General features: G+C 62.3%; 99 protein-coding genes and 2 pseudogenes (2 of these 101 only partly in view). 61 read left to right on the top strand and 40 right to left on the bottom strand.

The window, feature by feature from the left end; genetic code table 11:
- Positions 1 to 1732 carry the 5' portion of a hypothetical protein gene (locus PQQ86_RS33565; protein WP_408277051.1) on the bottom strand. 494 nt of this gene lie to the left of the window's left edge, so only the first 1732 of its 2226 coding nucleotides appear in the window; its start codon is at positions 1730 to 1732; the stop codon falls past the left edge of the window.
- A gap of 883 nt (positions 1733 to 2615) precedes the next feature.
- Between PQQ86_RS33565 and PQQ86_RS33560 the strand changes: the two genes are divergently transcribed.
- From PQQ86_RS33560 to PQQ86_RS33545, 4 genes are all read left to right on the top strand, one after another.
- Positions 2616 to 3161, top strand: coding sequence for a fimbrial protein (locus PQQ86_RS33560; protein WP_408277048.1), 546 nt, complete (start codon positions 2616 to 2618; stop codon positions 3159 to 3161).
- A 106-nt stretch (positions 3162 to 3267) separates the two neighbouring features.
- Positions 3268 to 4026, top strand: a complete 759-nt coding sequence (locus PQQ86_RS33555; RefSeq protein ID WP_408277046.1) for a fimbrial biogenesis chaperone — start codon at positions 3268 to 3270, stop codon at positions 4024 to 4026.
- Between the two features lie 2 nt (positions 4027 to 4028).
- Positions 4029 to 6665 carry a fimbria/pilus outer membrane usher protein gene (locus PQQ86_RS33550; protein WP_408277044.1) on the top strand — a complete coding sequence of 879 codons (2637 nt, stop codon included), beginning with the start codon at positions 4029 to 4031 and terminating at the stop codon, positions 6663 to 6665.
- A complete protein-coding gene (locus PQQ86_RS33545) occupies positions 6662 to 7702 on the top strand; it encodes a fimbrial protein (RefSeq protein WP_408277042.1) in 1041 nt (346 codons plus the stop codon). The genes PQQ86_RS33550 and PQQ86_RS33545 overlap by 4 nt, the downstream gene beginning before the upstream one ends.
- 48 nt (positions 7703 to 7750) lie before the next feature.
- Here the strand turns inward: PQQ86_RS33545 and PQQ86_RS33540 are convergent, their stop codons facing one another.
- On the bottom strand, positions 7751 to 8374 hold the full coding sequence (locus tag PQQ86_RS33540; RefSeq protein ID WP_408277040.1) for an ABC transporter ATP-binding protein: 624 nt from the start codon (positions 8372 to 8374) through the stop codon (positions 7751 to 7753).
- A 261-nt stretch (positions 8375 to 8635) separates the two neighbouring features.
- On the opposite strand from PQQ86_RS33540, the gene PQQ86_RS33535 reads away from it, so the two are divergent.
- A complete protein-coding gene (locus tag PQQ86_RS33535) occupies positions 8636 to 9946 on the top strand; it encodes an MFS transporter (protein WP_408277038.1) in 1311 nt (436 codons plus the stop codon).
- On the opposite strand, the gene PQQ86_RS33530 is transcribed toward PQQ86_RS33535, so the two are convergent.
- Positions 9943 to 10998, bottom strand: coding sequence for an AraC family transcriptional regulator (locus PQQ86_RS33530; RefSeq protein ID WP_408277036.1), 1056 nt, complete (start codon positions 10996 to 10998; stop codon positions 9943 to 9945). The genes PQQ86_RS33535 and PQQ86_RS33530 overlap by 4 nt on opposite strands.
- Before the next feature lie 291 nt (positions 10999 to 11289).
- Here PQQ86_RS33530 and PQQ86_RS33525 point away from each other — a divergent pair, with 291 nt between their 5' ends.
- The gene (locus PQQ86_RS33525) at positions 11290 to 11574 is read left to right on the top strand and encodes a hypothetical protein (protein ID WP_408277033.1); all 285 of its coding nucleotides are present in this window, start codon (positions 11290 to 11292) and stop codon (positions 11572 to 11574) included.
- Between the two features lie 572 nt (positions 11575 to 12146).
- On the top strand, positions 12147 to 14051 hold the full coding sequence (locus tag PQQ86_RS33520) for an AAA family ATPase (RefSeq protein ID WP_408277030.1): 1905 nt from the start codon (positions 12147 to 12149) through the stop codon (positions 14049 to 14051).
- A 171-nt stretch (positions 14052 to 14222) separates the two neighbouring features.
- Here PQQ86_RS33520 and PQQ86_RS33515 read toward each other — a convergent pair whose 3' ends face one another.
- From PQQ86_RS33515 to PQQ86_RS33505, 3 genes are all read right to left on the bottom strand, one after another.
- Entirely contained in the window at positions 14223 to 14396 is a 174-nt protein-coding gene (locus tag PQQ86_RS33515) for a hypothetical protein (protein WP_408279461.1), read from the bottom strand.
- A gap of 86 nt (positions 14397 to 14482) precedes the next feature.
- Positions 14483 to 15277, bottom strand: coding sequence for a TSUP family transporter (locus PQQ86_RS33510; RefSeq protein WP_408277027.1), 795 nt, complete (start codon positions 15275 to 15277; stop codon positions 14483 to 14485).
- Positions 15278 to 15468: 191 nt separating this feature from the next.
- Positions 15469 to 16653 carry an acyltransferase family protein gene (locus PQQ86_RS33505; protein WP_408277024.1) on the bottom strand — a complete coding sequence of 395 codons (1185 nt, stop codon included), beginning with the start codon at positions 16651 to 16653 and terminating at the stop codon, positions 15469 to 15471.
- A gap of 587 nt (positions 16654 to 17240) precedes the next feature.
- On the opposite strand from PQQ86_RS33505, the gene PQQ86_RS33500 reads away from it, so the two are divergent.
- From PQQ86_RS33500 to PQQ86_RS33480, 5 genes are all read left to right on the top strand, one after another.
- Entirely contained in the window at positions 17241 to 18347 is a 1107-nt protein-coding gene (locus PQQ86_RS33500) for an OpgC domain-containing protein (protein ID WP_408277021.1), read from the top strand.
- On the top strand, positions 18344 to 20026 hold the full coding sequence (locus PQQ86_RS33495) for a tannase/feruloyl esterase family alpha/beta hydrolase (RefSeq protein WP_408277018.1): 1683 nt from the start codon (positions 18344 to 18346) through the stop codon (positions 20024 to 20026). The genes PQQ86_RS33500 and PQQ86_RS33495 overlap by 4 nt, the downstream gene beginning before the upstream one ends.
- A 191-nt stretch (positions 20027 to 20217) precedes the next feature.
- Positions 20218 to 21144, top strand: coding sequence for an ABC transporter ATP-binding protein (locus PQQ86_RS33490; protein WP_408277015.1), 927 nt, complete (start codon positions 20218 to 20220; stop codon positions 21142 to 21144).
- Positions 21141 to 21902 carry an ABC transporter permease gene (locus PQQ86_RS33485; RefSeq protein ID WP_093633049.1) on the top strand — a complete coding sequence of 254 codons (762 nt, stop codon included), beginning with the start codon at positions 21141 to 21143 and terminating at the stop codon, positions 21900 to 21902. The genes PQQ86_RS33490 and PQQ86_RS33485 overlap by 4 nt, the downstream gene beginning before the upstream one ends.
- A gap of 444 nt (positions 21903 to 22346) precedes the next feature.
- The gene (locus PQQ86_RS33480; RefSeq protein WP_143131643.1) at positions 22347 to 22637 is read left to right on the top strand and encodes a hypothetical protein; all 291 of its coding nucleotides are present in this window, start codon (positions 22347 to 22349) and stop codon (positions 22635 to 22637) included.
- Between the two features lie 16 nt (positions 22638 to 22653).
- Here PQQ86_RS33480 and PQQ86_RS33475 read toward each other — a convergent pair whose 3' ends face one another.
- The 4 genes and pseudogenes from PQQ86_RS33475 to PQQ86_RS33460 all read right to left on the bottom strand — a co-directional run bounded on the left by PQQ86_RS33475 (position 22654) and on the right by PQQ86_RS33460 (position 26584).
- Positions 22654 to 23520 carry an SDR family NAD(P)-dependent oxidoreductase gene (locus PQQ86_RS33475; protein ID WP_408277011.1) on the bottom strand — a complete coding sequence of 289 codons (867 nt, stop codon included), beginning with the start codon at positions 23518 to 23520 and terminating at the stop codon, positions 22654 to 22656.
- A 134-nt stretch (positions 23521 to 23654) separates the two neighbouring features.
- Positions 23655 to 24752: pseudogene (gene ribBA / locus PQQ86_RS33470) on the bottom strand (bifunctional 3,4-dihydroxy-2-butanone-4-phosphate synthase/GTP cyclohydrolase II); the annotation flags it as partial.
- 63 nt (positions 24753 to 24815) lie between these two features.
- The gene (locus PQQ86_RS33465; RefSeq protein ID WP_408277008.1) at positions 24816 to 25619 is read right to left on the bottom strand and encodes an enoyl-CoA hydratase/isomerase family protein; all 804 of its coding nucleotides are present in this window, start codon (positions 25617 to 25619) and stop codon (positions 24816 to 24818) included.
- Positions 25620 to 25639: 20 nt separating this feature from the next.
- Positions 25640 to 26584 carry an alpha/beta hydrolase gene (locus PQQ86_RS33460; RefSeq protein WP_408277005.1) on the bottom strand — a complete coding sequence of 315 codons (945 nt, stop codon included), beginning with the start codon at positions 26582 to 26584 and terminating at the stop codon, positions 25640 to 25642.
- 287 nt (positions 26585 to 26871) lie between these two features.
- Between PQQ86_RS33460 and PQQ86_RS33455 the strand changes: the two genes are divergently transcribed.
- A complete protein-coding gene (locus PQQ86_RS33455; RefSeq protein ID WP_175050288.1) occupies positions 26872 to 28053 on the top strand; it encodes a helix-turn-helix transcriptional regulator in 1182 nt (393 codons plus the stop codon).
- 81 nt (positions 28054 to 28134) lie between these two features.
- Here PQQ86_RS33455 and PQQ86_RS33450 read toward each other — a convergent pair whose 3' ends face one another.
- Positions 28135 to 28485: a VOC family protein gene (locus PQQ86_RS33450; RefSeq protein ID WP_408276999.1), complete on the bottom strand. Its 351-nt coding sequence runs from the start codon at positions 28483 to 28485 to the stop codon at positions 28135 to 28137.
- 341 nt (positions 28486 to 28826) lie between these two features.
- Between PQQ86_RS33450 and PQQ86_RS33445 the strand changes: the two genes are divergently transcribed.
- The 26 genes from PQQ86_RS33445 (at position 28827) to PQQ86_RS33320 (ending at position 58779) form a co-directional block, all read left to right on the top strand.
- Entirely contained in the window at positions 28827 to 29981 is a 1155-nt protein-coding gene (locus tag PQQ86_RS33445; protein WP_408276996.1) for an LLM class flavin-dependent oxidoreductase, read from the top strand.
- A 133-nt stretch (positions 29982 to 30114) separates the two neighbouring features.
- Positions 30115 to 31308, top strand: coding sequence for an acyl-CoA dehydrogenase family protein (locus PQQ86_RS33440; RefSeq protein WP_408276993.1), 1194 nt, complete (start codon positions 30115 to 30117; stop codon positions 31306 to 31308).
- A gap of 11 nt (positions 31309 to 31319) precedes the next feature.
- A complete protein-coding gene (locus tag PQQ86_RS33435) occupies positions 31320 to 33095 on the top strand; it encodes an FAD-dependent oxidoreductase (RefSeq protein WP_408276990.1) in 1776 nt (591 codons plus the stop codon).
- Positions 33092 to 33610, top strand: coding sequence for a flavin reductase family protein (locus PQQ86_RS33430; protein ID WP_408276987.1), 519 nt, complete (start codon positions 33092 to 33094; stop codon positions 33608 to 33610). The genes PQQ86_RS33435 and PQQ86_RS33430 overlap by 4 nt, the downstream gene beginning before the upstream one ends.
- A 14-nt stretch (positions 33611 to 33624) precedes the next feature.
- Positions 33625 to 35322: an FAD-binding protein gene (locus tag PQQ86_RS33425; protein WP_408276984.1), complete on the top strand. Its 1698-nt coding sequence runs from the start codon at positions 33625 to 33627 to the stop codon at positions 35320 to 35322.
- A gap of 21 nt (positions 35323 to 35343) precedes the next feature.
- Entirely contained in the window at positions 35344 to 36108 is a 765-nt protein-coding gene (locus tag PQQ86_RS33420) for a glucose 1-dehydrogenase (protein WP_408276983.1), read from the top strand.
- Positions 36109 to 36119: 11 nt separating this feature from the next.
- Positions 36120 to 37244, top strand: a complete 1125-nt coding sequence (locus PQQ86_RS33415; protein WP_408276981.1) for a 2Fe-2S iron-sulfur cluster-binding protein — start codon at positions 36120 to 36122, stop codon at positions 37242 to 37244.
- A gap of 67 nt (positions 37245 to 37311) precedes the next feature.
- Positions 37312 to 38940, top strand: a complete 1629-nt coding sequence (locus tag PQQ86_RS33410; RefSeq protein WP_408276978.1) for a FadD3 family acyl-CoA ligase — start codon at positions 37312 to 37314, stop codon at positions 38938 to 38940.
- A 76-nt stretch (positions 38941 to 39016) separates the two neighbouring features.
- Positions 39017 to 39913, top strand: a complete 897-nt coding sequence (locus tag PQQ86_RS33405; protein ID WP_408276976.1) for a VOC family protein — start codon at positions 39017 to 39019, stop codon at positions 39911 to 39913.
- 74 nt (positions 39914 to 39987) lie between these two features.
- Positions 39988 to 40872, top strand: a complete 885-nt coding sequence (locus PQQ86_RS33400; protein WP_408276973.1) for a CoA transferase subunit A — start codon at positions 39988 to 39990, stop codon at positions 40870 to 40872.
- A gap of 10 nt (positions 40873 to 40882) precedes the next feature.
- Positions 40883 to 41680, top strand: coding sequence for a CoA-transferase subunit beta (locus PQQ86_RS33395; RefSeq protein ID WP_408276970.1), 798 nt, complete (start codon positions 40883 to 40885; stop codon positions 41678 to 41680).
- A gap of 8 nt (positions 41681 to 41688) precedes the next feature.
- Complete coding sequence (locus tag PQQ86_RS33390) at positions 41689 to 42582, top strand: enoyl-CoA hydratase (RefSeq protein ID WP_408276967.1); 894 nt, start codon at positions 41689 to 41691, stop codon at positions 42580 to 42582.
- Positions 42579 to 43661: an NAD(P)H-dependent flavin oxidoreductase gene (locus PQQ86_RS33385; protein WP_408276964.1), complete on the top strand. Its 1083-nt coding sequence runs from the start codon at positions 42579 to 42581 to the stop codon at positions 43659 to 43661. Before PQQ86_RS33390 ends, PQQ86_RS33385 begins: the two co-directional genes overlap by 4 nt.
- 58 nt (positions 43662 to 43719) lie before the next feature.
- Positions 43720 to 44538, top strand: a complete 819-nt coding sequence (locus PQQ86_RS33380) for an enoyl-CoA hydratase family protein (protein WP_408276961.1) — start codon at positions 43720 to 43722, stop codon at positions 44536 to 44538.
- Positions 44535 to 45716, top strand: a complete 1182-nt coding sequence (locus tag PQQ86_RS33375) for an acyl-CoA dehydrogenase family protein (protein WP_408276958.1) — start codon at positions 44535 to 44537, stop codon at positions 45714 to 45716. Before PQQ86_RS33380 ends, PQQ86_RS33375 begins: the two co-directional genes overlap by 4 nt.
- Positions 45717 to 45784: 68 nt before the next feature.
- A complete protein-coding gene (locus PQQ86_RS33370; RefSeq protein ID WP_408276952.1) occupies positions 45785 to 46849 on the top strand; it encodes an acyl-CoA dehydrogenase family protein in 1065 nt (354 codons plus the stop codon).
- Positions 46846 to 47997: an acetyl-CoA C-acetyltransferase gene (locus PQQ86_RS33365; protein WP_408276948.1), complete on the top strand. Its 1152-nt coding sequence runs from the start codon at positions 46846 to 46848 to the stop codon at positions 47995 to 47997. Before PQQ86_RS33370 ends, PQQ86_RS33365 begins: the two co-directional genes overlap by 4 nt.
- A gap of 47 nt (positions 47998 to 48044) precedes the next feature.
- On the top strand, positions 48045 to 48920 hold the full coding sequence (locus tag PQQ86_RS33360; protein WP_408276945.1) for an SDR family oxidoreductase: 876 nt from the start codon (positions 48045 to 48047) through the stop codon (positions 48918 to 48920).
- 4 nt (positions 48921 to 48924) lie between these two features.
- Positions 48925 to 50199 (top strand): acyl-CoA dehydrogenase family protein, encoded by a 1275-nt coding sequence (locus tag PQQ86_RS33355; RefSeq protein ID WP_408276942.1) that lies wholly within the window; start codon positions 48925 to 48927, stop codon positions 50197 to 50199.
- A complete protein-coding gene (locus PQQ86_RS33350; protein ID WP_408276939.1) occupies positions 50199 to 51395 on the top strand; it encodes an acyl-CoA dehydrogenase family protein in 1197 nt (398 codons plus the stop codon). The genes PQQ86_RS33355 and PQQ86_RS33350 overlap by 1 nt, the downstream gene beginning before the upstream one ends.
- On the top strand, positions 51392 to 52195 hold the full coding sequence (locus PQQ86_RS33345; protein ID WP_408276936.1) for an SDR family oxidoreductase: 804 nt from the start codon (positions 51392 to 51394) through the stop codon (positions 52193 to 52195). The genes PQQ86_RS33350 and PQQ86_RS33345 overlap by 4 nt, the downstream gene beginning before the upstream one ends.
- A gap of 11 nt (positions 52196 to 52206) precedes the next feature.
- Positions 52207 to 52689 carry a MaoC family dehydratase gene (locus PQQ86_RS33340; RefSeq protein WP_408276933.1) on the top strand — a complete coding sequence of 161 codons (483 nt, stop codon included), beginning with the start codon at positions 52207 to 52209 and terminating at the stop codon, positions 52687 to 52689.
- A gap of 40 nt (positions 52690 to 52729) precedes the next feature.
- Positions 52730 to 53935: an acetyl-CoA C-acyltransferase gene (locus tag PQQ86_RS33335; RefSeq protein ID WP_408276930.1), complete on the top strand. Its 1206-nt coding sequence runs from the start codon at positions 52730 to 52732 to the stop codon at positions 53933 to 53935.
- Positions 53936 to 54043: 108 nt separating this feature from the next.
- Positions 54044 to 55054 (top strand): WD40/YVTN/BNR-like repeat-containing protein, encoded by a 1011-nt coding sequence (locus tag PQQ86_RS33330; RefSeq protein WP_408276927.1) that lies wholly within the window; start codon positions 54044 to 54046, stop codon positions 55052 to 55054.
- Between the two features lie 97 nt (positions 55055 to 55151).
- On the top strand, positions 55152 to 57584 hold the full coding sequence (locus PQQ86_RS33325) for an efflux RND transporter permease subunit (protein WP_408276924.1): 2433 nt from the start codon (positions 55152 to 55154) through the stop codon (positions 57582 to 57584).
- Positions 57585 to 57702: 118 nt separating this feature from the next.
- Positions 57703 to 58779, top strand: a complete 1077-nt coding sequence (locus PQQ86_RS33320) for a 3-ketosteroid-9-alpha-monooxygenase, oxygenase component (protein WP_408276921.1) — start codon at positions 57703 to 57705, stop codon at positions 58777 to 58779.
- Positions 58780 to 58919: 140 nt separating this feature from the next.
- Here PQQ86_RS33320 and PQQ86_RS33315 read toward each other — a convergent pair whose 3' ends face one another.
- The 7 genes from PQQ86_RS33315 to PQQ86_RS33285 all read right to left on the bottom strand — a co-directional run bounded on the left by PQQ86_RS33315 (position 58920) and on the right by PQQ86_RS33285 (position 67455).
- Complete coding sequence (locus PQQ86_RS33315; protein WP_408276918.1) at positions 58920 to 59783, bottom strand: tyrosine-protein phosphatase; 864 nt, start codon at positions 59781 to 59783, stop codon at positions 58920 to 58922.
- Between the two features lie 805 nt (positions 59784 to 60588).
- Entirely contained in the window at positions 60589 to 61620 is a 1032-nt protein-coding gene (gene dmpG / locus PQQ86_RS33310; protein ID WP_408279420.1) for a 4-hydroxy-2-oxovalerate aldolase, read from the bottom strand.
- Positions 61621 to 61630: 10 nt separating this feature from the next.
- Positions 61631 to 62530, bottom strand: coding sequence for an acetaldehyde dehydrogenase (acetylating) (locus PQQ86_RS33305; protein ID WP_408276915.1), 900 nt, complete (start codon positions 62528 to 62530; stop codon positions 61631 to 61633).
- 34 nt (positions 62531 to 62564) lie between these two features.
- Positions 62565 to 63347, bottom strand: coding sequence for a 2-oxopent-4-enoate hydratase (gene dmpE, locus PQQ86_RS33300; protein ID WP_408276912.1), 783 nt, complete (start codon positions 63345 to 63347; stop codon positions 62565 to 62567).
- A gap of 84 nt (positions 63348 to 63431) precedes the next feature.
- Positions 63432 to 64823 (bottom strand): DUF1329 domain-containing protein, encoded by a 1392-nt coding sequence (locus tag PQQ86_RS33295; RefSeq protein ID WP_408276910.1) that lies wholly within the window; start codon positions 64821 to 64823, stop codon positions 63432 to 63434.
- Positions 64824 to 64923: 100 nt separating this feature from the next.
- Complete coding sequence (locus PQQ86_RS33290; protein ID WP_408276907.1) at positions 64924 to 66513, bottom strand: DUF1302 domain-containing protein; 1590 nt, start codon at positions 66511 to 66513, stop codon at positions 64924 to 64926.
- A gap of 129 nt (positions 66514 to 66642) precedes the next feature.
- The gene (locus tag PQQ86_RS33285; protein WP_408276904.1) at positions 66643 to 67455 is read right to left on the bottom strand and encodes an SDR family oxidoreductase; all 813 of its coding nucleotides are present in this window, start codon (positions 67453 to 67455) and stop codon (positions 66643 to 66645) included.
- A 175-nt stretch (positions 67456 to 67630) separates the two neighbouring features.
- Between PQQ86_RS33285 and PQQ86_RS33280 the strand changes: the two genes are divergently transcribed.
- From PQQ86_RS33280 to PQQ86_RS33265, 4 genes are all read left to right on the top strand, one after another.
- Positions 67631 to 68524 carry an alpha/beta fold hydrolase gene (locus PQQ86_RS33280; RefSeq protein WP_408276901.1) on the top strand — a complete coding sequence of 298 codons (894 nt, stop codon included), beginning with the start codon at positions 67631 to 67633 and terminating at the stop codon, positions 68522 to 68524.
- A gap of 113 nt (positions 68525 to 68637) precedes the next feature.
- Positions 68638 to 69423: an SDR family NAD(P)-dependent oxidoreductase gene (locus PQQ86_RS33275; protein WP_408276897.1), complete on the top strand. Its 786-nt coding sequence runs from the start codon at positions 68638 to 68640 to the stop codon at positions 69421 to 69423.
- Between the two features lie 8 nt (positions 69424 to 69431).
- A complete protein-coding gene (locus PQQ86_RS33270) occupies positions 69432 to 69824 on the top strand; it encodes a nuclear transport factor 2 family protein (protein ID WP_408276894.1) in 393 nt (130 codons plus the stop codon).
- A gap of 17 nt (positions 69825 to 69841) precedes the next feature.
- The gene (locus PQQ86_RS33265) at positions 69842 to 70363 is read left to right on the top strand and encodes an LbetaH domain-containing protein (protein WP_408276891.1); all 522 of its coding nucleotides are present in this window, start codon (positions 69842 to 69844) and stop codon (positions 70361 to 70363) included.
- 143 nt (positions 70364 to 70506) lie between these two features.
- Here the strand turns inward: PQQ86_RS33265 and PQQ86_RS33260 are convergent, their stop codons facing one another.
- Positions 70507 to 71508, bottom strand: a complete 1002-nt coding sequence (locus PQQ86_RS33260) for a helix-turn-helix transcriptional regulator (RefSeq protein ID WP_408276888.1) — start codon at positions 71506 to 71508, stop codon at positions 70507 to 70509.
- Between the two features lie 184 nt (positions 71509 to 71692).
- On the opposite strand from PQQ86_RS33260, the gene PQQ86_RS33255 reads away from it, so the two are divergent.
- The 3 genes from PQQ86_RS33255 to PQQ86_RS33245 all read left to right on the top strand — a co-directional run bounded on the left by PQQ86_RS33255 (position 71693) and on the right by PQQ86_RS33245 (position 77060).
- A complete protein-coding gene (locus PQQ86_RS33255; RefSeq protein ID WP_408276886.1) occupies positions 71693 to 72604 on the top strand; it encodes a helix-turn-helix domain-containing protein in 912 nt (303 codons plus the stop codon).
- A gap of 605 nt (positions 72605 to 73209) precedes the next feature.
- Positions 73210 to 73635 carry a DUF3830 family protein gene (locus tag PQQ86_RS33250; RefSeq protein ID WP_132382068.1) on the top strand — a complete coding sequence of 142 codons (426 nt, stop codon included), beginning with the start codon at positions 73210 to 73212 and terminating at the stop codon, positions 73633 to 73635.
- A 584-nt stretch (positions 73636 to 74219) separates the two neighbouring features.
- Positions 74220 to 77060 carry a YadA-like family protein gene (locus PQQ86_RS33245; RefSeq protein ID WP_408276883.1) on the top strand — a complete coding sequence of 947 codons (2841 nt, stop codon included), beginning with the start codon at positions 74220 to 74222 and terminating at the stop codon, positions 77058 to 77060.
- 99 nt (positions 77061 to 77159) lie between these two features.
- Here PQQ86_RS33245 and PQQ86_RS33240 read toward each other — a convergent pair whose 3' ends face one another.
- The 3 genes from PQQ86_RS33240 to shiA all read right to left on the bottom strand — a co-directional run bounded on the left by PQQ86_RS33240 (position 77160) and on the right by shiA (position 80491).
- Positions 77160 to 77288 carry an MFS transporter small subunit gene (locus PQQ86_RS33240; RefSeq protein ID WP_093633004.1) on the bottom strand — a complete coding sequence of 43 codons (129 nt, stop codon included), beginning with the start codon at positions 77286 to 77288 and terminating at the stop codon, positions 77160 to 77162.
- Positions 77289 to 77298: 10 nt separating this feature from the next.
- Complete coding sequence (locus PQQ86_RS33235) at positions 77299 to 78702, bottom strand: L-lactate MFS transporter (RefSeq protein ID WP_408276880.1); 1404 nt, start codon at positions 78700 to 78702, stop codon at positions 77299 to 77301.
- A gap of 460 nt (positions 78703 to 79162) precedes the next feature.
- A complete protein-coding gene (shiA, locus tag PQQ86_RS33230; protein ID WP_408276877.1) occupies positions 79163 to 80491 on the bottom strand; it encodes a shikimate transporter in 1329 nt (442 codons plus the stop codon).
- 366 nt (positions 80492 to 80857) lie between these two features.
- Between shiA and PQQ86_RS33225 the strand changes: the two genes are divergently transcribed.
- The 5 genes from PQQ86_RS33225 to PQQ86_RS33205 all read left to right on the top strand — a co-directional run bounded on the left by PQQ86_RS33225 (position 80858) and on the right by PQQ86_RS33205 (position 84914).
- A complete protein-coding gene (locus tag PQQ86_RS33225) occupies positions 80858 to 81082 on the top strand; it encodes a hypothetical protein (RefSeq protein WP_408276875.1) in 225 nt (74 codons plus the stop codon).
- Positions 81060 to 81779, top strand: a complete 720-nt coding sequence (locus PQQ86_RS33220; protein ID WP_408276872.1) for a GntR family transcriptional regulator — start codon at positions 81060 to 81062, stop codon at positions 81777 to 81779. The genes PQQ86_RS33225 and PQQ86_RS33220 overlap by 23 nt, the downstream gene beginning before the upstream one ends.
- A gap of 442 nt (positions 81780 to 82221) precedes the next feature.
- Entirely contained in the window at positions 82222 to 83469 is a 1248-nt protein-coding gene (gene frc / locus PQQ86_RS33215) for a formyl-CoA transferase (RefSeq protein WP_093633000.1), read from the top strand.
- Positions 83470 to 83487: 18 nt separating this feature from the next.
- The gene (locus PQQ86_RS33210) at positions 83488 to 84273 is read left to right on the top strand and encodes a fumarylacetoacetate hydrolase family protein (protein ID WP_408276869.1); all 786 of its coding nucleotides are present in this window, start codon (positions 83488 to 83490) and stop codon (positions 84271 to 84273) included.
- Positions 84270 to 84914 carry an NAD(P)(+) transhydrogenase (Re/Si-specific) subunit beta gene (locus PQQ86_RS33205; protein WP_408276867.1) on the top strand — a complete coding sequence of 215 codons (645 nt, stop codon included), beginning with the start codon at positions 84270 to 84272 and terminating at the stop codon, positions 84912 to 84914. The genes PQQ86_RS33210 and PQQ86_RS33205 overlap by 4 nt, the downstream gene beginning before the upstream one ends.
- 59 nt (positions 84915 to 84973) lie before the next feature.
- Here PQQ86_RS33205 and PQQ86_RS33200 read toward each other — a convergent pair whose 3' ends face one another.
- Together PQQ86_RS33200 and PQQ86_RS33195 are read right to left on the bottom strand one after the other, a co-directional pair.
- Positions 84974 to 85279: an HAD family hydrolase gene (locus tag PQQ86_RS33200; protein WP_408276865.1), complete on the bottom strand. Its 306-nt coding sequence runs from the start codon at positions 85277 to 85279 to the stop codon at positions 84974 to 84976.
- 96 nt (positions 85280 to 85375) lie between these two features.
- On the bottom strand, positions 85376 to 86323 hold the full coding sequence (locus tag PQQ86_RS33195; protein ID WP_093632996.1) for a LysR family transcriptional regulator: 948 nt from the start codon (positions 86321 to 86323) through the stop codon (positions 85376 to 85378).
- 397 nt (positions 86324 to 86720) lie between these two features.
- Here PQQ86_RS33195 and oxlT point away from each other — a divergent pair, with 397 nt between their 5' ends.
- The 3 genes from oxlT to PQQ86_RS33180 are packed head-to-tail and all read left to right on the top strand — an operon-like array spanning position 86721 to position 90513.
- Entirely contained in the window at positions 86721 to 88061 is a 1341-nt protein-coding gene (oxlT, locus tag PQQ86_RS33190; RefSeq protein WP_408276863.1) for an oxalate/formate MFS antiporter, read from the top strand.
- A gap of 30 nt (positions 88062 to 88091) precedes the next feature.
- Positions 88092 to 89093: a LysR family transcriptional regulator gene (locus PQQ86_RS33185; protein WP_408276861.1), complete on the top strand. Its 1002-nt coding sequence runs from the start codon at positions 88092 to 88094 to the stop codon at positions 89091 to 89093.
- On the top strand, positions 89062 to 90513 hold the full coding sequence (locus tag PQQ86_RS33180; RefSeq protein ID WP_408279419.1) for an aldehyde dehydrogenase family protein: 1452 nt from the start codon (positions 89062 to 89064) through the stop codon (positions 90511 to 90513). The genes PQQ86_RS33185 and PQQ86_RS33180 overlap by 32 nt, the downstream gene beginning before the upstream one ends.
- 86 nt (positions 90514 to 90599) lie before the next feature.
- Here the strand turns inward: PQQ86_RS33180 and PQQ86_RS33175 are convergent, their stop codons facing one another.
- From PQQ86_RS33175 to PQQ86_RS33160, 4 genes are all read right to left on the bottom strand, one after another.
- On the bottom strand, positions 90600 to 91577 hold the full coding sequence (locus PQQ86_RS33175) for a 2-dehydropantoate 2-reductase (protein WP_408276858.1): 978 nt from the start codon (positions 91575 to 91577) through the stop codon (positions 90600 to 90602).
- Between the two features lie 265 nt (positions 91578 to 91842).
- Positions 91843 to 92463: a LysE family translocator gene (locus PQQ86_RS33170; RefSeq protein ID WP_154563583.1), complete on the bottom strand. Its 621-nt coding sequence runs from the start codon at positions 92461 to 92463 to the stop codon at positions 91843 to 91845.
- A 152-nt stretch (positions 92464 to 92615) separates the two neighbouring features.
- Positions 92616 to 93179 carry a hypothetical protein gene (locus PQQ86_RS33165; protein WP_408276855.1) on the bottom strand — a complete coding sequence of 188 codons (564 nt, stop codon included), beginning with the start codon at positions 93177 to 93179 and terminating at the stop codon, positions 92616 to 92618.
- A gap of 229 nt (positions 93180 to 93408) precedes the next feature.
- A complete protein-coding gene (locus PQQ86_RS33160) occupies positions 93409 to 93993 on the bottom strand; it encodes an IMPACT family protein (RefSeq protein WP_408276852.1) in 585 nt (194 codons plus the stop codon).
- A 165-nt stretch (positions 93994 to 94158) separates the two neighbouring features.
- Here PQQ86_RS33160 and PQQ86_RS33155 point away from each other — a divergent pair, with 165 nt between their 5' ends.
- Positions 94159 to 94785: a LysE family translocator gene (locus PQQ86_RS33155; RefSeq protein ID WP_408202939.1), complete on the top strand. Its 627-nt coding sequence runs from the start codon at positions 94159 to 94161 to the stop codon at positions 94783 to 94785.
- A 68-nt stretch (positions 94786 to 94853) separates the two neighbouring features.
- Here PQQ86_RS33155 and PQQ86_RS33150 read toward each other — a convergent pair whose 3' ends face one another.
- A complete protein-coding gene (locus PQQ86_RS33150; RefSeq protein ID WP_408276849.1) occupies positions 94854 to 95222 on the bottom strand; it encodes a hypothetical protein in 369 nt (122 codons plus the stop codon).
- A gap of 337 nt (positions 95223 to 95559) precedes the next feature.
- A complete protein-coding gene (locus PQQ86_RS33145; RefSeq protein WP_408276847.1) occupies positions 95560 to 96240 on the bottom strand; it encodes a TetR/AcrR family transcriptional regulator in 681 nt (226 codons plus the stop codon).
- Between the two features lie 65 nt (positions 96241 to 96305).
- Between PQQ86_RS33145 and PQQ86_RS33140 the strand changes: the two genes are divergently transcribed.
- The gene (locus tag PQQ86_RS33140; protein WP_408276844.1) at positions 96306 to 96944 is read left to right on the top strand and encodes a glutathione binding-like protein; all 639 of its coding nucleotides are present in this window, start codon (positions 96306 to 96308) and stop codon (positions 96942 to 96944) included.
- A gap of 22 nt (positions 96945 to 96966) precedes the next feature.
- On the opposite strand, the gene PQQ86_RS33135 is transcribed toward PQQ86_RS33140, so the two are convergent.
- Entirely contained in the window at positions 96967 to 97224 is a 258-nt protein-coding gene (locus PQQ86_RS33135; protein WP_093632986.1) for a DUF2866 domain-containing protein, read from the bottom strand.
- A 310-nt stretch (positions 97225 to 97534) separates the two neighbouring features.
- Here PQQ86_RS33135 and PQQ86_RS33130 point away from each other — a divergent pair, with 310 nt between their 5' ends.
- Positions 97535 to 98650: a GGDEF domain-containing protein gene (locus PQQ86_RS33130; protein WP_408276841.1), complete on the top strand. Its 1116-nt coding sequence runs from the start codon at positions 97535 to 97537 to the stop codon at positions 98648 to 98650.
- 54 nt (positions 98651 to 98704) lie between these two features.
- Here PQQ86_RS33130 and PQQ86_RS33125 read toward each other — a convergent pair whose 3' ends face one another.
- The 3 genes and pseudogenes from PQQ86_RS33125 to PQQ86_RS33115 all read right to left on the bottom strand — a co-directional run bounded on the left by PQQ86_RS33125 (position 98705) and on the right by PQQ86_RS33115 (position 103098).
- Positions 98705 to 100453, bottom strand: a complete 1749-nt coding sequence (locus tag PQQ86_RS33125; protein WP_408276839.1) for a peptidoglycan D,D-transpeptidase FtsI family protein — start codon at positions 100451 to 100453, stop codon at positions 98705 to 98707.
- Between the two features lie 120 nt (positions 100454 to 100573).
- Positions 100574 to 101196, bottom strand: a pseudogene (locus tag PQQ86_RS33120) (trimeric intracellular cation channel family protein).
- 357 nt (positions 101197 to 101553) lie between these two features.
- Positions 101554 to 103098, bottom strand: a complete 1545-nt coding sequence (locus PQQ86_RS33115; RefSeq protein ID WP_408276836.1) for a methyl-accepting chemotaxis protein — start codon at positions 103096 to 103098, stop codon at positions 101554 to 101556.
- A gap of 1348 nt (positions 103099 to 104446) precedes the next feature.
- Here PQQ86_RS33115 and aepX point away from each other — a divergent pair.
- From aepX to PQQ86_RS33100, 3 genes are read left to right on the top strand one after another with little or no spacing between them, the layout of a single operon-like run.
- Positions 104447 to 106183 (top strand): phosphoenolpyruvate mutase, encoded by a 1737-nt coding sequence (gene aepX, locus PQQ86_RS33110; protein ID WP_408276833.1) that lies wholly within the window; start codon positions 104447 to 104449, stop codon positions 106181 to 106183.
- Positions 106180 to 107346 (top strand): phosphonopyruvate decarboxylase, encoded by a 1167-nt coding sequence (aepY, locus tag PQQ86_RS33105; protein ID WP_408276829.1) that lies wholly within the window; start codon positions 106180 to 106182, stop codon positions 107344 to 107346. The genes aepX and aepY overlap by 4 nt, the downstream gene beginning before the upstream one ends.
- Before the next feature lie 12 nt (positions 107347 to 107358).
- On the top strand, positions 107359 to 108426 hold the full coding sequence (locus PQQ86_RS33100) for a 2-aminoethylphosphonate aminotransferase (RefSeq protein WP_408276827.1): 1068 nt from the start codon (positions 107359 to 107361) through the stop codon (positions 108424 to 108426).
- A 69-nt stretch (positions 108427 to 108495) separates the two neighbouring features.
- Here PQQ86_RS33100 and PQQ86_RS33095 read toward each other — a convergent pair whose 3' ends face one another.
- From PQQ86_RS33095 to PQQ86_RS33080, 4 genes are all read right to left on the bottom strand, one after another.
- Positions 108496 to 108720, bottom strand: coding sequence for a hypothetical protein (locus PQQ86_RS33095; RefSeq protein WP_054038882.1), 225 nt, complete (start codon positions 108718 to 108720; stop codon positions 108496 to 108498).
- A gap of 48 nt (positions 108721 to 108768) precedes the next feature.
- Positions 108769 to 109473: a PIG-L family deacetylase gene (locus PQQ86_RS33090; RefSeq protein ID WP_408276824.1), complete on the bottom strand. Its 705-nt coding sequence runs from the start codon at positions 109471 to 109473 to the stop codon at positions 108769 to 108771.
- Positions 109474 to 109659: 186 nt separating this feature from the next.
- On the bottom strand, positions 109660 to 111177 hold the full coding sequence (locus PQQ86_RS33085) for a UdgX family uracil-DNA binding protein (RefSeq protein ID WP_408276821.1): 1518 nt from the start codon (positions 111175 to 111177) through the stop codon (positions 109660 to 109662).
- Positions 111178 to 111348: 171 nt separating this feature from the next.
- Entirely contained in the window at positions 111349 to 112053 is a 705-nt protein-coding gene (locus PQQ86_RS33080) for an SDR family NAD(P)-dependent oxidoreductase (RefSeq protein ID WP_408276816.1), read from the bottom strand.
- Positions 112054 to 112226: 173 nt separating this feature from the next.
- Between PQQ86_RS33080 and PQQ86_RS33075 the strand changes: the two genes are divergently transcribed.
- A complete protein-coding gene (locus tag PQQ86_RS33075; protein ID WP_408276815.1) occupies positions 112227 to 113144 on the top strand; it encodes a LysR family transcriptional regulator in 918 nt (305 codons plus the stop codon).
- On the opposite strand, the gene PQQ86_RS33070 is transcribed toward PQQ86_RS33075, so the two are convergent.
- Entirely contained in the window at positions 113141 to 113728 is a 588-nt protein-coding gene (locus PQQ86_RS33070) for a nucleotidyltransferase family protein (RefSeq protein WP_408276812.1), read from the bottom strand. The two genes, PQQ86_RS33075 and PQQ86_RS33070, sit on opposite strands and share 4 nt — an antisense overlap.
- 76 nt (positions 113729 to 113804) lie before the next feature.
- Positions 113805 to 114036 carry the 3' portion of a xanthine dehydrogenase family protein molybdopterin-binding subunit gene (locus tag PQQ86_RS33065; RefSeq protein ID WP_408276810.1) on the bottom strand. Its footprint extends 1991 nt past the window's final position, so 232 of the gene's 2223 nt are visible here — the last part of the coding sequence; its start codon lies beyond the right edge, outside the window; the stop codon is at positions 113805 to 113807.

The following is a 114036-nucleotide window of genomic DNA, read 5'->3' as shown; positions in this document are numbered from 1 at the left end:
CGTAGAAGAAGTAGGTGACCTGTGCACCTTCGCCGAGAATGATCAGATGCGCGCGCAATGCGACGGCGGCCTGCCCGTACAGCTGGTTGGCCGGCGGATAGCTCGCCCCATAAGCGGCGCCGGAGTCATAGGTGATGCCGAGCTCGGTCATCCACAGACGCATGTTCGGCTTGACCATCTGCATTTGCGAACGCAGCGACCTCATCTGCTGATCGAGGGCGTTCGCGACATTCGCGGGATTCGGATCGGTATCGTATTGTTCGGGCGGATGCGCCGCGAACGTGCCGGCGTTGTAATAGCCGTGTGTCGTCACACCGTCGATGTAATTGCCGAGCCCTAGCGATGCGTAGGTGGCGAGATATCCCTGCGTACATTGCGTCGAGCAGTTGGCGGGAAAGACGTTGGTCGTGCCCATCACGACCGCGTTCGGATCAGTCGAATGCAAGCCTTTATAGACGGCCGCATACATCGCGACGAAATTGGCGGTCGAATCGACCCATTGAGGCTCCCACGTCACCTGGTAATAGTTGTATTGCTGATTGGGAAAATACTGCTGACGGATAGCAACGCTGTCGGTGCCCACGCGCGCCATATAGCTCTGGTAGTAGGTTTCGTTGCTCGGCGCGTTGGTGTCATCCTGAAACGCGCCCGTCGGACTCGCCCATGCGGGAATGCCGTCCAGTCTGATGAGCCGCATGATCTTGCCGTTCGTGTAGAACGGATCGAGATCCGATAAGGAGGGCGTCCACGTATTCGCCGCATTGGGCTCCATGGCGGACAGCTCACGGTCGTCGATCGTTTGCGAGATGCCGAGCGCTGCGAGCATCGGGCCATTGTCGTTGAAGCCCTGCATGCCGAAGCGGTGCTGTTCCTGATGTGCATAGCTAACTGCAGGGATCGTGCTGGACAAGTTCGGCAAGATACCGAACGTGGCGATGCCGGTTGGACGCGTGCCGGATTGCGGCAGCGTGCCGCCGGAGTGCGACAGCGTTGCCGTGATCGCGAAGTAACCCGCCGCGCTGCTCTGGCACGACAGCGTGCTAGTCCGCGTTCCGCTCGCAACGGCAAACGAACCGCTGCCCTTGATGTTGCCCAGTTGATCCTGCATCGACCAGACAACGGTGTCCGCTGATGTCGCCGCGGTGACGAACGACACCTGGAAACTGCTGCCTTGATTGAAGAGGCGTGTGCCGTTGCTGCTTGGCGTGTCCGAGACGATGAGGCCGTTGGCAGTGCCTCCGGCTGCTGACGTCGGTGCTGCGCAGGCGATAGCGGCTGCTGGTGTCGGCGTAGGCGTAGGCGTCGGCGTTGGTGTTGGTGTTGGTGTTGGTGTTGGTGTTGGTGTTGGTGTTGGCGTTGGCGTTGGCGTTGGCGTCGGAGTCGGAGTCGGTGTTGGCGTTGGTGTTGGTGTTGGCGTTGGTGTTGGTGTTGGTGTTGGTGTTGGTGTTGGTGTTGGTGTTGGTGTTGGTGTTGGTGTTGGTGTTGGTGTTGGTGTTGGTGTTGGTGTTGGTGTTGGTGTTGGTGTTGGTGTTGGTGTTGGCGTCGGAGTCGGAGTCGGCGTTGGCGTTGGAGTCGGTGTTGGCGCAGGTGTAGGCGTCTTCGGAATCCAGCAGAACTTCGAAACGCCGTACGCCGGGTCGGTACCAAAAGCCGTATTGCTGCAAGTCACGCCATTGGTGAAAACTTTGCTCACGTTATTGGCAGTCGTGCTCGCGCCATAAAGCACGGTCATCTTGCCGCTGAACGAGCAGCGCGCGTTTTCGACAGCGCACTGCGTCCACGCACCAGAGGGACTCGGAGTCGGAGCAGGGGTGGGCGTTGGAGTCGGAGTAGGAGTAGGAGTCGGCGTGGGCGCCGAAGTGCTTTTGTACCAGCAACTCTTCCCATACCCGAACGCAGGATCCGTACTCGACACCGCTCCCGTCGAGCACTGCACGCCGCCCGTGAACGGGCCATTGATATCGTATTGAAGCGCAGGCGACGTGGTGCCGTAGACGACATTCGCCGTGCCGGTGAAGGAACAGAATTGACCCTCGGCCGCACAGTACGTGTACGTTGTTCCGCTGATCGTCAACGAGCTTTGCGCATGGGCAGCGCCAACCAGCATCCCGCCGACCGGCGCAAGCATCAGAAGCGCGCGTTTCATTTCGGACTCCGCGAATAGATGTCGTCGGAGATGCCCGCGCGTCAATTGAATGCGTCGAGGCAGTCCGAGGCGTGATCACTGCTGGGGAGCGAAGACAACGAGCTTTAGTTAAGGCGATTTGGCAGTCCAGTAACGGACAACAAAAAGCTCTTTCCAGCAAAATCGACTTGCACCCTTGTTTTAAATGTAGTTTTTGCTCGATCAAGTGCTATTCGTATGAATAAAACCGGTAGGGTAGACGCGCTTTTCGGGCTCTAATGCGGCTGCGCAAGTAGCTCTTACTTCCAGAAAACGTTCGTTTTGACACTGCTTCAACCTTCTACCGTCCCGCTTGACACTGCTTGACTGTCCCTTTTTGGCATCGTCCCGATAATTGCCCCCGGCACGGTCAGTTTGAGCGCAACGCCATCGCTGAACCCGCCACACACAGTCTTTCAATACGACGCATTACTCATCAATGGGGATAACCATGAAATTCACGCGCTCAGGCGTTCTCGCTGCGGCCATCGCTGCAGCCGCCGCCATGCCGGCCGTTTCGCAGGCAGCCGACGGCACCATCACATTCACCGGCCAGATCACCAGTCAGACCTGCACGATCAGCGGTAACGGCGGCGGCAAGAACTTCACCGTCACGCTGCCGACCGTCTCGACCTCGGCGCTCGCTACTGCCGGCACGACCGCGGGCCGCACGCAGTTCAACATCGCACTGTCGAACTGCACGCCGAACTCGGGCAACGTGTCGACCTATTTCGAGCCGGGCGCCACGGTCGATACGACCACAGGCCAACTGATCAACGCGTCGGGCACGGCGACCAACGTCGAAATCGGCCTGCTCAACGGCGACAGCAGCGTGATCACGCTGGGTGCGGCTCAGGCCTCGCAGAACTCGAAGGCTGTCGCGTTGGCAAGCGGTGCGGCCACGCTCAAGTACTTCGCGCAATACGTGGCAACCAATGGCGCGTCGACGGCGGGTACCGTCAATACGACCGTCATGTACTCGATCGTCTACCAGTAAAAGCAGGACGCTACGGGCGGTGGCCGGCGCCGGCGAGAGGCGCCGGCTGTCGAGGAGATCAGAGCGAACCACGAGTTCGCCACGTAATAAGGACAACGAAATGGCAATGCGAAATAATTTATCAGGGGCGATGATGGTTTTCGCATTGTCATGGTTGGTGAGCAGCGCGCAGGCGGGTGTCGTGATCAGCGGCACACGCGTGATCTATCAGGCAAAAGAGCGTGAAGTAACCGTCAAGCTCAGTAACGAAGGCGACGCGCCGGCGCTGGTTCAGGTGTGGCTCGACACGGGTAATCCGAACGCGATGCCGGACGAATCCAAAGTGCCGTTCACCTTGTCGCCGCCGCTTTTTCGCCTCGATCCGAAGAAAGGGCAGAGCCTGCGCCTGATCTACACGCAGGAACCGTTGCCGCAAGACAGGGAGTCCCTGTTCTGGCTCAATGTGCTTGAAGTGCCGCCGCGCGCGGCAGCGAGCGCCACGGCGGACGATCCGAATTCGCTGCAACTGGCGTTTCGTTCGCGCATCAAATTGTTCTTCCGTCCGGCGGGGCTGGCGGGCAATGCGGACGAAGCGGCCGCGAAAGTCAGCTGGAAATTCGTGCGCAAGGACAACGGCGCTTACGCGCTCGAGGCGACCAATCCGACGCCGTATCACGTGACGTTCAGCAAGATCGTGGCCAGTGAGAGCACGACGAGCTGGGCCAGCGACAAGGGCGGCATGGTCGACCCGGGGGCGAGCGCGGACTTCGACGTTGGCAACGTTGCGCCGCTCGCCGACGTGCCGGCGCAAGTCGACTACACCTTCATCAACGACTACGGCGCCGGCGTCACCGGCAAAACGCTGCGCGACGGGACCCGCAAGTAATCATGCGCACCCGGGAATATTCTTCGCGGCCGCGAGCCGGAAACTGGTTCGCGCTCAGGCGCAGCCATGCCGTGATGCTCGGTGCACTGGCTGCCTGGGGCGCGACGCCAGCGTTCGCAGACTCCACGATGCTTGCCGACGTGCAGTTCAACAGCGAATTTCTGATGAAGCCGAAAGGCCAAAGCGTCGACGTGTCGCGTTTCGAGCGCGGTAATCCGGTGCAGCCTGGCGAGTACACCGTCGATCTCTACGTGAACGGAAACTGGGTCGGCCACGACACGCTGCGTTTCGTGGCACGGGAAAGCGCGGGGAACGCCGTGCCGTGTTTCAGCAAGGCGCTGATCGAGCGCCTCGGTCTGGACTTTTCGGCACTATCGGACAAGGGCCGCGGCGAACTCGCGAAAGCCCAGGCGGGCGAGTGCGCGAACGTCGCCGATCTCGTCGACGGTGCGTCACAATCCTTCGACCTGTCCGATCTGCGGCTCGATCTGAGCATCCCGCAGGCGGCGCTGCTGCGCAATCCGCAAGGCTATGTGAGCCCCGAGTTCTGGGACGAAGGCGTGACCTCGGCCACCTTGGGCTACAACCTGAATTCGTTTCGCGTGACGGGTTCGGGCTCCGCGGGGTTGTCAAATACGCAGACCTATCTCGGCCTGAATAGCGGCATCAATGTAGGCAGTTGGCACTTCCGCCAGAATTCCGCGCTGACGTGGCAATCGAACGGACCGCGCACGTATCAGAACATCGCGACCTACGTGCAGCACGATCTGCCGTCGATTCGCAGCCAGTTGACGCTCGGTGACGCCTTTACCGACGGCGCCGTGTTCGACAGCATCGGCATTCGCGGCGTCGAACTCGCGAGCGACGACCGCATGTTGCCGGACTCGCTGCGCGGCTATGCACCGCTGATTCGCGGTGTGGCGATGACCAATGCGCGCGTGAGCGTCACCCAGAACGGCAACAAGCTGTACGAGACGACCGTCGCACCGGGCGCATTCGAAATCAACGACCTGTATGCCACCGGCTACGGCGGTAACCTGCTCGTCACGGTTACGGAAGCCGACGGCAGTCAGCATAGTTTCTCGGTGCCCTATGCGTCGGTCGCGCAGTTGCTGCGTCCGGGCATCACCCGTTTCAACGTCGCCGCGGGCCAGCTTCGCGATGCGCAGGTCAATCAGCACGACAACCTCCTTCAGGGGACCGTGCAGCACGGTTTCAACAACGTCATCACCGGCTATGCGGGGACGATCGTTGCGGACGGCTATCTCGCAGGGCTGCTCGGCGCGGCGGTCAACACGCCGTTGGGCGCGGTCGCGTTAGACGTAACCGAGGCCCGCGCCAACATTCGCGGCGTGACCAACACCACCGGCCAGAGCGTGCGAATCAGCTACAGCAAGCTGGTGCCGGCCACCAACACGAACTTCACCGTCGCCGCTTATCGCTATTCGTCGAGCGGTTTCTGGGCGTTGCGCGACGCCATGCTGGCGCGCAGCGCGGTTGCCGCGGGACAGGACCCGACTTCGGTGGATCGCCAACGCAATCAGGTCCAACTGACGATGAACCAGAGTTTCGGCAACGGCTGGGGCAATGCCTATGTGGTCGGCTCGACGCTCGACTACTGGAACCGCAGCGGCACCACCACGCAATTCCAGATCGGCTACAACAACGTGCTGCGCGCGCTCGGCACCAACTTCAGCTACAACGTGTCGCTGTCGAGGCAGCGCGACGGCCTGACCGGGCAGATGAATAACCAGATCTTCGCAAGCGTCTCGATTCCGCTCGGCAACGGTCAGCATGCGCCGACCCTGTCGACCAGCTTCACGCACAACAGTCAAAGCGGTTCGTCCGAGCAGGCGATGCTGAACGGCTCGGCCGGTGTGGACAACGAATTCACTTATGGCGTGACGGCGAACCATGCGCCGGGCTCGAGTGCAGGCGGCGTGAACGGCCAGTACCGCAGCCCGTACGCGACACTGGCGGCGAGCGCAAGCGGTGGCTCCGGCTACTCGCAAGTGTCGGCCGGTGTGACCGGCGCGATCGTCGCCCATCCGGGTGGCGTGACCTTCGCGAACGATCTGGGCGACACGATCGGTGTGGTCGAGGCGAAAGACGCGAAGGGCGCCCGCATCACCAATTCGTCCGGCGTGCGCATCGACAACTTCGGTTATGCAGTGATTCCGTATCTGACTCCGTATAGCCTGAACACGGTCGAAATCGATCCGAAGGGAATTCCGCTCGACGTCGAACTCAAGTCGACCAGCCAGCAGGTGGCGCCACGTGCCAACTCGGTGGTGATGATTCACTTCGGCACGGTGACGGGCAGGGCGGCGGTCATCTCGGCGCACTTGCCGAACGGCGCACCGTTGCCATTCGGCGCGACGGTGTACGACGCGAAGGGGCAGGGTGTCGGCGCGATTGGCCAGAACAGCCGGATCTTCGTGCGCGGCGTGGCCGATGAGGGTGCGCTTACCGTGAAGTGGGGCGATGCGGCAGATGAACAGTGTGCCTTCGGTTATCACTTACCGCCGAAGGGCGAGGATCGCGGCGCGTATGCGCATATCGATGCCGTGTGCGGCGCGGCGGCCGGCGTGGCGAATCAGGCAGCGGCGGGCCCGTCCGCTGGAGGAAATACGCAATGAAGAAGTTTCTCCCATTCAGGGCCGCACGGAAATGCTTCGGCATCCTGATGCTAGTCGCTGCGGGTGGCGCCGGCCTGATCGCCAGCGGACCCGCTCGTGCAGCGCTGCAATGCACGATTACCGGTTCGGCGGCGATCAGCTTCGGCACGCTCACCGTGCCGCGCGACACGCCGGTCGGCACGGCAATTGGGCCGGTGCAGTCGTCGACCGTTTCTGTTAACTGCCCGTCGAATCCCGGTACGGTGCCACCGTACAACAACGGCTGGTATATCCAGTACTACCCGCAACTGACGAGCAGCGCGGTAGCAGGCGTGTGGAACACCGGCATCGCGGGCATCGGGATCAAGGTCGTGGACGTGACCTACGGCAACACGACTTTGTCTTCACTCGCGGTTGGCAAGTGGGGCGATTTCGGCGCACCGATTACGAACACGGCTGCGTTTCAGGGTAGCTTCACGTTTACCTATCAACTGGTCAAAACGGCCGCACAAGTGACGACGGGTGGCGCGGTGAACATCCCGCAGCTATTCACGCTGGTCAGCCACAATATTCCGGTGAATATAACGTCGCCGGCTCTCGTGACGATCTCGGTCAACAACACCTCGATCGTTGCAACCACGTGCACCGTGACCACGCCGTCGGTGAGCGTCACGCTGCCTACTGTCAATGCCAGCGCATTGAGCCCCGTTGGGACGACAGTCGGTAACACGAACCTCAGCATCGGGCTATCGTGTCAGGCTGGTGCGAATGTTTACGTGACGCTGACCGATGCGACCACGCCCGGCAATACGACCAGCAATCTGACGCTTGCGAGCGGCTCGACTGCGACGGGTGTCGCATTACGCGTGCTCAATAGCGGTGGAACGGCAGTCAATTATGGCCCGGATTCGGCAGTGGCGGGCAATCGGAACCAATGGCTGGTCGGTGCATCGTCGAGTACGACTCGCATCCCGTTGACCGCCCAGTACATCTCCACCGGCACGGTAGGGCCGGGTACAGTGAAGGGGCTCGCCACCTTCACGATGAGCTATCAGTGAGGCTTCAAGGTACTGCGCGTTGACTCGCCAACACCGTGCGGAAATCACCTAGCCGCGCATACCCAGGTCCGCAAAACCAACTGTTCTCGCCTCACATGCTTGCGTAAAAGCCGTGTCGTAGCTTGAGAAAAAGACCGTGCGGGTTTCGGCCAGCGTTTTAAACAGATCGACCAGAACCCCACGCGCCGAGGCGTCGAGTCCGCCGACCGGTTCATCCGCGATCACGACTTTGGTCTCGCCGAGTACGGCCCCTGTCAGGAAGAATTTCTTGCGCGTGCCAAACGACATCTGCTCGAAGCGTTTGTCGAAATGCGGTTCGAGTCCGAAGCGATGGGCAAGCTCGAGCGTGTGGCTGTCGACCGTTGTCTTTCTCTCCGACGCCACACGCGCCAGATAGTCACGACCGGTCTGCTCCGGATACGTCATGCAGTCTTCGGGCACGTAAGTAAGCATGGATTTGGCCTCGCGCGGTGCGGTGCGCAGCGATTGGCCGCCGAGCCACACCTCGCCGGCGTCGGGCTCGATCGTGCCGGCGAGAATGCCCAGCAACGTCGACTTGCCGCTGCCGGATTCATCGTTAAGCGCCACGCATCCTGCTGCCGTGTCGTAATGCAGCCCCTGAAAGATGATGCGTTCGCTATAGCGTTTGCTGAGGTTCTCGAATCGAAGCATGACGTGCGGAGTGGGTCAGCCGAAGAATGTGCCGGACGACGGCAGCGAGGATTCTTCGGGAAGTTAGCGGTTTGCAAGTGTAGCAGCGCGCTCAGATGCTTTCGCCGCATCCGACAATGACACCACCCGCCCGTGAGGTAAGCGAGGCGACATCTGCGCGCGCAGTGTAAAGTTGCGTCTTTTTGCGCCGTTAAAAAAGGCTTCACCGCCATTCTGTCCATCCCCTGAATACCTCGACGCTTCCCCCGTCGACCGCAATCCATGCAAACTGCTGCCCGCAAAGCGGCCCAACCGTCCCGCGCCGAACTCAGGCGTATCGTCACGGCAATTGTTATCGGCAATGGCTTCGTGGCATACGACTTCACCGTCTACAGCTTTTCCGCAGTCATCATCGGCAATCTGTTCTTTCCATCGAGCAATCCCGCGTCGTCGCTGCTGCTCTCGCTCGCCACCTTCGGCGCGGGCTTCGTGATGCGCCCGCTCGGCGCGATCATGATCGGCCACATTGCCGACAGCCGTGGCCGCAAAGCCGGCCTCACGGTGTCGCTCATGCTGATGACCCTTGGCACGTGGCTGATCGCGTGCCTGCCGGGCTATGCGTCGATCGGTCCGGCCGCGACGGTGTTGATGGTGCTCGCGCGCCTGATGCAGGGGCTCGCCGCAGGCGGTGAGATCGGGCCGGCGTCGGCTTCGCTGATGGAGTCGGTCGCCTACCGGCACCGCTGTTTTATGGTGAGCTGGCGCGGCGCGAGCCAGGGCGCGGCCGCCTTCGCCGCCGCGCTGGTCGGGGCGTGCACGACGGCGCTGCTGTCGCCCGCCGCCATGCATGACTGGGGATGGCGCATTCCGTTCGTGCTGGGCGGGCTGATCGGACCGGTCGGCTGGTACCTGCGCCGCCGCATGCCGGTGGCCGCGCCGCTGCCGCGCACGCGGCTCAGTCCGAGGCGCATGCTCACGGAGTACCCGCGTCCCTTCGTCTGCGGCCTCCTGATGATGGCGGCGCCTTCGGTGGGCATCTACCTCACCGTTTTCTATATGCCGGCCTACCTGGTTCGCACACTGCATCGGCCGGCGGCAATCAGTCTCCTGACCGCCTGCCTGTCGGGCCTCGTGATCCTGGTGGTGACGCCGCTCGTGGCGCGCGCGGCCGACCGTTTCGCGAGCCGCAAGACGTTGCAGTACGCAGCACTCGTGGCGTCGCTGGCGGCCGCGTGGCCGGCATTCTGGGCGCTGACCCACGGCGTGGGCGACATCGCGGCGCTCGCCATCATCACGGCGTACGTCGCGCTTGCGGTCAATAATGCCGGCCCGAGTTCCGTGCTGATGATGGAGGCGTTTCCGGTGCATCGGCGCGCGGCGGGAGTTGCGATGATTTACAGCTTCGGCGTCGTCCTGTTCGGCGGATTTTCGCCGTTCCTCGTGACGTGGCTGATTAACCGCACGGGCGATCCGATGGTTCCAGCGTGGTATCTGATGGCCGCGACCCTGCTTACGCTTGCTGCGTTAAGGGCGTTTCCCGAGGCAGCGGCACCGGATGCGCGCCTTGCCGGTGCTCCGCAACCGCCGGCTTAAACGCTCCCCCAGCGCTCCCTCGCGCCGCGGTGCTGCAGGTCCACGGCGCGCGCCCGCATATCCTGCGGGCTCATGTCGAAGGCGCGGCGAAACGCGCGTGTGAAATCGGACGCACTCTGAAAGCCGAGTCCATAGGCGATTTCTGTCACCTGAAGATGCGGGAAACGAACCAGTTCGTCCGCCGCTTCCCGCAAGCGGCGATTGCGGATGTAGGCGCCGAGCCCGCCGTCGTGCTCGAACCAGCGATAGATGGTGGCGCGTTTCAGCTGTAACGCCTGAACCACGCTGGTTGGTGTGAGGTCGCCCTGGTGAAGATTGGTTTCGACGTAACGTCGCACCTGTCCCATCACGGCGGCCTGCATCGCCGCCCGGCTCGCACCGGTTAGACGCGCCTCCTTGCGGAAGGCGGCGATCAGCAGTTGGGCGCCGGCATGTAAAGCCTCCGCCGCACTGGCTGGATCGAGCCTGGGGATTTCCCGGGCGACTGCCGTCAGGTGGTCCAGCACGAGACTGGTCAGCGGCGCACCCTGCTGGACGACGCGGCCGTGAATCGCTGTGGCGTCGCGCAGTTCCTCGTCCACGATCGCAGCGGGTACGAACAGGCTCAGAAGCCGGCATTCGGGCCGCTCGGCCCGAAACGGCTGATTCAGGTCGAACGCGACGATGCCCTGCACCGAGCCCGGCGCGCTGCGTTTCTTGCGCATGCCCGTCACGTGGCCGACCTCGCCTTCCACGAACAGTTGAAAGGCGTAATCGCGCCGCGAGTCTGTGGAAACCCGCGCGACCGATCGTTCCAGCAACATCGCGTCGGTGCTGCAATCCGTAAACACCATGCCGCCGACTGCATAAAGATCGATCTCACCGCGAAATCCGCCGGCGACCTGTTCCTTCGACGGTGGCACGTCGACCACATGCCCCACACGCTGGCGCCAGGCCAGAAATTGTTCGTCGGCTGTGAGCGCGTGCGTGCTGAAGCGGCTCGTGGAAATGGCGGAGCGCGATTCGGCTGCGGCTGCAGCAGCCAGGTGCGGCGGTAAGGTGCGCTGGTTCATGGATCGGTTGCTGCGAACGAGGCGTGTGATTCTGGCGGGTCGCGGCGGTAACCAGATATTTAACACGCCGTCGTCGAATATTGAGACGGATGGTAAAGCCTAACAAAAAAGCTGCGGTATCGTCGGATGATTAGATGCAGATCGGTTTCATCGACGGCGCCACCCATGCGTTTATAACAGGCTCCGCGCTGAAAAACGCAAAGCACGCAGAAAGCGCGCCGATTGGCAGTCCCGGCGCAATGTGTGCGAGGCCCAGGCTTTGCCGGCGGCCAATTTACGGGGAATCGAAAGATGAGCGGCACGAACAGGCAACCGACCGCCCAGCGCGGCGGGCTGCGTCCGGCCAGTCTGGTGGATAGCCAGTTGGAGCATCTTGAGAACATGGTTCAGTACGTGACACGTGGCGATGCGGTTGGCGTGCTGGTCCAGCTAGACCACGAGTACTGGGAAAAGCGCATTCGCGCGCTGGAAGAGACTCATGAGTTGCTTGCCAGCCAGCGCAAACGGGTCATCAAGCTTCTCGACCTGCTCGGGAGTGAAGCGCAGATGAAGCTGAGGCGGCGTACCGCTGCCTGAGTCCGGAATTGCTGAAGGGAAAGGTTGCGAGGATCGGGGGTAGTTGCAGGAGAGAAGATCGGTGCCACAAGGTACCGGCAATAAAAAAGAAGGACCTGAGAGTGCGGTAATGATGCGGACGAACCCGCCGAGGTTCGCCGCTCAGCTGTGAAACCGTTGGGCGCCTTGCCCATCGGACGTTTGGGGGTGTTGCAACACAGACCTCCAGACTTGGCCGAGCAACCGGCTGGGGTCGCCACGAAAGTGTTGTCCTCGCCGGGCGCTCGCTCGGCTCACCCTGCGTCAAACCCAACACCTGTTTATATAGCCGCCAGCCTGTTTGGAAGCGCGCCTCTAATATTCCGCGATTTACTGCAATATTGACCGCTTTTTAATAGGGCGCGGTTACTTTCAGGTATGCAGAATACGCAGTGAATATAGCGCTGATAAACTGTGCGCCGGAACAACAGGTCATCGCTTTCAAGGCGCCGATCGCTCCCCCAAATTCGACGATACAAATCGCCGAACCCATCGCTACCACCTGAATTTGATCAGTATTAGGGCTCCCTTTGGCCCGTTTTTGGAAGTGACTCATGAAGCCGGGAAAGAACTCGCTTGGGAAAAGACGCGCACGCAAGATCGCCATTAGGGTCGGTGCCGTATTCATCGCGGTATTGCTCGCACTGAGCAGCTGGTTTTATCAGCAGCGCGACGCGCATACAACGCCGGCGCTTACTGGCATCGCGAATCAGATGCGTCACGATCCCTCGGCGTGGACCCATGACGAGAAAGATGCGTCGCAAATGCTGCGCGATATTCACGACGCCAACGTGGCCGCGATCGGCGTGAGTCCCAACGCGATTCTCGTGTCGAAGCGCGACGGCGCGAAATACTTCGTCACCGACCATAACGCGACGTTTTCGCACGCACTGTTGCTCGGTGAACCCAAAGCTGATCAGGCCGCGTCCTATCAACTCGTCTGGCTGCCCGACGCCGATATTCGCACCGGCGCATCGCGCTGGGTGCCGGTGTTCAATCAGGTGCGCGACGCGATCAGCTTGCTGTTGCCGCTGTTGTTGATTGGCGGCATGGTGTGGTTCATGCGCCGCGAGATGAGAGGCGGCGCGTCGCTTCTCAGCAAGGCGCCTACGCTGCGTTTCGACGACGTGATCGGCGCGGGCGAAGCGAAGGCGGCGCTCGCGGACATTCGCGGCTATCTGTCCGATCCGAAGCAATTCACGTCGATGGGCGTGCGCGCACCGTGCGGCATTCTGATGGTCGGAGGCCCGGGCGTCGGCAAGACGCGGCTTGCCCAGGCGCTCGCCGGCGAATGCGGTGCGAACTTCATTTCGATCACCGGCAGCTACTTCAGTGCGAAGTACTACGGTGTCGGTATCCAGAAGGTCAAACACCTGTTCGAACTCGCGCGCAAGAATGCCCCCACGGTCATCTTCATCGACGAAGCCGACGGCCTTGCCAAGCGCACGGATACCGGCGGCGGTCCCGTCGAAGCCGAGAGTAATCGCATCATCAATCAGTTGCTGGCGGAAATGGATGGCTTCGCTTCGAATGAAGGCGTCATCATCGTCGCGGCCACGAACCATCCCGACAATCTGGACGAGGCGTTGCGCCGGCCGGGCCGTTTCGATCGCACGGTGCAGGTCCGTTTGCCCGACCGCGAAGACCGCGCGAAAATTTTCCGTTTCTATGCGGAGAGGCTGAAGTCGAAGGCCGCCGACATCGATTACGACCAACTCGCTCGCCTGACCACGGGCCTGTCTCCGGCAACGGTGGCGATGGTCGTGAATCAGGCGGGACTGGTCGCGCGCAAAGCCGGCGAGACGGAAATCGCCGCGAAGCATTTCATGGAGGCGATCAAGATTGCGCGCATCGGCGACGTGAGCGGCGCCGAGCGGGCACTGAGCGAGGATGAACGCACGCGTATCGCGGTACACGAAGCGGGACACGGTCTCGTTGCCGCGCTACTCGGCACTGGTGTGCTGGAAGAGGTCACGATCTTGCCGCGTGGCGGCGCATTGGGTGTTGCGCTCATCACGAAGGCGCAGGACAAGCACCTGTACCGCGAAACCGAGATCCGCAACGAGATTCAGGTCCTGCTCGGCGGTCGCAACGCCGAAATTCTCACGTTCTCCGAAGCGTCGAGCGGTGCCGCGTCGGATCTGCAGGAAGCGTCGCGCATCAGTCTCGACATGGTGTCGAAGTTCGGCTTCAACCGCGATGGTGATCTGTTCAGCCTCGCAGCACTGCCGTCGCAGTACGCGGGCCTGCAAATGAAGAGCGCCATCGAGCACGCCAATGTGCTGCTCAAGGAGTTGAACGAGTTGTGCTATGGGCTGCTGCATACCTATGAGCCCGTGCTGCGCGCCATTGCCGACGAACTGCTCGAGCGGGAGACGGTCCCGGGCGAAGCGGTTTACCGGCTGATCAAGGAGCACAAGAACGGGCTGAAGATCGTCCACGAGCCGGCTGCCGCTTGATCTGCGCTTGACCCGTTTTGCCGCGCGCCCGCAGTCGACGGCACGGCTTGTCAGGCACCTTGCGCCGAGGCGGTGGAAGTCAGTCTCGAGAGGCAGAAGGTCGTGTCTTTCGGATTGCGCTAACTGGCGGGCAACTGCCACGGTTCTGGCGCCGCCACGAGAGCGGGAACGTCATTTCGCGGGCGGTGGTGTGTCGCCTTTTTCCGGCAGGGGCTGATCGAGCCCCGGTTCGACGGGGGTGGGAATGGCATCGCCAACAGGCTTGGAGACCTCGGTAGGCGGACTGCCCGGGTCTTCATCCGGGCTGTTTTCGTGCACGTTCGGGGGATTGGGCATGTTTGCCACGATGGCTCTCCGGTGGATTGCTATGAGTAATGAGCAGCAATGCGCGTTCCACGGCCAGGTTTGGCTGGCACGCGCAGTCCAAACTCCTATAAAACCCCGGATTTCCAGACCATTTGCGCAGCGGCTGCCAGAACGAACACCAGAACTAGAACGCGAAACGCGCCCGGCGGCAATCTGTCTCTAAGCGGCCGTACCAACAATATTCCCACGATCACCGGCACACTCGCACAGACCGAAATGACCAGATCGCTCCAACTGGCATGCGCACCGCCGCTAAACGTGGCAACCAGCGTAATAATCGACACCACCAGAATAATCGCGATCTGCTTCGTAAAAACTTTTCCCGTGGCGCCCGTGGCGATCAGATACATCGCCAGTAAAGGCCCCGGCACCGAAGCGATGCTCTCCATCAGCGCCGCCCCGAATCCCAATACGAAGCCCGCCGGCTTCGCCCATCTCGGTGACAGCGTGAGCCGCGGTGAAAGCAACAGAAGCAGCGCTGCGACGATCAGCAATACGCCCGCAGCTGCCTGCGCGCGATGGGGCGCGAGCGAAATCAGTACGCTCACGCCGACGATGTTGCCGATCACCGTACCGATCAACGGCGCGGCAATGCGGCGGACCGTCGGCAGCATGTCGCCGCCTTCCAGTGCCTGCGGAATATTGCCGAGAATGATCGGCATCGACAGCAACAGAACGGCCTCCTTGATCGGCATGAACTGGCTGAGAATCGGCATGGCCACCAGCGGCACGCCGATACTCACCACGCCCTTGACCATCCCGCCCAGCAAGAGCGCCGCAACAATGCCGAGCAGCGCGTAAAGGCTGAGCGTCTGCAGGCTCGCGCCAAGCACGCCGTTGGCGAAACTGAAATGAAACATCGTTGAAGTCCGCGAGCCAACCGCGCGGACCAGATGGACCTGAGTTCGCGCGGGCAGTGGCTTGTTTTTATCGTTCGGCCTGTTCAGTGCCTGCGTGTCGCGCAAGGGTCGAAGCAGCCGGCTAAGTGAGGCCGCATGATACCGCGCCCTTACTCAAGTCGCATGAAAGCGGAACGTAATGGCTGATTCCTTCAGGCGGTATCTGAAGCGGTGCTTTTATCTCTCAACGCACGCCCATTGCGAGCGGCAAAAGTCGCCGGCGTCTGCTTGGCCATTGGCGTCATGGTGTCCAACGGCGCACGCCGCGTTTTCAAGCGAAGGATCGGTGCTTCGATCAAGCGCCAGGACAGTACGGCCATCGTCAGCGAAATCAGGAACGACGCGAAAATCCCGGCGACATGCGCCCACAGCGGCACGGTACCGCCGAAGAACGCCGTGGCGTGGTGGTTGCGGGTCAGGTCTGGAATCAGATTGTGATAGAGATAGAAGCCGTAGCTGATGCGCCCGAAGTTCATCAGCCAGCCGGTTTCGAGCAAGCCGATTACTGCCGCGTTGCGGCAGCACGCAATCGAACACACCAGTGCTGCGATGCAGAGGCCATACAAGGCGCTGACCGTCGTGAAGGCAAGCGAACTGTCCAACTGACTCCACACGGGCTCAGTCGCACAAAAGCCCACCAGGCAAACGCTCAATACGAACAGCGTCATGCCATGGCCGAGCACGACTCGCAAGCGGCTCTCTTTCCCGGCGATCATCAAGCCACCAATTCCGCCCAACGCCAGTAGCCAGAAGTTGGTCAGCGGATGCGTATAGATCGTGATGTCCTGCCACTGTGCCGCACGCATTGCCAGCAGCGAAACCAGTCCAACCGCGACAATCGCAAGACATACCGCGCGATGCCGCCGCGCTGCAACCAGCAGCAATAACGGCGCAAACACGAGATAAAACTGCTCTTCGATCGCGAGACTCCAGAGATGCGAGTAACGCCCCGGCCAATAATGCAGCACTGAGCCGATCCAGAAGTTCGACAGATAGGCGAAATGAAACGGCATGCCACTCGCGAGCTCCGGGCTCGCCAACCCGAGCGCCATCAGCACGCACATCACCGCCAGCATCAGGTAGTAAATCGGAAAAATGCGCAACGTGCGGCGAAACAGAAAGCGCTTCAGTTCTGCACCGAACCGACTGCTGCTTGTTTCGATGCGCGCGCGTTGCGCGGACAGAATACCGATGATCAGAAAACCGCTCAGCGCGAAGAATATCCACACGCCAAGATGGCCAATTTCGCCGATGTCGCCGAATAAACGGTGCTGGAAAAAGACCATCAAGACTGCAATCGCGCGCAATCCGTCGAAGCCTGCAATTCTGTTGTTCATGTGGTTATCTTCCAGTGCGAAGGCGGCGCGCAATGCGCTGCCGTTCAGAGCGAGAGTGGAAGGACCGGAGCGTACCGCTGACGGCAAAGTCAGCAGCGGCGAATGGAAAACGTCGCAATGACGCTCAGCAAGCCAGGAGATCGGGGATCAGCCCGGCAGCGTGTCCGGTCCACATGAGTGGCCGCCATCGAGGGGTCGCATCACGCGAAACGCGCGAGCTCCGACGGGCGTGCATTAGTCCATCCTACGATGAAAAAAAGCGAAAAAAATCGCGCATGGCAATCAGTGATTTTTTTCAGTGACCTTTACCGATCGTGTCCGTGCCGGATGGTTTGAAAGCCGCAAAACTTGCTGCAAGACTTTCCGCCCACAAAGGCGTGACGACTCAGTATTACTGCATGCCGACATCTGATTTTCAGATTGCTGGCACTCCGAATGCATTTAGAGGGCGGTTGTCAGCGCGTGTCGACTTGGCGCACGGTCTCGCTGGGAACGTTTTATTCTCATGGAGTTCCTACATGGAACTCCATGTGTATGACCGCTTTTCACGGCGCATTGCACGCACGCGCCATCTTACGAGAACCAGAATGGACACCCGCCGCGGACGCTCGATCGAAGTGGATTTCTTCCGCGGCCTCGTGTTGATCGTCATCGTGCTGGACCACATTCCCGGCAGCACGCTGTCGCATCTGATGTTGCACGCGTATGCCCTGTGCGATTCGGCGGAAGTGTTCGTGTTCCTCGGCGGCTATGCATCGGCGGCAGCGTTTACAGCGGTACTCGCGGGTCGTGGCGAGAGTGCGGCGAAAATGCGTTTCGTCAGGCGCTGCTGGGAGATCTATCGCGCCTATCTATTGACGGCCGTATTGACGCTGCTGTCCGGCGCCGTCCTCGCGCTATTGCATCTGAACCAGCCGATGGTCGACCTGACCGGCTGGCAGTCATTCGCGGTTCAGCCGCTGCGCGAAGCGTTCGATATTGCCCTGCTGCGGCACCAGCCGTATTTGTCGAGCGTGCTGCCCATGTACGTGATCTTTGCGCTATTCGTGCCATTCGTGGTGCCGCTGGCGCGCCGGTCGTCGCTCGCGGCGCTGGGCCTGAGCATGACGATCTGGGCGCTTGCCCGGCCGCTGGCCGCATTATTCAGCATTGACGATATGGCCGACTGGGCTTTTAATCCGTTTGCATGGCAACTGATGTTCGTGCTCGGCATTTTGTGCCGGGTGCAGCCCATCAGCGAGCGCTTTCACGCCGCCCGTACGGCGCGCTGGTTCACACGCGCCGCGGTAGTGGCGGCGCTGGCGTTCGCCATTGTGAAACTCTTTGTGCTGACGCAGCCGCTGCCCGGCGTGCTTAAACAGAACCTTTCCGTGGAACGCGTGATCAACTTTATCGTCATTGCCTGGCTCGCCGCGCGGTTCGTGCGCATGGGCAGCATCGCGTGGCTCGCAGAGCGGTTGCCAGCCGTGGTGACGGTCGGCCGGACCGGGCTTGTGTGTTTCGTCGCCGGCACGTTGGTGTCGTTGATCGTCGATACGGCGACGCCGCATATGTTCCATGGCTTTCGCGGCACGCTGGTTGGACTCGGTGGCGATCTGGTCGCCATCGGCGCGATACTGATGATCGCGCGCGGCTGGAACGACTGGAAAGGGCCGCGCTCGCGCACGGCTGCCAAGCGCGCGGGTTACGGATGAGGGCGCGTGTGCGCCGTGCGCGCCATGTGTTTTTCATACGGCGTTCACACACGGTCGTCACTGTGGTCGGCGCGGCGCTATCGCTGATGAACGTTTCACAGGCATTCGCCGCGCTCAAGGACGCGCCGCTCGCCATGCGTTGCGCGGAATTCGCGGGCGCGGTGTTGCCTCCAGAACTGATCGCTTTGCCCACGGCAGGCGTGCAGATCGAAAGTGCGGCGATGATCGCGGCCACGGCGCCCGGCAATCAGCAAGGTGGCGAATATTGCCGTATCACCGGGCGCATCAAGGCGCTCAAGGCCAGCACGCCGGATATCCGCTTCGACCTGAATCTGCCGCGCCGCTGGAACGGCCGCGCACTGCAAATCGGCGGCGGGGGTTATAACGGTGTGGTGGTGAGCGGTACGGGTGTGATGCCGTTCTCTCCGGATCGCGCACCACTCGCGCAGGGCTATGCGACTTTTGGCGACGACTCGGGACATGTGGGCGATTCGTCGCTCGCGGTCTTCGGCCTCGTGGACGAAGCGGTGACGAATTTCGGCTACGCGCATCTGAAGAAAACACACGACGCCGCGCTAGCGCTGATTGCACGCGCTTATGGCCGGCCGCCACAACGGATGTATTTCGCCGGTGGCTCGACGGGCGGCCGCGAAGGCTACACGGTGATGCAGCGCTATCCCGACGACTACGACGGTGTGATCGCCAATTCGCCCGCGCTCAATTTTTCCGGCGTGCGTTTGATGGGCGTGAAGCTCGGTCAGGCGGAATACGCGACACCCGGCGGTTTCATTCCACCGCTATTGCTCGAGCACGTGTATCAACGCACGCTCGCGGTCTGCGACCGGCTCGATGGCGCGGCGGACGGCGTGGTCAGCGACGTCGACGGATGCAAGGAACACGAAGCGGAGATCATCGCCTCCTTGAGCTGCGCCGGACGAGCGCCCTCGCATGACGAGTGCCTCACCGACACGCAGCTTTCCACCTTGCTACTGATGCGCGACGGCCTGTCGTTGCCCTACAAGCTGGCGTGGAACGTGAGCGGCTATCGCGGCTACAACATCTTTCAGGGCACGCATCTGACCGGCCTGCTTGGCCTTGGGCATCAAGCCGGACGCATGCCGGTGCCGACCTTCTTCGCCAACGGCTACCTGTTCGCGCAGGGCGATGGCTACATCCGCTACTTCGTGGCCCATGATGCGGAGTTCGATTCGCTCAGGTTCGATCCTCTTCATCCTGGCAAATATCGCGGACAGCTCATCGCGCTCTCACAGACGATCGGCGCGATGAACCCCGACCTGGCCCGCTATATCGCGCGGGGCGGCAAGCTCATCACACTGCAAGGCCTCGCCGACGAAGTCATCAGCCCGAACCAGACCATCGCCTACTACGAAGCGCTGATCGATCGATTCGGCATCGACCAGGTCAATGCGTTCATGCGGCTCTACATGGTGCCGGGTTTCCAGCATGGCAGCGGGGTGTTCATCCCCTCGGTGGATCTGCTGGGTGCGCTCGACAATTGGGTGACGCGTAGCATATCGCCCGAAACGCTGACTGCTACGGATATCGCGGCCGCGACCAACGGACGCTCGCGTCCGTTGTGCCGTTACCCGCTGTTTCCCCGCTATAGCGGCAAGGGCAATGTGAATCTCGCCAGCAGTTTCGCGTGCGCCGAACCGTGACAGGCCCCGGCCTGTCTGCCAGGAACCCCGGCCGGCCCTGAAAGGCTGACACGCTCGCCGGCGGTATCCGTTCCTCCGAAATCTCGCGGTTGCGCTGCACGCTTTCCCACTTTCAATTACATTGCGGGTGCGGCGGCGTATTCGTCCCGCCCCCTTTTAATCCAATACCGGTGTCTGCCATCGTCGAATCCATGCAGCCTATCGTCTCGGTCACGAATCTGTCGAAAACCTATGCCACGGGTTTTCATGCACTCAAAAACATCAATCTGGCGATCAATCGCGGAGAAATCTTCGCCTTGCTTGGGCCCAACGGGGCGGGCAAAACCACCCTCATCAGCATCATTTGCGGCATTGTCAATGCGAGCGTTGGCAGCGTGATGGTGGACGGCCGCGACATCGCGACAGACTATCGCGGCGCACGCTCGCTGATCGGCCTTGTGCCGCAGGAGCTCACCACCGACTCGTTCGAAACCGTCTGGGCGACCGTGTCGTTCAGCCGCGGGCTGTTCGGCAAGCCGAAAAACCCCGCCTACATCGAAAAGATCCTGCGCGATCTGTCGCTGTGGGAAAAGCGCGATAGCAAGATCATTACGCTGTCGGGCGGCATGAAGCGCCGCGTGCTGATTGCGAAGGCGCTCTCGCACGAACCGCGCGTGCTGTTTCTCGACGAACCCACGGCCGGTGTCGACGTCGAGTTGCGTCGCGATATGTGGAAGCTGGTGCGCTCGCTAACCGCAAGCGGTGTGACGATCATTCTGACCACGCACTACATCGACGAAGCCGAGGAAATGGCCGACCGCATCGGCGTGATCAATGCGGGCGAGATCATGCTGGTGGAAGAGAAGACGGAGTTGATGCGCAAACTCGGCAAGAAGCAGTTGACGCTGCAACTGGAGAGTGCGCTCGCGGAAGTGCCGTCGGCGCTGGCGGGATACGGGCTGGATGTTGCCAAGGGTGGCAACGAGTTGATCTACACGTATGAGGGCGAGGGCGGGCGAACCGACATCATCGCGCTGCTCAAAGCGCTCGACGATGCCGGCATCCGCTTCAAGGATCTGCATACGACGCAAAGTTCGCTCGAAGACATCTTCGTCAGTCTGCTCCGAGGTAACCAATGAATATCTACGCAATCCGTGCGATCTATAAGTTCGAGATGGCGCGCACCTGGCGCACGCTGATGCAGAGCATCATCGCGCCGGTGATCTCGACTTCGCTTTACTTCGTCGTGTTCGGCGCGGCCATCGGTTCGCGTATCAAGGAAGTGGATGGCATCAGTTACGGCGCGTTCATCGTGCCGGGTCTGATCATGCTTTCGCTGCTGTCGCAAAGCATTTCGAATGCATCGTTCGGGATTTACTTTCCGCGCTTTACCGGCACGATCTACGAGTTGCTGTCGGCGCCGGTGTCGTATCTCGAGATCGTGGTGAGCTATGTGGGCGCGGCGGCCACCAAATCGATTCTGCTCGGCTTGATCATTCTGGCTACCGCCGGCCTGTTCGTGCCGCTGCAGGTGCAGCATCCGTTCTGGATGATTCTGTTTCTGGTGCTCACCGCGGTCACGTTCAGTCTGCTCGGTTTCATTATCGGCATCTGGGCGGATAGCTTCGAGAAGCTGCAACTCGTGCCGCTCCTGATCATCACGCCGCTTACGTTCCTCGGCGGCAGTTTCTACGCGGTCAATATGCTGCCGCCGTTCTGGAAGGTCGTGACGCTGTTCAATCCGATCGTTTATCTGGTCAGCGGTTTTCGCTGGAGCTTCTATGGTCTCGCCGATGTGGATGTCGGTGTCAGCCTCGGGATGACCGCGCTGTTTCTGGCAGTGTTTCTCGTGATCGTTGCCTGGATCTTCAAGACCGGGTACCGGCTCAAGAGCTGACAGCGCTCACGACTCAAACGCACGCGACGATCGAAACGGTCACTGGGACGTGGTCTGTGGGTGAGCCGCAAACGGCCTGACGCGCAGGCTGGCGTCGCTACTGCTTTTGCTGCATGGACATGACGGCGTTCGCCGTCATGTCCGTCGCTTTCCGCCTGGGCAAGTTCCTTGCGCAATTCCTCCGCAATTCCTCCGCAGTTTCCCAGCGATTCCCTCGTCGATTCCCCCGGCAGCCCCTCAGGCGTCCCGTCAGGCTATCCCCTTAGTCCATCCGGACGATGCCCTCACAAGCCCAATCGCCGTCAATGACGGTATGAACCAGGAACGGTACGGCATGGTTCCGCCGATCGTCTCCAGGCACACAGCCACGCGGCAGTCGTTGGGGCCGCGTATAGGGATGGGGACGAGTGGGATGAGGGCGGGTGCGATGCGGGAGGGATGCAAATGAAATCCAGAGTTCAGCGGGACGGACTGATTGCCGGTTTGCTGGTGGCGATCGGCGTGGTCGGCGTATCCGTGCGGCAGCTCTATGCATGCGCCTGGAACGACGAGTTTCCCGGCATGGTGTGTACGGCCGGGTCATCGTTGTCGTTGTTTCTGGGAATCACCGGGTTGGCTGCGCTGGCTGGAAGAATCTGGGCGCGCCGCTCAGGCGCGGACGAACAGTGCTTCACATTCCTCGGCGCGGTGGGTGGCGCAGCGCTGGTGTATGCGATGGTGGTGACAGGCTTCTAGTGTGCCGCGCAGCGTATCAGGCCACGATTGCCGGATGCGCCTGCACCGGTCCGCCCAACGCCTCGCGATGCGAAGGCGGCCGGCGGCCATCAAGCTCGGTGATTCCGTACTCGTGCGCAAGCTCCGCGCCGACCAGCACCAAACCGGATTTCTGCTGACGTTGCGGGTCGCGATACAGCGCATCGATCAGGCGTCCCGTGAATTGCGGCGTCTCCGCGAGTTCGCTGAAGCCCGCATACTGTTCTGGATGCTCGGCGATCACGCGCGCGGTGCGCTCGGTTTGCAGCATGCCCATCCAGATGGAAACCGCCGCGACGCCATGCGGTTTCAGATCGACGGCCATGTCCTTGGCGAACTTGTCGACGCCCACTTTCTGTGCGCCGTACGCCGCGCCGTGCATATAGCAGCTCGCACCGAACGAGGACGTGAATGCGATCAGCCCGTCGCCCTGTGCGGCCATCAACTTCGCGGCATGCCAGCTCGCGACATACGCGGAGCGCAGGCCGACGTCGAGAATATTCACCAGGTCCAGCGGCTTGTCCCAGAACGGCGCCGGGCGAATCAAGTCATCGTGCAACGCGGTGGCATTGTTGACGAGGATGTCGAGGCGTTCGCTGTTGTGGCGGATGTAATCGAATACTTCCGCTACTTGCCGGTCATCGGCGTGATCGCAGGTGAGGGCGATGCCCTTGCCGCCAAGCTTGTCGATCTCGATTGCCGTCGCATGCACCGTGCCGGGCAATGGTGCGTCGCCTTCACGTTGTGTGCGTCCGGTCACGTAAACCGTCGCGCCCGTTGCGGCGAGCGCGAGTGCGATACCTTTACCTGCACCACGCGAAGCGCCGGTGACGAGGGCTACATAGGGTTTTTGACGTTGAGTCATCGAGAGATTCACCATGAGGAGGCTTCGAGTTCGTATGACGCGGGCTGAGCGTTTAACTGCACCGTTGCGGCGGACCGAACCGGCGCGGACATCGGCGGCGCGCTGACCCTCGGTGCGGCAGGCGTGCGTTCGAAAGCGTGCGGGTTATCCAGGTCCGCTTCGCCAAGCGGAATGAACGCCATGATTTCGAGTTCATGACCTGACAGCGCCGGCAGCCTGAATGGACTCGACAACACATTCAGTCGACGCACGCCAAGCTCGCGCAGAATCTGCGAGCCAATACCGGAAAGTCTGCCGTCCTTGCGCGCTGGCGTGCCGTTGCTGCTGTTCATCGCATCGGCCCGCATGTCGCAATCGAGCAGCACCGCAACGCCGCATCCGGCCGCATCGATTTTTTGCAGCGCTGCGTGCAGCGGCCACGAATGCGCGGACGGTTCGGCGTCGAGCAGATCGAGCAGCGAAAAGCATTCGTGCACGCGCGTGAGCACCGGCACGTTGGGCAGAGGCGTGCCGCGCACCAGCGCGAGATGCGTGGATTGACGCACGGTGTCGCGATACTGAATGGCGCGAAACGGTCCCCACGGAGTGTGCAAGGGTCTTTCGCCGACACGTTCGACGAGCGTTTCATGAGTGCTGCGATAGTGGATCAGATTGGCGATCGTGCCGATCTTCAACCCGTGCAGTTCCGCGAATTCGATCAGTTGCGGCAGGCGCGACATGGTGCCGTCGTCGTTCATGATTTCGCAGATCACGGCGGCGGGCGTCAAACCTGCCAGCGCGGTGAGGTCGCAACCGGCCTCGGTATGTCCGGCACGCACCAGCACGCCGCCTGGCCGCGCCGCAATGGGGAACACGTGACCCGGATGCACCAGATCCCCGGCGCGCACCTCTGCGTGAATCGCGGTGCGGATCGTATGCGCGCGGTCGGCGGCGGAGATGCCGGTGGTGACGCCTTCTGCCGCCTCGATGCTGACCGTGAACGCGGTGCCGTATTGCGTGCCGTTCTGTTCCGCCATCGGCGGAAGTTTCAGGTGCGAGCAGTGTTCGGCTGTCAGCGTCAGACAAACGAGGCCGCGGCCAAAGCGCGCCATGAAGTTGATCGCTTCGGGCGTGACGTGGTCAGCGGCAATGAGCAGATCGCCTTCGTTCTCGCGATCTTCCTCGTCGACCAGAATGATCATGCGGCCGGCTTTCAGTTCGGCGACGATTTCGTCGGTGGTGGCGAGTTTCATGGGCTTGTCCCTGTGTTACTGCTATTGCTGTCGCTGCGTATGGAAAAAAGCGAAGAAAAGCGCTTAACGTGCGCCAGAACCGAACACAGGCGCACGCTTGTCGAAGAAGGCGTCGATGCCCTCGCGGAAATCGTCGCCTGCCGCGCAGCGCAGAAAGCTGCGCTGCTCCGCGTACAAATGCTCGGCGAAGCTGCGCTCGGGTGCATGCTGGATCAGATTCTTGGTTTGTGAGAACGCATCCGGCGAGAGCGCGCCCATCCGCTTTAACAGCGCGCGGGTTTGTGCGGGGAGGTCATCGTCCGGTACGACCCAGTTAACGAAGCCCGCTCGCAACGCTTCGTCGGCGCTATGCCGTTCGTCGAGATACATCCATTGCGCAGCCTGCTTGGTGCCGAGCGCACGTGGCAACGTGTAGGTCGCGCCGCCATCAGGCGAGGTGCCGATACGGCCATACGCCGAGGTGAACGTCGCGCTCTTTGCGGCAATAGCCAGATCGCAGGCCGCGACGAGGCTCAAGCCGAAGCCTGCCACGGCGCCGTTGACGCTGGCAATCACCGGCTTGCGCGAACCCGTGACGGTCTCGGCCACGGTTTGCGCGAGCCGCACGAGTTTGCCGATCGAGCGGTCGCGTACCACGGGTTTGGCATCAAGCGCGGCGCGCATGGTCTGCAAATCGCCGCCAGCCATGAAGGCGTTGCCGGCGCCGGTCAACACGATCGCGCGGATCTCGTCGTGATGGGCGAGGCGTGCGAGCTTGGCATTCAGTTCGTTTGCCATCGCTTCGTTGAGGGCGTTCAGTGCCTCGGGACGGTCGAACGTGAGCGTCGCGATGCCGTCTTCGGCCGCGAGGCGGATCAATGCAGTCATATCTTTTCTGGTCAGCGGAGTCAGGTGTTCTGGACGTGCAGCGCATGGCGTAGGATTTGCGCCGCCATCGTGAGTGCGTGGTCGGCCGCATCGAGTGCGCCGAGCAAACTGGCGAAGCCATGCATTTGCCCTGGCCAGCGCAGATGGGTCGTGAGCACGCCGGCTTGCGCGAGACGTGCCGCGTAATGCTCGGCCTCGTCGCGCAGTGGGTCGTATTCCGCGCTGATGATGGTGGCGCTGGCCACGCCGGTGAGATCGGCGGCGGCGAGCGGACTGGCGAGTGGATCGGTGCGATCGGAGTCTTCGGCGAAGTACTGGTCTTTGAACCAGCGCATCATGTCCGCCGTCAGCAAATAACCGTCGCTCATCGATTCGTATGAGGGATGCTCGGTCGCGCAGTCCACCACCGGGTAGAACAACAGTTGATGCGCGATATTCACGCCGCTATGACGCAACTGTTGCGCGGCTACCGCGGCGAGATTGCCGCCCGCGCTGTCGCCGGCAACGGCAAGCGCGCCGGGTCGCACGCGCAAATCGGCTGAGTTGGACGCGGCCCAGCGCACGGCGTCGCACGCATCGAGCGCGGCGGCCGGAAAACGCGCTTCCGGCGCGAGCCGGTAGTCGACCGATAGCACGACCGTTCGCGCACGTTGCGCCAGACAACGGCACAGGTTTGCGTGGGTGTCGAGCCCGCAGGAAACAAAGCCGCCGCCGTGAAAGAAGACGGTAAGGGGAAGCAGGCCATCGTCGCCTTCGACCACTGGCCGGTAAAGGCGCGCGCCGATCGGGCCGTTCGCGGTCGGGATCATCAGATCTTCTTCCGAGGCGACCGGGTCGCCCGGCGCAAAACCGCCGCCCGCGGCAAGCATTGCGCGGTAGGCCGGCGCGCTGAGTTGCGCGAAATCGAGTGGGGGCATGCCGGCGAGAGCGGCGAGCACGGCCTGCGCTTGGGGATCGAGCGCCATCGGGTCTCCTGAGAAAACTGTCGTCAAAGCGGCTATGCCGGGTATAAGCGAGGCGGCCGTACATGATGCGAATCGAGCCGCAAATCAGGGCATTCAGCGCGCACGCCGCAACACTGAACGCATTGAAGCGCGGCGGCTTTAAGGGGGCATCGTCCGATTGGACGAGAGTTCGTTCGCACGCTCAGCGAAACTTTTGTCAGCTAAGTACTTCCCCCGATGCCAGCAAACAGATCGGCCCTTAAGCTTGGCGTCGCGATGCAAAGTCGCATGGAGGACGGAGAGTGTTGATGGAGACAAAATGGGCCCCTGAAGAGGGCCAGGCCATGAGTGAACTGGCCGAAGTGAGCGTTGCGCAGTTCAGCGAACTGACCGCGCGCATTTATCAAGGGGCGCTGGAAAGCACGCCGTGGGCTAGCGCGCTCGAGTTGATCCGCACCTCGCTCGGTGCGAGCTATGCCACCCTGATTCTGCGTTCGCCTTCGAGCGACCGGCGCGGTCTGATGGTGCACGCATCCGAAATGGGGTCGGGCGTGCCGGGCGAAGCGTCGTACAACAACTACTACTATTCGCTCGACCCGTTCGTCGGTTTGCCGGCGGACCGCGTGGTCACGGTGGACGAAGTATTCGGCGACACGGGTTGGCTCACCAGCGAACTCTACAAGCAGTTTCTGAAGCCGGCCGACATTCGCTACATCATGGGCGCCGATCTGCGCACGGAGTCCGGCGTCGAATGCCGGTTTCGCGTGTGCCGCAGTCACGCTTCGAAGCATTTTTCCGCACGCGACAAGGCGTTTTGCGCGCTGTTGCTGCCGCATTTGCGGCGCGCGGTCGAACTGCATTCGCGCCTCGATATCGTGGAGTCGGAGCGCACGCTGTATGCGAGCGCGATCGACCGGATGCTGGTGGGCACGGTGACGCTCGACGAGAGCGGCGCGATCATGCGCACCAATAGCGTGGCCGATGAGATTCTTGCGCAGGGCAACGGTCTGCGGATCGTGCACGGCAACGTCGAGGCAACGGACGCGCAGGAGAACCGCAATCTGCAACGTCTGGTGCGCCATGCGCTGATGGGGCACTTCGGCACGGCAGCGCCGATTGTCGAAGCCATGCCGATCACGCGCGGGTGCGACAAACCGAAACTCGGCGTGCTGGTGCGCACGATTCCGCTGTCGGACTGGTCCGAGGACAACAAGCGCCGCCCGGCAACCGTGCTGTTTCTGCGCGATCCCGATCGCAAATCGCAGGGCTCGCAGGAGATCGTGCGCAAGCTGTTCGACCTCACGCCTGCGGAGACCTCGCTCGCGCTGCTGTTGACCAATGGCCTGACACTGGAGGAAGCGGCCGACGAATTGGGCATCAGCAAGAACACCGCGCGGGCTCATCTGCGAGCAATCTTTTCGAAGACGGGCGTGACGCGTCAGGCCACGCTGGTGCGCATTCTGCTGGGCAGTGTGGTGCCGCTCGGCTGAACCTGCTTCAATTTCATTGAACGAGGACGCCATGTGTGCCGCGATTACATCCAGCGCGGCACACATGGCGTCTTCGACGTCTTAACCTGTGCGCTTTTGCGACAACACCAGCAACGCACCGTTCTTGTCCTCCAGCACCGCGCGCAATTCGTGCGGCCCTTGCTGCACCGGCACGCGTACTGACGCACCTGCCGCCACCACGCGTGCCATTGCCGCATACAGGTCGTCGTTTTCGTCCACGCGAAACACCAGCGCCGCGCGCTCGACGATCCGTTCTTCACCCGCCACCAGCGCGACGCTCAGCGCGCCACCGTCGAGTGCGCAATAGCGTTCGCCGTCACGAAATTTCACCGTTAAACCCAGCCCGTCGACAAAGAGCGGCAACGCCGCATCGATCGTGTCGACCGGGTACAGCATCATCGAAGCCTTCATTGCATTGCACTCCCATCCGTTGAGCCGCGTTGTATGGCGGCTCGATCGTAGCGCCGCGGGCGATTGCAGCACGAGGTCCAATCGGACTATCCGGAGTACGAAAACACGGCGAAATTCGTAGAGAAACGCATGCGGAAACGCATGGCGAAATGCGGCCAGGAAGCACCTTCGATCAAAGCTTCCACGTCAAAGCGCCCACCGTTAATCCAAATAGACGATGCCGGCCCGCACGCGCGAACTGAAACTTCATTCCGTGGACCGTCACGATCATCGTAGGAATCGGTGGGTCGGGAGCGGGCCGCCCGTTTCAGCACAGTCCAAAATTCATGGAGACGCACGCAATGAAGTTTTCTCTGATTTACGAAGCCCAGACCACGGACGCTTCGCGGGAAGGCGATCACCGGGTATTCAAGGAGACAGTCGAGCAGGCGTTGCTCGCCGAACAGATGGGTTTCGATACCGTCTGGTGCGTCGAACACACGTCGCTGACGAACTACGCGCATATGAGCGCGCCGGAAACTTTCCTCGCGTATCTGGCCGGCCGCACGACCCGCATCGGCCTCGGCCACGGCGTGATCTGCCTGCCGCCCGCGATGAATCATCCGATCAAGGTGGCCGAACGTGTGGCCATGCTCGACATTCTGTCGGGCGGCCGCGTGCATTTCGGCGTCGGCAAGGGCGGCAGCCAGCAGGAAGCGGGCGCGTTCGGCTACGACCTCGCCGAGCTGCAACCGATGATCGACGAGTCGATGTACCTGGTGCCGAAGATGTTCGTGCAGGACGAGATCGAGCACGACGGCAAATACATCAAGATTCCTAAACGGCCGATTCACCCGAAACCTTTCCAGGACCCGCATCCGCCGATGTACATGGCGTGCACCAACAACGACGGCCTGCTGCGCGCCGGACAACGCGGTCTGGGCGCACTGGTGCTCGGTTTCGGCGGGCCCGACGAAGTCGCGAAGAAAAACGCGCTGTATCGCGAAGCATGGGCCTCGCGCAAGGCCGAAGACCAGGTCGGCTTCCGTCCGACGCAGCATCTGGCTGCCCTGTGCCCGACCGTGGTGCTGAACGACGGCCAACAGGCCCGCAAGATCGGCATTCGCGGTCAGCGCTACTTCATGGAGTCGCTGGCGTACTGGTACACCGGCGGCGAGCGACCGAACCCCGATAGCTGGGGCGATGACCTCGTGAAGGGCAATACCGGTGAAATGGTGATCCGTTCGCGTTTCGCGTCGGAAGAGGTGGTGGTCGATTTCAGCGACCCGGCGCTTTCGATGATGAACCCGAACCACGCCTACGGCACCGTCGACGATTGCATCGGCTATGTGGGCCGGTTGATGGAAGCGGGCGTGGATGAAGTGCTGTTCCTCTGCCAGATGGGCACGGTGTCCCAGGAGGCGCAGCTCGAAACGATCCGCAATATCGGCGAGCACGTGATTCCGTACTTCAATCGCCTGAAGGCCGAGAAGCAGAAGGCGCAGGTCGCCGCATAAGGTCGTTGCATAAGAGCGGGTGAGGCGGGCGTCGCTAGTCCCTTCAGACGATGCGACGCCGCAGCCGCGGCTCGAAGATGAACCCAACAAACCAGGCGCGACACCCCTCTCTCGCGCCATCATGGAGACAGCCGTGCATCGCGACAACGATTCGAAAGCCCTTGCAGCCGAACTGATTGCCCGCGCCGAAGCGCTCGCGCCGGTACTTGCCGGGCGTGCCGCGCAGGCCGAGGCGAATGGCCGGATTCCCGCAGAAACCGTGGCTGATTTTCAGGCAGCCGGCTTTTTCAAGGTGCTACAGCCGAAGCGTTACGGCGGCTACGAACTCGATCCGCAGACCTTCTTCGAGATTCAGATGGCCGTGGCGCGCGGCTGTATGTCGACCGCGTGGGTGTACGGCGTGGTCGGCGTGCATAACTGGCAACTGGCGTTGTTCGACGAACGCGCGCAGCAGGACGTGTGGGGCAAGGATCAAAATACGCTGATCGCCTCGACCTATATGCCGGTGGGGCGCGTGACACCCGTTGAAGGCGGCTTCCGGCTGTCCGGGCACTGGAAGTTTTCCAGCGGCAGTGAACTGTGCGAATGGATCTTTCTCGGTGCGCTGGTGCCGTCGGCGAAAGAAGGCGAACCGCCGGAATACCGCACCTTCCTGCTGCCGAAAAGCGATTTCACGATCGAGCAGGATTGGGACGTGCTGGGCTTGCGTGCGACCGGCAGCCACGACATCGTGGTGAACGATGCGTTCGTGCCGGACTATCGCACGCACAAGGCCATCGACGGCATGATGGACACGAGCCCCGGCCTCGCGGTCAACGATGCGCCGCTGTTCCATCTGCCGTTTGCACAGATCTTCGTACGTGCGGTGTGTACCGCGTGCATCGGCGCATTGCAAGGTGCGCTGGACGACTTCACGTCCTACGCGGCGACGCGCGTGAGCGCCAACAGCGGCGCGAAAACCACCGACGACACCGGCGCGCAAACCGCCTGCGCCAACGCGGCTGTCGCGCTCGATGAAATGAAGCTGCTGCTCAAACGCAACTTCGCCGAACTGCTCGCCGCGGCCAACGGCGGACCGGCGGTATCGATCGAACGGCGCGTGCACTTCCGGTATCAATCCGCGCAAGTGGCTGAACGCTGCGCGCAGGCTGCCAACGCGCTGCTGCGCTACGCGGGCGGCAACGGTATTTACAACCGCAACCCGCTGGTGCGGCGTTTTCTCGATCTGCATGCGGCGCGCGCGCACTACGCCAACAACCTCGACCGCTTCGGCCAGAATCTCGGCGCCGTGATGCTCGGACGTCCGAATACCGATTTCTTCGTCTGATGGATGCCGCCATGAGCGAACAGCAAACACAGACATACGTGTTCGACGTGGTGGTGGTCGGCTCTGGCGCGGGCGGCATGCTGGCCGCCTGTCGCGCGGCCGACCGCGGCCTGTCCGTTGTCGTGCTTGAAAAGAGCGACGTATACGGCGGGACCTCGGCGGTGTCGGGCGGCGGCATCTGGATTCCGTGCAATCACCATATTGCCGAGATGGGCGCCACGGATACGCGCGAGGCCGCACGAACCTATATCGACGCCTGCACGAAAGGCGTGACCGCAACCGACCGGATCGACGCCTATCTCGACACCGCGCCGGAAATGCTGCGCTATGTCGAAGCGAATACGCCGGTGCGTTATGAAGCATTGCCGAAGTACGCGGACTACTTTCAGGACCTGCCGGGCTCGATGCCCGGTTATCGCGCGCTCGATCCCTTGCCGGTGGACGGTGCCTCGCTTGGCGAAGAATTCGTGCGACTACGCCTGCCTTCACCCGGAACGCTGATCGGTGGGCGAGTTGCGGTGACCTCGAAGGAGGCGCACATGCTCCTTTCGAAAGCACCGGGTTATATCGGGCTCGTGCTGAAACAATTCGGCCGCTACTGGTTCGACCTGCGCGCGCGCAGCCGCTCGCGGCGCGATCGCCGCCTGACACTCGGCAACGCGTTGGCCGGTGGCCTGCGCCGCGCCTTGCTCGATCGCGACATTCCTCTGTGGCTGAACGCGCCAATGACCGGGCTGCTCGAAGCAGACGGCCGCGTGACGGGCGTCGCGGCGGAGCGCGGCGGAGAAAACGTGCGTGTGCTCGCCAGGCGCGGCGTGATTCTCGCGGCTGGTGGTTTCGAACGCAATCAGGCGATGCGCGAGCGCTATCTACCGCGTCCCACGCAAGCGCAATGGAGCGCGACGCCGCCGAACAATACCGGCGATGCGATTGCCGTCGGCCTGAAACTGGGCGCACAGATTGCGTTGATGGAACACGTGTGGGGCGCGCCGACGGTTCATGTGGATCATGAGGAAAAACAACGCGCGCTGTTCGTCGAACGCAATCTGCCGGGCTGCGTGGTAGTCAACGGACTCGGCAAGCGCTTTGTCAACGAGGCCGCGCCGTATTCGGAGTTCGTGCCGGCGATGTATCGCGACCATGCGCAAACCGGTGCGTGCGTGCCGGCGTGGATGGTGTTCGACGCACAGTTCCGCCGCAAATATCCGTGCGGGCCGATCATGCCCGGCGCGATGATGCCGGACACCCGCATCCCCGCGGCGTTCCGTTCGTTGCTCTACAAGGCCGATTCGCTCGATGCGTTGGCCGCGCAAATCGGCGTCGACGCACAAGGCTTGCGCGACACCGTGGCGAAGATGAACCGCTACGCCGCGACCGGTATCGACGAAGAGTTCGCCAAAGGCGGCAACGCCTTCGACACCTACTACGGTGACCCGAGCGTCAAGCCTAATCCGTGCCTCGCGCCGATTGAAACTGGACCGTTCTACGCCGTGCGTATCGATGCGGGCGACATCGGCACGAAAGGCGGTCTCCTGACCGATGCCCTCGCACGCGTACTGCACGCCGACGGCACGCCGATTGCCGGGCTCTATGCGATCGGCAACACCAGCGCGTCGATGATGGGGGCGAGCTATCCCGGCGCGGGTTCGACGCTTGGACCTGCCATGACCTTCGGTTACATCGCTGCCAATCATCTCGCCGATAGCGAAGACGAGCGCGACGGCGTCAGCAGTATTTCAGAACCAGCTCGCGCTGCCAGCAGCGGACTTCGCGGAGTCACATCATGACTGAACCCACTTCACACCCGTTACGCGCCGATATGCTGCTGGCGATGCGCCGCCTCGCGCGCTCGGTCGCGGTCATCAGTTGCAGCGACGGCGAACGGCGCTATTCGATGTCGGCCACCGCGGTCGATTCGCTCTCGACCGAACCGCCATCGCTGCTGATCTGCATTAACCGTACGTCGTCGATTTTTCCGCCGCTCGACAAGGGCGCGGCGTTTTGCGTGAACGTGCTCTCGGCGCAGCACCAGCACATTGCCATCGATTGCAGCGGACGCCTCAAAGGCGAAGACCGCTTCACGACCGGCAACTGGCAGACCTCGGATCACGGCGTGCCGTATCTGCACGATGCACAGGCGAGCCTGATCTGCACGCAGGACGGCCGCTTCGATTACGGCACGCATGCAATCTTCATCGGCCGTGTCGAGCAGGTGTTAATTAGCGGCGAGGTCGATCCGCTGGTGTATATCGACGGCATCTATACGACTGCTGCAGCGTCCGCGCGCTGCGCAGCGTCCTAAGCGGGCGCGGCGTGATGCAGAGCCCTTCGTCGGCACAGCAGGAATCGGCCGCGCCGGTCGAAACGCCGCTCGTCGTCGACGATCCCGCGTGCGTGCGTTGGGACGACGTGTGCGACGTGCTGGTCGCGGGCTTTGGCGCAGCGGGTGCGTGTGCCGCGCTGGAAGCGGCGACGGCAGGCGCGAAAGTGCGGATCGTCGAGCGATTCGAGGGCGGCGGCGCGAGCGCGAAAAGCGGCGGCGTGGTCTACGCAGGCGGTGGCACGCGCTATCAAACCGAAGCGGGCTACAGCGACACGCCTGAGGCGATGTTCGCGTACTTGCAGCAGGAAGTGGGCGACGCAGTGTCCGTGGCCACGCTCAAACGCTTTTGCGCGGGCAGCGTCGACATGCTGCGCTGGCTCGAACGCCTCGGCGTGCGTTTTGCCGCGTCAGTGCCGCCGCACAAAACTTCGTATCCGCAGAACCGCTATTACCTGTACTACTCCGGCAATGAAGCAGTAGGTGACGCCGTGCGCGAACATGCGCCGGCACCGCGAGGACACCGGGTGGTCGGCGACGGTATGTCGGGGCGCGTGCTGTATGACACGCTGCGGCGCGGGGTGGATGCACAGCCGTTCATCGACACGATGTGCCACGCAAGCGTGCGCCGGTTGGTCACCGACCGCAGCGGGCGCGTGATCGGCGCACAGGTTTGGCAAGTGGCGCCGGGCCGTGCCCAGCGCGCTCATCGGCGGCTGGCACGTTGGGCGGAGCGCCTGCATAACGGCATGCCGGCATGGGCCGACCGGCTACGCGCCGCGCTCCATCGCGTCGAGCAGCGCGAGGGCCGGCTCATCACGATCAAGGCCGATGCGGTGGTGTTGAGCACCGGCGGCTTCATCTTCAACCGGTCGATGGTTGCGCATTACGCGGCGCGTTATCTGCCGAACTGGCGTCTTGGCACCACCGGTTGTGACGGCTCCGGCATCCGGCTCGGCCTGTCCGCCGGTGGCGTGGCGCAGCGGCTCGAACGCGTGTCCGCGTGGCGCTTCATCAATCCGCCGTATGCATGGGCGCAAGGCTGCGTCGTGGATCGCAACGGCGAGCGCTTCTGCAACGAGGAAGTCTACGGCGCCGCGCTTGGCCACGCGATGTGCGAAACCCGCGACGGGCACGCGTGGCTGATTCTCGACGCACGGCTCGTGAAGCTCGCGCTCACTGAATGTGTGCGCGGCAAGCTGTGGGCGTTCCAGAGCGTGCCCGCGATGCTATTGATGCTGGCGGGCCGCAAACGCGCCCGCTCGCTGGCCGATCTGGCCGCACGCATCGGCAGCGATCCGGCGGTGCTTGAACGCACCGTTAATGCCTACAACCTGGGTGCGCTGAATGGCATCGACCGTGCGTTCGGCAAATCTGCAGCGATGTTGCAGCCGCTCATGCACGGACCTTACTACGCGATCGATATTTCATCGGACAGCCGCGTTTTCCCCTGTCCGTCGATCACGTTGGGTGGTTTGCGGGTCGACGAGACAAGCAATGCCGTGCTGTCCGCGCAGGGCATGCCGATCGAAGGCCTGTTCGCCGCCGGCCGGGCCGCCTGCGGCCTGGCATCGAATCACTACGTGAGCGGCCTCTCGCTCGCGGACTGTATCTGGTCCGGCCGCCAGGCAGGCCGGGCCGCAGCGGGCGTGGTTCTCGCGAACACCGCCCATTCCCTGACTGAAACTGACTGACACTGAAAAGAGAGAACGAAGATGGGAGACAGACTCAAAGGCAAGATCGCCGTCGTGACGGGCGCCGCGAGCGGCGTTGGCAAACAGGACGCGTTGCTGTTCGCCCGTGAAGGCGCGCGTGTCGTGCTCACTGATGTCAACGAGGAAGCCGGCCGCGAAGTGGCCGCGCAGATCGGCGATGCCGCACTGTTCGTGCGTCACGACATTACGTCCGAAACAGGCTGGAACGATGTGTTCGGCGCGGCGCAAACGACTTTCGGCACACCGGACGTGCTGGTCAACAACGCCGCGGTGCTGTTGCTCGGCAGCATTGAAGACACCACGCTCGAACAATGGCAGCGCGTGCTGCGCATCAATGCCGAAGGCTATTTTCTCGGTTGCCGCGCGGCGGTCAAGGCGATGAAAGAGAAGGGCGGTTCGATCGTCAACATGTCGTCGGTGGCGGCGTTGGGTGGGCTCGGTATGTTCTGCGCCTACTCGGCCAGCAAAGGCGCGGTGACGGCAATGACGCGTGCGATCGCCTCGCACTGCAAGCAGCAGGGCTACAAGGTTCGCTGCAACACGATTCACCCCGACGGCATTCTCACGCCGATGACCGCGCCGTTCTTCGGCGCCGCCGAGGAGACGCGCGACGCGCTCACGCAGTCGATCGATCCGCATGCTCGCATGTGTTTGCCGGAAGACATCGCGAATCTGGTGCTGTTCCTCGCATCGGATGAATCGCGCTTTATCAACGGCAGCGAGTATCGGATCGACAACGCGCAGCTGATCATGGGCATTGCCTGAGTTCCCACGTCATGGCCGATTCGCGTTTTCACCGGCTCAAAGTGGCGGACGTGATCGCGGAGAGCGCCGACGCGCGCTCTTTCGTGTTCGATCTGCCGCAGGCGCTGCACGCTGCATTCAGTTATCGTCCGGGGCAGTTTCTCACGCTCAAGGTGCCGTGCGCGGATGCCACCGTGCAGCGCTGTTATTCGCTATCGAGCGCGCCGGGTATCGACCGCGCGCCGAAAATCACCGTCAAGCGGGTACGCGATGGGCGCGTGTCGAACTGGATGTGCGACAGCATTCAACCCGGCGACGAGCTCGACGTGATGGCGCCTGCGGGCGTGTTCACACCGCGTTCGCTCGACGGCGACCTGTTGCTGTTCGCGGGCGGCAGTGGCATCACGCCGGTACTGTCGATTCTCAAGTCCGCGCTGGTGAACGGGCGCGGCATGCTGACCCTGATCTACGCGAATCGGGACGCACAGTCGGTGATTTTCAGCGAAGAGCTGCGGCAACTCGGGCAGCGGCACGCGGGACGATTACGGGTGATTCACTGGCTCGATAGCGTGCAGGGCATTCCGCAGCAACGTCATCTGGAAGAACTGGCGCGGCCCTGGAGCATGCAGGAATGCTTTATCTGCGGGCCGGCTCTGTTCATGGAGAACGCGTTGGCAGCGATGCTGGCGCTGGGTTTGCCGCGAGCGAAGGTGCATGTGGAGCGGTTTGCTTCGCTGCCGGATTTGCCGGCGATGCCTGATGTATCCGTGCCTGGTGTGCCGGGAGTACCTGGAGCCGATGGCGTGCCTGCGGTACCGGGAGCGCACATCGCGTCTGAAGTGCTATCAGCATCTGAATCGGCCCCGACCGCCTCCATCGCCAACTCCGCAATCGAAACCGTGCTCGACGGCAATACCTTCAGCTTCGCCTGCGAAACCGGCGAAACCCTGCTCGACGCGATGCTGCGCGCTGACGTGCCGGCCCCGAACTCGTGCCGCAGTGGTTTGTGCGGCGCCTGCATGTGCCGGGTCGAAGCCGGCAGCGTGAACCTGAACGCCAACCACGTGCTCGATGCGGCTGATTTGACCGACGGTTGGACGCTTGCCTGTAGTGCGACACCCGCCAGCGCGACGCTGCGCGTGGTTTTCCCCGACTAGGTTCGCGCTTCGCACGCGCGACTCTCGCGTGTTGCCCCTGCCGCGAACCCCATTCATCAAATTCACCATGACGCTCAACCCCATCCTGACGACGCCCGTGCTGATCGCGCGCGGCGCCGCGCGCTTCGGCACGCGCACCGCGATCGAAACAGCCCAGGGCAACCTGAGCTATGCGCAACTGGACGCGGCGCGGATCGAAGCGGCGCGCGCGCTGATGAGTTGCGGCATCCAGCCAGGCGAGCGTGTCGCGATCTGGGCGCCGAACATTGCTGAATGGATCGTGGCGGCGCTTGCGATTCACAGCGCGGGCGCGGCGCTGGTGCCGATCAACACGCGTATGAAAGGCCTGGAGGCCGCGGCGATTCTCGAGGACAGTGGCGCGCGGCTGTTGTTCTGCTGCGGCACTTTTCTCGGCGATTCGTATCCGGCCATGCTGGCAGCCCACCGTCCTGCCGGGCTCGAACGGGTGGTGGTGTTCGACGGCCCGGCAGCGGAATCGAGCGACGGCCGCGACGAGACGTGGGACGCGCTCCTGATGCGCGCCGCGGGCACTTCGATGGAAGCGTTCCGTGCCCGCGAGGCGAAGGTGCGTCCCGACACGTTGATGGACATCATGTTCACGTCCGGCACGACGGGTCGACCGAAGGGCGTGATGACGACACACGGCCAGAACCTGCACGCAGTCCACGATTGGGCGCAGATCGCGACGCTGCGCGAAAGCGACCGCTATCTGATCGTCAATCCGTTCTTTCATGCATTCGGCTACAAGGCCGGCTGGCTCGCGGCGTTCGCAAGCGGCGCGACCGTGTTGCCGCATCTGGTGTTCAACCCGGAGCGGGTGCTCGAGCGCATCGTGCGTGATCGCGTGTCCGTCTTACCGGGTCCGCCGACGCTGTATCACGCGTTACTCGACATGCCGGATCTGGCCATGCGCGATCTGTCGTCTTTGAGAGTCGCGGTGACGGGCGCTGCTGCGATCGCGCCGAGTCTGATCGAAAGGATGCGCGCGCAACTGGGTTTCGAAACGGTGCTGACGGGCTATGGCCTCACTGAATCGTGCGGATTTGCCACGCTGTGCCGCAGCGACGACGACGCCGAGACAATCGCGTACACATCGGGCCGTGCGATGCCCGGCGTGGAGATTCGTATCGCCGACACCTGTGGCGATGCGTTGCCCACCGGCGAAACAGGGGAAGTCCTGATTCGCGGCTACAACGTGATGCAGGGCTATTTCGGCCAGCAGGACGCCCGTTCTGAAGCGGTTGACGATGAAGGCTGGCTGCACACCGGCGACCTCGGCACGCTCGACGAACGCGGCTATCTGCGCATCACCGATCGTATCAAGGACATGTTTATCGTTGGCGGTTTCAATTGCTATCCAGCAGAGATCGAGCGGCTGTTCAGCGCGCATCCGGCAGTGGCGCAGGTGGCGCTGGTCGGCGTGCCCGACGAGCGGCTCGGTGAAGTGGGGCACGCATATGTCGTGCTGCGTTCGGGCGAGCACGCGAGCCCGGAAGAGCTGACTGACTGGGCTCGCAAGAACATGGCGAACTATAAGGTGCCGCGGCATCTCACGCTGGTTGATCAGCTGCCTGTCAGCGCGGCCGGCAAGGTACTCAAATACCGCTTACGCGAGACGGTCAAAAGCGTCACCGAAAACCACGAAAAAGCCGCTGAAAACACCACGGCAAGCTAGTCCCAACAGACGATGTTAGCCGCTTCGGAGACCGCCAGAATAGGCCTGACAACAACAGCTTCTGGAGGAGTCGGAGATGATCGATGTACGGGCTTTAGGCTACATCGTCGTGCAGTCGGCGGATGTCGACACGTGGCGCGGCTACGCGGAAAACGTGCTGGGCATGCAGGCGCTGGACGCAACGGACGGCGCGCTATACGTGAAGATGGACGAGCGCGATTTCCGCTACCTGATCGTGCCCGGCGACACCGACCGCTACTTCGCGTCGGGTTGGGAACTGGCCGACGCAGCCGCATTCGACGAAGCCATCCGCACTCTCGAGGCGGCCGGCGTGGAACCGATCCGCGCCAGCGCACAAGAGACCGCGCTGCGCCGCGTGCAGGCGATGGTTTGGTGCACGGATCCATCCGGCAACCGGCACGAGTTCTTCTGGGGCGTGCGCGCCGATTTCCGGCGCTTCGTATCGCCGCTGGGCGTGGCCGGTTTCGTTACCGGCGCGATGGGCCTCGGGCACGCCGTGCTGCCCGCACCGAAATTCGACGCGACCGATGCATTCCTGCGCGACGTGCTCGGCTTCGAGCTCTCCGACATCTTCCGCGTGCGTTTCACCGACGACCCCGCCGAACCAGAGAAACGCATTCATTTTCTGCATTGTAAAAACGCGCGTCATCACAGCCTCGCGATCATGGACTTACCGGTGCCGTCCGGCTGTATCCACGTGATGGCCGAAGTGGATTCGATGGATGAAGTGGGCCGCGCGCTCGACCGGGTTGCAACGCAAGGCGTGAAGCTCTCCGCAACGCTCGGCCGTCATTGCAACGACCACATGATCTCGTTCTACATGAAAACGCCGGGCGGCTTCGATCTGGAATACGGCTACGGCGGCCTGACGGTCGACTGGGCGCAGCACAACGTCTACGAGGCGACGCGCGTGAGCCTGTGGGGCCACGACTTCAGCGTTGGATTCCGCTAGGCCCTGGTCGGGAAATCCGCAGCAAAAACGCAGCAAGCACGCAGGAAATCGCAGAGAACCCGCAGGAATACCGCATGAAACCACTCGATAAAGAACTCAGCGCGCGCGATGCCGTCGCGCAACTCGCCGACGGCATGACGATCGGCATCGGCGGTTGGGGCCCGCGCCGCAAGCCGATGGCACTCGTGCGCGAGATCGTCCGTTCGAATCTGAAGAACCTCACCGTGATCGCGTATGGCGGCCCTGACGTCGGGCTGCTGTGCGCGGCGGGCAAAGTCCGCAAGCTGGTGTTCGGATTCGTGTCGCTCGATGTGATTCCGCTCGAGCCGCATTTTCGCCGGGCACGTGAACAGGGCGCGCTCGACGTGTGGGAGCTCGACGAAGGCCTGCTGCAACTCGGTCTGCGCGCCGCGGCGGCACGTCTGCCGTTTTTGCCGACGCGCGTGGGCCTCGGCACGGATCTGCTGAAACACGCGCCGCATCTGCGTACCGTGCAATCGCCGTATGGCGGCGAGACGCTGCTGGCGATGCCGGCGCTTGAACTCGACGCGGCTTTGCTGCATGTGAACGCCGCGGACAGGATGGGCAACACGCGCATCGACGGTCCCGATCCTTTCTTCGATGCATGGTTCGCACGCGCGGCGAAGAGGTGCTTCGTCAGCAGCGAGACGCTGGTCGAAACGCTCGCGAGCGACGACCTCGATCTCGCGCGCCGCAACACCTTCGAACGATCGCTCGTGAGCGGCGTAGTTCACGCACCGTGCGGCGCGCATCCCACCTCGTGCGCGCCTGCTTACGGCTGGGATTTGCCGCATCTGAAGACGTATTGCGCGAGTGCGGAAGATCCGCAACAAACAGCCGCTTACCTGAGTGACATAGTGGGCGCCGACGAACCGGGCTATCTGCAGCGCGCAGGCGGCCGGTCCCATGTAGCGGCGTTGCCGTTGCCGATTCTGTAATGGAGCGCACATGAGCGACTCTTTCGATTATTCCCTCGCCGAATTGATGATTGCCGCGGCGGCGCGCGTCTGGCGTGATGACGGCGAAGTGCTGGCAACCGGCATTGGCACGGGCCCGCGTCTGGCCGCTGGCCTTGCGCGCCTTGCTTACAACGCCGGTCTGATGCTCACCGATGGCGAGGCCTATCTGGTCGAAAGCCCGGTGCCGCTCGGACCGCGTGAAGCAGGCTATCGCGTGCAGGCGTCCGGTTTGATGACCTATGAGCGCGTGTTCGATTGTGTGTGGCACGGCAAGCGTCATGCGTTGGTGATGCCCACGCAGATTGATCGCTTCGGCCAGGCCAACATCTCCTGGCTCGGCGACGACTACGCTCGCCCGAAAACGCAATTGTTAGGCGCGCGCGGTTTCCCGGGCAACAGCATCAATCACGCGAACTCGTTTTTCGTCTCCGGCCACGGCAAGCGCACGTTCGTTGCCGGTGAGGTGGATATGGTGTGCAGCGTGGGCTACAACCCCGCACGCGAAATCCCCGGCATGCGTGCGTTCACCGATCTGCGCAGCGTGATTACCGATTTGTGCGTGATGGACTTCGGCGGTGCGAATCATGCGGTGCAGGTGCGCTCGCTGCATCCTGGCGTGAGCTTCGACGAAGTGCAGGATGCGACGGGTTTCGAACTGCGTGCGCATCCCGACATGCACGTAACATCGCCGCCTGGCGCCGACGATCTGCGCATCGTGCGCGCGCTCGATCCGCATAACCTGCGTGCGGGCGTCGTGCGCAACAACCCTGCGCCGCGTCGCGTGTGAGGGACATCATGCAAGCCAGCCACGAAAGCGTCGTTGAATACAGCGTGAGCGACGGCATCGCCACGATCACGATGAATCGCCCTGAGTATCACAACGCGCAGAACTCGAAGATGACGTATGCGCTCGACGCCGCGTTCAGGCGCGCGTCGAACGACGACGCGGTGAAGGTCATCGTTCTCGCCGGCGCGGGCAAGCATTTCTCGGCGGGCCACGATATCGGCACGCCCGGCCGCGACATCGATCAGTCGTTCGAGCGCACGTCGCTCTGGTACGACCACGTCGGCAAGGAAGGTGGCGAGTTCCTGTACGCCCGCGAACAGGAGGTTTATCTCGGCATGTGCCGCCGCTGGCGTGATCTGCCCAAGCCGACCATCGCGATGGTGCAGGGCGCGTGTGTGGCGGGCGGCCTGATGTTGGCGTGGGTGTGCGATCTGATCGTTGCTTCGGACGACGCGTTCTTCTCCGATCCGGTCGTGCGGATGGGTATTCCGGGCGTTGAGTATTTCGCGCACGCCTATGAATTGAATCCACGCATTGCCAAGGAGTTTCTGTTTCTTGGCGAACGGATGGATGCGGCGCGCGCGTATCAGATGGGCATGGTCAATCGGGTTGTACCGCGCGAACGCTTGCAGGACGCTACGACGGAAATCGCCGCAAAGATCGCGCGCATGCCGCGACTAGGATTGACGCTGACCAAGCAGGCTGTGAATCACGTTGAAGAGCTGCAAGGCAAGCGTGCGGCGATGGATGCGGCGTTTGCGTGGCACCACTTCGCGCATGCGCACAACGAACTGGTGAGTGGCGACAAGCTGGGTGGCTACGACGCGCGCAGGATGGCCGAGTCGCAACGACCGGTGGCCGCCGCACGTGAGAACGGCAAGGCCGACGGAGAAGCCGCATGAGCGCAACGTTGCACACACCTTTGTGCGATCTGCTCGGCTGCCGCTATCCGATCGTGCAGACGGCCATGGGTTGGGTCGCCGATGCGAATCTCGTCGCCGCGACCTGCAATGCGGGCGGCTTCGGCTTTCTGGCCGGCGCGACGCTTGAAGCCGAACGCGTGGAAGCGGAAATCCTGCGCGTGAAAGAGCTGACGGACAGGCCCTTCGGTATCAACTTCCATATGTTCCAGCCGAACGCGGCACAGGTGGTCGATCTGGCGATCAAGCACCGGCTGCGCGCGGTCAGCTACGGCCGAGGACCGGACGCGAAGACGATCCGTCGCTTCAAGGGCGCCGGCGTGATGTGCATTCCCACCGTGGGCGCACCGAAGCACGCGGCCAAAGCGGTCGAACTGGGCGCCGATGCAGTCACCGTGCAAGGTGCCGAAGGCGGTGGCCACACGGGTTCGATGCCCACGACGCTGTTGTTGCCACGCGTACTCGATGCAGTGAACGTGCCGGTGATCGCTGCAGGCGGATTCTTCGACGGGCGCGGCCTCGCTGCGGCGCTCGGCTACGGCGCGGCAGGTATTGCGATGGGCACGCGCTTTCTGATGACCGCCGAATCGCCCGTGCCGCGCGCGACACTCGATCGCTACGTCGCCGTAGCAGACCCTTCGCAAATCCGCGTGTCCGCGGCGTTGGATGGCCTGCCGCAGCGAATGATCGACAACCCCTATCTGCTGCGCCTCGAAGCGTTTGGCCCGTTGCGCCGCACGCTATTCGCGTTACGCACGGCTGAAGCGTGGCGCCGTCAGAGTGGCATGAGTCTGAGCCAGATGGCCGCGCTCGGCTTCAAGGCACTGCGCGATCACAGCTACACCGCGAGCCAGACTTTGATGGCGGCGAATGCGCCGTTTCTGATCCAGCGCGCGATCGTTGACGGTCAACCCGACGAGGGCGTATTGCCGAGCGGGCAGGTCGCGGCGGTGATCGGCGCGATCGAGCCGTGCGAGACCTTGATCGCGCGCATCGTCGACGAAGCCGTGGCGCGGCTCGATGCGCTGGCGGCCATGCGCGGCGCGCCGGTTCACGCATGACGCAAGACCTGACGCCACGCATGACCTCATAAAGCAAACACTCACCAGGGACGGAGACATGACAGAACCCATCAATAGCGTCCGCTTGCTGCCGTTCAGCATCGAACGCGAAGGCGGCATCGGCGAACTGGTGATCGACCAGCCGCCGGTCAATGCGCTCGACGCACGCGGCTGGCAAGCGCTGGCCGATGCAATCGACGCGCTCGGCCGCGACGACAGCGTGCACGTCATCGTATTGCGCGGCGCAGGGCGCGGTTTTTGCGCGGGCGTCGATATCAAGGAACTGGCCGCGCACCCCGAACGGATCATCGCGGTCAATGCCGGCAATTACGCGACTTTTCGCGCGGTGCACCGCAATCCGAAGCCGGTGATCGTCGCGGTGCATGGTTTTGTGCTGGGCGGCGGCATCGGCATTTGCGGCGCGGCGGACGTGATTGTCGCGTCCGACTGCGCGCGCTTCGGCGTGCCCGAGATCGACCGGGGCGCGATGGGCGGCGGTGCGCATCTGCAACGCATGTTCGGCGTGCAGAAAGTGCGTGCGATGTATTTCACCGGCGACATGGTCGACGCCGCCGAGGCCTACCGGCTCGGCGCAGTCGAGCGCGTGGTGCCGCGCGAGCAGCTACGTGAGGCAGCGCTCGAAATCGCCCGCAAGATCGCCGCGAAGAGCCCCGCGATGCTGCAACTCGCGAAAGAAGCGCTGAACGGTGTCGAAGACGGCGACCTCGAAGACAAATACCGCTGGGAGCAGGGCTTCACCTTGCAGGCCTATATGACGAACGATTCGGCAGAAGCACGCTCAGCCTTCGTCGAAAAGCGCGACGCGCAGTTCAATGCTGCCAATGAGGCCGAACGCAAAGCCGGAGCGCGCGCATGAAGCTCGACTACACGCCGGCGCAACGCGCGTTTCGCGCCGAGATTCGCAGCTGGCTCGCGGTCCACGTGCCGCGCGAGCCGCTGCCGAGCTTCGACACCGAAGCGGGTTTCGCCGCACATCGGGAATGGGAACGCACGCTGCATTCGGGCCGCTGGAGCATGGTGACGTGGCCGCGCGAATTGGGCGGACGCGGTTGCGATCTGATCGAGTGGCTGATCTTCGAAGAAGAATACTGGCGCGCCGACGCACCGATGCGTGTGAATCAGAACGGCATCTTCCTGCTCGGCCCGACTTTGATGGACTTCGGTACAGAGGAGCAAAAGGCGCGCTTTCTGCCGGCTATGGCGGCAGGCGAACACGTATGGGCGCAAGGGTGGTCGGAGCCCAACGCAGGCTCTGACATGGCGGCAATCCGCGCGAGTGCTATTCGTACCGACGGCGGCACGGGCGGCGAATACATCCTGAACGGCCAGAAGATCTGGTCGACCCGCGCGGTGTGGGCCGACTGGCTGTTCGGCCTGTTTCGCAGCGATCCGCAATCAACGCGTCACCACGGCCTTACCTTTCTGATGGTGCCGCTCTCGACGCCGGGCATCACGGTGCGGCCGATCCGTCAATTGAACGGCCACACCGGTTTCGCCGAGATTTTCTTCGACGACGTGCGTGTGCCGGTCGAAAACCGTCTCGCCGGCGAAGGCATGGGCTGGCAGGTCGCCATGGCAACGGCAGGATTCGAACGTGGCCTGATGCTGCGCTCGCCAGCACGTTTTCAACGCACCGCTGAGGCATTGCGCGCGCTCTATCTGGCGCATCGCACGCAAGCCGACCGCGATCCGACTTTACGCGATCGCGTGATCAGCGCGTGGATGGATGCGCAGGCTTACGCGCTTTCCACTTACGCGACCGCGAGCCGCTTGCAGAAGGGCGGTCACATTGGTGCGGAATCGAGCACGAACAAGGTGTTCTGGTCCGAACTCGATCTGCGCGTGCACCAGACCGCGCTCGATATTCTCGGCGCGCACGCCGAGGTCGTGCCGCAAACGCACGAGCAACACGCGGCGCTCGGCACATGGCTCGATGGTTTCCTGTTCGCGCAGGCCGGGCCGATCTATGCGGGCACCAACGAGATCCAGCGCAACATCGTCGCGGAACGGATGCTGGGGATGCCGCGCTCGTGATGCCGGTGCCGATGCTGCAACCCGCATTTAGCCTGCATTCAGACGCTTAAAGGATTGAGCGAGGAACTATGGATTTCGTATTCAACGAAGATCAGGAAGCGTTGGCGAGCAGCGTCAAGCGCGTTCTGATGACTGAGATGACGCCGGAGCTGATCCGCGAGTTGTGGAGCACGCCCACGGGCCGCTCGGAGCGCATGTGGGACATATTCGCTTGCCAGGGGTTGACGGCCGTGTCGGTGCCGGAAAGTCACGACGGGATGGGACTCGGTGAAGTGGAGTGGGCGCTGCTCGCGCAGACTTATGGCTACTTCGCGGGACCCGAGCCGTTGCTCGATACGGCACTCGTGGCCGTCGGTATCTTGGAAGGTTTGCCGGCAGGTGCGCAACGCGATGCACTGTTGCGCGATATCGCTGCGGGTGCGGCGCGCGTGGCGGTTGCGCATCCGGCGAATCCGTATGTCGGCGATGCGCACGTCGCGAAGGTCTTGCTATGTGAGCGGGAGGGCGAATTGCATTGGCTCACGCCCGACGCTTGCCGGTTGAATGCGGTGGAGAGCGTCGACCCGTCACGTCGCTTATTCGAACTCGACTGGCAGGCAAGCGCGGGCACGCGCGTGGCAACGGCCGCCGAGGCGCAACCATTGCTGGCGCGTGCACTCGATCAAGGCGCGTTTGCCGTCGCCGCGCAGTTGCTCGGTCTCACGCAACGCGTGCTCGATGTCGCAATCGACTACAGCGCACAGCGCAAGCAGTTTGGCAAGCCGATCGGCTCGTATCAGGCGCTCAAGCATCTGCTCGCCGACGTCGCGATCCGCTACGAGTTCGCGCGGCCCGTCGTCTACCGGGCCGCCTGTGCGATCGCGGATAACGACCCGAACCGCGCGTTGTACGTCTCCCACGCGAAGCTCGCCGCCACTGCCGCGGCGCAGCTCGCCGCGCGCCACGCGATGCAGGTGCACGGCGCAATTGGCTATACGTGGGAGCTCGACTTGCAGATTTTCATGAAACGCATCTGGGCGCTCTCGGGCAGTTGGGGCGACACGACGTTTCACAAGGCCCGCGTGGCCGACGCGCTGATCGAGTCATGTGCTCCGATCGGACCGGCCCGTACTTTCGAACTGGAATCGCAATGAAACAGGCTTATATCGTCGATGCGTTGCGCACGCCGACCGGCCGCCGCAAAGGCGGACTCGCGCAGGTGCATGCCGCGGATCTCGGCGGCTTCGTGTTGAAGGAACTGGTTGGCCGTAACGGCATTCCTGCTGATGAATACGACGACGTGATATTCGGCTGCGTGGATACGATCGGTCCGCTGGCGGGCAATATCGCGCGCACCTGCTGGCTCGCCGCGGGCTTGCCGTTGACGGTGCCCGGCGTGACGGTGGACCGGCAATGCGGTTCGTCGCAACAGGCGGTGCATTTTGCCGCGCAAGCCGTGATGAGCGGCACGCAGGATGTGGTGGTCGCGGGCGGCGTGCAGACCATGACGCAGATTCCGATTTCGTCGGCGATGACGGCGGCGGAGCCGCTCGGTTTCACCGATCCGTTCTCGGGTAGTACCGGCTGGCGTGCGCGTTTCGGCGCTGCACCGGTCTCGCAGTTCCATGCGGCGCAGCGGATCGCGGATCACTGGAACCTGTCGCGCGAAACGATGGAGCAGTACGCACTGGAGAGTCACCGGCGCGCGTTGGCGGCGATCGAAGGCGGTTACTTTGCGCGTGAAATTGTGCCGTTCGCCGGCGTCGTCCATGACGAGACGCCGCGCAAGGACACCACGCTCGCGAAGATGGCTTCGCTCGAACCGCTGATGCCTGGTGGCGCGCTGACGGCTGCCGTCTCGAGCCAGACCTGCGATGCGGCAGCGGCGCTGCTGATCGTCTCTGAAGAGGCGCTCAAACGTTACGGCCTCACGCCGCGCGCCCGTATCCATCACGTGAGCGTGCTCGGCGACGATCCGCTATGGATGCTCACCGCGCCGATTCCCGCCACACGTCACGCGTTGAAGAAGGCTGGCCTCGCGCTGGACGAAATCGACGTGGTGGAGCTGAACGAAGCGTTTGCCTCGGTGGCGCTAGCGTGGCTCGCCGAAATGCGCTATCCGCACGAGAAGACCAATCCGAACGGTGGCGCGATCGCGCTCGGCCATCCGCTCGGCGCAACCGGCGCGCGGCTGATGACGAGCCTGCTGCACGAACTCGAACGCACGCAAGGCCGCTACGGCTTGCAAACGATGTGCGAAGGCGGTGGCCTTGCCAACGTCACGATCATCGAGCGCCTGTAAGCGTCGATATGCGCACCTGAGCGCATCACTGTCCAGGAGGATCAAGCATGGGAATCTGCAACGAACGCACCGTGATCGTCACCGGTGCGGGTGGAGGGTTGGGCCGCGAATATGCGCTTGCGTTTGCCGCCGAAGGCGCGGCGGTGATGGTCAACGATATTCGTCAGGAAGCCGCGCAAGCCGTCTGCGACGAGATTGCGCGTGCCGGCGGCCGGGCACTGGCCAATGCCGACGACATCACGTGCATCGACACGGCGCAACGCATCATCGATGCCACGCACGAAGCCTTCGGTGAGATTCATGTGCTGGTGAACAACGCGGGGATCTGCCGCGACCGGATGTTCATCAGCATGACCGAAACCGATTGGGACGACGTGATGCGGGTGCATCTGCGCGGGCATTTCTGTCTTGCGCAATTGCTGGCAAAGGAGTGGCGAGATGCATCGAAGGCGGGGCGCGAGGTGGATGCGCGGATAGTCAACACGAGTTCGGGGGCGGGTTTGCAAGGCTCGATCGGGCAGGCGAACTATGGCGCGGCCAAGGCGGCCATCGCGGCATTGACGTTGATGCAGGCCGCGGAATTGCAGCGCTACGGCGTGCGGGTGAACGCGCTGGCGCCGGCGGCGCGCACGTCGATGACCGAGGGCGTGTTTGCCGAGATGATGAAAAAGCCCGCCAATGGCTTCGATTACTTCGATCCGGCGAACGTTGCGCCGCTGGTCGTCTGGCTCGGCAGCGTTGAATCTCGCGACGTGACTGGGCAGGTGTTCGAAGCAGCGGGCGGCATGATCGCCGTGGCCGAGGGCTGGCGCACGGGGCCGCGCATCGATATCGGCGTACGCTGGCAAGTCACTGCACTGGGCGGCGCGGTGGCGGCGCTGGTTGCAGAACGTGAGCCGGCGCAGCAAGTCTACGGAAGCTGATGCGATGAATCTCGCTCTTTCCGAAGAACAAACCATGATTCGCGATTCGGCGGCCGGGGTGCTGGCCGAGCGCAGCGCATCGGCGGCGGTGCGGCAGGCGATTGAACACACCGGGGGCCACGACGAGGGCCTGTGGCGCACGCTCGCTGGCGAGCTCGGCTGGTGTGCGCTAACCGTGCCGGAAGCGGCGGGCGGTGCGGGGCTGGGCGCGATGGAACTGGTGTTGCTGATGGAACAGATGGGGCGGCGCCTCGCGTGTGTGCCTTATTTCGGCACGGTGTGCCTCGCGGCGACGGCGCTCGCGCAGTGCGAATCAGCAGCTGCGCGCGCGTGGCTCTCGCGGATTGCGAGCGGTGAGGCGAGCGCGATGCTGGCGTTGCAAGCTGGGGCCGGCTTTGATGCACGTACGGTTTCGGTTTACGCTGAAGAGACAGCTCACGGCTATCGTCTGTCGGGTACGTTGGAACAGGTCGTTGACGCTGCTAGCGCCGATCTGTTACTGGTGCCCGCTTTGATCGCGAACGAAGCGCAAACCATCGCGCTGTTCGAATTGAACTGTGCTGATCTCGCAGGCCTCATCCGTACACCACTTGTTACGCTGGACGCGACGCGTCCGTTGGCGCGCGTTGAGCTGAATGCCATCGATGTGCCGCATGACGCGTTGATGGCGCAGGGCAGCGAGGCGCAACGCGCGCTGTCTGACACCGCATGGTTTGCAGCATTGGCGCTGGCCGCGGAACAACTTGGCGGCGCGCAGCAATGTCTCGATCTCACGCTTGCCTACACGGCGGAGCGCGTGCAGTTCGGCCGCGCGATCGCCTCGTTTCAGGCGATCAAACACCGTTGCGCACAGATGATGGTCGAAATCGAGGCGGCCCGTTCGGCCGTGCTCGGAGCCGCACAAGCGTGGGATGAGGCGCGGAATCAAATGCGGGCTCAGGCGCCGGATCAAATGCTCAATCAGGCTGGCGCTTCGTTACCGCCGGACGTGCTTGCCGATATCGCCACGGCAAAAGCCACTGCCAACGACGCGTTCCGCTTCTGCGCTCAGGAAGCGATCCAACTGCACGGCGGCGTCGGTTTCACATGGGAATACGACCCGCAACTGTATTTCAAGCGCGCACAGGCTTGCAGTGCGCAATTCGGCACGACGGCGCAGATGTTGTCGTTTATTGCGGAGCAGGTTGTCGACCGTAGCGAGGCTTCTGGCGCAGCACGGTCTTTGCCGCTTGCACATGCCAACGACCACGCGCAAGCCGTTCTCGCGGGAGTCCTTTGATGAACAGCGAAACGCAACAACAACGCTTGCGCGTGGAAGTCGCCGACTGGATGAGCACGCATCTCAGCGGCGAGTTCGCCTGCCTGCAATACCGCGGCGGTCCCGGCGACGAAGAAGCTTATCCGGCGCTGCGCAAGAAATGGGAACGTGAACTGGCAAGCGGCGGCTGGACGGGTCTCGGCTGGCCAAAAGAACACGGCGGCCGTGTGATGTCCGTCGCCGACCAGGTGGTCTTTCACGAGGAATACGCACGTGCCGGTGGTCCAGGGCGCATGGGTCATATCGGCGAGGGTTTGCTCGGACCGACCTTGATCGTATGCGGTACCGACGATCAACGTAAGCGCTTCCTGCCCGACATCCTGAACGGCATGAAGTTCTGGTGCCAGGGTTATTCGGAACCGGGCGCGGGCTCGGATCTCGCGAACGTCCGCACTCGTGCAGTCCGCGACGAAAACGGCAACTGGCGCGTGCACGGCCAGAAAGTCTGGACCTCGCTCGCGCACGACTCTGATTGGATATTCGTGATCGCGCGCACGGATCCAGAGTCGCGCGGCAATCGCGGACTGTCGTTTCTGTTGATGCCGCTCGATCAACCCGGCATCGAGATTCGCCCGATCAAGCAATTAAACGGTGGCGCCGAATTCAACGAAGTGTTCTTTGATGGCGCGCTCGCCGCTGCTGAAGATCTGGTCGGCACTCCCGGCGACGGCTGGCGCATTGCGATGACGCTGCTCGGCTTCGAGCGCGGCATGTCCACGCTCGGCCAGCAGATGCAGTTCATCCGCGAACTCGAGTGGGTGGTCGACGCGGCGCATGAAGCGGGTGTCGCGAATGATCCGCTGATTCGTCAAAGAATCGCGCGGGCCTGGGCTGGCTTGCGCGTGATGCGCTATAACGCGCTGCGCATGCTGGCCGGCGCCGGTGTCGATGAAAGCGGCGGCGCGTTGGGCCGTGAAGCGCTGATCTACAAATACTACTGGTCGAACTGGCATCGCGAGCTCGGCCAACTGGCGATGGATGTGCTTGGCCCCGACGCCAATGTGATCGACAGCGCCGACGCAAAGCGCACCCGCCTGCAGGGCGTGTTCCTCTTCTCGCGCGCCGACACCATCTACGCGGGCACCAACGAAATCCAACTGAACATCATGGCCGAGCGCGGGCTCGGCATGCCGAGAGAACCCAGAGGAACGCAATGAACGAATCCCAAACGGTGCGGACCGCGCCGGCCTACGTGCCGGGCCATCAACTGCTGGCCGGCAAATCCGTGCTGATTACAGCGGCCGCCGGTGTGGGCATCGGCTTCGCCGCCGCCAAACGCTGCGCTGAAGAAGGTTGCCGCGCGCTCTTCATCTCCGACATCCACGAAAGGCGCCTCGCGCAAGCCGTCGAAACCTTGCGCGCCGAAACGGGTTTGCAGGCGATCTACGGGCGTTTATGCAACGTCTCGGTGGAAGGGGATGTACGCGCGTTGGTGGCTGACGCCGAAGCCAGGATGCATGGCGTCGACGTGCTGATCAACAACGCCGGGCTTGGCGGCGCGCGTCGCATCGTCGAAATGGACGATGCCGAATGGTCGCGGGTGATCGACATTAGCCTTACCGGCACCTTCCGCATGACACGGGCGATGTTGCCGCATATGCAGCAGCGTGGCCGTGGCGTGATCGTGAATAACGCGTCGGTGCTCGGCTGGCGAGCGCAGGCGGAACAGGCGCATTACGCGGCGGCGAAGGCCGGCGTAATGGCACTGACGCGCTGCGCCGCGCTCGAGGCCGCGCCGTACGGTGTGCGCATCAACGCGGTGGCGCCGAGTATTGCGCTGCACGATTTTCTGAAGAAGTCGGCCTCGGCCGACCTGCTCGATCAACTGGCGTCGCGTGAAGCATTCGGACGCGCCGCCGAAGTCTGGGAGGTAGCGAACGTGATGGTCTTTCTGGCAAGCGACTATGCGTCGTATATGACCGGCGAAGTACTGTCGGTCAGCAGTCAGCACGCGTGATGGACAGTGCTATGGCTGAAGTGTCTAGCAACCCCCAGCCGGTTCGCGTGTTCGCTCATCCGGACGAGCTGGTCGCGGCGGTTGGCGAAAGGCTCGGCGAAAGTGCGTGGATGCAGGTCGAGCAGGCGCGCATCGGGCTGTTCGCGGACGCCACGCTCGATCATCAATGGGTCCATGTCGACACCGAACGCGCGCAACAAGGTCCGTTCGGCGGCTGTATCGCCCACGGCTTTCTGACGCTCTCGCTCGTCAATTTCTTTCTGCCGCAGATCGTACGTATCGATGGCGCGCGGCTCGGCGTCAATTACGGTTGCGACAGGATTCGCTTCCCCGCGCCGGTGCGAGCCGGTGCGCGCATTCGAGGCGTCGGCCAGTTGCTGCGCGCCGAAGCGATCGAGGGTGGCATGCAAGCGTGGATTCGCGTGACCGTGGAAATCGACGGCGAGACCAAACCCGGTTGCGTGGCCGACACGATCAGCCGCTACTACCTGTAGCAACCCGAAGAAACCTGTAGAACCCGTAGAGGAATAGTTCATGAACGAAGCGGTCATCGTCTCGGTTGCACGCACACCGATCGGCAAAGCGTATCGCGGCGTGTTCAACGACACCGAAGCACCCGCACTCGGTGGCCATGTGGTGCGGGCCGCGGTCGAGCGCGCGCAACTCGACCCCGCCGATATCGACGACGCCCTGATGGGCTGCGCCGCGCAGCAGGGTACCCAGGGCTACAACATCGGCCGGCTCTCGGCGGCTGCAGCGGGTTTGCCGGCTTCGGTGCCGGGCATGGCGATGGATCGGATGTGCTCGTCGGGCTTGATGACGATCGCGACGGCCGCGCAGAACATCCTGTGCGGCGACGCGCGGATCGTGGTGGCGGGCGGCGTCGAGTCGATCACACTGACGCAGAACAAGCACAAGAATGCGTACCGCGCACGGTCGGACGCGGTGCTCGCGAATCAGCCGGCTGCGTACATGGCGATGATCGAAACGGCGGAAATCGTCTCGCGCCGTTACGGCATCTCGCGTGCGGCTCAGGACGAATACGCGCTGACGAGCCAGCAGCGCACGGCCGCGGCGCAGGAGGCGGGACGCTTCGACGATGAGATCGTGCCCTTCGATGCGCAGCGCGCGCTGTTCGACAAGGAAGGCAAGCCGGTCGGCCACGAAAGCGTGCGGGCCACGCGCGACGAATGCAATCGCGCGGATACCAGTGCGGTGAGTCTGGCTGCACTGAAGCCGGTCTGGAGCGGTGGTGAGGCGGTCGCGCAGGGCGAGTTCATCACTGCCGGCAATGCGTCGCAACTGTCCGACGGCGCAGCGGCGGTGGTCGTGATGAGCGCAACGGAGGCGAAGCAGCGCGGTTTGAAGCCGCTCGGTATCTATCGCGGCATGGCGGTGGCGGGCTGCGACGCAGACGAAATGGGCATCGGTCCGGCGCTCGCCGTGCCGAAACTGCTGGCGCGTCATCGGTTGACGGTGAACGACATCGGCCTGTGGGAGATGAACGAGGCCTTCGCGTGCCAGGTCATTTATTGCCGCGATCAACTGCATATTCCGGCCGATCGTCTGAATGTGAACGGCGGCGCGATCTCGATCGGCCATCCGTTCGGCATGTCCGGCACCCGCATGACGATGCACGGGCTGCTCGAAGCGCGGCGGCGTGGTGTGCGCTATGTCGTCGTGACGATGTGCGTCGGCGGCGGAATGGGCGCTGCGGCACTCTTCGAAACAGCGGCGTAGACCGCGGTCGGAGCTTTGCATGGGACCAGAGTAGCGAGCTTTGCATGGGATCGGAGTAAGCGCTAAAGCGCCAACTCCGATCGACATCTGGTCGACAGGAGACAAAAAATGAAATCAACACTACCTGGCTTGCTGCTCTCGGCGGCCGTGCTGGGCGCAGCGCTGTTTGCGTTTTCGCCTCGCCCTGTGCCGGCTTTCGCGGCGACCACCATTCAGGCTGATCGCCTGCAGATCAATGGTCTCGCCAAAGCGGGCAAGCGTCTCGTCGCGGTGGGTGAGCGCGGCGTCATCCTCCTGAGCGACGATGCGGGCGCGTCCTGGCAGCGAGCCGCGATGATCTCCGACGAAGCGTCTGCGCTCACCCAGGTGTTCTTCGTCTCGCCGCGTATCGGCATTGCGGTGGGGCACGACGGCTGGATCGTGCGCACCGTCGATGGCGGCGCGCACTGGAGCGAAGTGCGTTTCGAGCGCAAGCATTCGGACCCGCTGCTGTCCGTGTGGGGCAATGCAAGCGGACTGGTGTTCGCGAGCGGCAGCTTCGGCCAGTTGTTCGTCTCGCACGATGCGGGCGCCACCTGGGCCCAACAGAAAACGCCCGCCGACGATCGCCACCTGAACGCAATTGCCGGCGATTCGAGCGGCCGTTTGATGATCGCCGGTGAAACCGGCACGTTGCTGCGTTCCACCGACAACGGCGCGAGCTGGGAGAAACGGCCCGTACCCTATCAGGGCTCACTATTCGGCGTGCTGAAATTGACTGACGGCGACTGGGTCGCCTACGGCATGCGCGGCAACGTGCTGCGCAGCACCGATCAGGGTGACACGTGGACGCATATAGACAGCCGTGTCGGCACTTCGTATTTCGGCGCGGTGCAACTCGCCGACGGCGAACTGGTGCTGGTTGGCCAGGGCGGTGCGATTGTCACCTCGCGCGATAACGGGCAGAGCTTCGCGGTGCGCAAGGTGGGGGGCGTGCAGAGCCTCGCGACTGTGGTCGACGCCGGGCATGGCGAGCTTGCGCTGGGCGGAGAAGCGGGCATCGCGTTGCTGCCGGTATTGCCCGTAGTCCGAACGCCGCCTGCGTCTCCGCCTGTATCGCCCAGCGCGCCACCTTCCTGAACACGCGTCGTCGTTCGCCGACACTCCATAGCGCGCTCGCCGGCCACTGATTCGCCATGGCTGCCGCGCTCCCCGTTGCCCTGCCGTGAGACGCATCATGAACGCATCGTCCCGTCCTTCTTCGTCCTGTCTTTCCCGTTTTGTCGAGCGTTGCGCCGACGCCATCATGCGGCACCGGCGCATCCTGCTGACGCTCTGCCTCGCGCTGACCGTCGCGCTGGGTTGTTCCGCGACGCGCCTGCGGCTCGACCCCGGGTTCAACAAGATGATCCCGATGCAGCACCCGTATATGCAGGTGTTCAACCGCTATGCGAGCGCCTTTCCGGGGGCGAACACGATCCTCGTGAGTCTGCGCTGGAAGGGCCACGGCGACATCTACAACCAGGCGTTTATGGACGACTTGCGTCACGCGACCGATGACGTGTTCTTCATCCCCGGCGTGAATCGCTCGCGCGTGTTCTCGCTGTTCACGCCGAACGTACGCTATACGGAGGTCACCGAAGCGGGCTTTCGTGGCGACGTGGTCGTGCCGGGTCAGTTCAGCAGCGCGAATCCCGACGACCTCGCCAAAGTCCGCCGCAATGTCGCGCGTTCCGGACAGATCGGCAGGCTGGTCGGCAACGACCTGCATTCCGCGCTGATTCGCGCCGAATTGCGCGAGACCGATCCCGTCACCGGCAAGCATCTGGATTACGGTGCGGTCGCGCGCCAACTCGAACAGATCCGCGCGCGCTATTCGAACCAGGATGTCGAGGTCGACATCATCGGCTTTGCGAAACTCGTGGGGGATGTGGAGGCCGGGATCAGTGGCGTGATCGGCTTTTTCGCGCTCGCGTTTCTGATTACCGCCGCGCTGCTGTTTGCTTATACGCGTTCGGTAAAGACCACGGTGCTCGCGCTGTTCGTCGCGTTGCTGCCGGTGGTGTGGCTGCTCGGCGCGTTGCCGATCCTTGGCCTCGGCATCGATCCGATGTCGATCCTCGTCCCATTTCTGATTTTCTCGATCGGCGTCTCACATGCTGTGCAGATGACCAATGCGTGGAAGCAGGCGCTGGTCGCCGGCATGTCCTCGACCGATGCGGCACGCGACGCCTTTCGCAAGCTGTTCGTGCCGGGCACAGTTGCGTTGCTGACGAATGCACTCGGCTTCATGGTGATCATGCGCATCCAGATCGAGATCGTGCGTGAACTCGGCGTCACGGCGTGCCTTGGCGTGCTGCTGATGATCGTCACCAACAAGGTGTTTCTGCCGATCCTGTTGTCGTACACGCGGCTGGAAGCCGGCACTTTGGCGCGTGCGCAAAGCCGTGCGGCGCAAGGCGGTAGCCGCCTGTGGACGCGCTTCGCGATGTTTGCACGGCCCACGCCGGCGCTCGGCGTGTTCGTGATCGCGCTGTTGTTGCTGGCGTTCGGCGCGAAGGAGTCGCGCAATCTGCAGATCGGCGACATCGGCGTCGGCGCACCCGAGTTGCGCAGCACCTCGCGTTACAACCTCGACAACGCACGGATTACGAGCCAGTACAACATCGGTGTGGATGCGCTCGCGGTGATCGTCGAGACGACCGGTTTCGACGATGCCTGTCTGCACTATCCGGTGATGAGCGCGATCGAGCGCTTCGAGATGGAGATGCGCGGCGTGGCGGGCGTGCAGTCGGTGGTGAGCGTGCCTTCGCTCGCGAAGATTTCGATTGCCGCCTTCAACGAAGGCAATCCGCGCTGGGGCGCGCTGCCGCGTTCGAGCGATGGCCTCACGCAGGGCGCGAGCGCGTTCGATCCGGACAACGGCATGAACACCGAGAACTGCCAGGCGATTCAGGTGTTGATCTACACCACCGATCACGAGGGCAAAACGATCGCGCATATCGTCAATGAAATCAAACGGCTTGCCGCGGAAGATCACACGCCGAATATTGCCTTCCGGCTTGCGGGCGGCAACGTCGGCGTGATGGCGGCGACCAACGAAGCGGTCGGCGACGCCGAAGTGGCGATGCTGTTGTCGATTTTTGGTGCGATTGCGTTGCTGTGCTTCGTGACGTTCCGTTCGTGGCGCGCGGTGTTGTGCATCGTGGTGCCGCTGACGGTGGTGTCGATTTTGTGTAACGCGGTGATGGCATGGCTCGGGATCGGACTGAAGGTCGCCACGTTGCCGGTGATTACGCTGGGTGTGGGCGTGGGGGTCGATTACGGCATCTATCTGTACGAACGGTTGCAGCATGAGGTGCACGGCGGCACCACGTTACCCGAGGCATTCGCGGCGGCGATGAGGCAACGCGGCACCGCGGCCTTGTTTACCGCGGTGACGATGTTCATCGGCGTGGGGACGTGGGCGTTTTCCGCGCTCAAGTTCCAGGTGGATATGGGCGTGCTGCTTGCCTTCATGTTTCTCGTCAATCTGTTCGGTGCGGTGTTCCTGTTGCCGGCGCTGGCGGCATGGCTTGGGGTGGAACAGGCGGAGCGGCGAGCGGGCGCTCGTGGTGCTGCGCCGAACGTGGAACGGGTAGCTGAACTCCCTAGTCCGTCGGGACGATGAAAGCGAAGTGCGCCACGTCTATCGTCAGGCGTGAGCGCGATGGTCTGCGCGCTTCGAAATAACACTGATGACGGCGGCTCTTCAGAAGCGCCGTCTTTTCCATTGGAGGAGATAAGAGATGTCCGCACGTCCCTACAGAATTGAAGCGCAGCCGTTGGTGCAGCGATATGCACGAGGCTGGCATTGTCTTGGTCTTGCCGGCGAATACAAGGATGGCAAGCCGCACACGCTGAACATTTTCGGCCGGCGCCTTGCTGCGTTCATGGATTCACAAGGGCGCGTGAACGTCGTGGACGGCTTTTGCCCGCATATGGGTGGCGATCTGAGCGCCGGCCGCGTGGATGGCGACACGCTGGTGTGTCCGTTTCACGGCTGGCAATGGGACGGCGACGGCAATTGCCAGTCGATTCCGTATTGCAAGCGAATTCCGCCGAAAGCGAAGATCGGCACGTGGCAGACGTGCGAGCAGAATCAGTTGCTGTTCATCTGGCACGATCCCGAAGGCAATCCACCGTCCGAAGAAGTGACGATTCCCCGCATCGATGCGTGTTCCTCCGACGAATGGTCGGACTGGGTCGTCGACCTGATGACGATCGGCACCAACTGCCGCGAACTGGTCGACAACATCTCCGACATGGCGCACTTCGCAACCGTGCACGGTGCGCCGGTCGATTACTTCGCGAATCTGTTTGAAGGACACAAGGCCACGCAACTGCTGGTTGGCCGCAGCGAACGCCTCGGCGACGATGAGCTGATTGCGCTGTCCACTTACTTCGGTCCGGCGTATCACATCACCGAGATGACGGGGCAGAGCGGCGGCCATCCGATTCATTCGATTCTGCTGAACTGCCATGTGCCGATCGACATGAACAGTTTCGAGTTGCGTTACGGCGTGATGGTGAAGAAGGTACCCGGCTTGTCGGACGAACAGAACATGGAGATTGCGCGCGCGTATTCGAAGCAGGCGCAGGCGGCGTTCTATGAAGACGTGGCGATCTGGGACACCAAGACGCGAATCGACAATCCACTGTTGTGCGAGGGCGATGGACCGTTGTATCAGATGCGTGACTGGTATTCGCAGTTTTATCTGGACGCGGCGGATGTCAGACCGTCGAGTACAGCGAGGAAGGTGGTGGAGATCAAGGTGCGCGAGGGTGGTGCCCCGCCGCCGCTACGGCACGTGTTCGAGGGATAAGGTGATTTGTGAAGGCGGTGCATGCGCCGCCTTCGGGGTGCTGAGCACCCCACGTTTTTCGGAGCGTGGGGTTTTGTTTTTCAGGCCAGGCAGGTCGCGGCGTGAAGCGTGAGTATTGGGGCAATCAAGGCGCTTCGCGCTTAGCGGTTCGCCGCTGCAGATTGCGTCGCCGGTTCCAGATAGTTCTGCTGGATCTTCTTTGTATTCACGTGCAGCACATCCACGAGATAGTGTTGCATTCCGCCGTACTGCTGATCGATCACCTCCATGGCTGCGCCGATGTAATCCGGGTCTACCGCGAGCAGCGGCGCCAGGACGTCGGGCGCAACGCCGATCTTCTGCAGCTGCGCGGTCGCTTGTGCGTTGCCTGCGGCGTTGTAGCGATTCGACTCCAGGTAGTTGGCAATTACTGTCGCGCGATCGACACCCAGGGCCGACAGCAGGAGGACCGTCGCGAAGCCCGTGCGATCTTTACCTGCCGTGCAGTGATAGAGCATGGTTTTATTGTCTTCGGCGAGCTTGAGGAAGCGGGCGAATTGCGCTTGATAGGTGCCTGGGAATTGTTGGTATAGCGACACCATGAACTGATGCATTTGCGCGGGCGTCGAGCGCTTGAGCATGGGGATGACGGCCTCCGGCGCGAGATTGCCTGCGAGGACCGGGTCGGCTTGCCAGGGGAATTGGGAGGCGAAGGCTTGTTCGGCGGGTTTCTTTTCGCTTGCGGCGCGGAAGTCGAGGATGACGTCGAGGTGCATCGCCTTGAGTTTGGCGATGTCGGCCGGCGTGGCGAAGGCCGGGTTGCCACTTCTGTAGAGGCGGCCGGGCTGGATTTGCCGGCCGTCTTTCGTTGTTATGCCCGCCAGGTCGCGGGTGTTCTGGATTTTTTCCATCTGGATGTACGGGTTGGGTTTGCCTGCGGCAGGGGCGGGCTGCGCGGTTGTGGTGATGGCTATTGCTGTTAGCAGCGCACTGAGTGCTGTGGTTCTATATTGTTTGGATTTCATGATCGTGGTTTGAATGTAGGGGGTTTTGCCTGCTCGGCGCTTTGTTGTCCGTGTGCTTAGGGCTTTGGGCTTTCCTTGAATTGTTAGTGGTCTATTAGCGTTGCCCCTGTGCGGGGCGGCACCTACTTTTCTTTGCTTGCCGCAAAGAAAAGTAGGCAAAAGAAAGCGGCTTAAACCGCTAATTCTAAGTGGGCACCGTGGTCTGCTGCGGGTAGTGGTGCATCTGGAATCTGGGTTCGTGCATCTGCATGCGCCAGTGACAAGGGCGTCATACTTCCGGCGGCGCTGCGCGCGCCGAAGCGTACTTCTTGAAACCACCCGCTACGTTTTGATGTTCGCGCCTCGCCACCGGGTTTCCGAGGTGAGTGGAGGGGCGCCTCGCCGAGGCGAAGCCGACGGCCCCACGGACCTCAATCGAAGCCGCTGGTTTCCGATGCATACCCGTCCGCGACGCACGCAGTGCGGAGTGGGAGCTGACGACTCCTTTGTCACTAACGTGGAATGTGCGAGGACACGGATTCCAGATGGACCACTACCCGCAGCAGACCGCGGTGCCCACTTAGAATTAGCGGTTTAAGCCGCTTTCTTTTGCCTACTTTTCTTTGCGGCATGCAAAGAAAAGTAGGTGCCGCCCCGCACAGGGGCAACGCTAATAGACCACTAACAATTCAAGGAGAGGCACCAAAGTCAGAACAAGGAAAGGCCAAAGCCCTAAGCACACAGACAAACAAACACCGAGCAAACAAACAGAGCAAAAAACCCACCGCCACAGGCACACAACCCAAGCGCCACGCAGGCAAAAAAACTAAACCATTACCCCCCGCTCTCTGGCAAGAGTAATAGCAGTATCTTCAATCATATCTTCCTGCCCGCCGACAAGGCGCTTCCTCCCCATCTCAACGAGAATATCCCTGGCCGAAACCCGATACTTCACTTCAGCCCGCTTGGCAAACAGCAAAAACGACGAATAAACCCCCGCATACCCAAGCGTCAACGCATCGCGATCAATCCGGATCGGCGCATCCATAATCGGCACGACCAGATCCTCGGCAACGTCCGAAATCCTGAACACATCCACGCCAGTCTGAATCCCCATCCGCTCGCACACTGCGACAAAAACTTCCATCGGCGTATTACCGGCGCCAGCCCCCAGACCTGCAGCAGCTGCATCGATACGGTTAGCCCCCGCAGCGATAGCCGCAATCGAATTGGCTACCCCCATCGCCAGATTATGATGGCCGTGGAATCCAAGTTCCGTCTCCGGCTTCAGCGCCGCACGCACAAGACCAATCCGTGCAGTCACGTCATCAGGCAGCATGTACCCCGCCGAATCGGTAATGTAAATGCAGTTGGCACCGTACGATTCCATCAACTTGGCCTGCTTGACCAACTGCTCGGGCGGCGACATATGCGCCATCATCAGAAAGCCGACGGTATCCATCTCCAGCTTGCGGGCAAGACCAATGTGCTGCTCGGATACATCGGCTTCCGTGCAATGCGTCGCGATACGAATCGTATGCACACCAAGCTCGTGCGCGAGCCGCAAGTGGTCAACTGTGCCGATGCCCGGCAGCAATAGCGCCGACACCTTGGCCTGTTTGACTTCCGCGATCACGGCGCTCAGATACGCTTCGTCCGTATGCGCTGGAAAACCATAGTTGACCGATGCACCGCCCAGGCCGTCGCCGTGGGTCACTTCGATCAAGGGCACGCCGGCAGCGTCGAGTCCACGCGCGATCGAACACATCTGCTCGAGTGAAATCTGGTGACGCTTGGGATGCATGCCGTCACGCAACGTCATGTCATGCACGGTAATGCGGGTTCCTGCTAAAGACATAATCGGCTCCTCACGCGGTGGCAGGCGATGCGGCAAGCATCTGTTGGGCAAACAGTTCGGCGGTGCGCGCGGCGGCCGCGGTCATGATGTCGAGATTGCCGGCGTATTTCGGCAGATAGTCGCCGAGGCCTTCGACTTCCATGAACACGGACACACGGCGGCCATCGAACACCGGGCCGTTTTTTAACGTATAGCCGGGCACGTATTGGCGTACTTCGTCGACCATGGCGTGCACGGAAGCAGTGATCGCCTCGACGTCCGGGTCGGTTTCGGTCAGGCAATGGATCGTGTCGCGCATGATCAGCGGCGGCTCGGCCGGATTGATCACGATGATCGCCTTGCCCGCCGCCGCGCCGCCGACCTGTTCGATCGCCTGCGCCGTAGTGCGGGTGAACTCGTCGATGTTCTTGCGCGTGCCGGGACCGACCGAGCGTGACGACACGGTCGCGACAATCTCGCCATACACCACGCGCTGCACGCGCGACACCGCGTACACCATCGGAATGGTGGCCTGGCCGCCGCACGTGACCATGTTGACGTTCATCGCCTGCTGGTCGATCTGCGCGGCGAGGTTGACCGGCGGCACGCAGAACGGGCCGATCGCGGCAGGCGTCAGATCGATCACGCGCACACCACGCGTGGTCAGCTTGTCGGAATGCTGGCGGTGCACGTACGCTGAGGTGGCGTCGAAGGCGATGCGGATATCGTCGGCGGCCAGATGCGGCAGCAGGCCGTCAATGCCGTCAGCGGTCGTTTTCAGTCCCATTTCGCGGGCGCGCGCGAGGCCGTCCGAGTCCGGGTCGACGCCGACCATCCACACGGGCTCGAGCACCGCGCTGCGGCGCAGTTTGTACAACAGATCGGTGCCGATATTGCCGGGTCCGATCAACGCGCATTTGATCTTGCTCATTGAATGCATCCTCAAGGAAAAGACGGTCAAACGGTCAGATGAAGCGCACGGAACAACTGCCGATGCCTTCAATCTCCATGTGCAACTGATCACCGCAAACGACGGGAATCAAGGCCGCCAGCGAGCCCGACAGCACGACTTCTCCGGCGAGCAGCGGCACGCCGAGTTCGCCCAGGGTGTTCGCGAGCCATGCGACCGCATCGGCCGGATGACCCAGCGCGGCAGCGCCGATTCCTTCGGCCGCGCGCGTGCCGTTCTTGTCGAGCGTCATGCGGCGCGCGGCGAGGTCGAGCGAGTAGGGCGCGACGCGTTCATCGCCTAGCACGTAGACGCCGCATGACGCGTTGTCGGCCACCGTGTCGCCGATGCGGATCGCCCAATCGCGAATGCGCGAATCGACGATCTCGAAGCACGCGCCGACCGCTTCGGTGGCGGCAAGCACGGCATCTCGCGTGATGCCCGGGCCGCGCAAGTCGTCTTTCAGATAGAAGGCAATTTCGCCTTCGGCGCGAGGCGCGATCAGTTTTGCGATCGGGATGTCCTCGCCGGCCACGTAATGCATGCCGGAAAGCAGCACGCCGAAATCCGGCTGGCGCACATCGAGCATGTCCTGCACGGCCTGGCTCGTCACGCCGATCTTCTTGCCGACGACGGTTTCACCCGCTTCCACGCGGCGTGCGACGAAGTGCTGCTGCACGCGGTAAGCGTCGGCGAGCGACAAACCGCCGGCGCGCGCCGAGAACGGTGCAATCGGCGCGCGTTCGCGCCATGCGTGGTAAAGCTCGTCGCCGAGTGTGGCGTGAAGTGTCGAAGTCATGGCGACCGCAATAAGAAAGGGAAAAGCGCCGGGGCGGAATCTGAATCCGTCCCCGGCCGTGGCTTCAATGGAGGCGCTGCGAAATCAATTGCCCGCGCCGCGAATCGCATCAGGCGAGAAGTACGCTTCGGTCAGTTGCGAGCCGCGCGTGAGCACCGGCATCGGCTCCTGATTCGCCAGACGGTCCGCGTAATAGGCGCCAGAGATCAGGTCGTGATAGAACACGGCAGTCGAGTAGAACGCTTTGGCGTCGAACGCGTAGAGCGTCGGGGCGAGGTTGGTGCGCCACAACGTGCCGCGGGCGTCGTAGTTGTCGGCGGCGACTGCGTTCCAGGTGTCCTCGTCAAGATACAGCACCCGCTTCGCGTATTGATGGCGATAGCCGGACTTGAGCGTGGCTTGCAACACCCACACGCGATGCAGTTCGAAGCGCATGTATTGCGTGTTCTCATGGCCCTTGGTCAGCAGATCGGTGTATTTGATCGACGGATCCATCAGCTTGTAGTTGTCGTACGGCACATAAACTTCGCGTTTGCCGACGATCTTCCAGTCATAACGCTCGCCGGAGCCATTGAAGAGGCGGTCGTCGTCGACGGTGCGAAAACCGCCTGGCCCTTCGGGCTGGTCGAAGCCGAACTCCGGTGCCTGGCGCACGCGCCGTGTGCCCGGGTTATATGACCACGTGCGGCGGGTGTCGGAGCCTTCCTGGTCCCACATCTCGTAGCCGGTGATGATCGTGCCGCGATCGGATAGCGGCAGCATGGTGGTCTGACGGAAGAAGCTCTTCGCGTTCAGCGCGTTCTTCGGTTCAAAATGGTCCTCGCTGCGAGGGCCGTAGATTGCGTACTGCACCTTGCCCCACGCAATATTGCCGTCGGGGTAGACCACGGCCTGGTCGTAGGTGGCGGTTTCGCCTTCGACTGCAGATGCGAAGCGCAGATTCCACATTGCCTCGACACCGTTCTTCGGCACCGGGAATGGCGTGACCGGCGGGAAATCCTTCAGCCCGTTCTGGTCTTTCGTCATCGTCGTGGTGGGCGAGTACAGACGGATGTCCTTGTACACGGCGTCGCCATAGCTGAAATCGCGGTGGCTCGGATAGACCGGAATCTTGAAGGTATCGGGATACTTCTTGAGCAGGGCTTTCTCGCCGTCAGTGAGACGCGCTTCGTATTGCTGCATGTTTTGCGCGGTAATCACGAAGAGCGGTTTCTCGCTCGCGTACGGATCGGGGAAGCGTTGACCCGGCTTGTAGTCGACGCCCGGCGGCGTGCCGAACCATTTGCCGCTCCACACGGGGATCGTGCCGTCGGCATTGCCCGCGCGCTCGGCGCCCATCGGCGTAAGCGGGCCTTCGAGCCTGGCGAGATCTTCCGGGCTGGTTTTGGCAAACGATGGGGCGCCTGGTGCGGCGGCGAGCGCGGCGGCTGCCGCGAACACGCAGACTCGCAATGCGGGATTGAAAATTCGACTCATGACCAAATCCTCTTGCAGTAAAAAGACGGCTGATTCAAAGGGTGATGCATGCTGGGAGGCGCCTGAAACACAAGACGCCCAGTCAGCAGGGAACGCAATATCAGAACGAGTAAGTCGCCGTGGCGAGCACGTAGTCGCGATCGGCGAGTGGACGATTGGTCGGGTCCGGCCGACCGAGGAATTTCGCGTAGACCAGTCCGAGTTTCAGATTGCTCAGGCGTGTGAAGTTCACGCCGACAGTAACGCGATGGTCGCCCACGCCGGTCATCGAACCGAGCGCGCCGGCAAGCGCTGACTTGCCGGTGAAATCGTCGGCATAGGTGAGCGGCACGTCGACGTCCCAGCCGTTGAAGACGTTCTTGTAGCTGAGCGTCCATGCCACTTCGAAGGCGGCGGAGTTACGCGTGTTGGCGAGCGTCGACGAACCGAGCAGCGGCGTGATGTTGCCGGCGTGTACGTAGGAGACTTCGCCCACCAGGGTTTGCGACGCGGCGAGGAACGTCGGTCCGATCGAATAGATCGCTGACAGGTTCGACTGCCACACGTCGCCACGTGTCGACTGCGCACCGGCAGGGGTGTTCACGAGCACGGCGGCGCCCTGGCGATACGACGTTTCGCCGGCCACGTTCACGCCGTTCAGGTCGGTGGAGAAACTCAGGCCGGTGAGCTTGATGTTGTCGAAATACTTCTGCTGGTACTGCAACGTGGGGAAGTAGGTAGTCACGACGCTCGGATTCATGTCGTTGTAGTGCAGGTAGTAGGCGCCGATTTCGGTATCGCCGAACACGCGCCAGCGTGCGCCGAGACCCCATTGCCCGCTGTTGCCAGGACGAATGTCGTTGCCGCGCGGAATGTGAATACCGCCCGGTCCGATGATGTATTCGGCGCCGGGGCCGACCACGTCCGAATAGCTCATATAGCTGCCCGGCGCGCTCAGCTGATTCGGCTGGAAGGAGAACTGGTAGTAGCCGAGCAGGCTGAAGTTCGGCGCGATTTGCCACTGCGTCGAAATCTGCGGCACGGGCAACAGGATGTCTTTCACTTCAGCGCCGGCGACGAACGATTTGGTGGCGTCTGCGGGGCCTTGCGCGCCGGCGATGTTCGGGAAGAACACGCTCTCGCCCCAGGCCACCACCTGATCGCCGACCTTCACGTTCAGGCTTGTTCCACCAAGCTTGAACGTGTTGTAGACGTAGGCCGCGAGCAGTTGAGTGCGGCCGCCGGCCCAGTAGTTCGCCTGTTCGGTGAAGTTGTTGTAGACGCCGCCGTGATTCACAGTGCCGGGGGCATCGTTGTAGTTCGAATGCTGGTACGCCTGATCGTAGAACGTGTCGGCGCGCACGAAGACACCCCAGTCGTCGTGCTTGAGGTTCACTTCGCCGAGCAGGCTCACCTGATTCTCGATCAGCTTGTTCTTCGCGAAGTTGCGGTCGCCGTCGTCGCCGTTGATGTTCCCGGGCGTCAGCAGATTGCCGCTCGGCGCGCGTGTGCGCATCCCCAGGCCGTAGCCGAGCGTGAAGGTGTAGTCGAGTGTGGTGTCCGCGCCGAGATTGATGGTGTCGCCCGCGTAAGCCGGCGTGGCGAAGGTCGTCAGCGTCGCTGCTGATGCCGCTGCCAGCACGGCGAGTCTGCATGCCGCGCACACTGCGCGCATCGCCGGCGCGCGCTCTTGTGTTCCGTTGATCTGCATCCTGTCTCCTCTGTGGTCACATCTGAAATTTGTTGTGATCAGAGGTTAGGGGGCACGTGCGGCGCGAGAATCGTCAAAACGGACTAGTCGCTTGCCCCAGGGATGCGAGCATTGCGCGTGTGAATGCTTCTAGGGCTTCGTGGCGAACGCCTTGTGCAGGTCGGTGGCGGCGAGAAAGGCGGGTACTTCGCCGCCGCCTTCGAGAATCAGGTTGCTGCCCGATGCATAGGCGGCGTGCGGTGACGCGAGAAATAGACACGCGGACGCAATATCGCCGGCTCGTGCGAGCCGCCCTGCGGGAATCGTTGCGGCGATGTTGTCGAGCGCAGCCTCGCCGTCTGCCGAAGACGTTCCGGTGTGGCCACTGGTGGCAGCTTCGGTTTCGACGAGACTCGGGCTTACCGCGCACACGCGAACCTTGGGCGCCCACTCCACCGCGAGCGAGCGCACCGCATTCAGCAGGCCGGCTTTCGCCGCGCCATAGGCCGCTGTTCCCGGCGACGCCCGCAAACCGCTCACACTGCCGATGAAAAGCAGGACGCCGCCTTCCGCCTGCTGTTGCATCAGTGCATTTGCACGTTGCGCGATTTGCAGCGGCGCCACCAGGTTCAGACGGATGACGGCTTCGGTGAAGCGCGGTGAGGCCTGCGCGGCGAGCGCGAACGGCGCGCCGCCCGCGTTGCTGACGAGCACGTCGAGCCGGCCGGCTTCGCGTTCGATCTGCGCGAGCATGGCGTCGATTGTGTCGATGTCGCGCACGTCTGCGGCGATGAAGCGCGGGGTGTTCTGACGTGAACCCCCGGCCACGCTCGCGGGCGGCGTGCGTCCGCATACGTACACCGTAGCGCCCGTATCGTAGAACGCTTGCGCGATGGCCGCGCCGATCCCTTTGGTGCCGCCCGTCACCAGCACTGTCTTGCCGCTGAAATCAAACCCCGTCATTGCCGCTGTCTCCCGCTGTACATGTGGGGCCGATGGTAGGAGAAATGCGGCGTGGCCTCGTAGTCTGAAAAGACGATGCCTGGCTGCGGATTCGACGGGATGATGCTTTCGCTGGCGACCCTTATACAAATCTGCCACGCCGAAGAGCGTGGCGCGACAAAGGAGACAAGCGCGCATGAACGCAACACCCACCGAGTCCCAACACGCCGACGCGCACGGTAAGTCACGTAGTGCGCCGCCAACACCGCAGGCGCCCAAGGGGATTTTCACAGAGGTCCCCGGCGGCCTGACACTGCATCATTTCGAAGCCGGTAGCGGCGCGCCCGTTGTGTTCATCCACGGCAGCGGCCCCGGCGCGAGCGGCTTCAGCAACTTCAAGCACAACTACCCGCAGTTCGCTGCAGCCGGTCATCGCGCGATCGTGGTCGATCTGCCGGGCTATGGCGCGTCGTCGAAACCCGCTGACGTGAACTACACGCTCGACTTCTTCGTCGATGCATTGCGCGCGCAGCTCACCGCGAACGGCATCGGCCGGGCCACCTTGCTCGGCAATTCGCTCGGCGGCGCGATCGCGTTGCAATACGCGCTCGACTATCCCGACGACGTCGACAGCCTGATCATGATGGCGCCGGGCGGTGTCGAGGAGCGCGAAACCTACTTCAAAATGGAGGGCATCCAGAAGATGGTGTCGCTCTTCACGAACCGCCAGATGAATCGACTGACGATGCGGCAATTGCTCGAACTGCTGGTGTTCGATCGCAGCCTCGTCACCGATGCGCTGGTCGAAGAACGTCTCGCCGTGTGCGAACAGCAGCCGCCGGAAGTACTGTCGACGATGCGTGTGCCCAACCTGACTGACCGGCTCGGCGAACTCAAATGCCCCGTACTGGGCTTCTGGGGCACCGACGACCGCTTCAATCCGGCCAGCGGGGCGATGCGGTTTCTCGAGCACTGCGCCGACGCGCGCTTTGTCCTGATGAATCGCTGCGGGCACTGGGTGATGGTCGAGCATGGACGGTATTTCAATCGCGAATGTCTGGAATTTCTCGCGGAGCGGCGCGCCGCTTGAGGCATGCTTCGGATGCGGCGTGACTGGCCCGATTGACATGGCCAGTGCGACCGACGCGGCCGCCTCAAGGCTACGCGCCGCAGAAAACCCAACTACAACACGACGGAGACGATATGACATTTCCCCATCAACTGTTCGACATGAGCGGCAAAGTGACCGCCATCACCGGCGGCGCGCGCGGCATCGGTGCGCAGACAGCACGCACGCTGGCGGCTGCCGGCTCGGCGATCGCGGTGCTCGATGTACTGACGGAACCGGGCGAGCAACTGGTCGCGGAGATCAACGCGTCGGGCGGCCGCGCCGCGTTCTGGAAGATGGATGTCACGCAGGAAGACAACGTGCAGCGCGTATTCGGTGAAATCGCCACGCGCTTTGGACGGCTCGACGCGCTGGTGAACAACGCCGGTATCGAAGGCGCGAATCTGCCCACGCACGAAATGACGCTGCAGCAATGGCAGAAAGTCATCGACGTCAATGTGACCGGCGTGTTCCTCTGCACCAAGTACGCGATTCCGCACATGCTGACGGCGGGCGGCGGCTCGATCGTGAATCTGTCGTCGATGTATGGGCTGGTCGGCGGGCCGGACGTGCCGGCGTATCACGCATCGAAGGGCGCGGTGCGGCTGATGGCGAAGACCGAAGCCATGCTGTACGCCACGCAGAATATCCGCGCGAATTCCGTTCACCCCGGCTTTATCCGCACACCACTGCTGGAAGAGGCGTTCGAAAAGCTCGGCGACCCGGAGCAGATTTTCGAGCATATGAAAACGCTGGTGCCACTCGCGAAGATCGGTGATCCGCAGGATATCGCGGCGGGCATTCTATATCTGGTGTCGCCGGCCGGCCGCTACGTGACCGGCACGGAACTGGTGATTGATGGCGGCTACACGGCGCGCTAGGAGGACGGATGAATACCAGTGAAAACATGAAGGCGCGCCTCGTCGAGTACATCGAGGCGTTCAATGCGGCCGACGCCTCACGCGTCGTCGCGCTGTTCGCCGATAACGCGAGCGTCGAAGACCCGGTCGGCACACCCCTGAAAGAGGGCAGGAGCGAGATCGAAACGTTCTATACGTATGCGACGTCGGTCGGCGCGCGGCTCGAGTTGATGGCGCCGCCGCGCGGCTCGCACGGCAATAGCGCGTCGATCAGCTTTCGCGTGCATATCACGGCGCAAGACGGCCGGTCCGCGCATATCGACGTGACTGACGTGATGGACTTCGACGCCACCGGCAAGATTCTGCGCATGCGCGCGTACTGGGGTGCCGACGACTATCACGTGCTCGCGGACGCGAGCTGAATCGGGACGGCGGCGCGATGGCGCTCTACGAGTTCAACGGTAAGCGGCCGCGCGTCGATCCGTCAGCCTATGTTCATCCGAGCGCCGTGTTGATCGGCGACGTGACGGTGGCCGCCTGCTGTTACATCGGGCCGCATGCGAGCCTGCGTGGAGATTTCGGGGCGGTGGTGGTGGAGCGTGGCAGCAACGTGCAGGATAGTTGCGTGCTGCACACCGGCGTGGCGAATGCTTGCCGGCTTGGCGTCGACAGTCATGTCGGGCACAGCGCGATCATTCACGGCGCGACACTCGAGCCGAACACGATGGTCGGCATGCATGCCGTTGTCATGGACGGCGTGGTGCTCGGCGCGGCGAGCATCGTGGCCGCTTGCGCGTTCGTCAAGAAGGACTGGCGGGTGCCGGCGGGCGTGTTGGTGGCCGGCGTGCCGGGGCGGGTGGTGCGCACCCTGAGCGAGGACGAGATCGTGGCGAAATCGTCCGGAACCCGGCTTTACCAGCAACTCGCGGCGGATTGCCTGCGCACCATGCGCAGCGTGTGAGGTTCGACGCCGCGCATCGCTCGGTGTCGCTGCGGCCGGCGCGTAACAGGTGTACTGATGCGGCCAGCTTTAACAAGCTTAACAAGCGAGTTGCCGCGGCCAACCAACAGGTGCGCCGGCCGCGGCTCGCTTTCATCCATCTACTACGTCACATACCCCTGCGCCACATTGATCAACTGCACGCGATTGCGCACATTGAACAACTGCCGCAAGCGCCGCAAGTGGTAGTCGACGTTATGCGGCGACAGCCCGAGGAAGTAGGCGATTTCCTTGTCGCGCTGCCCCTGCACAACCGCCTTCAGCACGGCATGCTGCAATTCGCTCAACGCGACGCGCTGCTGCTGCTCGGGCGCGATCCCGATCACGCTTTTCGCATGCATCCAGATGAATTCATGGATCGTGTGCGCGAACATCAGCGTTTCGGCCACGATCGATTCCGTCATCCAGCGCGGGTTGCCGATCTCCGAGTTGAAGCACAGGCTCGCGCTCAGTTCCGGCTCGGGCAGCGGCATCTGCGTGAGAATCCCGCTTTTGCGGCCGGTGGCCTCCAGCATGTCGATCAGCCCGCCGAGCCGCTCGCTGCGCATCTGCGCTCGCGGCAGGTCGGCGCGCATGTCGGCGGTGTTCCAGAGGAACGGCATGCCGGTTGGCGACGCCAGCGCGACGCGCGGATCGAGCTCGAAATAACGCTCGCGGAAATAGCGCGTGAGCCACGTCTGCGACTCGTAGCTGGTCAGCACGAACATCGACTTGTGATGTGCGGTGGTGCGCGTGGCCGAGTAGCTGAACGAGTCGAAGCCGAGCTGTTTGATGCGCCGCCGCACGAATTCGATGCGGTCCTGCGCACTGCCAAAACGCACCAGCGGACTGATGACTGGCGCGGCGCGCCGTGAGGCAGGTGAAGGCGTGCCGATTTCCTCTTCGGTGAAAAGAGTCAGGAAACCGCCAGCCGATATGCCTGACGCCATGCGGGTTGATGTCCTGGATGCTTCAGCCGCGTGGGCTGAGTTCTCGAGTTGCCGCGTGCCGGCCGGGTAAGCCGGTTGTGCGGTAACCGCTGAGTTGTATGCCGCCGACACGTGGCTGGCCTCGCCTTGCGGCGAGCCCGTCAGCCAATGCGGCAACGTATCGCATTCGTGTTCCATGAAACGGTAGCTCCGGCGTTCGAAACGCGTGAAAGACGACAACCTGGATGATTAACTATTTCCAAATATTACGGTAGCCGGTTCCTTGCTATCATTTTTGAGATCTTGCGCTGACCTCTAACCGGCGACGCGGGTGCGGCAGGGTTTGCTCATGTGCATATAGGACCTCCCTGAAAGAGACGTGATGGCAAAAATTCCAAAGCTGACAACGACGCTTGCCTACGACCGCTATATGGCGGGCCAGAAACTGGTGTCGAGCGTGGATCGCCCGTGGCGGCACCTGGTGCTGCGCTCGTATCTCGAACCGGACGAGCTGGAACTGCTGGAGGCGCCCGGCCTGCAGGACGTCACGTTGATGACGCTCGGCAGCGGCGCCGAACACCTCGAGCGCAACCTGGACGGACGCTGGGAGAGCGCCGACCTGGGCGTGGGCGACGTCTGGTTCGTGCCGCCCGTGCCGATCTCGTGGCGCTGGCGTTCGATCAGCGATGAGCCGCTGTCGACCGTTCATTTGCACCTGGAGCGCAGCCTGATCGACAGCGTCGCCGACCAGATGGGGCTGGGTGGTTCACGCGAGCTGTCGCTGGGCGACGCAATGCAGTTTCACGATCCGCTGATCGCCGAGATACTTGGCGCGTTGCATCGCGCCGCGGGCGATCCCGCCGACTCGCGGCTGTATGTCGACGCGTTGGCCCACGCGCTCGCCGCTCATCTGTTGCAACATTACTCGCGTGGCCGTCACGCCGAAGCCGGCCTGGCGCCGCATCCCGAGCGCCTGGTGCCACGCCGCATCCGCCGTGTAACCGATTACATTCGCGCCAATCTTGCTGCCGATCTGGCCATCAGCGAACTGGCCGCGCAGGCCGGACTAAGCAGTTTTCACTTTGCGCGTGTGTTCCGCCGCGAGACCGGTGAAACGCCCCATCAGTTCGTCACGCGCTTGCGTCTCGAGGAAGCCGCGAGGCTGCTGCGCGCCACCGATCAGCCGGTGCTGCAAATCTCGCTTGCGGTTGGTTTCGAGAATGCCAGTCATTTCTCCGTGCAGTTCAAGCGTGGCTACGGCGTAACACCGCTTGCCTACCGGCTGCGCGGCTGAGCGTCAGGTTGCGCGGCTGGATCGTGCGGACAGCTCGCCAATAGGCGATGCCCGAGCGGCATGCCGACGGTTGACGGCACGCGGGATTCGTCGGTCGCGACACGCTATGCTGCTGTGCAGCGCGGGAATGCCCAATCGCCGCGTGGCACAGTGTATTGAGGCCGGTCGCGGTGGGTTGTTGAGGGCAAGGTTTGATGAAGCGCCGAAAACGACAATCACGCACTTTTCGCAGTTTGCTGCGCATTGCGCGGCTTGCAAACTACGAAGTTTCGTGGCGCGATTGGGGATGGACCTGGCATGGATGCGCCCCGGCGCTGTTCCGGCCAATTTTGAGGCCGCCGGGTTCCATGCGCGATGACGGATAGAACCGTCTGCAACCATTGCGTCTGCTGGGTTGCGATAGCACACGGCGCGGCGCAATCAGCGCGCGGCGGCCTGCGCGATTCGTGGCCGTCGCTGCCACCGGACTAACTGGCCTGACCAGTTGCACGGCAACTGTATCTGTCGAAGCCTTGCACCGGCCGACAGAATGTTGTGCCGACGGCTTGGCCCAGCCGGCGTCTGACCGACCCTTCCATTCAACCCTTCACACCGGATACCAAGCGATGACCCGACTTCGAATCACCTCCTGCGGCCACGTCTTTACTGCCGAAACGCATCCCGACGCGCCGCAAACGGTGGCCGCCTTTCTGAAGCTTCTGCCATACCGTCAGAAGATCATTCACGTGCGCTGGAGCGGCGAGGGCTGCTGGGTTCCGCTCGGCGACTTCAAGCTCGAAAACGACGGCGCGGCAGTCGGCTTCGAAAATCACACGAGCCATCCGTCGGTGGGCGACATCCTGTTCTACCCGGGCGGTTACAGCGAAACGGAGATCATTCTTGCGTACGGCTCGTGCTGCTTCGCAAGCAAGCTCGGCCAGCTCGCGGGCAATCACTTCCTGACCATCGTCGAAGGCAAGGAAAAGCTACGCGAACTCGGCACCAAGGTGCTGTGGGAAGGCGCGCAAGACGTGCTGTTCGAGAAGATCTAAGACGCGAGGTCGTCAACGGGCGCGCCGCCGCGAACCACCTTCCCGGCGCCGGTCTCGGTCCCGGTCTCGCCATCATCAGGGCGCTGTGCCGGCTCCTGGGTGGCGAGATTCGCTGCGATTCGCAGGAAGGCGAGGGGGACGATCTTCGGAATTACTTTTCCAGTGCGCCTGCAAACTCAATAGCTTCCCCTCGATGTGCGGCATCCGACCGTCTGTCGACTTTCCTCGCCCGATGCCCGTGTATCGCACGGTGTCACTCCGTGGGCTTAACACCCGTCCTTCAGGTTTAAGAAACGCTAGGAGCGTGTCTTAACACCGCCTAAGAAAATCCCGCTTGGTTTAAGACGTTTGGCACTTTTCGTCCTAAACGGGGTATGCCGTTTGTCCTTATTCAAGCTAAAAAATTGCTTTTAAGAGTTTTCGTATTCGACATCTCGTGCGCTGACGGCACACTAAGGGCGTCGCGTTTGTTCGCTTGGCGAAAGCGCGATGCATTCTTAGATTTTTCTGCATTTGAGCTAAATATTTAGGATGTCTTAAGAGAAATCTTGATGGCTCGATTCCGATAAAAATGAGTGGGAGGAATGTTGAACAAGACTTACAAGACTGTCTGGAACAGAACGACCCGTACGTACGTCGCAGCATCCGAGGTGGCGAAGCGCCGTGGCGCGAAAGGCGCGTCGGCGTGTGGGGCGCTGGTGGCCGCCGGCGCGGGGTTGTTGGGCGCGTTGGCGTTTTCGCTGCCAGCGAGTGCTGAAGAATGCGGGGTAAACAATGGCAATTGTGGGGCGATAGGTGAAACGTTGCATCCGGTGCTCGCGCTGAATAGCGACGTGTCGGGGCGGCCGCTCAATGCGATTATGAACTCGCCTGCCAGGGTGGAGGTTGGCTTGCTGGCGCCAGTCCCGCAGTCTCTTGCATCCGCGGGCAACAGTCCCAGGCTACTGAGTGCGAGCGCCGTGGCTTCAGTGGACGACGTGCCGGTCATACAGTACATCGCCGTCAGTCCGGTGATTACGCCAGGTTTGACAACGACAGCGCTATATGGAGAGAACGCCATGGCGGTCGGTGTCGGAGCGACCGCCCTGGGGGACGGCTCGCTGGCGGTCGGCGCCAGCTCGGGGGCTGTGCTGAATAATGCCACCGCGGTTGGTTCAGGGGCAGGGGCGCTGGCGATGAATTCAACGGTTGTAGGCGCCAACGCCACGACCAATTCTTTCGCTGACAACGGCGTGGCGATTGGTTATCTCGCAAGGGTACAGAATGCCAACGCGTTGGCCATCGGCACGAACGTCCAGACGAATGCGGAAGACTCTATCGCTGCGGGCAGCAACGCGTTTATCTCGACGGCAGCAACAAAAGCCATTGCCTTCGGATCCGGCGCGTCCGTGAGCGCAGCAGGTTCCGTCGCGCTGGGCGCCGGTTCCACGGCCGACCGGACTGATGTGGTTTCTGTGGGCAACAGCACCTCGCAGCGTCAGATCATCAATGTCGCTGCCGGCACCCAAAGCAATGACGCCGTCAATATCTCGCAACTGAAAGGCGCGACGGCCGCGATCGGTGGCGGCGCGGCCGTTGCGGCAGACGGGACGATCACAAAGCCAGCGTACGAGATAGGTGGTCAGACCTATAGCGATGTTGGCTCGGCGCTGTCTGCTCTGGTCTCCACTGGAGAAGCGGCTACCGCTGATGCAGTTCAGTACGACTCGACCTCGCATGACACGGTGACATTGGGCAACACCGGCACGCCGGTGCGGATCACCAACGTGCGCGCCGGGGCAGTCGCCGCAGATAGCTCGGAAGCCGTGAACGGCTCGCAACTGTTCGCGACCAATCAGGCGGTGGCGCAGAACGCCAGCGACATTGCCGCCAACACCGGCAGCATCACCAACCTCGATCAACGCGTCACGAATAACACCACCGAGATCACCAACCTCGACGCGCGGACCACGACCATCGAAGGGGACGTGAGCAACATCACGAATCAGATCACGAACGGCGAGATCGGTCTTGTCCAGCAGGATCAGATGTCGCGTAATCTCACGGTCGCCAAAGACCTCGACGGCGCCAGCGTCAATTTCACCGGCACAGGCGGAGCACGCGAACTGACCGGCGTCGCGGCGGGTTCCACGGATGCGTCAGCGGTCAATGTCGGTCAGGTCAAGCCCATGGTGGCTGCGCTCGGTGGCGGCGCGCAGATCAATGCCGACGGTTCGGTGACCGGTCCCACGTATCACATGCAGGGCGGCACGCAAACTACGGTCGGCGACGCGCTCGGGTCGCTCGACAGCGGGCTCACCACCTTGCAGCAAAGCATGGAGACCGGCGGGATCGGCATCGTCACGCAAGACCCTGTGTCGCGCGTCATCAACGTCGGCGCGACGACGGATGGCGGTCTGGTCAACGTAGCCGGCACGGCAGGCAGCCGGGTACTCACCGGTGTGGCGCCAGGCGCGGTCAACGCCGCGAGTACGGATGCGATCAACGGCTCGCAACTCTATACGCACGCGGCAAGTACTGCGGTGGCGCTCGGTGGTGGCTCAACGGTCAATCCGGATGGCTCGGTGACGGCGCCGTCGTACAACGTGGGTGGCACGGTTGTGAACAACGTCGGCAGCGCGATCAGCAATCTGGATGGCCGCGTGACGCAGAACACCAGTGACATTGCCGGACTGCAAACCACGATCACCAACATCAGCGGTTCGGTGGCGAATGCGGTCCAGTACGACAGTCCTGCGCACGACAAGATCACGCTCGGCGGCACGGCAGCCAATGGGTCGAAGGTCACGCTCACCAACCTGCAGACTGGCGAAGTATCGGCCACCAGCACCGACGCAGTCACCGGCGCGCAACTCTGGAACACCAATCAACAGATTGGCAACCTCGGTCAGCAGATCGGAGACCTCGGTCAGGCGGTGAAGAACACCCAGGTCACCGGTAGCTCATATGTCGCGGTCAACAGTTCAGGCAATGCGGCGCAGGCGATCGGCAACGGTACGGTGGCGATCGGCGGCGGTGCGAAAGCGGGTGCGTCGAACTCGGTTGCGATCGGCGAAGGCTCGGTTGCCGATCAGGCGAACACGGTTTCGGTCGGCTCAACCGGCAACGAACGCCGCATCACGAACGTCGCGGCGGGGCAAGCACCCGGTGACGCCGTGAATATGCAGCAGTTCCAGGGCGGCATGAACGATATCGCGCGCAACGCGTATTCGGGCACGGCGTCGGCTATTGCGTTGACGATGGTTCCGGAGGTCGACGCGAACAAGAACCTCGCCATCGGTGTCGGGACGGCCGGCTATAAGGGCTATCAGGCGGTGGCGGTGGGCTTGTCGGCGCGCGTTACGCAGAGCCTGAAGGTGAAGCTCGGTGCGGGGATCAGTTCCGCCACGACGACAGTCGGCGCCGGTGCGGCGTACCAATGGTAACCGCAGAAGGAGGGTAGGAGCGCGTGCGCGGCCTGCGCGCGCGTCAACAAGCGTTTCTGCCACCCCGCGCGTTCCATCGCGCGGGGTGCGTTGCAACACTTACTTGAACAGCTTCATCGCTTGCGAGAGCGTATTGAACACGCCCCATGCCAGCGGCAGCGTCACATATAGCCAGAAGACGGCGAGCTTGACCTTGTTGGTCGGATGAACGGCTTGAACGGTCGACATGCGAGTCTCCTTAGGCGCCTTTGGCGAGTTGTGCGTCAGTCATGTGGTGCTTGTCGTCGACACGCTTGACCAGCAGGTTGCAGACGAAACCGATCACCAGCAGCACCACCATGATGTGGATCGTCATCGTGTAGGCGTCCGCCTTTGCCACGCCATGCGCCACTTGATAGGCACGGATGTAATTCACCAGCACCGGACCGGCGACACCCGCCGCGGCCCAGGCCGTCAGCAGCCGGCCGTGAATGCCGCCGACGAACGCCGTGCCGAACATGTCCGCGAGATACGCGGGCACCGTCGCGAAGCCGCCGCCGTACATCGACAGGATCACGCAGTACGCGAGAACGAACAGGGCGATCTGGCCGGATGCCGCGAAGCCGGGCACGAGGTAGTACAGCACGGCGCCGAGCGCGAAGAAGATGAAGTAGGTGTTCTTGCGGCCGATCCAGTCCGAAGCCGAGGCCCACACGAAACGGCCGCCCATGTTGAACAGCGAGAGCAGGCCGACGAAACCAGCCGCCGCGGCAGCCGTCACGGTGTCCTTGAAGCTCTCCTGAATCATCACCGAAGCCTGGCCGAGAATGCCGATGCCGGCCGTCACGTTCAGGAACAGCACCAGCCAGATCAGGTAGAACTGGGGCGTCTTCAACGCCTGATCGATGTGCACGTGGTTGCGCGAAATCATCTTCTTCTGGGTGGTCTCGGGCGGCGTCCAGCCGGCCGGTTTCCAGTCCGCCGGCGGCACGCGAATCGCGAGTGCACCGATCGACATCGAGATGAAGTACGCAATGCCGAGCACGACGAAGGTCTCGGCCACGCCGATACTGGTCGCGCTGCGGAAGTGGTTCATCAACGCCACCGACAAAGGCGCGGCAATCATCGCGCCGCCGCCGAAGCCCATGATCGCCATACCGGTCGCCATGCCGCGACGGTCCGGGAACCAGCGGATCAACGTCGACACCGGCGACACATAACCGAGGCCGAGTCCGATCCCGCCGATCACGCCATAGCCGAGATAGAGCAGCGCGATCTGATGCAGATGCACGCCGAGCGCGGCAACCAGGAAGCCGCCGCCGAAGCAGCACGCGGCGGTGAACATCGTGCGGCGCGGGCCGACATGTTCGAGCCACTTGCCGGCAAACGCCGCCGACAAACCCAGGAACACGATCGCCAGCGAAAAGATCCAGCCGAGCGAGGTCAGCGACCAGTCGTCAGCGGCGGATTGCGTAATGCCGATGACTTTGGTCAGCGGGCCGTTGAACACGGAGAAGGCGTACGCCTGGCCGATACAAAGGTGAACGGCGAGCGCTGCGGGCGGAACCATCCAGCGCGAAAACCCCGGCTTCGCGATGGTGGCCTGTTTGGAAAAGAATGGGGCAGAGCCTGAATTCCCGCTCGGCTCAGTGATACTGCTCATGGTCGGTCTCCGGTGTGACGAATGCTTTGTTATCGGCGTTTCATACGCAATGCTTTAGCGTCGCGGCGTAAAAATTGCAGATTCATGTGGTCTTGATATATGTATTTTTATTTCATATGACGGCAGCTAAATTCAGACAAAACTCGTTCCGTCGAACGATAGGGTGCGAACCTGGCGTTTGCAATATGAGATGTAAATGCATAAGGCATTAGCCTGGTGAAATACGACCGTAATCTGCCGAATTGCGGCAATGCGGCACGAACGCCAGGAACGGGCTACTGAATGCAGGGCAATCAGCGGCCGGAGTCGGCAAGAAGCGGAGTGCTGGGGGAGGTGAGCGAGGGAGCATGAAGCGGGTGAGGTACCGCCATCCGCGAGAAATCCAGCATTCATTCAAAAGCCAACGGGCCGGCGCGGCACCTTTGCCACGCCGGCCCGTCGCAATCCTTATCGGCAGGAATCAGGCGACCGTGCGCCCCGTTTGCATCTTCGCCGCCACCAATACTGAGATCAGGCAGCCGATCGCCAGATACGCCGCTACCGGATGCCAGGAGCCGCCGGCAAAGCTGACCAGCGCCACCGCGATAAACGGCGTAAAGCCGCCGCCGACCACGCTCGCCACCTGATAACCGACGCCCGCGCCGCTATAGCGGTACTCGGTGCCGAACAGTTCGGTGAACATCGGCTGCTGTACGCTCACGACCATGTCGTGGGCGACGTTGGCGAGCATGACCGCGAAGATCACAATCCACACCGTCGAGCGGGCTTCGAGCGCGAGGAAGAACGGCACCGCGCTGAACATGCCGACCAGCGCGCCGATGATATACACCCGCCGGCGGCCGAAACGGTCCGCAAGCCACGCGAAGCAGGGAATCGTCACGCAGCTCACCGCGCCGACCAGCAGGCCGATCGAGAGGAAGAACTCACGCGGCATGTGCAGATTCGCCGTCGAGTAGTTCAGTGCGAACGCGGTCACGATATACATCGTGAACAACTCGGCAAGGCGCAGCGCGATGATCAGCAGGAAAGCCTTGGGGTGCTTCAGCAAGGCCTCGACGATCGGCAGCCGCACGCTGCGTTCACCCCGTTCGCCGACCTTCTCGACGAACTCCTTCGATTCTTCCATGCTTGAGCGGATCCACAGCGCGATCAGCACCAGCACCACACTGAACAGGAAGGGCAAGCGCCAGCCCCAGCTCAGGAACGACGCGTTGTCCATCGAGCGGCTGATGATCGCGACCAGTCCGGTCGCGAGCACCAGACCCACGCCATAGCCGACCTGCACGCCGCTGCTGTAGAACGCCTTCTTCTTCTCCGGCGCGCTTTCGACAGCCATCAAGGCGGCGCCACCCCATTCGCCGCCGACCGCGAAGCCCTGGATCGCGCGCAACGTGACGAGCAGCACCGGCGCCCACCAGCCGATGCTGGAGAAAGCCGGCAGCAGGCCGATCGCCGCGGTGGAGAGGCCCATCATCATCACCGTGAGGACCAGCATGCGCTTGCGTCCAAGCCGGTCGCCGTAGTGGCCGAACACGAAGCCGCCGAGCGGCCGGAACAGAAAGCCGACGCCGAAGGTCGCGAATGCGGCGAGCGTGCCCATCGCCGGGCTGACCTTCGGGAAGAACTCGGCGTTGAAGACGAGCGCGGCGACGATGCCATACAGCAGGAAGTCGTACCAGTCGACTACGGCGCCGACAAAGCTGCCGAGCGCCGCTTTGCGTGCCTGACTGCGCGCCGCGCGGTTGTCAGTGATGGCGGTTTTCGGCGCTCTCGGGATAGTGGTGCTCATGACGGTGTCTCCTTCGAATTCTTGGGTGCTGTCTGGAAGCGCGCGGCAGATGCAGGGCAGGGGACGCTGCGGCCCATCACAGGATTCCCCGAAGGTTAATGATGCGAGGCAATTCCCACAATCCGCATTCGGGTGGAATTGCGCGATCATCGAACGCAACTGCGCGCATAGCGCGCGTTTTGCGCGTTTACACCGAGCTTTGTGTGTTTGGACGAGCAGAGGAACCGCCCGCGGGTTGCCCGTGCTACCTTGGACATGCGATCCTAAAAACAACAGTGACTGATATACTACATACGGAATATTGATTTTTGCGGCGCTGCAGCATATGATTGAGTCATCTATTCACTCAATCATTCGGAGTTACAAATGGAATTTGTTCCTCTCTCGCTGCTCGCCGCTGGTTTTGTAGGTTTGGGCTCTGCCGCCACCGTGCTGTTGACCCGCTGGATCCCGCAGCCGGTTGCGCAACTTGCAGCGCAACATGGCCGGTTCGTCGGCTTGGGCGAGCAGGATGGCAGAACGGGCGCAGTGGCGCCGTATCGTGCGCATGTTCAACAAGAGGCGATGAATGTCGTCAGAACTTCAAACTGAAACAGTGGCCACACCCCTGACGTTGTCGTTGCAGCCGATCAGCGCGAGCGTGAGCTTGCGCGATCAGGCGTATGCCATGCTCCGCCAGGCCATTGCCGACGCGGATATCTACCGGACTCACGAAGAAATCCGCCTCGACGAGCGCGTGCTGAGCGAATCGCTGGGCGTAAGCCGCACGCCGGTGCGCGAGGCGATGACGCTGCTTGAACAGGAAGGTTTTTTGCGCATGGTGCCGCGGCGCGGCATCTATATCGTGCGCAAGAGCAAGCGTGAAATCGTCGAAATGATCCAGATGTGGGCCGCGCTCGAAAGCATGGCGGCGCGTCTTGCCACGCTGCACGCCACGGACGAGGAAATCGCCCGCCTGCGGCACATGTTCGACAATTTCCGCGACGCCACGCCGGCCGAGCACATTGCCGAGTATTCCGACGCCAACATCGCGTTTCATCAGGCGATCGTCGAACTGTCGAAGTCGCGGATCATTCTCGACACGATCAAGAACATCTTCATCCACGTGCGGGCGATTCGCCGCATGACCATTTCGCAAAGCGACCGCGCGTCGCGTTCGATCGTCGACCACCTGCGCATTATCGAGGCGCTGGAGCAGCGCGATACCGAACTGGCTGAGCGTCTTACACGCCAGCATTCGCTCGATCTGGCGACGTTCGTCGAAGCGAATTGTGACTTTCTGGATTGATGGCTGCTTAGGCGCCTGATTGGCGCAACTGAAGGAAAAAGGCCCGCGGTGATGACGTCACCGCGGGCCTTTTGCTTTTCCGATTCATTTCTTTCCTCGCTAGTCGCCGCCTCGCAGTGGGGGTTAAGCCCGGCTTGACGGTCACTGAAATATAGTATGTGATATATCAAAGGCAATCGAGACAAACAGTACACCTCGGTGTTTTCCCTCGAATCGAGCGGGCCGAAGCGGCGTTATCTCGCTGCAACGCAAGCCAGACAGGCATTCAGGACAGAAATCCCGAAGCAGCTACATTTTGAGATCGCGCTTGATCGAATCTGATATATCACATACCGTATGTACCGAGACTAACCAGACATCCGCGTGAGCGGACGTTATCGAAGCGGGCGCGTCGGTCGATAACCGTTGCACACAACTGACTGATCAGGACAGGAGACTTGACATGAGCAAAGCACTCGACGGCGTGCGCATTCTCGATTTCACGCACGTGCAATCGGGTCCGACCTGCACGCAGTTGCTCGCGTGGTTCGGCGCAGACGTGATCAAGGTGGAGCGGGCCGGCGCCGGCGACATCACGCGCGAGCAACTACGGGACATTCCCGACGTGGACAGCTTGTACTTCACGATGCTCAATCACAACAAGCGCTCGGTCACGATCGATACCAAGAACCCGGAAGGCAAGCTGGTACTCGAGGCGCTGATCCAGAAGTGCGACGTGCTGGTGGAGAATTTCGCGCCGGGCGCGCTGGACCGGATGGGCTTCACGTGGGAGCGGATTCAGGAGTTGAACCCGCGCATGATTGTGGCTTCCGTGAAGGGTTTCGGCCCCGGCCCATACGAGGACTGCAAGGTCTACGAGAACGTAGCGCAATGCGCGGGCGGCGCGGCCTCGACCACCGGCTTCGACGATGGTCCGCCGGTAGTGAGCGGCGCGCAGATCGGCGACAGCGGCACGGGTTTGCATCTGGCGCTCGGCATTGTCACGGCGCTGTATCAGCGCACGCTAACCGGGCGCGGTCAGAAGGTGCTCGCCGCGATGCAGGACGGTGTGCTCAACCTGTGCCGCGTGAAGCTGCGCGACCAGCAGCGGCTTGAGCGCACTGGCACGATGAAAGAGTATCCGCAATATCCGAACGGAACGTTCGGTGAAGCGGTGCCGCGCGCGGGGAATGCTTCGGGCGGTGGTCAGCCTGGCTGGATTCTGAAGTGCAAGGGCTGGGAGACGGATCCGAATGCGTATATCTACTTCATCACGCAGGCGCCGGTGTGGGCGAAGATCTGCAACGTGATCGGCAAGGAAGAGTGGGCCACCGATCCGAACTACGCGACGCCTGCCGCGCGCTTGCCGCATCTGAAGGATATCTTTGCCGAGATCGAGCGGTGGACCATGACCAAGACCAAGTTCGAGGCCATGCAAATCCTCAATAAATACGACATTCCTTGCGGGCCGATTCTCTCGATGAAGGAAATCGCCGAAGAGCCGTCGCTGCGCAAGACCGGCACGATTGTCGAAGTGGATCATCCGACCCGCGGCAAGTATCTGACGGTTGGTAATCCTATCAAACTGTCGGACAGCCCGACCGAAGTTACGCGCTCGCCACTGCTGGGTGAGCATACCGACGAGGTGATGACTGAACTCGGCTACTCGCCCGAACAGATCAGCGCATTGCGGACCGCAGGCGCGATCTGAGAACTCAAGGAGCGATGTATGGATACGTGGATGCGTTTCATGTCGAGCGACGGTGGTGTCGTGTTCGGCCGTGTGGAAGGCGGTTATTTGCACGAGTACGAAAGTCTCAATCAACCGGTGCCGACCGGTGCAGTATTGTCGACACGTGCGCTCACGCCGCTCGCGCCTTGTGCGCCCGGCAAGATTGTCGCGTTGTGGAATAACTTTCACGCGCTCGCGGCGAAGCTCGACAAGCCTGTGCCGGCACATCCGTTATTTCTGTTGAAGCCGGCGGGGTCGGTGATCGGTTCGGGTGAACCGATCCGTCGGCCGCTCAGTTACGCGGGCAAGATCGTCTACGAAGGCGAACTCGGTATCGTGATTGGGCGGCGCTGCCGCGACGCGAGTATCGAAGAGGCTGCGGAATCGATCTTCGGCTACACGCTGGTCAACGACGTGACCGCCGCCGATCTGCTGAACGAGAACCCGCACTTCCCGCAATGGTGCCGCGCGAAAGGCTTCGATACGTTCTGCTGTATCGGACCCTCGATCGTCTCTGGTTTCGACTGGCGCGAAGCGCGTCTCGTGACGATGCTCGATGGGGTGGAGCGGCAGAACTACCCGCTTGCCGATATGGTGTTTTCTCCTGCTGAGCAGGTGAGTCTGATTTCACAGGACTTAACGCTCGAACCGGGTGATGTGATTGCGTGCGGCACGTCGGTCGGCGTCGGCTCGATCAAGGACGGCGCGACCGTGACGATCTCAATCGAAGGGATCGGCACACTGAGCAATACCTTGACCGCCGTGTGCGAGATAGCGCTATGACGCGACGGCCGCGGCTCGTTGCGTTGCTCGGCAGTGGCACGGGGCTCGCCGTCATGGTGGGCGGGTTTGCGTGCTACCTGTCGGCGGCGGCGCAGGCGAATGTCGAGCGTATCGAGCTCTGTGCCGCGGTCTTCATCGGTGCGCTGGTGTTCGCCACCTCCGCAATCGCATTCTGCAAACTGCGTGGCGTGCTGGATCTGACTACGGTCGCGCGTCCAGGGCATGGCATTGTCAACGTCTCGGCGCTTCTACTGTGTGGCTGGCTCGGCTACGGCTTCGTCACTGAACAGGCGCAGCCGTTCGGACTCGCCGCGCTGCTTGCGATGAGTATGCTGGCTGTTGCGCTAGGCACGCATCTGATGACCAGCCGCGAGTACTCGAACGATCGCGATTCACACTGTCATGCGTTTGCCGGACGTTGCGATGGATTTGCGCTGGAGCGACGCGGCTTGTTGGCGCGCATCGAATGGCATGGCGGCGAAGAGCAGGCGTGGGCGCTGCGCGAAATAACGCCCGGCATGGTGCGCGCGGCAGCATACCGGCACCGGCACGGCTGGCATAACGTGGAGACGGTGGGCGTACAAAAGCGCGGATCTGTCCGCCAACGTGCCACCCACCGCGCAATGTGCCGTCAAAGATGAATACACCGATGCGCCGGGCGGCGAGCAGAGCGAACGGCGGAATCGTCCTGCTGAAGCCCTTATTCGCCGGCCGCCGCGAATTCACTGTAGTACCTGGCTTTCTTGCTCAGGATCATCTGGGCAAGAAACTCGGCGTCGTACGCGCTGTGAAGATGCGCGTGAAACCGCTCGATGTAGGCAGTGATGCGCGCCGCTTCGCTGTTGAATTCCTTCAGCACATCGAGCGTGGCCTGGTCCCAGCGGAACCGCAGGCCAAGGTCGCTGAAGGCCGCGTTGAACGCGCTCAGATGGGCGTCGTCGGGGTTATTCGCGGTGGCGCGTGCAATACGTGTGCTGGCGTGAGACTCAACCGCAGCGTGGTTCATGATCGGCCTCCTGGGCTGACAAGTAAGGGAACTCACTTGCAGCATAGGGATACTGATCAATCCGCAATAGTTAAAGTTTCATTGGCTTTCCATAGCCTACTGCTTATAGACGCTCAATTCCTTCACGCGGGTGATCTTCTCGATGAGACCCGCGCCTTCCTCCATCAGGAAGCGTTTGAAGGCAACCGCAACCGGCGGCAGACGCTTGTTCTTCCGATGTACGACGTACCAGTTGAGCATGACAGGAAAGCTTTCGACGTCGAGTACGACCAGATGGCCGAGCTGCAATTCGAGACTGATCGTATGTGCGGACAGGAACGCGATGCCCATGCCGGCGATCACCGCCTGCTTGATCGTTTCGGTACTCTTGATCTCCATCGCGATCTTCAGATTGGCGAGACGGCCGGCAAAGCCTTCTTCCATCGAGTTCCAGGTGTCCGAGCCGCGTTCGCGCACGATGAAGGCCTCGCTCGCCAGCTGGCTCATCTTGATGTTGCGTTTGTGCGCGAGCGGATGCGTGGGCGCCGCCACGATCACATAGGGGTGCGGCGCGAACGGTTCGTTGGTCGCGTCGGTTTCGTGCGGCGGCCGCACCATCACCGCGAGATCGGTCTGGTTGGTCGCGAGTTGATGCAGCAGTTCTGCGCGATTGTGTACGGCGAGATTGAGCACGACGCCCGCGTAACGCCGCGTGAATTCGGCCAGCAGGCGCGGGAAAAAGTAGTCGCCGGCGCTGATCACCGCGACGTTCAGCTTGCCGCCGGAGACGCCCTTGAGCTGACTCATCGCCTCGTCGACTTCGTGGAACTGCTGAATGATCGCGCGGCTGTAGTGGAGCATCTCGGTGCCGGCCGGCGTCAGATAGATTTTTTTGCCGAGCTGCTCGAACAGCGGCAGCCCCGCGTGTTCCTCGAGTTGCCGGACCTGGGTGGAGACGGCGGGCTGCGTCAGATGCAATTCTTCCGCGGCACGCGAGAAGCTGAGGTGCCGCGCTACCGTTTCAAAGACCTTCAATTGCCGCAGAGTGGCATTGCGCATCGTCATGGCCGATGTATAAGCAAATATGAATCGACATAATAACAAACTTTAATTATTAGTTATTCAGCAATGACCCTAGCATGGGGCTGTATAAGAAGCGGAATTGCCGGTGCAGCACCCGGCGTTGTACTCGGCGCAGTACTCGGGTTAACGCTTGGATTCAAGGCATGGCAGGGGAAGCGGCGAAACGCCGATGCAGTGCCGATACTTAATTGATCGGAATAAAGAAATCGTCTGAAAAACGATGATTCAGGCAGGAACAGGCCTTAAAGAATTCGAATTAAAGACGCATATATTAAATATTCCCGAATGGCAAGGCTATTCGGGTCATAAGCATAAGGTGAGACGCATACAGTGCGGCGTGACGGCCGGCCGCACTCAATAAATAGCGGAGACAAGGCTCATGGACGATATCACTCGACAGACCACGACTCGCGTATTCTGGGCGAACCGCTGGTGGCAGCTCGTCATCGGCATGATGTGCATGGCATTGGTAGCCAATCTGCAATACGCATGGACGTTGTTCGTCACGCCGATGAATTCGCGGCATCACTGGGGTGAAGCATCCATTCAGCTCGCGTTCGCTATTTTCATTCTCACAGAAACATGGCTCGTGCCGGTGGAGGGCTGGCTGGTCGATAAATTCGGACCGCGCCCGGTGGTCGCCGGCGGCGCGGTATGCGCCGGCCTCGCGTGGGTGATGAACTCGTATGCGACGACCTTGCCGATGCTGTATGTTTCAGCGGTCATTGCCGGGATCGGTGCCGGCGGCGTGTACGGTACCTGTGTCGGCAACGCGTTGAAGTGGTTTCCGGATCGCCGGGGTCTTGCGGCCGGTTTGACTGCTGCAGGTTTTGGCGCGGGCGCGGCCGTCACCGTCATTCCGATCGCCAACATGATCACGCGCTCGGGCTATGAGCACACCTTCTTTTTCTTCGGCATCCTGCAGGGCGTCTGCATACTTTTGCTCGCGCTGCTGTTAAAGAAGCCGAATTTGAGCCTGCAAGCCGCACCGAAGAAGAAGTTCGCGGTCACCAAGGTCGATTACACGCCGGGCCAGATGATCAAGACACCGGTGTTCTGGGTGATCTATGTGTCGTTTGTCGCGGTGGCGGCGGGCGGCCTGATGGCGACCGCGCAAATCGGTCCGATCGCCAAAGACTGGGGGCTCGCACGCATTCCGATGACGATCTTCGGCATGACCCTGCCGCTGCTCACGGCCACGCTTTCCATCGACAATATCTGCAACGGCTTTACCCGCCCGCTGTGTGGTTTCATCTCCGACAAACTCGGCCGTGAGAACACGATGTTCGTGATCTTTATCGGCGAGGGCCTCGCATTGCTCGGCCTCATGCAGTACGGCACCAACCCGTATGCGTTCATGACGTTCGCCGCGTTGATCTTCCTGTTCTGGGGCGAAATTTTCTCGATCTTTCCCGCGATTTGCGCCGATACCTTCGGCAGCAAATATGCGGCGGCCAATGCGGGCACGCTGTACACCGCGAAGGGCACGGCCTCGCTGCTGGTGCCGATTGCTTCGGTACTGTCGGCCACAGGCGGCTGGAGTCTCGTCTTTATCGTTTCGGCCGTCGTCACGATTGCCGCGGGCATTTCGGCGAAGTTCATTCTTGCGCCAATGCGTTCACGCTGGATCGAAGCGCACAATGAGCCCCAGGGCGTGCTGGCCGTTGCCGGCAGCAAGGCCTCGCGGCTTAGCCACTGGCCTGAGCAATCGGGGGAATAGGGTGACCCATCTACACCCGGCAGTAACGTTATGAATGTTTCGCTGCAGCAACTCAAGGTGTTTGTCGCCGTCGCGCGTGAACGGAGCTTTACGCGCGCGGCGCGCGAGTTCGATCTGACGCAGTCGGCGGTGAGCCGTTGTGTGCGCGAACTTGAAGACGCCGTTGAATTGAAGCTGTTCGACCGCACCACGCGGCAGGTAGAACTGACTCATGCGGGCGCGAGTCTCGAGCGCAGAATCGGCCGCCTGCTCGATGAAATCGAATTGACGCTGCGCGAGGAGCGTGCCGCTTACGACGGACACACTGGCGTGGTCGTGCTGGCGAGCAATCCTGTGTTGTCGTCGAGTTGGGTGGCGCAGGGGCTGGCGCGTTGCGCGTCAGCGTTTCCCGAGCTGATCGTGTCCCTCCGAGATCAATCGCAAAGCTGCGTGCTCGCGAGTGTCGAACAGGGGGAAGTGGACTTCGGCGTGGTCTCGGTAGCGGAGCCTCTGGCCAGCGATCAGTTGCATGCGCAAGTGGTGTTCACGACGCCGCTGCATGTGGTGATGCCGCCCGCGCATCCGCTGGCGCGGCAAGCCAGCGTCGCATGGCATGCATTGCACGAGTGGGCGCTCGTCACGTTGAATGCCGACGCGGGTGTGCGCGCCGCGCTCGATCTTGCCTTCAACTCGCACGGCCTGAAGCGACGGCCCGTGCAGGAACTCGGCCATGTTGCGGCAGTGTCGCGCATGGTCGAATTGGGCCTTGGCGTTGGCGTTTTACCCGTCGATGGACATTGGCCCGCGCCCGGCGCGTCACTGGTGAGCCGGCCGCTGGTGCCCGAGATCAATCTGACGACGCTGCTCGTACATCGCCGCAATCGCTCCCTCAGACCCAACGCCGCAGCGGCCTGGGCGCAGTTTGCCGCGCTCGCCGGTGTGGCTTCGCCTGCCGCAGGCGCGGCGCCGGCCGATCCGCTGCCGGTCGGCCCACGCAATATCCCAAGCAAGGAGCTTCATGATGGAAACCGAAACCGATCTCAGGCGCCATGATTTGCTGGTCGACGGCAAGCGTTTGCCGCCTGGCACCGGCGAATATTCCATCGACATCAACCCGGCGACCGAAGAGCCGATTGCGCTGGTTGCACAAGGCAGCGCGGCCGATGTCGATACCGCGGTGCGCGCGGCGCGTGCCGCGTTGAAAGTATGGAACGCGATACGGGCAGCCGACCGGGGCCGCATACTGATGCGTCTCGCCGGCCTGATGCGCGCGAATCTGGACGAACTCGCGGCGCTCGAAAGCCTCGACGCCGGCAAACCTATCTCGGCGGTAATGCGCCAGGATATTCCGGCAGCGATCGATACGCTCGAATACTACGCAGGCTGGTGCGACAAGATCAACGGGCAGGTGGTGCCGGTACGTCCCGATGCCTTGACGTACACGCTGCGTGAACCTGTGGGCGTGGTCGCCGCGATCGTGCCGTGGAATTTCCCGCTGATGATCGGTATGTGGAAAATCGCGCCCGCGCTGGCATGCGGTTGCACGCTGATTGTCAAGCCCGCGGAGATTACGCCGCTGACCGCGTTGCGCCTCGGTGAACTCGCGCTCGAGGCGGGTGTTCCTCCGGGAGTACTGAACATCGTCACCGGCAAGGGGCGGGTGGTCGGCGATGCGCTGGTGGCGCATCCCGGCATCGACAAGGTGACCTTCACGGGCTCGCCTTCCGTGGGGCGGGGCATTCTGCAGGGCGCGGCCGGCAACTTCAAGCGCGTCACGCTCGAGCTCGGCGGCAAGTCGGCAAATCTGATCTTCCCTGATGCGAATCTCGACAATGCGGTGCGAGCCGCGGCGTCAGGCATTTTCTTCAACACCGGCCAGGTATGTTCGGCAGGCTCGCGGATTCTGGCTCACCGTGACGTTTACGACGAAGTGGTCGAGCGTCTCGCGGCACGTGCGAAGGCGATCAAGGTCGGCGATCCGGCTGCGCGCGAAACATCGATGGGCCCGCTTATTTCCGCGGCGCAGATGAAAACCGTGCTCGGCTACGTCGAGACAGGGCGCTCCGAGGGGGCATCGCTTGTGACCGGCGGCGTGCGAGTGGGCGAGCGCGGCTTCTTCGTCGAGCCGACGGTGTTCGCCAATGTCGAGCATGAAATGCGTATTTCGCAGGAGGAGATCTTCGGACCGGTGGCGAGCGTGATTCGCTTCAACGACGAAGCCGATGCGATCCGTATCGCCAATGGCACGTTGTATAGCCTTGCGGCTGGCGTATGGAGCGCGGATATCGGCCGCGTGCATCGGGTCGCGCGTGACCTGAGGGCGGGCACCGTGTGGATCAATACCTACGGCTACACCGATGTGCGATTGCCCTGGGGCGGTTCCGGCGATTCGGGCTTTGGCCGCGAGCACGGCGATGTGGCGATTGAAAACTTCACCGAGCCCAAGGCGGTGTGGCTGGCGATCGATCAATAGGGATGTGAAAAAGGATCGAGCGCGTGGCGTTCGATCCTTTTATGAGTCTTGTAAGACGCCGATCGAAGCGCCAACCGGCGCGGCGCTCAATCGCCCTGCAACGCCATCCGTTCGCGCAGCTTGATGAGGGCGAGCACGACGTCGATCGTCGGTGTGGGCTCGGCAACGAGATGGCCCATTTCCTGCACCACCGTCAGTAGCGGATCAATCTCCATTGGACGGCGATTCTCCAGATCGACCAGCGTCGAGGTCTTATGCGCGCCGACTGCACCCGCACCGTCGATGCGCTTCTCCACATCCACGCGAAAATGCACGCCGAACTGATCCGCGATGCGCTTGGCTTCCAGCATCATCGTGCGTGATACCGCACGCGTGCCGGGGTCGCTGGTGAGGATATCGAGTGTGGCGTGGGTCAATGCGCTGATCGGGTTGAAGCACAGATTTCCCCACAACTTGAGCCAGATTTCGTCGCGGATGTTGTCGCGGATCGGCGCGTCGAATCCTGCTGCCTGCATGATCTCGTGCAACTGCTGAATGCGCGGCGTGCGTTCGCCGCTCGGCTCGCCGATCGGAAATTTCTTGCCATACACATGCTTGATGACGCCAGGCTCGACGATCTCCGCAGCAGGGTACAGCACACAGCCAATCGCTCGTTCTGGTCCGAGTTTGGTCCATTGGCTGCCGTCCGGGTCGATGCTGGCGAGCCGCGTGCCGGCGAATTTTCCGCCGTGCTGATAAAAGTACCAATAGGGGATGCCGTTGACGCCGGTGACGATCGCCGTGTGCTTGCCGAGGAGCGGCTGCATCGCGTCGACTACGCCGGGCAGCGAGTGCGCCTTCAGCGTGATGATCACGAAGTCTTGCACGCCGAGTTCGCGCGGGTCGGACGTGCAGCGCACCGGCGCGCTGAACGTTTCGCCGTCCATGATCAGGCGTGCGCCGTGTTCGCGCATGGCGGCAAGATGCGCGCCGCGCGCGACGAAACTCACATCCGCGCCGGCCCGCGCCAGTTGCACGCCCATCAAACCGCCAATCGCTCCTGCTCCGAAGATACAGATCTTCATGATGCCGCCCCTATGACTATGAGAAGTCGCTTGTCCGATGCCGCGCATGGTCCTGCCGCGGCGGCGGGTCATTTTTCGAGCATAAAGGCGCAGGACGATTACTGACAGTTAAAGTTTCTGCGACCGTGCATTAGCTATTGTTTATGGTTGCACGAACTGCCGACTGCCATTCGGGTTTCAACGGTGCGAGAAGGCGTCGTACAACCGAGGTGTTGCTGGGCAGATAATTCGGAAAGCTGACTATCAAGCTTTGAGTTCAGGCGCTTTATGTCCGCCGAACCAGCAGAAAACTCACACCGATTGCCGCCAGAAACGTCCCGCAGCAGCGATTGAACCACCGGCGAACCTTCGCGCGAACCAGCCATTTGCCAAGGTGCATGCCGGCCCACGAATACAGCGCGATCGCCACCCATTCGAGTACCAGAAAGCTTGCGCCGAGCACCGCGAACTGCGGCAGCATCGGTTTGGCGATGTCGACGAACTGCGGCAAAAATGCGGTGAAAACCAGAATCGCTTTCGGATTGCCCGCGGCCACCAGGCACTCCTGCCGTGCAATCCGCCAGAGCGATGCGTCGTCCTGTTGAATCGTATCGATGGCCGGCGCGTCGCTGCGCCACAACTGGATGGCAAGCCAGATCAGATAGGCGGCGCCGGCCAGTTTGATCGCCAGAAAGAACCACTCGGATGCGTGCAGCACGACGGCGAGGCCAGTCGCAGCCAACACCAGCATCAACGCGAACGCAACCAGCCGGCCGGTGCCGCCGACGAAAGCCGTCATGAAGCCGTGACGCGCTGCAACGTTGATGGATAGAAGATTATTCGGGCCGGGCGCGAGGTTGATGGCGAAGCAGGCGGGCAGGAAGAACAGCCAGGTGGTGATAGACATGACGGCTCGCACGGAGGTGGGGACAGGGTTGCCGAATCGGGCACGCAAGATGGCAGGCGTCAGCGGCGCTTCAATTCTGCGCGATTTTGCGTTCCCCTCGATATTTCCCGATTGTAGCGAACCGGCGGACGGCGCCGATTCAGTCCGTCCGCTCAATTCACCGAGTTGACGAAGCCTGGATCGCTGATCAACGCTTCGACACTCAGTTTGACCGTGTCTTCGATAGCGATGGTATTACTCGTGAATTTGGGCGATTTCTGCCGGACCGTCTTGGTGGTTGAGAACACAACCTTCTGGGTCGTGGCATCGGTCACGATATAGCGCATTTTCAGCGTCCAGAACGCCGGCGACCGCGCGTCGTCCACGGTGAACTTCTCGATGCTGCCGCTCAGCACCTTCCTGCCTTCGACGAGATGAAAGCCCGCGACCTGCAAGCTGCTGGCAATGCTGTTGCGCACGGTCTCGTTGATGTCGCTTTTTAGCACGATGCCGGTCATCGCCGTGTTTTCGATCCGGTTCGGCGACACCTGGCCGGTGCTAGCGGGCACGTAGGCGAAATCGCGCGCGGGCGCGACACTCAGCCAGCCGGTTGAATGCGCGGCTGCGCGCGGTGGGCAATTCAGGCCGAACCACGACCAGGAGCAGGCGGACAGCATCAACGGCAGTGCGACGACGCCGCAACCCTTGAGTACGGTGGATCTCAGGCCCGGACGCATGGGATCGAGCGATGGCCGCAGAGACTGACTCTGTTGCGGCGACTCGGGCGCTGTGCTGGAAAAAGCGGCGGTCGAGGTCAGAGGAATTGCCTTTTAGGTTGAGTCATTCCGGTACAGAGCAGCATGGTAACAGCGAGCCGATCCCGCGCATCTTCTTAGTTGGGTCATTACCTGGATCAGGGGCCGGAATGCTCGAACAATTGAAGCAGCCCGCTCCGGGGCAACACGATCAAAAGAACCCGGCTTTCCCCTGAGTCATATCTACCAGGGCTAGCCGGGCATCATCTACCGCGTTGACGGGCAGGCGGACAGTTATCTTCACCAGCATCCCGTAGGCACTGTCCACAAGTCCGTAACCTTCAGCCTCGATCCATCTCCTCACCTTCGCTTCATCGGCATAGCTCACTTCGACGATCAGCGTGACCTGGGCAATCCTCTCCACCCGCGGCGCGTCCAATAGAACCGAAGCAATCGCATCGGTATACGCTCGCACCAGCCCGCCGGCGCCCAGCTTCACGCCGCCGTAATACCGCACGACGGCGGCCAGCACGCCGTCCAGATCGTGATGCCGCAGCACTTCGAGAATCGGCCGGCCCGCGGTGCCGGACGGCTCGCCGTCGTCAGACATGCCTGACTGGCCACCTGCCAGCAGCGCCCAGCAGACATGCGTCGCGCCAGGATGCTCGTCGCGCAGACGCCGCAATTCGGCCATCGCGGCGTCGCGGTCGGCGACCGGTATCGCGTGCGCGATGAAACGGCTCTTGCGAATATCGAGTTCCGCGGAAAGCGGCGCGGGCAAGGTGTAGGTGGGCAAGGCAAAGACTTCAGTGGATGAAAAAATGCGGGCCGCATGCGGAGCGCAGGCGGCCCTGTGCTCGCAATGGTAACGGATCGTCGGCGGGGAATCGCCGAACGATCTACAATCGTCCGCTGAACGCGCGCCTGTCCGCTGAACCGGGCGCGCCACCCAGGAGACAACATGCTTGATCTTTCTACGCTAGGAACCTTCGTTGCCGTTGTACTCGGGCTCTTTCTGATTCCCGGTCCGGCCGTTCTGCTGGTTTTGACCCGCACGGTGCATGGTGGGCGCAAGGCCGGCATACTCACTGGTCTCGGCGTCGCCGCTGGCGATTTCATCCACACGTTGGGCGCCGCGATTGGCCTGTCGGCCTTGCTGATGACGTCGGCGCTCGCTTTCAATGCCGTGAAAATCGTCGGCGCCGCCTATCTCGTCTATCTGGGCATTCGCGCCTTGCGCGAAAAGCAGGCGAGCGCGCATTTGCCGGCTGTCGCGCCGGTATCCGCCTCCAAGGCCTTCTTTCAGGCGATCCCTGCCGAAGTGCTGAACCCCAAGACCGCGCTGTTTTTCCTCGCGTTCCTGCCGCAGTTCGTTCGCCCCGAGCACGGTTCTTCGTTCCTGCAGTTCACGACGCTCGGCTTGATCTTCGTCGGCATGAGCGCGCTTTATACAACGCTGATCGTGCTGACGATTCGTCCGTTGGGCAAACTCGTCAAGCGCCTGACATGGCTTAGCCGCTGGCAAAACAAGATTATCGGCGTGCTGTTCATTTCGCTCGGCCTGCGCGTCGCCACGCAAACGCGCTGATTCTGCGGCATAGACGGCCGCACACCGATTTTTCGTTCGGTGCGCGGAAACACGCTGCCGCACTCGAACTAGATATTCCGGCGCTGCCGCCTCAGGCGGCCTTCGCGAGCGTATTCCATCTGGCCCTCGGTGCGCACGGCGAGCTTTTCCTGTTCGGCGCGACTCATCTGCCGCGTATCGTCGATGTCACCCACACGCAGCACCTCCTGCGCGATCCGTATGCGTAACGTCATGAGTGGTTCGCCGCGTTCGACCAGCGTGCGGTCGGCGGCGCGCGCCTGCTGGACGCCGCTGTCGATCAGGTTGCGCAACTCCAGCAGCGTGAGCCGCTGTCGTTGGATTTCGAGGATGAGCCGCTGGATGGCCTGCTCGTCATGCGTGCGCCACCAGGCGCGCAGTTCGGCGAGAGTGGGAGGGTCGAAGGGAGGAAGGCGCATTGTTCAGACGAAAATTACTGTATATATGCACAGTATATCCCGTCTTTTTATGGAACCGCGTGGCGCGCGTTGACCTGCTCGTACCCCTTACAGCAGGGTGCGTTACAACGCTCAGGCGAGCGCGAGCATGATGGAGGTGGAAACCACGATGATGAAAAGACAGGTGGCGGTAATCAAGTCGTACGGATAGCTCATATCGGAACCGTAGCGTGTCGGGCGGAAACGCCCATCATAGGCAAAACCGTTCCCCGTGACTGTCAAGCATTGCAAAGGTGGCTACCCTCGGCCGCCTATGATCCGGGCGGAAACCGAACGACGCGAGCGAAACACTTTCCGCCTAGCGTCCACGTCCCTTCGCTGTGGTTTTAATCGTTGCCGGCACAGGTGACGCGCCCGCATTGCCACATATCAACGCCACGCCCGCAATCGCCGTCGCCCGTAGCGACGCGCGCGAATCGCCCGCGCGGGCGCGCAACGCGAGGCTGTGCAAAATCGCCGACGCGATCTTCGCGAGGAGAAGTGGTTGCGCATCGGCGGCCAGTTCGCCCGCGGCCTGCGCCAGCTTGAAGCGTTTCTCGAAGGCCTTGTCGTAGGTGCGTAGTCCCTCGGCTAGCGCCGCGCGGACTTCGGCGTCATCCACCGCTTCGACCGCGGCGGTGCCGATCATGAAGCAGCCGAGCGGATCGCCGTCGGCAGGCAGGTACCACGCGAGCGCGCCGTCATAAACGCGCAGCAGGGCCTGCGGCAATGACAGGTCTTCGCCGAGTGCATGAACCATCGCGAGCCGGCCGGCCTCGATATAACGTTCGAGCGTGGTCAGATACAACGCATGTTTGTCGCCGAATGCACCGTACAGACTCGGGCGGTTCATACCGGTCGCAGTGCTCAATTGATCCAGCGAGGTGCCCGCATAGCCGCTGCGCCAGAACACGTCTCTTGCATCGGCGAGCGCCTGGTCGGAATCATAGGCACGCGGCCGGCCGCGCGGGCGGACTTCTTTTTTTGTACTGGTCTGCATAAAAATATGGCGGAAGTGATTTATATGCAATATAGTACAAAAACACCAACGACAGGGGATTCCCCATGGATCTGTACTTCTCGCCGCTCGCTTGTTCACTGGCCACCCGAATCGCGTTGTACGAGGCGGGGGCACAGGCTGGGTTCATTCAGGTCGACACGAAGTCTAAACAGTTGTCGGACGGCTCGGACTTCTATCCGATCAGTCCGCTCGGGCAGGTGCCGGTGCTGCGCACGGATGAAGGCTGGCTGTTGACCGAAAACACGGCGATCCTGCCGTATGTGGCCGATCATTTTCCGGTCGCACGGCTTGCGCCTGCCGCGGGCACGGCACAGCGCGCGCGCTTGCAGCAATGGCTGGGTTTTATCAGTACGGAGTTGCACAAGGCGGTGTTCGTGCCGCTGCTCGATGCGCGCGCGCCCGAAGACGTGAAGCGCTATGCGCGCGACAAGGCCGCATTGCGGCTAGGCGTTCTGCAGGATCATCTGGCGCAAAGCGAGTATCTGCTCGACGCGTTCAGCGTGGGCGACGCGTATCTGGTCACCGTGCTGAACTGGGCGTCGCATGGCGGCATCGATCTGTCGCAATGGCCGGCGGTGGCGGCTTACTACAAGCGCTTGATGCAGCGGCCGAGTGTCGCAAAAGCCGCAGGGGAGGAATTCGCCCTGTTTGAGGAGGAAATGGCGAAGCGCGCGAAAAACTGAGGGCAGGTTGCCGGCAACAGGATCAATCGTCGCCGTGCTGGCAGAAGCGGCGGCCCGGAATGTGCGACACGACCGCCTGTGCGATTTCGAGTGGCGTGCTTTCCGCGGGCACCACGCGGCGGCTCGATTCGGGGGTGTGCTTCATGGTCCATTCGACGAGTCTGTACGAGCGTCCCCAAGGGGGCTGCAAGGGGTCCGAGACCTTGCACGAGTGGATCTGGCGCACCCATTCGTTGCCGGGCATCGCGCGCAGATGCTCGAATACCGTGTCTTCCACCATCGTTTGACTCCTTCTTCGCAGGCATGCTTTCCATCTATCGGCGCGTCGGCGACATCCCTTGAGAAAAAAAGCGCCGCCGATGTTCTGGCGGCTCAACAGGGGATGTTGGGTGCCATAGTTACAGGTAAGAATTAAGCCAAACTTAAGATCACGCTCAAAATTCCCGCGCTTGATCCCTCTGCATGATCGCCCTGTTAAAGCGCCGATTTGCGTACCTGGTGATCCAACCCTCAAGACCTCGCGGAATTGGCCGTTATTACAGCGGTTGGGGCCGCCGACCCCGCTTCGCCTCCGGGCCCGCATCAATAACGTGACGAATCTCGCCCAAACGCCGCTTTCAGACCGACTGCGCTCGCTCGTCGACACCGTGCAGCACAACGAGCGCACGCTGCGCCGTTTCCAGAACGTCGAATTGAGATTGATCGGCGCACAGGATTTCGCGTCGTTTCTCGACACGCTGTTCAGCCATCTGCCGAAGGAATTCTCGCTGGCGAGCGTGACGTTGTGGCTCGACGACCGCGCGCCGATGCTGCTCGAACTGCTCGATCCGGGCGCTCTGGATGCGCTCGACCAGCCCAATCTGAGAACGTCACGCGAAGGAGGACTCGCAGCCCTTGGTTTGTGCGACGAAGGACGGCCGTGGCTGGGCAAACTTGGCCAACTGGATGAAACGGCGCGCCGCGCATTCTTCGGCGACGCCGACACGCCGGCGAGCGCGATCTTGCTGCCGCTTGCCGCGGGCGACACTGTGAGCGGCTATCTATGCTTGTGCAGCGACGATCCGGCGCGTTTCGCGGAAGGCATGCCCACGGATATCCTGGAACGCTTTGCGAGCATCGTCACGGCGAGTCTCGACAATGTCGCGCATCGCGAGCGGCTCAAGCAACTCGGTATGACCGATTCGCTGACTGGCCTCGCCAATCGCCGCTACTTCGATGAACGGCTGCGCGAGGAAATCATGCGCGCGGTTCGGTATGGCGTGCCTGTTGCATGTCTTTTCATCGATATCGACAGCTTCAAGCGGATCAACGACACCTACGGCCATCAGACCGGCGACCGCGCGCTGGCGGCAGTGGCGGCCTGCGTGCGGCAGCAGGTGCGGTTGGGCGACACCGTGGCGCGCTACGGCGGCGAAGAGTTCACCGCGCTGCTGCAAGGCGATCGGGCCGATGCGCTGACGGTCGCCGAGCGCGTGCGGCTGGCTGTCGAAAGGTTGGATTTGCAGGACGACCACGGCGAACGCATTGCGTTGACTGTGTCGATCGGCGTGGCGGCGCGCACGCTTGCCGGTGCGCCTGCCGACGCGGCCGTGCACGGCCACGCGATGATGGAAGAAGCCGATCGGGCGATGTACCAGGCCAAACGCAATGGCCGTAACCGCATCGAGGCGTTGGCGAAAGCGGGCAGCGATCACGCGCGACGCTAACCTTCGCTGTTGGTGTAACGAACTGCGCCGCGCGATTCACGGAGTAGCGGCTCCTCACGCGTCCGGCGGCACCCCCAGCAATTGCAGCGCTCCACCCGTTACCGCGCCGAACACCGGGCCGGCCACCGTCCCACCATAGAACGCCTTGCCGGCCGGGTCGTCGATCATCACGGCGACGACCAGCCGTGGGTCACTCATCGGCGCCATGCCGACAAACAGCGCGCGGTAACGGTTTTTCGCGTAAGTCGCGCCGACCTGTTTGCGCGCCGTGCCGGTTTTGCCGCCGATCCGGTAGCCTTCCACCGCCGCTGCGCGCCCCGTGCCGCCAGCGCCGGTAGCCATTTCAAGCATCGAGCGGATCGCGCGCGCGGTGGCGGGCGTTGTGACTGCATGGCCCTTATCCACGGCCTGCGCCGCGCCACTCGTACTCGCGGTGCCGTCCGCGCTTTTGTCTGTCCGCAACAGACTCACGTGATGCATGGTGCCGTCGCCGGCATAGGCGGTATAGACCTGCGCGATCTGCAGTAGCGAAGTGGACAGGCCGTAGCCATACGCCATCGTCGCCTGTTCGATCGGACGCCAGCGTTTGTACGGACGCACCTTGCCCGAAGCGACGCCCGGAAAGGTCAACTCGGGCCTCAATCCAAGCCCGTATTCCTGATACTTGTTCCAGATCGTTTCAGCAGGCAGATTCAGTGCGAGCTTGGCAAGCGCGATATTGCTCGATTTCTGCACGGCTTCGGCGACGGTCATCGCGCCATGATTCGACGTGTCGTGAATCACCGCCGGGCCGATCTTGTACCAGCCCGGTGCGGTATCGATGATGCTTTGCGGCCGCACCTTGCCCTCGTCGATCGACAGCGCGACGACGACCGGCTTGATCGTCGAGCCCGGCTCGAAGGTGTCGACGACCGCGCGATTGCGCAGTTGCCGCCCGGTGAGCCGCGCGCGGTCGTTCGGATCGAAGCTCGGATAGTTGGCGAGCGCGAGAATCTCGCCGTTGCGCGCGTCAAGCACGACCACGCTGCCGGCCTCGGCGTGATGTTTGGCGATGGCGTCCTTCAGTTGTGCGTAAGCGAGTTGCTGGATGCGCCGGTCGATCGTCAGGTGGATGGTGTCGCCGTTCTGAGCGGGCACGAGCGGCCGGGTCTCGGACACCACCCGGCCCAGGCGGTCGCGAATTACTTCGCGCTGGCCCGGCACGCCGAGCAGTTGCTCGTTGGCGGCGAGTTCGACGCCTTCCTGGCCGTTGTCCTCGATATCCGTGAAGCCGACCACGTGCGCCGCCGATTCTCCTTCGGGATAGAAACGCTTCGAATCGGCGATCTGCGTGATGCCGGCGAGACCCAGTTTGTTGAGATGATCGGCGGTGTCGGCATCCACCTGGCGCTTGAGCAGCACAAAGGTTTTGTCGCCGTTCAGACGCCGCCGCAGTTCCGCCAGCGGCAGGTCGAGCAGCTTCGAAAGCGGTGCGAACGAGGCTTCGTCGAGCAGCTTGGGCGAGGCCCAGATCTCGTAGGTCGCGAGACTGACAGCGAGCATCGAGCCGTTGCGGTCGACGATGCGTCCACGCGTCGCATCGAGTTCGAGCGTGCGCTGATAGCGTTTTTGCCCCTGATCGACGTAGAAGTCCTGATTGACCACCTGCACCCAGAACGCGCGCGCCGCCAGCGAGGCGAACGCGCCGAACACCAGCAGGACGACAAGTTTCGAACGCCACATCGGCAGGCGTGCGGCCAGCAACTGGTTCTTCGCGACGGGCGCGTACGGATCGTGCGACTGCGATTTCTTCTTTTGGATCATGAGTGGGGGTAACGAACAGCAGTGCGAGGGCGAGAAACCGGCGAGGCCGATGTCCTGTTGCGCGTGACTGTCGAGCGTGCTCCTCGAGCGAAAGCCACACGCGCGCGGCGTGCAGCGGGATTAGCCTGCGCCGCCCGAATCGGCGGCGGTGAATACCTTGAGTTGCCAGCGAAACCGCACGGCCAGCATGCGTACCGCGAAACCGACTGCCAGCACAACGATCGAGGCCGGCGCCGGCGCCACGTCGCAGGCTTGTAATGCGACGTACAGCGCACCTGCGCCGAGCGCGATGCTGGCGTACAACTCCTCACGCAACACGAGCGGCATCTGATTGCACAACAGGTCGCGCAGCATGCCGCCGCACACGCCGGTAATCGCCCCGGCCAGCAGACGATCGCCGGGCTGACGTCCAGCGTCGCGGCGACGTTGCAACCGATAACAGTGAACGCGATCAGGCCGATTGCGTCGACCGTGACGAACAGCCGTTGCCAGTTGCGCAGCCATTTGGCGCTGGCCGCGGCAACCGACGCTGCCCCGATTGTAATCAGAACGTAATCTGGATGCGAGATCCATGCAAGGGGATAGTGGCCGAGCAGCACGTCGCGCACTGTGCCGCCGCCGAGCGCGGTGACGGTGCCGACGAGGCACAGGCCGAAGCGGTCCATGCCGCGGCGCATGCCCATCAATGCGCCAGACATGGCTTCGGCGATGATCGCCACGAGGTAGAGGAGGTGGAGCAACATGACGGCGAACCCTGATGGGACGGCGCTCGCGAGAGAAAAGGCTCCGCATGGGAGCTTGCCGCGAGGGCGCGTTGGAAAGCGGCCATTATCGGAAGCGGCGGGTCCTGATAAAAATGCCTTAAGCCGAATTCGGCGATGCCAAATTCGGCTTAACCTGGTTGCGGAATCGGGCGCGGTAAGCGTTCGCGGAACACAAAAAAGCCGCGTGGACTTGAAAAATCCGCGCGGCTGGCTCGTTCGATTAATGCGTCGACTCCGACGCGGCGTGTTAAAGAGGCGCTCCCTGCCTGTCGAGCGCCTTCTTTTTTTCTGCGCCTCTTCTGCTTATGTTCCGCTGCCTGAAAAGACCCGGCAGCCTCATGCCGGCAGAGCGAAACTCGAGATTGCCTCGCGCAACACGCCCACCTGATCCTTCAGCGAATGGGCAGCTGCGGCGGCTTCTTCGACGAGCGCGGCATTTTGCTGCGTGACCTGATCCATTTCGCCGACTGCGCGATTGACCTGTTCGATGCCCGCGCTCTGTTCGCGCGACGCGTTGCTGATTTCCTCGAGGATTTCGTTCACGCGGCGCACCGACTGCACGATCTCGCCCATGGTCGAACCGGCGTTGGCGACCAGTGACGCGCCGGCCTCGACGGTATGGGTGGACGTTTCGATCAACGCCTTGATTTCCTTCGCGGCCGTGGCCGAGCGTTGCGCGAGGCTGCGTACTTCCGCGGCGACCACCGCGAAGCCGCGACCCTGTTCGCCCGCGCGTGCCGCTTCGACCGCTGCGTTGAGCGCGAGGATGTTGGTCTGGAACGCGATGCCGTCGATCACGCCGATGATGTCGCCGATCTGCCGCGAGCTGGTGGTGATTTCGCCCATCGTGCGTACCACGTCGTCGACGACGCGGCTGCCGCGCGTGGCCACATCCGCCGCCTGACCGGCGAGTTGCGCCGCTTGCAGTGCGCTGTCCGCGTTCTGTTTCACGTTGACCGTCATCTGATCCATGCTCGACGCCGTTTCGACGAGTGCCGCGGCCTGTTCCTCGGTGCGTTGCGACAGATCCGTGTTGCCGGCGGCGATTTCGGTTGCGCCGATATTGATGTTTTCAGTGCCGAGGCGCACACGCGAAACCGTATCGACGAGACCGGCCTGCATGGTGTGGAGCGCGTGCAAGAGACTGCCGCCGGTGTCGTTCGCCTGCAGCGGCACGCGCGTGGCGAGGTTGCCGCTTGCCATCAGTTGAGTCGCTTCGACCGCGACTTCGAGATCGCCGCCGAGCGTGCGACGGATGCTGCGCAACACCAGCAGCATGACGGTCGTGGCGATCGCGCCGAGCGTCAGGGTGATGACGAGCCAGCGCAGCAGGTTGGCGTAGAACGCGCGCTGCACGTCGTCCATGTACATGCCGGTGACGAGATACCAGTCCCATGGCTCGAAGTGGCGCGAGAAGCTGGTTTTCGCCACGGGTTTGTCGCTGCCGGGCTTGGCCCACAGATAGTCGACATAGCCGCCGCCCTCGTGATTGCCTGCGGTGACGATATCCGTGAACAGATGATTGCCGGCCGGATCGGTGAATTGCGCCATGTTCTTGCCGACCAGTTCCGGCTTGATCGGGTGCATTAGCATGACCGATTGCGAGTTGTTGACGGAGATGTAGCCGTCCTTGCCATAGCGCATGGCGGCTATCGTATCGAGCGCCTGCTTTTTGGCTTCGTCTTCGGTGATCGTGTGCTGCTGGGCGAGGGTGTAGTAGCGGTTGACGATGTGATTGGCCTGGTCGATCAACGCGACGAGTTGATCGCGGCGATCCGAGATCATCGAGGCGCGGTTTTGCCATGCGCCGAAGCCGCCAATCAGGATCAGGCCGGTCCAGAGGACCGCGATCATTGAGGCTAGTTTTTTGTTCAGAGTCATAGCAATGGGCTTTTTGCTTTCGCTTTCGCGAGGTGGTCGGTCAGGGCAGGCACTTCGCTTTTCGCGCTTTGCTTTTTCGCTTGCAGCGAGTGGCTTGTTGCTGACTGTGTTTACGGCTTGTTTTTCTTTGCTCCGCAGGGGAGGGGAAACCCGCTGTTTTATTTGTCTGACTATATGGGGGTTATGTTTTGGTTTTTTGCCTGCGCGGCGCTTTTGTTCGTTTTCTTGAGGCTTTGGGCTTTCCTTGATCTGGCTTTGGTGCCTCTCCTTGTATTGTTAGTGGTCTATTAGCGTTGCCCCTGTGCGGGGCGGCACCTACTTTTCTTTGCTTGCCGCAAAGAAAAGTAGGCAAAAGAAAGCGGCTCAAACCGCTAATGCTAAGCGGGAACGTGGCCTGCAAGTGGTAGTGGCTCCGTGGAATCCGTGTTCTCGCACATTCGGCGTTAGTGACAAAGGACTCATCAGCTCCCACTTCGCACTACGTGCGTCGCGGACTGGTATGCCTGGGAAACCAGGGGCTTCGGTTGGCGTAGCGGGGGCCGTCGGCTTCGCCTCGGCGACGCGCTCCTGCATTCACCCGGGAACCCCCACTTCGAATGATTTGTCGGTGCCCCGCAATTACGGCTGCGGCGGTGCAAGGACGAGCCACGGGCCCGGTGGCGAGGCACGAGCGTGAAAACGTAGCGGGTGGTTTTAAGAAGTGCTCTTCGGCGCGCGCAGCGCCGCCGGAAGTATGACGCCCTTGTCACAGGCGTATGCAGGTGCACGAACACAGATTCCAGATGCACCACTACCCGCTGCAAACCACGGGCCCCACTTAGCATTGGCGGTTTGAGCCGCTTTCTTTTGCCTACTTTTCTTTGCGGCAAGCAAAGAAAAGTAGGTGCCGCCCCGCACAGGGGCAACGCTAATAGACCACTAACAATTCAAGGAAAGGCACCAAAGTCAGAACAAGGAAAGGCCAAAACCCTAAGAACACGGACAAAAAGCGCCACCCCGCACAGGGGCAAACTCTAATACCCCAATAACTTAATTAATACAGAATCAGAATAAACAAAGAAAATACAAAAAGACAAAAATCAAATAAGAAAAACGAAAAATCGACCCCAAACCCCAAGCCCCGCAGGGCCCAATCACATTCCTCCACATAACGCCAAAAAAATCCAAACCAAAACCCCTCTGCATGAAATGCAAAAAACAACACATTTCCCCACTTAACAGCAACATCAAAAATCCCCCAATACCACTCCAACACCGAATAAAAACGATTTCAGCTATAGTCGCCATTTTCCAGTACCAGCCGGGCAAAAAAAGAGCATCAATAAGCCCGCCACCAGGAGTAAAGAAAATGAACGCCCGCGAACCTGCTTTCGTCTCCGCTTCCCGCAGCGCGCGTCTGCGCCAGATGCTCGTCAGCAACGAACTCGAATTCATGATGGAGGCCCACAACGGTCTCTCCGCCCGTATCGTCCGTGAAGCCGGCTTCAAGGCGATCTGGGGTTCGGGTCTCGCGATCTCCGCCCAATTCGGCGTGCGCGACAACAACGAAGCCAGCTGGACGCAAGTCGTCGACAACCTCGAATTCATGGCCGACGCCAGTGATCTGCCCATCCTCCTCGATGGCGACACCGGCTACGGTAACTTCAACAACGTGCGACGTCTCGTGCGCAAGCTCGAACAACGCGGCATCGCCGGCGTCTGCATCGAAGACAAGCAATTCCCGAAAACGAATAGCTTCATCAACGGCGAAGCGCAGCCGCTCGCCGATATGGACGAGTTCTGCGGCAAGATCAAAGCCGGTAAAGACTCGCAGTCGGATGAAAATTTCTCGATCGTCGCGCGCGTCGAAGCACTGATCGCCGGCTGGGGTATGGACGAGGCACTGCGTCGGGCGGAAGCCTATCGGCAAGCAGGCGCGGATGCGATCCTGATTCACAGCAAGCTCTCGCGTCCCGATGAAATCCTCGAGTTCGCGCGCGAGTGGGCCGGCCGCGGGCCGCTCGTCATCGTGCCGACCAAGTACTACAGCACGCCCACCGAAGTGTTCCGCGAAGCCGGCATCAGCACGGTCATCTGGGCGAATCATCTGATCCGCGCTGCAACTTCGGCCATGCAGGCCGTCGCCAAGGAAATTCATTCGAGCGAAACGCTCGTCAACGTCGAAGACAGCATCGCCGCCGTCAACGAAATCTTCCGTCTGCAAGACGCCGACGAATACTCGGAAGCCGAAGACCGCTATCTGTCGAGCGGACGCTCGGCGGGCTCCGCCATCGTGCTCGCGGCAAGCCGCGGCAAAGGCCTCGAAGCCGTCACCGAAGATCGTCCGAAAGTCATGCTGCCGATCGCGGGCAAGCCGCTGTTGCGCTGGCTCATCGATGCGTTCAAGAAACAGAGCGTCAATGACATCACCGTGGTCGGCGGTTATCGCGCCGATGCGATCGATACGGCCGGCATCAAGCTGGTCGTCAACGAACGTCACGCGCAAACCGGCGAACTGGCATCGCTCGCCTGTGCGGTCGACCGGGTCGCGGGCGACAAGCTCGCGGGCGATACGGTCATCTCCTACGGCGACCTGCTGTTCCGCAGCTACATTCTGCGCGACCTGGTCGAGAGCGAAGCCGCGTTCAGCGTGGTGGTTGATTCGTCGCTGACCGATGCGGAAAACGCCAGCGTGCGTGACTTCGCATGGTGCTCGGCAGCCGACGATCGCGGGCTGTTCGGCAACAAGGTCACGCTGCGTCATGTGTCGAGCGGGCAGGAGGCCTCGTCGGCCATCGCTTCGCAAATGCCGCATGGCCGCTGGGTCGGTCTGCTGAATGTACGCGGCGAGGGGCGTGAGCGTTTGCAAGCGGTACTCGGCAAACTGCAGGCGCGCCCGGACTTCGATTCGCTCGATATGCCCGCGCTGCTGAACGCGCTGATCGAAGCGGGTGAATCGATCGAAGTGCAATACGTGCATGGCCACTGGCGCGGTGTGAATGACCTGGAAGACTTCCGTCGTGCCGGCGATTTCGCGCATGCGCAAGCGCCGTTCGCGGCGGCGGCCGACAACCGGAACGACGCAGCCAGCGGAGCCGCGCAATGATCGAGGCGGCACAGTTCGTCGAGGCGGCGCGTGAGCGCGGCTTCGACTGGTATGCAGGTGTACCGTGCTCATATCTGACGCCGTTCATCAACTACGTGTTGCAGGACGAATCGCTGCATTACGTCTCGGCAGCCAATGAAGGCGATGCGGTTGCGTTGATCGGCGGCGTCACGCTCGGCGCGCAGAACGGCCGGCGCGGCATCACGATGATGCAGAACTCCGGCCTCGGCAATGCCGTGAGTCCGTTGACCTCGCTCACGTGGACCTTCCGTCTGCCGCAACTGTTGATTGTGACGTGGCGCGGGCAACCCGGCGTCGCGGACGAACCGCAGCACGCGCTGATGGGCCCGGTTACGCCCGCGATGCTCGATACGATGGAGATTCCGTGGGAGACCTTCCCGACCGAGGCTGACGCGATCGGCGCCGCGTTGGATCGCGCGATTGCTCACATGGATGAAACCGGCCGGCCGTACGCGCTCGTGATGCAGAAGGGCAGCGTGGCGCCGTACGAGTTGAAAGAAGGCGCCGCCGGCGCTCGCCGCGTGCCGGTCGCGCCGCGTTCGCAATTCAGAAACGTCGCGGCGAATGAATTGGCTTCGCGTCACGACGCGCTGCAGAAAGTCATCGCGCACACGCCGCTCGAATCGACGGTGGTGCTTGCGTCGACCGGATTTTGCGGCCGCGAACTCTATGCAATCGACGACCGTCCCAACCAGCTTTACATGGTCGGCTCGATGGGTTGCGTAACGCCGTTTGCGCTGGGTCTGGCGCTTGCGCGTCCCGACCTGCACGTGGTCGCACTCGACGGAGATGGCGCCGCGCTGATGCGCATGGGCGCATTCGCGACGCTCGGCGCGTACGGCCCGTCGAATCTCACACATGTACTGCTCGATAACGGCGCGCACGACTCGACTGGCGGCCAGGCGACGGTGTCGTCGCAAGTATCGTTTGCGGGTGTCGCCGCGGCGTGCGGTTATGCGTCGGCGGTCGAAAGCGACGACCTCGACGTGATCGACGAACTGTTCGAAACCGCGCCGTCGCCCCATGGTCCGCGCTTCGCCCGACTGGCGATTCGCCGCGGTACGCCCGATGGCCTGCCGCGTCCCACTATCACCCCGCCCGATGTGAAGACGCGCCTGATGCGCCACATCGGCGCCACTTAAGGAGTGCGCTCAATGCTGCTGCTCAATCCCGGCCCGGTGACGCTCACCGAACGCGTCCGCAACAGCCTGTTGCAAACGGATCTGTGTCACCGCGAAAGCGAGTTTTTCGACTTGCAGGAAGAGGCGCGCACGCGTCTGGTCGATCTGTACGGTCTCGACGCAAGCGAATGGCAAGCGGTCTTGATGACCGGTTCCGGCACGGCTGCTGTCGAAAGTATGACCGCCGCGCTGGTGCCGCAAAACGGCAAGCTGCTGGTTGTGGAAAACGGCGTGTACGGCGAGCGTATTTCGCAGATCGCCACGCAATACGGCATCGGGCATGAGTCGCTGAAACACGACTGGATGCAGGCGCCGGATCTCGCGAAGATCGCCGAACGCCTCGACGCGGACAAAGCATTCACTCACGTCGCCGTGATTCATCACGAAACGACAACCGGCCGTCTGAACGATCTGCAGGCGCTCGGCGCGCTGTGCCGTGAACGCGGTCTGCGTTTGCTGGTGGACGGCGTGAGCAGCTTCGGCGCGGAAGCGATCGATTTCGCCGACGCGAGTCTCGACGCCGTTGCGGCGACCGCGAACAAGTGTCTGCATGGCGTGCCGGGCGCGTCGTTCGTGCTGGTGCGGCGCGCGGCGCTCGCGCAGGCGGCGAGCCGCACGTATTACCTGGACCTCGGGCGCCTCGCGCGTTTGCAGGATCAACGCAATACGCCGTTCACGCCGTCGGTCCATGCGTATTACGCGCTGGTCGAAGCGCTGCGCGAACTCGCCGACGAAGGCGGCTGGCAGGCGCGCCACGCGCGTTACGCGGCGCTCGCCGAGCAGGCTCGCGCGGGCCTGGCCGAGCGGGGCATCGGCAGCGTGTTGCCGCCGGAGCAATCGTCGGTGGTGCTGCGTGCGTATCGCTTGCCGGACGGCGTGGCGTACCCGCAACTGCACGACGCGCTGAAGGCACGCGGCTTCGTCATTTATGCCGGCCAAGGCGGCTTGTCGGCCGAACTGTTCCGCATCTCGACGATGGGCAACATCCACGCCGCCGACATCGACCGTCTGCTGCAAGGTTTTAGCGAGCTGACGCGCTGAAGCACGCGATCATTCGCGCGTGCCCTCATGCTCCGGTAGCGATCCGGTAATACGTGCACGGTGGTGGCGTCACACCGGGTCTTTGTCCGGCGGTCCATCGGGCCGCTGCGGCTCCTCGGTGTGATGACCCGGCGACGGCGGCACGAGCGGATCGGCTTCCGGATCCCGGTTCGGATCGGCGTTCGGGTCGGGAATCGGGCTGGTATGCATGTCGTAGCTCATTGCATCACCTTTGAGTTGGGAGGCGAACGGAAAGCGGGCGGTACGGCCGCTGTCGGTCGAGTTCACCCACACGCCAGCCGTTTCCTTCTAGCGTAGGCGATCCAGCACGCCGCGCACCCCTTACTTTTTCCTGCGGCGACCCACGCTCAATTGCCAGTAGCGTTCGGTGTCGAAAACGTCATCGTAATTGCCCGCGCCAAAGGCGCGTAGCTGGCTTGCATAAGCGTTCACCGCTTCGCGTTTGAGCTGCGTGCGGCGCGGCAGATCGATCGTGTGGCCAACGCTCGGATAGGCCGGCGTCGCGACGACGCCGCGTTGCGCGAGGTCGGCGAGCCGCGCCTGCACGACGCCGGGCGTGCGGCGGTGAATCGCGTCCTCATAGGCGAACCACGTGAGATGCGACAGACGCGGCAGGATTTCGCAGCAGGCTTCGAATACCAGCACATGATCGTCATGATGCAGGCCGAGCGGCATGAGCAGCGTGTTCGCGGTTGTGCGGTAGATGGTCTCTTCAAGCACGGCCGCCAATTTGCTGATCGACGGCGAGTCCATGTATTGGCTGCCGCGAAACGGCATGCGTAGCGGAATCGCGTCGAGCACTTCCAGGGCGAGGTTGTCTTCGAGCGTGCGGGCGTGGGTGGCCTGATGGGCGCTCGCGAAACCCGATTTTTCATCCCATTCCGTATGCATCTCCTGCTCGGGCGGCGCGGCAAACACCGTGCAGACCGCTGCGTCTGGATGGGCGGCGAGTAGTGCGCCGCAACTGAAGACGGCGTCGTCGAAATGGGGCGAGACGATGAAAAGGCGTGGGCTGGTTTCGCTCATGGGACATGGGGTAGTTTCGAAACGCGCGGGGCCGCATTCGAAGCTTCGATATTGCGCGCGACAAACTGGCTGGATTGGCGACGTCACATCAGCTTAGGCGGAATTGTCGCGACTTGTGTAACCGGTGTGGTCAACGCAAGCCGCATGCCTGAGCGGGCTGGTTCGGCCGTGGGTTCCCGCAGAGGCTTACTGTTGTGCATCTGGCATATCCCGAACATGCTCACCTTTAGCGGGCGTGCTGTCTTCCGCCAGCGCCGCCGCGCGGCTGAACGCGGCCGCAATGGTCGCCACGATGTCGTCGCGCAACGTGGCGTCCGCCATTCCTAGTGCATACGACGGATGCCAGGTCGGCACGATCAGGCGACCGTTGTGAGCGATGGTTTGCCCGAGGTATTCGGACAGATTGACATGCGGGCCGGTCAGCGTTTGCAACGCCGTCGCGCCTAGTGTGACGACCACGCGTGGCGCGACCTGCGCCAGTTCTTTTTCCAGCCAGTACTGGCAAGCCTCGACTTCGCGCCACACGGGCGTGCGATGGACGCGTTGCTGGTCGAGCGTTTCCCATTTGTAATGCTTGACGGCATACGTCAGATATAGCGCCTGGCGTTCCAGTCCGGCGCGCGCCAGCACGGTGTCCAGCAGTTGACCGGCCGGCCCGATGAAGGGCTCGCCGTGCTGGTTCTCGTCCTCGCCCGGCTGTTCGCCGATCACCATGATCGCGGCAGGCGCGGGCCCGGCGCCCGCAACCGCCTGCTTCGCGTTGCGCCATAACGCGCAGCGCCGGCAGGTGGCGAGCGGGCCAGTGGGCTCCCGCAAAGGGGGCGTCACGGCCGAATACTCGATCGGTGGCATGGGCGGAACGCTGACGGTCGCGCTTTGCGCGCCGAGACGACTGCGTTCGCGCGCGAGGTGTGCGGGCAGCGGTGGACCCGCGGGCGGCCTTCTCCAGTAGCGCAGCGGCACCGGCGACGGCTGGGCATTGAAGGCACTGCAGTAGTACGCGAGCCAGAGCGCTTCCGTGGGGGTGCTGGCGATGGCTTCGCCGGTCATGGCGTTGGCTGCTAATAGAGGCGCGGTTTGCTCGCACTCCGCCGTCACCGGCCGGTCGATACGCAGCAGCATGCCGTTCCAGAACACCGAGCCGTGCGGCGTGGCCAGCATCCACGTGGAATTGCCCGTGCGCTTGGCGAATCGCTCGGCGGCACGCTCCAGCAAGTCGTGATGCGGCTCGTACCAGCCGACGAATTCGGGCGGCTCCATCGACGGATCACGCCGTCTGAACAAGGTGAGTGTCAGCAGATCCTCGGTTTCGCGCTCGATAGTCCGGATGCGTTGATCCAGCAGCGCGCCGTCGGGGTCGTCGAGATCGAGGACGTTGCGCTCGCCGCGCGTCCAGCGCCATAGGACGCGGTACAGGAGCGCCCAACGGTCCGGCGCACGGAAGCACGCCGCCGTCTTCAGCCAGGAGAGCAACTCGCGGGGAATCGCGGGCGTGGTGAGGACTGGGGCAGGGGCGGCGGCGATTCCTGTGTCGGAGGCGCCTGCCGTGGCGAGTGCGGATTCAGTAGCCAGTACGCTCGGAGCCCCGGCTTCACCTTCAGACTCAACCCACTCGATCTGCGAGGGCTCGACACCTTGCTGCAGCAGCACCCGCGCGGCGCGCCGCCATATGGCGAAAGACGGTTCGATCGAAATGCGTTTCATGCTGACGCGCCGTGGATGCGCGCATCGAGATGCGTGTACCGATGCGGCCAAAATACTGTATGGATATACAGTATGCGCTAAAACGCCGGTCTGGATCAAGTCAGCCGGATCAGGGCGACGCAACAGACGCACATCATTGCAACTGGGGCAGCGACACGGCCGGCAGGCCCATCACCAGGGAACGACCCTTCCGAGGTAATCAAGGTAATGCAGGCCGGTGCGCCCTTCATAAGCCTCGATCGTATTGACCAGATTCGGAATGCTTTCCTCGATGGTCAAGCGCGCCGTAGGACCGCCCATGTCTGTCTGGACCCATCCAGGCGCCATCAGCAGGAGGCTGCGCGGAAACTCGGCGCTGCGCGCCGCGAAGGTCCGCATGAACATATTCAGTGCGGCCTTGCTCCCCCGGTAGACTTCGAAATTCGCGTTGGTGGCATTCGTGAGACTGCCTTGCCCCGACGACATGACGCCGATTGTTCCAGTTGGCGGGACAAGGTCCTGAAATGCGTCGATGACTCTCATCGGACTCAGCGAGTTTGTTACCATCACCCGCACAAATTCCTCGGTCGAGACGTCCGCGATCGTTTCACCATCGTTGTTTACGACGCCTGCGTTCACAAAGAGCACATCGATACGCCGATCTGCAAGGCGGCCGCGCAGTGCTGTGATCTGTTCCGCAATCGTGATATCGACAGTCTCTACTTCGAGCGTGCCAGCGGCGGCTTCCGCGACCTGCCGAAGTTTGTCGGTCGACCCCGTGCGCCCGGTGGCGATGACCTGATAGCCGCGCTTCAAATACTCCTCGACCATCGCAAATCCAAGGCCGCGGGAGGCGCCGATCAGGAGGACAGTTTTCTGTGAACGTGTGTTTTGCATTGGCATTTCCGGTAAACGGAGTCGCTCTCGAACCTGAACCTAACGAGAGCGATCCTCTTGGATAAATCGGTCAATCCAATATAGCGATGCGCAGGGAACGGCGGAAGCCGCGCTGAATGCAACTAATATCTGCATCAGACGCCTTATCTCACCTCCGCTGACTACGATTAAAAATGCCCGAACCGGACCTTAATCTTCTTTTCGCGCTCGATGCGTTGCTCGCCGAGAAAAACGTGACGCGCGCTGCCCGGTCGTTGCATTTGAGTGCGTCGGCAATGAGTCGCACGCTGACTCGCCTTCGTGCCGCGACCGGCGATCCATTACTGGTCCGGGCCGGGCGTCAGATGGTGCTGACGCCGTATGCCGAGGGGATTCGTGAGCGAACACAAAATATCGTTCAGGAGGCGCGTTCCTTACTGCGTCCGTCGCCCGCGGCGCTGGATTTTTCAACGTTGCGCAGAACCCTGACGATTCGTGTCAATGAAGCTTTCGTGGAAGCCTTCGGTGCGCCATTGATTGCAGAAGTGACCGCACTGGCGCCATTTGTGCGTTTGCACTTTTCGTCCAAGCCGGAAAAGAACGCGGAATATCTGCGCAATGGCTCCGCCGATCTCGAGATTGGTGTACTGGAGGAAATGGGGCCTGAAATTCGCGTCCAGGCCTTGTTTCGAGACCGCTACCTCGGTGTTGTCAGAAAGGGGCATCCTCTGGACCTGAAACAGGACGTGACGATCGAGCAATACGCAGCGTATGGTCACGTCGTCGCACCGTACGGTCGCCAGACAATCGACACTCTTGACGCTGCGATTGCCCTGGCGGGTTTGGAGCGAACGACCGTAGCAGTTGTGCCGAGCTTTCCGGCGGCGTTGGCAGTAGCTCGAGCATCCGATCTCGTAGCGCTTCTGCCCGCATCTTTTGTGAACACTCAGCCCGCTGCAGCCGTCAGCGTCTATACGTTTGAGCTTCCTGTGGCGACTGAGGGTTTTACGGTTTCCCAGATGTGGCATCCTCGTTTGGAGAATGATCCGGTTCATCGTTGGCTTCGGCAGCTCGTTCTTAGAATGTGTCGTCAGCAGGTGTCGTCAGGTTAAACGTTGCGCAGATCTTCCGGCGTATCCACGTCCCGCAGAATCCCGGGATCGTCGACGTCCAGCCGCATTACCCGCTGCGAGGTCAACAGCGCGCGTGCGCCGGTGTCGCCGTCGAGTGCTATCAGGGCGTCCCGATGCTCGATGCCGAAGCCGACCGGATGGCCGCGCTGGCCCTGATAAAACGGCGCGACGATCGAAGCGCCGCCATCGAGCGCACGCGCCACTTCTTCGATCGTCGGGGTGGCGATGCGCGGCATATCGGCGAGCGCGACGATCCAGCCTTCGGCGTCGTCGCTGGCTTCGATGCCGGCGGCGAGACTCGCGCCCATGCCGCGATTGGCGCTCCCAGCGAATACCACGTCGCAGCCAGCGTCGTTCAGGAGGCGCGCGAGGGCGTCCGAACCCGGCCGCACCACGGCCAGCACACGCGAGACAACCCGTAGCAGCCGGTGCGCCGCTTCGTGGGCAACGGGCGTGCCGTCGGGCATCTGCGCGAGCAGCTTGTTGTGCAGCCCGTCCGGGTCGAAGCGGGAGCCGAAGCCGGCGGCGAGCAACACGCCAGTAGCGAGCGAGGCGTAGGCCATGGACGGGCACCGATAGGAGGACGTGCCCGATTGTGCGATGCAACGCATCGGCAGGCAAGCGCCAATGCAGAGCCCGTTATGCGCGCATCGTCCCCATCACCTTGTCGAGCGTCACCGGCAGATCGCGCACGCGCACGCCGGTCGCGTGATACACCGCATTCGCGATGGCCGCCGGTACACCGGTGATGCCGATCTCGCCGATGCCGCGCACGCCGAGCGAATTCACGTACGGATCAGGTCGATCGATGAACGTGATGTCGAGCGAACCGATGTCGGCATTCACCGGCACGTGGTACTCGGCGAGGTTC

The organism is Paraburkholderia sediminicola (assembly GCF_046026675.1).
GTDB classification, from domain to species: Bacteria; Pseudomonadota; Gammaproteobacteria; order Burkholderiales; family Burkholderiaceae; genus Paraburkholderia; species Paraburkholderia sediminicola_F.
The sequence above is the reverse complement of the archived record's forward strand: the minus strand, read 5'-3'. Positions and strand labels throughout refer to the sequence as shown.

Excerpts from the sequence above, each read along its gene's own strand:
- PQQ86_RS33560 (WP_408277048.1), top strand. The coding sequence starts at position 2,616 with ATGAAATTCACGCGCTCAGGCGTTCTCGCTGCGGCCATCGCTGCAGCC.
- PQQ86_RS33555 (WP_408277046.1), top strand. The coding sequence starts at position 3,268 with ATGCGAAATAATTTATCAGGGGCGATGATGGTTTTCGCATTGTCATGG.
- PQQ86_RS33550 (WP_408277044.1), top strand. The coding sequence starts at position 4,029 with ATGCGCACCCGGGAATATTCTTCGCGGCCGCGAGCCGGAAACTGGTTC.
- PQQ86_RS33545 (WP_408277042.1), top strand. The coding sequence starts at position 6,662 with ATGAAGAAGTTTCTCCCATTCAGGGCCGCACGGAAATGCTTCGGCATC.
- PQQ86_RS33540 (WP_408277040.1), bottom strand. The coding sequence starts at position 8,374 with ATGCTTCGATTCGAGAACCTCAGCAAACGCTATAGCGAACGCATCATC.
- PQQ86_RS33535 (WP_408277038.1), top strand. The coding sequence starts at position 8,636 with ATGCAAACTGCTGCCCGCAAAGCGGCCCAACCGTCCCGCGCCGAACTC.
- PQQ86_RS33530 (WP_408277036.1), bottom strand. The coding sequence starts at position 10,998 with ATGAACCAGCGCACCTTACCGCCGCACCTGGCTGCTGCAGCCGCAGCC.
- PQQ86_RS33525 (WP_408277033.1), top strand. The coding sequence starts at position 11,290 with ATGAGCGGCACGAACAGGCAACCGACCGCCCAGCGCGGCGGGCTGCGT.
- PQQ86_RS33520 (WP_408277030.1), top strand. The coding sequence starts at position 12,147 with ATGAAGCCGGGAAAGAACTCGCTTGGGAAAAGACGCGCACGCAAGATC.
- PQQ86_RS33510 (WP_408277027.1), bottom strand. The coding sequence starts at position 15,277 with ATGTTTCATTTCAGTTTCGCCAACGGCGTGCTTGGCGCGAGCCTGCAG.
- PQQ86_RS33505 (WP_408277024.1), bottom strand. The coding sequence starts at position 16,653 with ATGAACAACAGAATTGCAGGCTTCGACGGATTGCGCGCGATTGCAGTC.
- PQQ86_RS33500 (WP_408277021.1), top strand. The coding sequence starts at position 17,241 with ATGGACACCCGCCGCGGACGCTCGATCGAAGTGGATTTCTTCCGCGGC.
- PQQ86_RS33495 (WP_408277018.1), top strand. The coding sequence starts at position 18,344 with ATGAGGGCGCGTGTGCGCCGTGCGCGCCATGTGTTTTTCATACGGCGT.
- PQQ86_RS33490 (WP_408277015.1), top strand. The coding sequence starts at position 20,218 with ATGCAGCCTATCGTCTCGGTCACGAATCTGTCGAAAACCTATGCCACG.
- PQQ86_RS33485 (WP_093633049.1), top strand. The coding sequence starts at position 21,141 with ATGAATATCTACGCAATCCGTGCGATCTATAAGTTCGAGATGGCGCGC.
- PQQ86_RS33480 (WP_143131643.1), top strand. The coding sequence starts at position 22,347 with ATGAAATCCAGAGTTCAGCGGGACGGACTGATTGCCGGTTTGCTGGTG.
- PQQ86_RS33475 (WP_408277011.1), bottom strand. The coding sequence starts at position 23,520 with ATGACTCAACGTCAAAAACCCTATGTAGCCCTCGTCACCGGCGCTTCG.
- PQQ86_RS33465 (WP_408277008.1), bottom strand. The coding sequence starts at position 25,619 with ATGACTGCATTGATCCGCCTCGCGGCCGAAGACGGCATCGCGACGCTC.
- PQQ86_RS33460 (WP_408277005.1), bottom strand. The coding sequence starts at position 26,584 with ATGGCGCTCGATCCCCAAGCGCAGGCCGTGCTCGCCGCTCTCGCCGGC.
- PQQ86_RS33455 (WP_175050288.1), top strand. The coding sequence starts at position 26,872 with ATGGAGACAAAATGGGCCCCTGAAGAGGGCCAGGCCATGAGTGAACTG.
- PQQ86_RS33450 (WP_408276999.1), bottom strand. The coding sequence starts at position 28,485 with ATGAAGGCTTCGATGATGCTGTACCCGGTCGACACGATCGATGCGGCG.
- PQQ86_RS33445 (WP_408276996.1), top strand. The coding sequence starts at position 28,827 with ATGAAGTTTTCTCTGATTTACGAAGCCCAGACCACGGACGCTTCGCGG.
- PQQ86_RS33435 (WP_408276990.1), top strand. The coding sequence starts at position 31,320 with ATGAGCGAACAGCAAACACAGACATACGTGTTCGACGTGGTGGTGGTC.
- PQQ86_RS33430 (WP_408276987.1), top strand. The coding sequence starts at position 33,092 with ATGACTGAACCCACTTCACACCCGTTACGCGCCGATATGCTGCTGGCG.
- PQQ86_RS33425 (WP_408276984.1), top strand. The coding sequence starts at position 33,625 with ATGCAGAGCCCTTCGTCGGCACAGCAGGAATCGGCCGCGCCGGTCGAA.
- PQQ86_RS33420 (WP_408276983.1), top strand. The coding sequence starts at position 35,344 with ATGGGAGACAGACTCAAAGGCAAGATCGCCGTCGTGACGGGCGCCGCG.
- PQQ86_RS33415 (WP_408276981.1), top strand. The coding sequence starts at position 36,120 with ATGGCCGATTCGCGTTTTCACCGGCTCAAAGTGGCGGACGTGATCGCG.
- PQQ86_RS33410 (WP_408276978.1), top strand. The coding sequence starts at position 37,312 with ATGACGCTCAACCCCATCCTGACGACGCCCGTGCTGATCGCGCGCGGC.
- PQQ86_RS33405 (WP_408276976.1), top strand. The coding sequence starts at position 39,017 with ATGATCGATGTACGGGCTTTAGGCTACATCGTCGTGCAGTCGGCGGAT.
- PQQ86_RS33400 (WP_408276973.1), top strand. The coding sequence starts at position 39,988 with ATGAAACCACTCGATAAAGAACTCAGCGCGCGCGATGCCGTCGCGCAA.
- PQQ86_RS33395 (WP_408276970.1), top strand. The coding sequence starts at position 40,883 with ATGAGCGACTCTTTCGATTATTCCCTCGCCGAATTGATGATTGCCGCG.
- PQQ86_RS33390 (WP_408276967.1), top strand. The coding sequence starts at position 41,689 with ATGCAAGCCAGCCACGAAAGCGTCGTTGAATACAGCGTGAGCGACGGC.
- PQQ86_RS33385 (WP_408276964.1), top strand. The coding sequence starts at position 42,579 with ATGAGCGCAACGTTGCACACACCTTTGTGCGATCTGCTCGGCTGCCGC.
- PQQ86_RS33380 (WP_408276961.1), top strand. The coding sequence starts at position 43,720 with ATGACAGAACCCATCAATAGCGTCCGCTTGCTGCCGTTCAGCATCGAA.
- PQQ86_RS33375 (WP_408276958.1), top strand. The coding sequence starts at position 44,535 with ATGAAGCTCGACTACACGCCGGCGCAACGCGCGTTTCGCGCCGAGATT.
- PQQ86_RS33370 (WP_408276952.1), top strand. The coding sequence starts at position 45,785 with ATGGATTTCGTATTCAACGAAGATCAGGAAGCGTTGGCGAGCAGCGTC.
- PQQ86_RS33365 (WP_408276948.1), top strand. The coding sequence starts at position 46,846 with ATGAAACAGGCTTATATCGTCGATGCGTTGCGCACGCCGACCGGCCGC.
- PQQ86_RS33360 (WP_408276945.1), top strand. The coding sequence starts at position 48,045 with ATGGGAATCTGCAACGAACGCACCGTGATCGTCACCGGTGCGGGTGGA.
- PQQ86_RS33355 (WP_408276942.1), top strand. The coding sequence starts at position 48,925 with ATGAATCTCGCTCTTTCCGAAGAACAAACCATGATTCGCGATTCGGCG.
- PQQ86_RS33350 (WP_408276939.1), top strand. The coding sequence starts at position 50,199 with ATGAACAGCGAAACGCAACAACAACGCTTGCGCGTGGAAGTCGCCGAC.
- PQQ86_RS33345 (WP_408276936.1), top strand. The coding sequence starts at position 51,392 with ATGAACGAATCCCAAACGGTGCGGACCGCGCCGGCCTACGTGCCGGGC.
- PQQ86_RS33340 (WP_408276933.1), top strand. The coding sequence starts at position 52,207 with ATGGCTGAAGTGTCTAGCAACCCCCAGCCGGTTCGCGTGTTCGCTCAT.
- PQQ86_RS33335 (WP_408276930.1), top strand. The coding sequence starts at position 52,730 with ATGAACGAAGCGGTCATCGTCTCGGTTGCACGCACACCGATCGGCAAA.
- PQQ86_RS33330 (WP_408276927.1), top strand. The coding sequence starts at position 54,044 with ATGAAATCAACACTACCTGGCTTGCTGCTCTCGGCGGCCGTGCTGGGC.
- PQQ86_RS33325 (WP_408276924.1), top strand. The coding sequence starts at position 55,152 with ATGAACGCATCGTCCCGTCCTTCTTCGTCCTGTCTTTCCCGTTTTGTC.
- PQQ86_RS33320 (WP_408276921.1), top strand. The coding sequence starts at position 57,703 with ATGTCCGCACGTCCCTACAGAATTGAAGCGCAGCCGTTGGTGCAGCGA.
- PQQ86_RS33315 (WP_408276918.1), bottom strand. The coding sequence starts at position 59,783 with ATGAAATCCAAACAATATAGAACCACAGCACTCAGTGCGCTGCTAACA.
- dmpG (WP_408279420.1), bottom strand. The coding sequence starts at position 61,620 with ATGTCTTTAGCAGGAACCCGCATTACCGTGCATGACATGACGTTGCGT.
- PQQ86_RS33305 (WP_408276915.1), bottom strand. The coding sequence starts at position 62,530 with ATGAGCAAGATCAAATGCGCGTTGATCGGACCCGGCAATATCGGCACC.
- dmpE (WP_408276912.1), bottom strand. The coding sequence starts at position 63,347 with ATGACTTCGACACTTCACGCCACACTCGGCGACGAGCTTTACCACGCA.
- PQQ86_RS33295 (WP_408276910.1), bottom strand. The coding sequence starts at position 64,823 with ATGAGTCGAATTTTCAATCCCGCATTGCGAGTCTGCGTGTTCGCGGCA.
- PQQ86_RS33290 (WP_408276907.1), bottom strand. The coding sequence starts at position 66,513 with ATGCAGATCAACGGAACACAAGAGCGCGCGCCGGCGATGCGCGCAGTG.
- PQQ86_RS33285 (WP_408276904.1), bottom strand. The coding sequence starts at position 67,455 with ATGACGGGGTTTGATTTCAGCGGCAAGACAGTGCTGGTGACGGGCGGC.
- PQQ86_RS33280 (WP_408276901.1), top strand. The coding sequence starts at position 67,631 with ATGAACGCAACACCCACCGAGTCCCAACACGCCGACGCGCACGGTAAG.
- PQQ86_RS33275 (WP_408276897.1), top strand. The coding sequence starts at position 68,638 with ATGACATTTCCCCATCAACTGTTCGACATGAGCGGCAAAGTGACCGCC.
- PQQ86_RS33270 (WP_408276894.1), top strand. The coding sequence starts at position 69,432 with ATGAATACCAGTGAAAACATGAAGGCGCGCCTCGTCGAGTACATCGAG.
- PQQ86_RS33265 (WP_408276891.1), top strand. The coding sequence starts at position 69,842 with ATGGCGCTCTACGAGTTCAACGGTAAGCGGCCGCGCGTCGATCCGTCA.
- PQQ86_RS33260 (WP_408276888.1), bottom strand. The coding sequence starts at position 71,508 with ATGGAACACGAATGCGATACGTTGCCGCATTGGCTGACGGGCTCGCCG.
- PQQ86_RS33255 (WP_408276886.1), top strand. The coding sequence starts at position 71,693 with ATGGCAAAAATTCCAAAGCTGACAACGACGCTTGCCTACGACCGCTAT.
- PQQ86_RS33250 (WP_132382068.1), top strand. The coding sequence starts at position 73,210 with ATGACCCGACTTCGAATCACCTCCTGCGGCCACGTCTTTACTGCCGAA.
- PQQ86_RS33245 (WP_408276883.1), top strand. The coding sequence starts at position 74,220 with ATGTTGAACAAGACTTACAAGACTGTCTGGAACAGAACGACCCGTACG.
- PQQ86_RS33240 (WP_093633004.1), bottom strand. The coding sequence starts at position 77,288 with ATGTCGACCGTTCAAGCCGTTCATCCGACCAACAAGGTCAAGCTCGCC.
- PQQ86_RS33235 (WP_408276880.1), bottom strand. The coding sequence starts at position 78,702 with ATGAGCAGTATCACTGAGCCGAGCGGGAATTCAGGCTCTGCCCCATTC.
- shiA (WP_408276877.1), bottom strand. The coding sequence starts at position 80,491 with ATGAGCACCACTATCCCGAGAGCGCCGAAAACCGCCATCACTGACAAC.
- PQQ86_RS33225 (WP_408276875.1), top strand. The coding sequence starts at position 80,858 with ATGGAATTTGTTCCTCTCTCGCTGCTCGCCGCTGGTTTTGTAGGTTTG.
- PQQ86_RS33220 (WP_408276872.1), top strand. The coding sequence starts at position 81,060 with ATGTCGTCAGAACTTCAAACTGAAACAGTGGCCACACCCCTGACGTTG.
- frc (WP_093633000.1), top strand. The coding sequence starts at position 82,222 with ATGAGCAAAGCACTCGACGGCGTGCGCATTCTCGATTTCACGCACGTG.
- PQQ86_RS33210 (WP_408276869.1), top strand. The coding sequence starts at position 83,488 with ATGGATACGTGGATGCGTTTCATGTCGAGCGACGGTGGTGTCGTGTTC.
- PQQ86_RS33205 (WP_408276867.1), top strand. The coding sequence starts at position 84,270 with ATGACGCGACGGCCGCGGCTCGTTGCGTTGCTCGGCAGTGGCACGGGG.
- PQQ86_RS33200 (WP_408276865.1), bottom strand. The coding sequence starts at position 85,279 with ATGAACCACGCTGCGGTTGAGTCTCACGCCAGCACACGTATTGCACGC.
- PQQ86_RS33195 (WP_093632996.1), bottom strand. The coding sequence starts at position 86,323 with ATGACGATGCGCAATGCCACTCTGCGGCAATTGAAGGTCTTTGAAACG.
- oxlT (WP_408276863.1), top strand. The coding sequence starts at position 86,721 with ATGGACGATATCACTCGACAGACCACGACTCGCGTATTCTGGGCGAAC.
- PQQ86_RS33185 (WP_408276861.1), top strand. The coding sequence starts at position 88,092 with ATGAATGTTTCGCTGCAGCAACTCAAGGTGTTTGTCGCCGTCGCGCGT.
- PQQ86_RS33180 (WP_408279419.1), top strand. The coding sequence starts at position 89,062 with ATGGAAACCGAAACCGATCTCAGGCGCCATGATTTGCTGGTCGACGGC.
- PQQ86_RS33175 (WP_408276858.1), bottom strand. The coding sequence starts at position 91,577 with ATGAAGATCTGTATCTTCGGAGCAGGAGCGATTGGCGGTTTGATGGGC.
- PQQ86_RS33170 (WP_154563583.1), bottom strand. The coding sequence starts at position 92,463 with ATGTCTATCACCACCTGGCTGTTCTTCCTGCCCGCCTGCTTCGCCATC.
- PQQ86_RS33165 (WP_408276855.1), bottom strand. The coding sequence starts at position 93,179 with ATGCGTCCGGGCCTGAGATCCACCGTACTCAAGGGTTGCGGCGTCGTC.
- PQQ86_RS33155 (WP_408202939.1), top strand. The coding sequence starts at position 94,159 with ATGCTTGATCTTTCTACGCTAGGAACCTTCGTTGCCGTTGTACTCGGG.
- PQQ86_RS33150 (WP_408276849.1), bottom strand. The coding sequence starts at position 95,222 with ATGCGCCTTCCTCCCTTCGACCCTCCCACTCTCGCCGAACTGCGCGCC.
- PQQ86_RS33145 (WP_408276847.1), bottom strand. The coding sequence starts at position 96,240 with ATGCAGACCAGTACAAAAAAAGAAGTCCGCCCGCGCGGCCGGCCGCGT.
- PQQ86_RS33140 (WP_408276844.1), top strand. The coding sequence starts at position 96,306 with ATGGATCTGTACTTCTCGCCGCTCGCTTGTTCACTGGCCACCCGAATC.
- PQQ86_RS33135 (WP_093632986.1), bottom strand. The coding sequence starts at position 97,224 with ATGGTGGAAGACACGGTATTCGAGCATCTGCGCGCGATGCCCGGCAAC.
- PQQ86_RS33125 (WP_408276839.1), bottom strand. The coding sequence starts at position 100,453 with ATGATCCAAAAGAAGAAATCGCAGTCGCACGATCCGTACGCGCCCGTC.
- PQQ86_RS33115 (WP_408276836.1), bottom strand. The coding sequence starts at position 103,098 with ATGACTCTGAACAAAAAACTAGCCTCAATGATCGCGGTCCTCTGGACC.
- aepX (WP_408276833.1), top strand. The coding sequence starts at position 104,447 with ATGAACGCCCGCGAACCTGCTTTCGTCTCCGCTTCCCGCAGCGCGCGT.
- aepY (WP_408276829.1), top strand. The coding sequence starts at position 106,180 with ATGATCGAGGCGGCACAGTTCGTCGAGGCGGCGCGTGAGCGCGGCTTC.
- PQQ86_RS33100 (WP_408276827.1), top strand. The coding sequence starts at position 107,359 with ATGCTGCTGCTCAATCCCGGCCCGGTGACGCTCACCGAACGCGTCCGC.
- PQQ86_RS33090 (WP_408276824.1), bottom strand. The coding sequence starts at position 109,473 with ATGAGCGAAACCAGCCCACGCCTTTTCATCGTCTCGCCCCATTTCGAC.
- PQQ86_RS33085 (WP_408276821.1), bottom strand. The coding sequence starts at position 111,177 with ATGAAACGCATTTCGATCGAACCGTCTTTCGCCATATGGCGGCGCGCC.
- PQQ86_RS33080 (WP_408276816.1), bottom strand. The coding sequence starts at position 112,053 with ATGCAAAACACACGTTCACAGAAAACTGTCCTCCTGATCGGCGCCTCC.
- PQQ86_RS33075 (WP_408276815.1), top strand. The coding sequence starts at position 112,227 with ATGCCCGAACCGGACCTTAATCTTCTTTTCGCGCTCGATGCGTTGCTC.
- PQQ86_RS33070 (WP_408276812.1), bottom strand. The coding sequence starts at position 113,728 with ATGGCCTACGCCTCGCTCGCTACTGGCGTGTTGCTCGCCGCCGGCTTC.